Here is a 115,343-nt window from a genome sequence, read left to right as displayed (position 1 = left end):
CGTAAATGGCATCCATTTTTCAAGGACACACCCCCCATGCTCTAATAAGGAATTAGCTTCAGCAATATCTTCTTTACATTTTATGACCAGCTGACCTTTCCCATCATAGCCACCTCTTGAAGTTTTCAAAACAGCAGGGAAACCAAGCTCTTTTATGGTATCATAAATCTCCTGTTTCGTTTGAATAACAGCAAATGGAGCAACCTCAATCCCAGCCGCCTGAATAGCCGTCTTTTCCGCAATACGATCCTTAGTGATTTCCAATAGATCAGTACCTTGAGGAACATGGACTAAATGGCTAATCGACTTTAGCGTATCCCCATCAATATTCTCAAACTCATAAGTAATCACATCACTCATTTTAGCAAGTCGCTTGATAGCAGCTGCATCATCATAGGCCCCGATAATTTTATAGTCAGCTACTTGACCACAGGGTGAATCAGGATTTGGGTCCATGACTGCAATGCGAAACCCTTGTGCTTTTGCTGCGAGAGCCATCATTCTCCCTAATTGACCTCCACCAATAATACCAATTGTTTGTCCTGGTAAAATAACCATGTTAGCCAAGTTCATCACTGCTTTCAATGGCAGCCAGCTTCGTTTCCTGCCGGAACATTTCGATGCGGTCTGCAAGCTCGGAATCAGTTATCGCCAATATCTGTGCGGCCAATAAACCTGCATTAGTGGCACCACTTGTTCCAATTGCTACAGTAGCTACCGGAATTCCCCCAGGCATTTGCACAATCGATAATAGTGAATCGAGACCATTTAATGCTCGTGATTGCACTGGAACTCCAATCACCGGTAAGGTCGTCTTCGCTGCCACCATCCCAGGTAAATGAGCCGCTCCCCCTGCTCCAGCAATAATAACCTGTATCCCTCTCTGTTTTGCTGTTTCCGCAAATTCAAACATGAGATCTGGAGTACGGTGTGCTGACACGACCTTTCTTTCAAATGGAACTTCTAAATTCTCTAAACTTTGACAAGCATACTTCATAGTTTCCCAGTCAGATTTGCTCCCCATTATGACTGCAACCTTTGCTTCCATCAAATCCCTCCCCCGAACTTTCGACAGTTATTCTCCAAATACTACATTTATTTAGCTATTTTATATCAATTTTTCGAGGTTTTTCTCCGCTAAGACAATAAAAAAAGCCCTCAACAGAAACTTTTCCCTTTATATAATAAGAGAAAGCAGTCTGTCCGGGCTTAAGATGTACGAAAAAATACCATCCCAAAAAAGAAGTGGATTAAACTACACTTCTCAAACGGTTACCACTTTCCCTCATAGTCCAATAATTTACGGTAATTGGGTAGAAACTCATGGGCCGTATTCCCATTATTATACGAGGGAGATGCTAAACTATTTTGTTACATTTATCATAACAACTTTACTCTTTTCAGTCAATAAATTTATCGAACATTTACTGTTAGCAAGTTGTTAATGTTCGTGTTTTATACATTCTTTATTCCTTCAAAGACGGTATGGCGCCCTGCAGGTTCATAAGTGACCTTATTGCCTTGTTTAATTTCTTTGAAAATTGGTTTTTCGATTCTTCGAATAGGCATATAGCCTTCTTGCATTATTCGATTCAAACATTCATCAATCGATTCATTTTCCTGTACTTCAAATTGCTTTTTTCTTGTCATATGAATGAATCCTTTCTTGTTCATGACTTCTTAAATTAACTCAAAACGAGTATTTTCAAGGAACGGAAAGGGAATGAAGCAATGTTAGTTCAGTAGAATTTTCCTTAGATATTTATATTATTTACCTTTTTTAATTTACTAACATTAAATTCCGATCATATTTTATCCATTGTTCATCTTATCATAGGTTTTACCATTTTAATAATAAAATAAATGCGATAATTAGTGGTAAGCGCTATCTTTCTTATTGTACGGGCCAATGCTTCACTCCCTTACTTCTTCAACCTCCTTGACCCTGAGTTCAATCAGTTTTTCCAAACTAACAAGGCTTTACCATTTTATCGGTTTTATCCTTTTTAACCATTTCCCACTAATAGGTAGCCAACTCAAATTGAGTCGTTCTAAATAGCCCGGCACCAGCCTTCTCTCTTATGGGGAGATCCACCAACTACCAATGGCGCCGAAGCTTATCTTCTGGGTTCGTCTTCTGGTAGCCAAACTTATTAATTTTTTCTTTTATCGTCTCTATGTACATTTTATATACAAAAAAGAACAACCCGATGACTAACGGGTTCCGTTATCTCCCTAAATTGAAAAGTAAAAATACACTGCAAAATGCGGAAGTAATAGCCCAGTCCAATATAGACTAAAATTGATTTCTTCAACTCAAGCCGACCATAAGCTAATCCTCTTACCCTTCGTCCGTTCAAACCCAAACGGACACAAAAGACCTTATTTCCAAGAAATTACCCATTTTTTAAAATTTTCCGGACTCAGTGATACCTTATTTTCATAAAAACCACTGGATCATGCCCGCTTACTAACGAATAAAGGCTCTGGTGTCCATTAACCTATCAAAAACACCCCTTTATGCATTAATAGCGGCATTGGTGTCCGCATGAACACATTCCCATGTGCCAATGAACCTCGTGTCCCCATCTCGATACCTTCTGCTCCAAGTGCAAACGCGGCGAGTAATCCTCTTCCGTCGCTGATTCCTCCTGAAGCGATGACAAGTCCTTTATTGTTCCTTCGGACATTTTTATATATACAAAAAAGAACAACCCAATGAGTTGTTCTTCATTTGCCCGGCAACGTCCTACTCTCACAGGGGGAGATCCCCCAACTACCATCGGCGCTGAGAAGCTTAACTTCCGTGTTCGGTATGGGAACGGGTGTGACCTTCTCGCTATCGCCACCAGACTATTTAATTGGGAATTTTCATTCCCTCAAAACTAGATAATGCAGAAGAAGTTGTAAAACTAATAACACCGTTTTTGGTTAAGTCCTCGATCGATTAGTATCAGTCAGCTCCACACGTCACCGCGCTTCCACCTCTGACCTATCAACCTGATCATCTTTCAGGGATCTTACTAGCTTGCGCTATGGGAAATCTCATCTTGAGGGGGGCTTCATGCTTAGATGCTTTCAGCACTTATCCCTTCCGCACATAGCTACCCAGCTATGCCTTTGGCAAGACAACTGGTACACCAGCGGTGCGTCCATCCCGGTCCTCTCGTACTAAGGACAGCTCCTCTCAAATTTCCTGCGCCCACGACGGATAGGGACCGAACTGTCTCACGACGTTCTGAACCCAGCTCGCGTACCGCTTTAATGGGCGAACAGCCCAACCCTTGGGACCGACTACAGCCCCAGGATGCGATGAGCCGACATCGAGGTGCCAAACCTCCCCGTCGATGTGGACTCTTGGGGGAGATAAGCCTGTTATCCCCGGGGTAGCTTTTATCCGTTGAGCGATGGCCCTTCCATGCGGAACCACCGGATCACTAAGCCCGACTTTCGTCCCTGCTCGACTTGTAGGTCTCGCAGTCAAGCTCCCTTGTGCCTTTACACTCTACGAATGATTTCCAACCATTCTGAGGGAACCTTTGGGCGCCTCCGTTACTCTTTAGGAGGCGACCGCCCCAGTCAAACTGCCCACCTGACACTGTCTCCTACCCCGATCAGGGGTATGGGTTAGAATTTCAATACAGCCAGGGTAGTATCCCACCAATGCCTCCACCGAAGCTAGCGCTCCGGCTTCTACGGCTCCTACCTATCCTGTACAAGCTGTACCAAAATTCAATATCAGGCTACAGTAAAGCTCCACGGGGTCTTTCCGTCCTGTCGCGGGTAACCTGCATCTTCACAGGTACTATAATTTCACCGAGTCTCTCGTTGAGACAGTGCCCAGATCGTTACGCCTTTCGTGCGGGTCGGAACTTACCCGACAAGGAATTTCGCTACCTTAGGACCGTTATAGTTACGGCCGCCGTTTACTGGGGCTTCGGTTCAAAGCTTCGCCTTGCGGCTAACCTCTCCCCTTAACCTTCCAGCACCGGGCAGGCGTCAGCCCCTATACTTCGCCTTGCGGCTTTGCAGAGACCTGTGTTTTTGCTAAACAGTCGCCTGGGCCTATTCACTGCGGCTCTTCAAGGCTATTCACCCTAAAGAGCACCCCTTCTCCCGAAGTTACGGGGTCATTTTGCCGAGTTCCTTAACGAGAGTTCTCTCGCTCACCTTAGGATTCTCTCCTCGCCTACCTGTGTCGGTTTGCGGTACGGGCACCTTTTATCTCGCTAGAGGCTTTTCTAGGCAGTGTGAAATCAGGAACTTCGGTACTATATTTCCCTCGCTATCACAGCTTAGCCTTCACGGTAACGGGATTTTCCTCGCTACCAGCCTAACTGCTTAGACGCGCATATCCAACAGCGCGCTTACCCTATCCTTCTGCGTCCCCCCATTGCTCAAACGATAAAGAGGTGGTACAGGAATATCAACCTGTTGTCCATCGCCTACGCCTTTCGGCCTCGGCTTAGGTCCCGACTAACCCTGAGCGGACGAGCCTTCCTCAGGAAACCTTAGGCATTCGGTGGATGGGATTCTCACCCATCTTTCGCTACTCATACCGGCATTCTCACTTCTAAGCGCTCCACCAGTCCTTACGGTCTAGCTTCAACGCCCTTAGAACGCTCTCCTACCACTGACATCTAAGATGTCAATCCACAGCTTCGGTGATACGTTTAGCCCCGGTACATTTTCGGCGCAGAGTCACTCGACCAGTGAGCTATTACGCACTCTTTAAATGGTGGCTGCTTCTGAGCCAACATCCTGGTTGTCTAAGCAACTCCACATCCTTTTCCACTTAACGTATACTTTGGGACCTTAGCTGGTGGTCTGGGCTGTTTCCCTTTTGACTACGGATCTTATCACTCGCAGTCTGACTCCCACGGATAAGTCTTTGGCATTCGGAGTTTGTCTGAATTCGGTAACCCGATGAGGGCCCCTAGTCCAAACAGTGCTCTACCTCCAAGACTCTTACAACGTGAGGCTAGCCCTAAAGCTATTTCGGAGAGAACCAGCTATCTCCAAGTTCGATTGGAATTTCTCCGCTACCCACACCTCATCCCCGCACTTTTCAACGTGCGTGGGTTCGGGCCTCCAGTAGGTGTTACCCTACCTTCACCCTGGACATGGGTAGATCACCTGGTTTCGGGTCTACAACCACATACTCATTCGCCCTATTCAGACTCGCTTTCGCTGCGGCTCCGTCTTATCAACTTAACCTTGCATGTAATCGTAACTCGCCGGTTCATTCTACAAAAGGCACGCCATCACCCATTAACGGGCTTTGACTACTTGTAGGCACACGGTTTCAGGATCTATTTCACTCCCCTTCCGGGGTGCTTTTCACCTTTCCCTCACGGTACTGGTTCACTATCGGTCACTAGGTAGTATTTAGCCTTGGGAGATGGTCCTCCCTGCTTCCGACCGGATTTCTCGTGTCCGGCCGTACTCAGGATCCACTCAGGAGGGAACGAAGTTTCAACTACAGGGTTTTTACCTTCTTTGACGGGCCTTTCCAGACCTCTTCATTTACCCCGTTCCTTTGTAACTCCATATTGAGTGTCCTACAACCCCAAGAGGCAAGCCTCTTGGTTTGGGCTATTTCCCGTTTCGCTCGCCGCTACTCAGGGAATCGCATTTGCTTTCTCTTCCTCCGGGTACTTAGATGTTTCAGTTCCCCGGGTCTGCCTTCAATACCCTATGTATTCAGGTAAAGATACTACTCCATTACGAGCAGTGGGTTTCCCCATTCGGAAATCTCCGGATCAAAGCTTACTTACAGCTCCCCGAAGCATATCGGTGTTAGTACCGTCCTTCATCGGCTCCTAGTGCCAAGGCATCCACCGTGCGCCCTTTCTAACTTAACCTAAAGGTTAATCTCTTATTATATAAGAGAGAAAAAAACTAATGTGGTGTTTCTCGGTCTTACATTCTTCTTCTTACGATTATCTAGTTTTCAAGGAACAAAAAAGCTTTAAGAGATTGCTCTCTCAAAACTAAACAAACAAACCATCAACATCACATCACTATAAGTGTTGTGTTCCGATTGTCTTTACGACAATATCCTTAGAAAGGAGGTGATCCAGCCGCACCTTCCGATACGGCTACCTTGTTACGACTTCACCCCAATCATCTGTCCCACCTTAGGCGGCTGGCTCCTTACGGTTACCCCACCGACTTCGGGTGTTACAAACTCTCGTGGTGTGACGGGCGGTGTGTACAAGGCCCGGGAACGTATTCACCGCGGCATGCTGATCCGCGATTACTAGCGATTCCAGCTTCATGTAGGCGAGTTGCAGCCTACAATCCGAACTGAGAGTGGTTTTATGGGATTGGCTCGACCTCGCGGGTTTTGCAACCCTTTGTACCACCCATTGTAGCACGTGTGTAGCCCAGGTCATAAGGGGCATGATGATTTGACGTCATCCCCACCTTCCTCCGGTTTGTCACCGGCAGTCACCTTAGAGTGCCCAACTGAATGCTGGCAACTAAGATCAAGGGTTGCGCTCGTTGCGGGACTTAACCCAACATCTCACGACACGAGCTGACGACAACCATGCACCACCTGTCACTCTGTCCCCCGAAGGGGAACGTCCTATCTCTAGGAGTGTCAGAGGATGTCAAGACCTGGTAAGGTTCTTCGCGTTGCTTCGAATTAAACCACATGCTCCACCGCTTGTGCGGGCCCCCGTCAATTCCTTTGAGTTTCAGCCTTGCGGCCGTACTCCCCAGGCGGAGTGCTTAATGCGTTAGCTGCAGCACTAAAGGGCGGAAACCCTCTAACACTTAGCACTCATCGTTTACGGCGTGGACTACCAGGGTATCTAATCCTGTTTGCTCCCCACGCTTTCGCGCCTCAGCGTCAGTTACAGACCAAAGAGCCGCCTTCGCCACTGGTGTTCCTCCACATCTCTACGCATTTCACCGCTACACGTGGAATTCCGCTCTTCTCTTCTGCACTCAAGTTCCCCAGTTTCCAATGACCCTCCCCGGTTGAGCCGGGGGCTTTCACATCAGACTTAAGGAACCGCCTGCGCGCGCTTTACGCCCAATAATTCCGGACAACGCTTGCCACCTACGTATTACCGCGGCTGCTGGCACGTAGTTAGCCGTGGCTTTCTGGTTAGGTACCGTCAAGGTACCGGCAGTTACTCCGATACTTGTTCTTCCCTAACAACAGAGCTTTACGACCCGAAGGCCTTCATCGCTCACGCGGCGTTGCTCCATCAGACTTTCGTCCATTGTGGAAGATTCCCTACTGCTGCCTCCCGTAGGAGTCTGGGCCGTGTCTCAGTCCCAGTGTGGCCGATCACCCTCTCAGGTCGGCTACGCATCGTCGCCTTGGTGAGCCGTTACCTCACCAACTAGCTAATGCGCCGCGGGCCCATCTGTAAGTGACAGCCGAAACCGTCTTTCAGCTTTTCCTCATGAGAGGAAAAGGATTATCCGGTATTAGCACCGGTTTCCCGGTGTTATCCCAGTCTTACAGGCAGGTTGCCCACGTGTTACTCACCCGTCCGCCGCTGATATCAGGGAGCAAGCTCCCATCAATCCGCTCGACTTGCATGTATTAGGCACGCCGCCAGCGTTCGTCCTGAGCCAGGATCAAACTCTCCAAGAAAGTTGATTGACTCATAAAAGTTACGTTGGCTAGTGTCATGACCGAAGTCATTCACACTATTAAAAAATAATATTGTTGACGTTTGTTTGTTTAGTTTTCAAAGAACAATTTGTTTGTCGTTGTTCAGAAGCGAACTTTATAATCATAACATTTTTATGATTAGTTGTCAACTTCTACGAAGTAATTATTTAGATGACGTTTTGAAAACGTGATTTAAAAGAGCGTCTTCTATAATAACACTGTCAGTGTTATTATATCAATCTCTAATTTTATCAATTTTCAAGTACCATCATAATAAGAGATAAAAAAAGAAACAGGATTTACTGTTTCTTTCGCCCGGCAACGTCCTACTCTCACAGGGGGAGATCCCCCAACTACCATCGGCGCTGAGAAGCTTAACTTCCGTGTTCGGTATGGGAACGGGTGTGACCTTCTCGCTATCGCCACCAGACTATTTAATTGGGAATTTTCATTCCCTCAAAACTAGATAATGCAGAAGAAGTTGTAAAACTAATAACACCGTTTTTGGTTAAGTCCTCGATCGATTAGTATCAGTCAGCTCCACACGTCACCGCGCTTCCACCTCTGACCTATCAACCTGATCATCTTTCAGGGATCTTACTAGCTTGCGCTATGGGAAATCTCATCTTGAGGGGGGCTTCATGCTTAGATGCTTTCAGCACTTATCCCTTCCGCACATAGCTACCCAGCTATGCCTTTGGCAAGACAACTGGTACACCAGCGGTGCGTCCATCCCGGTCCTCTCGTACTAAGGACAGCTCCTCTCAAATTTCCTGCGCCCACGACGGATAGGGACCGAACTGTCTCACGACGTTCTGAACCCAGCTCGCGTACCGCTTTAATGGGCGAACAGCCCAACCCTTGGGACCGACTACAGCCCCAGGATGCGATGAGCCGACATCGAGGTGCCAAACCTCCCCGTCGATGTGGACTCTTGGGGGAGATAAGCCTGTTATCCCCGGGGTAGCTTTTATCCGTTGAGCGATGGCCCTTCCATGCGGAACCACCGGATCACTAAGCCCGACTTTCGTCCCTGCTCGACTTGTAGGTCTCGCAGTCAAGCTCCCTTGTGCCTTTACACTCTACGAATGATTTCCAACCATTCTGAGGGAACCTTTGGGCGCCTCCGTTACTCTTTAGGAGGCGACCGCCCCAGTCAAACTGCCCACCTGACACTGTCTCCTACCCCGATCAGGGGTATGGGTTAGAATTTCAATACAGCCAGGGTAGTATCCCACCAATGCCTCCACCGAAGCTAGCGCTCCGGCTTCTACGGCTCCTACCTATCCTGTACAAGCTGTACCAAAATTCAATATCAGGCTACAGTAAAGCTCCACGGGGTCTTTCCGTCCTGTCGCGGGTAACCTGCATCTTCACAGGTACTATAATTTCACCGAGTCTCTCGTTGAGACAGTGCCCAGATCGTTACGCCTTTCGTGCGGGTCGGAACTTACCCGACAAGGAATTTCGCTACCTTAGGACCGTTATAGTTACGGCCGCCGTTTACTGGGGCTTCGGTTCAAAGCTTCGCCTTGCGGCTAACCTCTCCCCTTAACCTTCCAGCACCGGGCAGGCGTCAGCCCCTATACTTCGCCTTGCGGCTTTGCAGAGACCTGTGTTTTTGCTAAACAGTCGCCTGGGCCTATTCACTGCGGCTCTTCAAGGCTATTCACCCTAAAGAGCACCCCTTCTCCCGAAGTTACGGGGTCATTTTGCCGAGTTCCTTAACGAGAGTTCTCTCGCTCACCTTAGGATTCTCTCCTCGCCTACCTGTGTCGGTTTGCGGTACGGGCACCTTTTATCTCGCTAGAGGCTTTTCTAGGCAGTGTGAAATCAGGAACTTCGGTACTATATTTCCCTCGCTATCACAGCTTAGCCTTCACGGTAACGGGATTTTCCTCGCTACCAGCCTAACTGCTTAGACGCGCATATCCAACAGCGCGCTTACCCTATCCTTCTGCGTCCCCCCATTGCTCAAACGATAAAGAGGTGGTACAGGAATATCAACCTGTTGTCCATCGCCTACGCCTTTCGGCCTCGGCTTAGGTCCCGACTAACCCTGAGCGGACGAGCCTTCCTCAGGAAACCTTAGGCATTCGGTGGATGGGATTCTCACCCATCTTTCGCTACTCATACCGGCATTCTCACTTCTAAGCGCTCCACCAGTCCTTACGGTCTAGCTTCAACGCCCTTAGAACGCTCTCCTACCACTGACATCTAAGATGTCAATCCACAGCTTCGGTGATACGTTTAGCCCCGGTACATTTTCGGCGCAGAGTCACTCGACCAGTGAGCTATTACGCACTCTTTAAATGGTGGCTGCTTCTGAGCCAACATCCTGGTTGTCTAAGCAACTCCACATCCTTTTCCACTTAACGTATACTTTGGGACCTTAGCTGGTGGTCTGGGCTGTTTCCCTTTTGACTACGGATCTTATCACTCGCAGTCTGACTCCCACGGATAAGTCTTTGGCATTCGGAGTTTGTCTGAATTCGGTAACCCGATGAGGGCCCCTAGTCCAAACAGTGCTCTACCTCCAAGACTCTTACAACGTGAGGCTAGCCCTAAAGCTATTTCGGAGAGAACCAGCTATCTCCAAGTTCGATTGGAATTTCTCCGCTACCCACACCTCATCCCCGCACTTTTCAACGTGCGTGGGTTCGGGCCTCCAGTAGGTGTTACCCTACCTTCACCCTGGACATGGGTAGATCACCTGGTTTCGGGTCTACAACCACATACTCATTCGCCCTATTCAGACTCGCTTTCGCTGCGGCTCCGTCTTATCAACTTAACCTTGCATGTAATCGTAACTCGCCGGTTCATTCTACAAAAGGCACGCCATCACCCATTAACGGGCTTTGACTACTTGTAGGCACACGGTTTCAGGATCTATTTCACTCCCCTTCCGGGGTGCTTTTCACCTTTCCCTCACGGTACTGGTTCACTATCGGTCACTAGGTAGTATTTAGCCTTGGGAGATGGTCCTCCCTGCTTCCGACCGGATTTCTCGTGTCCGGCCGTACTCAGGATCCACTCAGGAGGGAACGAAGTTTCAACTACAGGGTTTTTACCTTCTTTGACGGGCCTTTCCAGACCTCTTCATTTACCCCGTTCCTTTGTAACTCCATATTGAGTGTCCTACAACCCCAAGAGGCAAGCCTCTTGGTTTGGGCTATTTCCCGTTTCGCTCGCCGCTACTCAGGGAATCGCATTTGCTTTCTCTTCCTCCGGGTACTTAGATGTTTCAGTTCCCCGGGTCTGCCTTCAATACCCTATGTATTCAGGTAAAGATACTACTCCATTACGAGCAGTGGGTTTCCCCATTCGGAAATCTCCGGATCAAAGCTTACTTACAGCTCCCCGAAGCATATCGGTGTTAGTACCGTCCTTCATCGGCTCCTAGTGCCAAGGCATCCACCGTGCGCCCTTTCTAACTTAACCTAAAGGTTAATCTCTTATTATATAAGAGAGAAAAAAACTAATGTGGTGTTTCTCGGTCTTACATTCTTCTTCTTACGATTATCTAGTTTTCAAGGAACAAAAAAACTTTAAGAGATTGCTCTCTCAAAACTAAACAAACAAACCATCAACATCACATCACTATAAGTGTTGTGTTCCGATTGTCTTTACGACAATATCCTTAGAAAGGAGGTGATCCAGCCGCACCTTCCGATACGGCTACCTTGTTACGACTTCACCCCAATCATCTGTCCCACCTTAGGCGGCTGGCTCCTTACGGTTACCCCACCGACTTCGGGTGTTACAAACTCTCGTGGTGTGACGGGCGGTGTGTACAAGGCCCGGGAACGTATTCACCGCGGCATGCTGATCCGCGATTACTAGCGATTCCAGCTTCATGTAGGCGAGTTGCAGCCTACAATCCGAACTGAGAGTGGTTTTATGGGATTGGCTCGACCTCGCGGTTTTGCAACCCTTTGTACCACCCATTGTAGCACGTGTGTAGCCCAGGTCATAAGGGGCATGATGATTTGACGTCATCCCCACCTTCCTCCGGTTTGTCACCGGCAGTCACCTTAGAGTGCCCAACTGAATGCTGGCAACTAAGATCAAGGGTTGCGCTCGTTGCGGGACTTAACCCAACATCTCACGACACGAGCTGACGACAACCATGCACCACCTGTCACTCTGTCCCCCGAAGGGGAACGTCCTATCTCTAGGAGTGTCAGAGGATGTCAAGACCTGGTAAGGTTCTTCGCGTTGCTTCGAATTAAACCACATGCTCCACCGCTTGTGCGGGCCCCCGTCAATTCCTTTGAGTTTCAGCCTTGCGGCCGTACTCCCCAGGCGGAGTGCTTAATGCGTTAGCTGCAGCACTAAAGGGCGGAAACCCTCTAACACTTAGCACTCATCGTTTACGGCGTGGACTACCAGGGTATCTAATCCTGTTTGCTCCCCACGCTTTCGCGCCTCAGCGTCAGTTACAGACCAAAGAGCCGCCTTCGCCACTGGTGTTCCTCCACATCTCTACGCATTTCACCGCTACACGTGGAATTCCGCTCTTCTCTTCTGCACTCAAGTTCCCCAGTTTCCAATGACCCTCCCCGGTTGAGCCGGGGGCTTTCACATCAGACTTAAGGAACCGCCTGCGCGCGCTTTACGCCCAATAATTCCGGACAACGCTTGCCACCTACGTATTACCGCGGCTGCTGGCACGTAGTTAGCCGTGGCTTTCTGGTTAGGTACCGTCAAGGTACCGGCAGTTACTCCGATACTTGTTCTTCCCTAACAACAGAGCTTTACGACCCGAAGGCCTTCATCGCTCACGCGGCGTTGCTCCATCAGACTTTCGTCCATTGTGGAAGATTCCCTACTGCTGCCTCCCGTAGGAGTCTGGGCCGTGTCTCAGTCCCAGTGTGGCCGATCACCCTCTCAGGTCGGCTACGCATCGTCGCCTTGGTGAGCCGTTACCTCACCAACTAGCTAATGCGCCGCGGGCCCATCTGTAAGTGACAGCCGAAACCGTCTTTCAGCTTTTCCTCATGAGAGGAAAAGGATTATCCGGTATTAGCACCGGTTTCCCGGTGTTATCCCAGTCTTACAGGCAGGTTGCCCACGTGTTACTCACCCGTCCGCCGCTGATATCAGGGAGCAAGCTCCCATCAATCCGCTCGACTTGCATGTATTAGGCACGCCGCCAGCGTTCGTCCTGAGCCAGGATCAAACTCTCCAAGAAAGTTGATTGACTCATAAAAGTTACGTTGGCTAGTGTCATGACCGAAGTCATTCACACTATTAAAAAATAATATTGTTGACGTTTGTTTGTTTAGTTTTCAAAGAACAATTTGCATTGTCGCCAGAAGCGAACTTTCTTATAATACATCGTTTAACACTGTATGTCAACAACTTTTTTATTTCGAATGTGTTGTTAACTATTTCAGCGACACCGTTTGTCTATAGTATCATCTCTGTAAAATTAAATCAACACATTCTTATATTAATTTCATAAAAAAATCCCTCTATGGCTAAATACACATTATAAAATACTCATTAGATATAAAATAAAGAAGCCGAACTCATACATCGCTTGAGTTCGGCTTCTTCCTATTATTTAGTAATAGAGATGATATTTTCTTCTTTTAAAGCAACAGATCCTTGCTTTTTAAGAACAACAGCTTCATTAGAAGCAAGATTTGTGAAGACAATCGGAGTTATAATTGACGGTGCATTTTGTTTTATAAAATCCAAATCAACTTTCAACAACGGTTGTCCCTTTACAACGCGATCATTCTCAGATACCAACGTTTCAAAACCTTGCCCTTTAAGATTAACAGTATCAATACCAACATGAATGAGAATCTCTCTGCCGGAATCAGATAGTATTCCGAGGGCATGTTTGGTAGGGAACAGATTCACAATTTTCCCATCAACAGGCGATACAATCATTCCTTCCGTAGGAACAATCGCAAAACCATCACCCATCATTTTTCCAGAGAATACCGCATCAGGCACTTCAGTGATTGGTTTTATTTCACCTTTAATCGGAGAAATAAATGTATCATCACTTGAGAGAGCACTTTGATTTTGCTTGTCTCCTTTTGGAGCAGATGACGGAACAGCTTTAGGCTTTTTTCCACTCATTATATCCTTCATTTGACCTTTTATTGTTTCAGAACGAGGTCCAAAAATAGCTTGAATGTTGTTACCTACTTCAAGAACACCTGCAGCACCTAACTTTTTCAAACGATCTTTATCAACATTTTTCACATCTTTAACTGAAACACGAAGACGTGTAATACACGCATCTAAGTGAGCAATATTTTCTTGACCACCCATTGCTTCAAGAATATTGTACGGAAGCTCGCTTACTTTACCAGAAGAAGTTACTTCTCCTTCATCTTCCTCAACTATCTCACGACCCGGAGTTTTCAAATTGAACTTGCGAATCGCAAAGCGGAAACCAAAATAGTAAACAACCGCGAACACAAGACCTACAGGAATAACCAACCATGCATGTGTTTGTGGATTGATTAGGCCAAATAAGATGTAGTCAATTAATCCACCAGAGAAAGTCATACCAATTTTAACATTCAATAGGTGCATGGTCATGAATGATAGACCAGCAAAGATTGCGTGAATTCCAAAAAGGGCTGGAGCAACGAATAGGAATGAGAATTCAATTGGTTCTGTAATACCAGTTAAGAAAGAAGTAAGGGCTGCTGATGCCATTAAACCACCAACAAATACTTTTCTTTCAGGACGCGCTTCTTGATAAATCGCTAAAGCAGCTGCAGGTAATCCAAACATCATGAATGGAAATTTACCAGTCATAAACGTACCAGCTGTTAAATGTTGAACATTATCTCTAATTTGAGCCATAAAAATAGCTTGGTCACCATGAACTGGAGCTCCGCCATTTTTTGGAATATATTCCCCGAATTCATACCAGAACGGCGAATAGAAAATGTGGTGTAATCCAAATGGAATTAAAGAACGTTCAACTACTCCGAAAATAAATGCTGAAAGTGTTAAGTTTGCATGGACCATATTTTGTGAGAAAGAGTTTAATCCTGATTGAATTGGCGGCCAAATCACAAGCATTAGTAAGCCTAATAATACTGCTGTTCCTGCTGTGATAATTGGAACGAAACGTTTTCCTGCAAAGAAACCAAGGTAAGAAGGTAACTCAATTTCATAAAACCGGTTATATAACGCGGCGGCAATGATACCGACGATAATACCCCCGAAAACACCTGTAGCTAAGGTCGGAATTCCGAGTATCACTACATGACCTACGATTTTATCACCAGCCGTAACACCAAGAGCTGTACCCATCGTAACGTTCATAATGAGGTATCCTATAATAGCTGCAAGGCCAGCAACGCCTTCTCCACCAGCTAATCCTACTGCTACCCCAACAGCAAATAATAATGCTAGATTTCCAAAAACAACATCTCCAGCACTTTGCATGATTGAAGCAACCATCGCAACACCAGAGTTATCCAGGAATGGCGCGATATCGATTAATACAGGGTTTTTAAGTGCCGCACCTAGAGCAAGTAGGATACCTGCTGCTGGCAAAAGAGCTACTGGTAGCATTAAGGCTTTACCAACCTTTTGCAAGGTACCAAAAGTATTTTTGAACATGTAATTACCTCCAATATAGTTTGATAACTCATTAAACGCTTACAACACAAGCAACAAAAAAAGGCATGAATAAAGGAGTGTAAGTTGAAAGAAAAGCTTAAGGATAGATTACCCAAAAACTTTCATTTCAATTAACCTTCTTTACTCATGCCTGATCGAATCAGTAACACGTAAAAAAATGATAATGACAATTTTATTTAATTTTCTTTTGGAGCCGTTGAAGATGCATCGTTAGATAAACTGCTTCCGCATCAAAAACTGGCATAAACAATGCTTGTTGCATAATCTTAATGAGTTTCCATGATAAATTATAGCACACAGGATACTCTTCTTTCAAGAGGGAAGAAATTTTTTCTGGTTCTTCAACACGCTCTCCGTTTTTAACACGTTCGATCGTGTAGCGGAGATGCCGAACAAGCCTTGTATAATCAATGGTATCTTTATCGATTTTTATTTTTAATTGCTCTTCAATCATGTTAATTAATCTTGTTACTAATTGAGAGTCATGGTTTACTTCCGAAAGATCTCTATTCATGACGGAGCTGTGGATATGCAGGGCAATAAAACCCATTTCTCCTTCAGGCAAACGGACACCCGTTTTATTTGCAATCAGATTAACCACTTCTTGGGCAATTCCATATTCAAAAGGGTACAACGTTTTCGTTTCAACTAGAAAAGGGTTTCTGATCTCCATTCCGCTAGAAATCCGATTAAAGGTAAACATAAGATGATCCGTTAACGCGACATGTATATGTTCATTTAGCGGTGCGCTTGCTTTATCCTTAATTAAATCAATGGAGGAAATTATCACTTCATGCATTTCGTTATCGACAAAAGGTAGAAGTTTTATATAATCCTCCCGCTCTTTTTCATTTTGTAAAACAAAAAGTTTCTCTACAGAGTTGGTATCAATCGGCTCACCAGTTTTGCGATTAAAGCCAACACCTTTACCAATGACAACCACTTCACCATGGGAAGAATGCTTCGCAATAAGAACGTTATTATTTAGAATTTTTTCTACTTCTACCCTCATTGGCTTTCCTCACTTCGACAACATTCGACTTGTATTAACATATTATCGGAGGGAGATTTGGAAGTCAATAAAAAAAGAAAGCGAATACAGTAGCGATTAAATATATTTTTACAAATATAAAATAGGGACCATGATTAGCTCATGGTCCCTGAGTTTGTATTATTTTAAGAAGATAAAGTATAGAACAAAGATTGCAAAGAACACATACATGATTGGATGTACTTCTTTTCTTCTTCCACTCACGATCATTGTGATTGGATAGAAGATAAATCCAATCGCAATACCTGTTGCAATACTATATGAAAGCGGCATAGCAATCATCGTTAAGAAAGCCGGAACCGCAATTTCAAAGCGAGACCATTCAATGTTCGAAAGCGATGATACCATCAGTACTCCGACGATAACTAAAGCTGCTGAAGTTACTGGAGCCGTAATAACTGATAATAATGGGAAGAAAAATAATGATAAGATAAACATTACGGCTGTTACAAGTGATGCAAATCCAGTTCTTGCTCCTGCTGCAACCCCTGCTGATGATTCAATGTAAGATGTTGTTGTAGATGTACCAAAGATTGAACCCACAAGAGAAGCGATGGAATCTGCAAATAAGGCTCTTCCGGCATTTGGAAGCTTATTGTCCTTCATCAATCCAGCTTGATTAGCAACCGCTACTAACGTGCCAGCATTATCGAAGAAGTCAACGAATAAAAACGTAAGGATAACGACTAACATACTTGATGTATAAAATGAACTATCTCCAAATGAGCTAAAAACAGCTCCAAATGTTGGTTTAATACTAGGAATCGTATCTACTACTTTATCAGGAACCTTAATTAAGTTGAAAATCATGCCGACAATAGCTGTAATGATCATACCGTAGAACACGCCGCCACTAATCTTCTTTGTCATAAAGATAACTGTAATAACAATCCCAAAAATAGCTAGTAATGTATTTCCGTTTGTTAAATCACCTAAGCCAACAAGAGTTGCATCGTTATTTACGATGATTCCTGCGTTTTTAAGACCGATAAATGTAATGAACAATCCAATCCCTGCACCAACCGCATGCTTTAATTCGATTGGAATCGCATTGATAATTTTTTCACGAAGACCTGATAGTGTTAAAAGTAAGAAGAAAACACTGGATATAAGAACTGCTCCAAGTGCATGTTGCCAAGGGACTCCTCCACCAAGAACTACTGTATATGCGAAAAATGCATTTAATCCCATCCCAGGTGCGAGAGCAATTGGAAATTTCCCTAAAAGACCCATGATGATAGAACCTACTGCTGCAGCAAGTGCTGTTGCTACAAAGACTGCTCCATGATCCATTCTTAATGCATCTGGTAAATCAGGAACATCCGCTAGTGTTAATGTTAATGGATTAACAACCAAAATATAGGCCATTGCTAAAAATGTTGTGAGTCCACCTAAAATTTCACGACGATAAGTTGTACCAAGCTCTTCAAACTGAAAAAACTTTTTCATTGTCTTCCTCCTCATGTTCCTTTTAAAATAAAAAATGCTCCGAGTGCGTCCGGGAGCATAGACATGAGGTAGCTAAAAAATAGGGGGAAATAACAATAATAATACCAAAATACAAATCCCCATTTTTAAACTTTACCTCGTAGTCAAGCTATTTACGGCAGCTCGGTAGAAACTCTTGGGCCATATCCCCAATATTATACGACGTATTACATTATATTATTTAGCACTTTTTAATATTACTATATCACCATAATGCCGTCAATAAAAAAAGCGAACATTTTTCATGTTCGCTTTTTTAACGTTCGTATTTTACTCCCATTCAATGGTTGCAGGTGGTTTGCTCGTAATATCATAAACGACTCGATTTACATGGGCAACTTCATTAACAATTCTGGTAGAAATCGTTTCAAGTACTTCCCATGGAATACGAGCCCAATCGGATGTCATCCCATCAATCGAAGTGACAGCGCGGATTCCAATCGTATAGTCATAGGTTCTGGCATCTCCCATTACACCTACACTACGAATATCTGGTAGGACAGTAAAGTACTGCCAAATATCACGTTCTAATCCGAAATTCTTAACTTCTTCGCGTAAAATGGCGTCCGATTCACGAACAATCTCCAATTTATCTTCGGAAATTGCACCAAGAACACGAATTCCTAATCCTGGACCTGGGAATGGCTGTCTCCACACAATCTCATCCGGGATACCAAGCTCTGTTCCAAGTGCACGAACCTCATCTTTGAAAAGTGTATTAAGAGGCTCGATTAAGGTAAATTGCATATCTTCAGGTAGTCCGCCCACATTGTGATGGGACTTAATTGTTTGTGCTGTAGCAGTACCACTTTCGATAATGTCTGTATATAACGTTCCTTGCGCTAAGAAATCGATCCCTTTAAGCTTTGTTGCTTCATCATCAAATACATAGATAAACTCATTGCCGATGATTTTCCGCTTTTGTTCTGGATCAGAAACGCCTTCTAATTTTGACATAAAGCGATCTCTTGCATCTACTTTAATAACATTCATGTGGAAACCTTCAGCAAAGGTCTTCATTACGCTGTCAGCTTCGCCTTTACGTAATAAACCGTGATCCACGAAAATACAAGTTAATTGATCGCCGATCGCTTTGTGAATCAGAACGGCCACAACCGAAGAATCCACGCCACCACTTAATGCGCAAAGAACTTGCTTATCGCCAACCAATTCACGGATTTTGGCCATTTCTACATCAATGAAATTTCCCATTGACCAATTATCACTACATCCACAAACACCAAAAACAAAATTCTTAAGCAATTCATTGCCATAAATAGAATGACGAACTTCAGGGTGGAACTGAACAGCGTATAAATTCCGCTCTTCATCACTCATGGAAGTTATTGGGCAACCTGGACTAGTTGCATCAACCGTGAAACCAGCTGGTGCTTCAGTTACTAAATCACCGTGGCTCATCCACACAACTTGCTCTGCTGGTAAATCCGTAAACAGTCGAGTTTGATTCTCCACCTTAATTTCCGCTTTTCCATATTCCCGTTGATTTGCTTGTTCCACTTTTCCATCAAAATGGACAGTCATTAATTGCATGCCATAACAAATCCCAAGGATTGGCAACCCTAATTCAAAAATCTTTTCATCACAGCGAAATGAGTTTTCATCATAAACACTGTTTGGTCCTCCAGAAAAAATAATGCCCTTTGGGTTCAATTGCATAATTTCTTCAGCTGTAATCGTGTGTGGGTGTAATTCACTATACACACCAAATTCCCGAATACGACGGGTAATTAGCTGATTGTACTGGCTTCCGAAATCGAGTACGATGATTTTTTCTTGATTTTGAAACTCCGTTTTTCCTGTCACTCTTAGACACCTCTTTAAATAAAATGGTCTTGCTCCTAGATTTCCCTAAAAAAAAACTAGAATTCTCCCCTTTTTTTCAGAAAAGCAGAATTCTAGTATAGGTGCAATATACTGATCAATCTGCCTTCATAGTCAAATCATTTACGGTGATTTGGTAGAAACGTTCGAACCATATCTTCGAGTATATATGAAGGTTGCTATTTTAGTTCCTAGATTATTTTATCAATACAATAATTTTCAGGTCAAGCAATTGTCCTTTTAATTAATTTTTCCCACGATTCCCTTAACTCCTTCCAACTGCCTTTCGGGAGTTTTCCACTATACATATAGTGCTCATAACACGAGGTTAGCTTACCCATCTCATTCGATGAAAAATAGCGATCAACGTATTGAGCATAGTCACGTAATGTTTGATTTTCCTTCCGGATCAAGCCTTGCCGCTCAAGCTGCTTTAACAGAGCTACATAGGCTTCGGGGAAATGCTCATCAGAATCGCTCCTTCGCTTATATCTCCAAATATAAATACGAGGTAGCCAACTAGCCCGATTTTTATAGATTACTAAAATCCCCACTACAAGGAAAGTACAGTCAAGCATAATCCATTTAGCTCTTTTTGCAATATAGTCCTTTAACCCTGTCCAAAAGTCTTCTACCCAAACGCCAACATTTCTTTCAGTTGTACTCTTTTCCTTTTTAACAGGTTTCGATACTTTCTCTTTTTCCTTTACTGGTTCTGTGACATTTGCATTCTGATTTGCCTGATCATTATTAAAATTAAATTGGGTATTATTTGAAACACCCTTGGTTGGCTCAAACGGTACCCAGCCGACATTAGGAAAATATACCTCTACCCATGAATGAGCATTGTCATTGGTAATCTCAAAGATCTTTTTACTGTCCTCTCCTAGCCCTTGATATTCCCCCTCGGTATAACCCTTTACCCACCGTGAAGGAATTCCTAGTGTCCTTAACATGACAACCATTGAGGTAGAAAAATTATCACAATACCCCCGTTTTGACTCAAATAAAAACTGATCAACATAATCGTCATCAATCCCAGGTTCCAATACATCGACTTTGTCATAGGAGTATTCAGACTGATTAAAGTAATTTTCTAAAGCTCGAGCTTTATCAAACCACGTCTCTTTTCCAGCTGTAATTTCTTTGGCAAGATCGCCAACCCTTGTTGGTAATGATCCAGGAAGTTGAGTATAACGATTCATAATATCCGGGCTCATTTCCACAGCTCCCATTAATGCTTTGACACTAAATACAGGTATATCATATGACAGAGTATACTGTTTAAGCGATACTTTATTGCTTCCCCCGATTAAATTGATTTTTTCCGTGACTGGGTTCATTTCAAATGAAACGCTTGAATTTGCGATAATCCCCTTAACTCCCAAGGGGTAAACAATGTATGAAAGAGGCTCGGCATTGATGATTGTTGCCGATTCCTCACTAACTTCTACTTCTTTTGAAAAAGACTGCAAAGGGACGATATCAGTTTGAGTGAAAGGTAGCACCGCACTATTACTATCTGTTGTAGAGGCCACCCAACCCTTTCCTGTATACACATCCTTTGTTTCCACCTTCCAATAGTGACGTGAATCCACTTCCGCTTGAAACACAACTTGATGATCACCAATAAATGGTCCGCCAAGCTTCGAATCATCGGATCTGTAACCAATGTGCTTAATTCCAGCACTTTTCTGAGAATACGATTTAAGGAATGGAACCGGATCTGGCCAAATTGGATTTGGCTTTGGTACAGCAAACCCGATGGCAACACTCAATGCAATCAACACAAGTAGTGGAATCATCCATTTTCGGGTGACCGGCCCCTCCTTTTTACCCCCTTCTTTTTCTAACAGACGGTAAAAAGTCAGCATCCCCATCATCACAAAACCCAAAAGAACTGTTCTTACAATCGCCCAATCTGCGCGATAGGGAGTAAAAGTGTCTAGAACTGTAACATAGATGATCGTCATCAAGAAAAAAATAATGATATTTCTTTTTATGAATAGCCAATATCTAATCAAATAGCACATGATCCACAGTAAAATAAAAAAGAGTAGGCTGCGAAAGATATTTGTTAGGTCTTGCCAATCAGCCTTTGAGACCAAATGAATATTTTCAAAAAGGTCTGTGATGAAGGGAATAAGCCATGAAAACGTGAAAAGTGGGTCGTCAAAGTATAAATAATGAAGAGCTACCAATATATACACACTTTTAATAAAAAACCTTAACCATATGCGGATTTTTAAAAATGATAAAAACAAAGTGATGGCGACAAAGCTGATGAAAAGACCGATATTTCCCGTATCAGTCAGCTTTTCTAGCGGTCTTATCCACTCCCACAGAAACAGGAATCCAAGAACATAGAACAGGAACGTTACAAAATCTTTCTTTCCAGTATAGGAAGTCATCCTCTTCCCACCTCCAGCAATGCATTGGAAAAATGGTGCTCATGAATCATCACCACTTTAACCCCTCTTGCTGCAGCCATTGCTGTCAAAATTCGTTCATGGTTGTTAGCAGCTTCATTTTCTCCTTTTAGAAAAAAAATGAGACAAGAGCTTTCCCGCTGAGCATGCAAGCTTACATTTTCAATGAGTGATTTTGACAATTGAGCGGTTATGAGGATAATCGAGCCATTTCCATGAATGGGAAACCGCTCCGATTCAACCACTCGATCAAGTGGAACTGGACTGTCATCTTTCATTATGGCAAGCAAATAAAATAGCTGTTGCAAATGAGCTTCGCCGCCACGAATAGGGATTTCCACCCGTTCCTTTGTAAAAGCAAACATTCCTACTTGTACACCTTTACGTAAAATAGACCTAATCAATGAGGCCGTGAAAGAAATGATTATTTCAAAGTGCTGATCAGGAGCACAATCAATGATAATAACTACATCATGGGACTGCCGTTGTTCAAATTCCTTTACCATCATCTCATTTTTCTTTGCACTGACCTTCCAGTTAATCCAAGAGAAGCGGTCACCATGCTGATAGTTCCGCACTCCGGTTGCCATCGTTGTGTCCCTTTGAAATTGTTCCTTCGTCACAGCCAAGCCGTGGTCAAAATCAGTTCGAATTGGGCGATAAATCAATTCTTCATATTTAGGATAGACGATGATTTTATCGTTAACAGAAAGAATGACTTCTTTTTCAATTAAACCAAACAAGTCCCCGGTTTTGACACGAATGGACTTAAATAGGTGTTCACCGCGTGTTAGCTCATATAATGAATAGGAAAAGGATAATTGCTTTATAAAGATAGGGAATAAGATCACTTTCTGCTTTTCCCCTGAATTGGGCTGGGTGAGTGAACTAGGCAGACAATCTTCGACTATCAGAAAAAATAACGGAAAGGAGTGTTTACGAGAAAGAGTGACCTTTATTTCTAAAGTTTCACCGAAAGTAAATTCTTTTTTAGAAAAAATCCTGCTGGCAAGAATATCTCCTTGGGGGTAGCATGCAATAGCCATCGCATAAATGGCAAAGGGTAAAAAACTGAACAATAAAAACCAGCTGACAAAGCCACCTTGAAACATGGCGTAAGAGAATGTAATGATAATCAGTAGGATCAAGAGCAATAGTTTCCAAATCTTTTTAACTTGTATCCACATCTTTTTCATTTTTCACACAAACCTTTGAATCGGTACCGGAATTCTTGCGATAACACGGTTGATGATTTCTTCAGCAGATAATCCTTCAAATTTCGCCTCTGATTTTAAGATCATTCGGTGCGCGAATACAAATGGCGCTAAATATTGAACATCATCTGGGATAGCAAAGTCCCTTCCGTTCATAAATGCATATGCTTGTGCTGCTTTCATTAAAGCAATCGACCCCCTTGGACTTACGCCTAAATAAACACTGGCATGTGCCCTTGTTCGATCTGCTATAGTCACGATGTATCGCTTAATGAAATCGTCAACGTACACTTCTTTTATTTTTGACTGGAGATCCCGAAGTTCCTCTAAGCGAATCACTGGCTCCAATTCTTGAATGGGCGGATTCTTTTGCGCTCGGTTAAGCACTTCCATTTCTTCAGCAATGGCTGGGTAACCCATTTTCATTTTTAATAAAAATCGATCAAGTTGGGCTTCCGGAAGCGGATAGGTCCCTTCATATTCAATGGAATTTTGGGTGGCCATGACAAAGAAAGGTTGTTCAAGTGTATGGGTTATTCCATCTATTGTTATGCTGCTCTCTTCCATTGCTTCTAATAGGGCAGACTGAGTTTTAGGTGAAGTGCGGTTTATTTCATCTGCCAAAATGATGTTCCCCATCAGTGGGCCCGGCCGAAAATGGAAATCCATTTCTTTCGGATCATACATTGAAATCCCCGTTACATCTGAAGGAAGTAAATCAGGAGTAAACTGAATACGATTAAAGGAGGCACCGATTGACTTAGCCAATGCCCGAACCATCATCGTTTTACCGACACCTGGAACATCTTCTAATAAAACATGTCCCGCCGCTAATAAAGCGACAATACTTAACTCGGCTTCATTTCGTTTACCAATTATCACCTTCTCAATATTTTCGATAATCCTGTTAATCGTCGGATTCATTTGATCATATTCCATCCTCTTCCGCCTAACTTCCGCCTCGTATTTTCTATCTATTAAAATAATATGAAATTTTCCCACAATGCTACTATCTATATTCTCTTTAGGTGGGAAAAATCCTGTCCGTCACAAACTGGGAAAGAAGCTTTATTCTATTATTTGTGACAAATTACCTGCTAAAAATTCATAATAGTGCTAAAATTATGATACCTTTACAAATCAATAAGAAGGAGGAAGAATATTGAACAAGTACCTATTTATTACGACTAGAACAGAAAATTTCGACCCAGAGCAGATTCCTGCCCACTATGAATATCTTAATCGCTTAAAAAAAGAAAATAGATTAGAAATGTACGGTCCTTTCAGTGATGCCTCCGGTGGCGCCTATCTTATCCGTGCTGGGTCATTAGAAGAAGCGAAGAGAATAGGACATGCAGATCCAATTATAAAAACCGGTTCCTCAACGATTGTTGTGAAAGAGTGGATGACGAAATAAAGAAACTCCGACTATTGGTGTTTGAACCTATTAAGCCTGAAACTAGAAAAAAACCAAAAGAGCAAACTCCGTAACGGTTTGCTCTTTTGGTTTTTCTTTTGTGCATGATTGATTGGTTATTATTATTTACGGAGGAAGAAGTTCTCACATAATTGGCCAAATTCATCTTTTTTCTCAATTTGAGTCCAATGACCACATCTTGAAAAAATATGTAACTCCGAATTTGGAAGTAACTCTAATAATCTTAAACTCGTTTCTTTATATGGAATAACGATATCATCTCTACCATGAATCATTAATACGGGGTGATTAATTTGTTTGATTTGTTCCTCTGGTAATGCTAATTGATCAAGTTTTTCCTGTCTAGGCTCAGCAAACATGTTAGAAAATGTTTCTTGAAGTCCCGGTTCAATGCTTGCTTTATAACGCAATTCTGCCAACTCATCTGTTGCAAATTCTTGATTATAGGCAAAGATCTCTAAAAGTCTTTTCATATTCTCAATACTAGGTTGATAACCCCATACCTTATCTAAACCATACGTTATTGGAAATGATACCCCAGCAGCACCCATTAATACCATTTTTCCAACCAAATCGGGTCTTTTATTAGCAATGTGCAGTGCTAGTGCCCCACCTAGAGAGTTCCCTATAATGTGAACGCGATTTTGGCCAATTTCTTCAATAAAATTAATTAAGTGTTCAGTCCAAGTTTCAACACCATATTCAATATGATCAGGTTTCTCTGTATTACCAAACCCAACAATATCAGGTGCAAACACACGGAAATTTTCCGATAATTTCGGGATAATTAATCTCCAATTCGCCCTTGCTGTCACTCCTGGTCCTGAACCATGAATCAATAATACAGTTTCACCTTGTCCACTTTCGTGATAATGAGTTGATATACCTTTTACATTTAGATATTTAGAATTTGAATCCAACTAAATTCACCTCCGTATAATTTACTAATACTAAAGCAATAACACGATAAATACACAAAACAGTTTAAATATTCAAATAAATAACTTGTGTTTAATTATAATTCCTCAAGGTCCAAAAATCTATCAAAACAAACTTGCTGATTAATAGCCCTTTTGAACAATCTATTAGGAATAAACAAAATTAACTCGTAATTCTTAATTATGTTAAAATATATATGCATCAATTGATTGGGGGGGATTCCATGAAAAGAAATAAGTTAGTTGTTGTAGGTGTAGGCCATGTTGGCTCTTATGTTCTTGCTGATGCCATGAAGTTAGGACTTTTTGCGGAAATAGCTGTCATTGATTTAGATAAGAATGTTGCTTATGGCGAAGCTCTTGACCAAGAACATGCAACCGCTCTTACATATATGTCAAATACAACGGTCCATGCTGGAGATTATTCCGAATGTAGGAATGCAGATGTGATTATCTGCGCTGCTGGTCCCAGCGTTATAAAAAGTAATGAAGATACGATGCCTGACAGGGTACAATTAGCTGTTATCAATTCAGAGGTAATTCGTGAAGTGATGACTGGAATTACGAAATATACAAAAGATGCAATCATTATTTTCATAACAAATCCGTTAGATACTATGGTGTACATAGCAGAAAATGAATTTGGCTATCCGAAGGGACGCATATTCGGAACCGGAACGATGCTAGATTCTGCAAGACTTCGAAAAATCATTGCTACTAATTTTGACATCGATCCAAAAAGTGTAACAGGTTATATGATGGGCGAACACGGACATACAGCTTTCCCCGTATTAAGCCGCTTAAATGTGCAGGGGGTTGGTGAAAAAGAATTAGACCAAGTTTTTCAAGGAAATGAACCACTAAGTAGGGACCACATAAAAAAACAAGTTGTACAGACAGCATTTGATGTGTTAAATGGGAAAGGTTGGACGAATGCAGGTGTTGCACAAGCTGCTGTTACACTAGCAAAGGCTGTAATGCTGGATGAACGTAGTGTTTATCCGGTGTCCACAACATTACACGGACAATATGGTTACGATTGGGATGTTGCATTAAGTATGCCATGTGTCATTGGGAGAAATGGCGTAGAAAAACAAGTAGAAATTGCCCTCGACACCCAAGAACTTGAATGGCTCCATCAATCAGCGGAATATATTAGAGAAACGATGAAAGTGGCAAAGACAGGTAGAATTCATAATCTGAAATTCTAGCTTGATGTTTACAGCTTGCATTTCTATTTAGGCGAACAGGCTTTGTACTGTTCGTCTTTTTATTAAAGTCTTACCATACATCAATTTATAAGAACCTTCTATTATCTGTTTGTAATTTTCACTGATTTCTTTTTCAAGTTTTTTAAAGCTTTTCATTTTTTTCAAATTTCGCCAGGAAACCACCTTTAAATCTTCGTGGTTCATAGGATATAATAAAGGCATTTTGTTCATGTTCTTCGATTAATGTCATCAATTCATTTTCCCTGTTCCGTTTGGAGAGTATTTCTAATCGGTATCTTTTTCCATCTCTACCCATTCCTTTAAATACAGTAACCCCGAATCCTCTTTCTCTTAATAAAATAAGAAGTTCCTCATTCATATCTTGTAAAGTAATAAATACACAAGTATAGCCAATGGCTAATTTATTTTCAATACGTGTACCAATGTATAATCCTACTCCAAAACCGACAGCATAAACGACCATTTCTGCGATACTTTGATGATCTGAAAAAATTAATGAAAGACCGAAGACATAGATTAATGCTTCTAATACTCCAAACGACGATGCAGCTACACTCATATTTTTTACTAGAAAGATCGTTCGAAGTGTTAATACTGGAACATATAGTAATTGGAGTGCAAAAATTAACAGTATGTTTAACATTTAAAACACCTTCTAATAAAATAGTAAAGACTTAAATTCATCTGGAAATTTATGTGGTTTAACAAGAAAAATAGCACCGGTTTTAATTTACTCGGTGCTATTTACTTTTTACTTATACAACACGTTCTTTATAATCATTTACTCTCTCTAAGTTGTGCACTTCTTCTACAAATTTTTGATAAAGTTAGGATGGTCACAGTAACGGGCACCACCCTAGCGTTTCTCATATGCTCATTTTCAATTTTGAATTATGATATTTTTTGTTTAGATACCTGGTCATTTGTCCCTTCTGACATTATATTCTTCTTCGTTACTGATTTAATTGGTATTCCATCATCTGTATAATCATGCTTCCGGAGATCATATTCCTTTGGTTTACTTGCTACCTTTAAGAGTGACACACAAATAAGGAGCTCCAGTATTAATGCAGGTCCTCCCCCAAGGTTCGAAAGCATCTTAATTCCGTCTACACCAGATGAGGTAATCATCACCCAGGTGACAGTACCAATGACAATTCCCCAGAAAATTTTCATCCACATCGATGGTTCTGGATCATCCGGTGAGATACCCGTTGTGCTCAAGCCCCCTAGCGTAGTCGTAAACGCATCAGAACCTGTAACATACGATAGAAATAAACAGATAACGAATACAGGAATCGTAAATTCTGCGATTGGATATTTTTCTAACAAGGCATAGACGGCAAATTCAGGACCTGCTGACATTGACTCCATCAGCCCTCCACCAGAAAGCTGCATTTTGATAGCCGCTCCGCCAAATATCACCATCCAAATAATACTAAATAATGATGGAAGTATAAATTGAACGAATAACGCCTTTCTTATCGTATGTCCATAGGAAATCCGACCAAGAAACATTCCAGAAATAGGTGCCCATGCGAGCCAATTACACCAATAAAAGATCGTCCATGAGCCTGCCCATGGATCATTTGCAGCTGCACCTGTGAATGCTGCTTTTTCAAAAAAGGTATCTAGATGATTGGCAAAGGCCTCTATTCCAAGATTAAGCATAAAAGAGGTAGGTCCAAAAACAAAAACAATAACAGCAAGAAGAATGAAAATAATTAAATTAATTTCAGAGAGTTTCTTAATTCCATTAAAAAGTCCGGTAATCGAGGAGATGACGAAAGTAGCGACTACTGCTATATCCACCATTGCCCACAGAAATGCGCCTGTCTGTATTCCAGTTAAATATTTAAGGCCGCCCGCTATCGAGAGAACACCAGTACCAAGTGATGCAGCCATACCTGCAATGAGTGCATACATACAGGTTGCATCAATTATTTGCGACCATTTCCCTAGAACCTTGTCTCCAAAGATTGGAGTCAAAGTTGAAGCAAGTGTATACGGTTTTCTCATGTTATAAAATGAAAATGCAAACATGATTGATGGAACAGCATAGATTGCCAATGGTAAAAATCCCCAGTGAACAAAAAGGGTTGATAAAGAAAAAACTGCTGCTTCCGCGCTATTAGGTTGGATCTTCAATGATTGGGGTGGAGATGTCAAGTGATAGAGCGGCTCCGAAGTTGCCCAAAAAAGAATTCCTATTGCCACTATACTTGTTAGTGTTATAGAGAAATATCTGACATCATCAAGCATAGGTGCAGCTTCACGGCCACCAATTCTAACATCGCCGAACTTAGAAAACATTAAATAAATAATGACAGCAAGCATGATTAGTACACCAAGACTGAAAGCCCATGCAAAGTTTTTCATAAGCCATGAATTTGCACCATTAATCATTCTTGTAAAACCGTCTTGACTTTGAAAATTATAGACACAAGCTACAACAAAAAGTATTACTGGGGGCCAAAAAGCGATTGGTCTAATGTTTTTCATTCTTACTTTCCCCTTTCGCTTTAAATAACTTTTCTATTTCATCTTTTTGCATTTTCTATTCAGCTTCTATATTTCGTACAAAATCCCAATCTGTACTAACAGATAAGTCCCATGTAAGTGGTGTTATAGAAATGACTTTATCATAATAAATGGCATATACATCACTATTTTCTTCTGTCTTCTTTTCATCAACATCCAAAATAGATGTTAATGGATAACTGCAGCTGAAATCTCTAATTTCAGGTTTATTAAAAACTGAATAATTTAATCTGCTCTGCTTGGTTATTCTAATTTCAGTATCATATTCTGCTCCATCCGGAACATTCACATTTAAAATTTTTACTCCTTCTGGAATACCGTTTTTTAAAACTTCATAAGCTAGATCTGCCGTTATTTTTTTCGCTATATCCCAATCCATTTTTTGATAATCAATTGTATATTGTATGGCTAATGGTACCTGTCTTGACACAGCAATAGAAGGTATATCATAACTATCAGCTTCAAACGCTGCACCTAGAGTTCCACTACAAGTAAGGGAAAGGCCAAGGTTTTCTCCATAATTAATACCGCTAATACAGAGGTCGGGCTTCCTATTCGTTAATTCGAGAAGACCATATGAAACAGCCTGGGCTGGAGAGCCATGTACACCATAAGCCTTCATTTCCTTCCCATTAACGATTATGTTAACAGGATCAATAATTCCTACGCTACTGCTCTTTGGAAATGATCTTCCCATACTTGTTTGTTGAAATCTTGGCGCCACAATGAGTAAATCCCCTAAATGCTGCACTGCTTCTACTGCTGCAGCTAAACCTGGTGAATACACACCATCATCATTTGTAATCAAGATCAGTGGTCTCATGATTTCCCCCTTGGCTTATTCAAATCAAGTGAAAGGGCTTACAATATATATATATGATAAAACTAAAATGTCTTTATTCCCAAAAACACATAGTCTTGTCCATTCAATAAATGTGATTTCAAAGGTTTTGCAACGAGTAAGAACAGTGATCGTAGTAATTTACTAAACACTGCAATCACTGTTCTTGCATTAAGCAGTTTACAAAAAAACAACGATCTATTTAAAAATAGGATAAGATTTTTTCATTATTTCATCGGTGTATAATGTAATTTGTTTGTAAACCTCTTCATTCATCAAGTTATAAAATTCATGATTTTCCTTATTTGGTAAAAATGTATCTTTAACCTTTACCATTTTTTCTATTGCTTCCTCATAGCTTTCATATGCTCCTACCGCTATGGCTGTACAAATGGCTGCTCCCAGACTAGCTGAGCCGTTCACAACGTTTCTTGTCGCTGGTAGACCAAATACATCTGCAAAAATTTGCATCATTAAATCGCTGTTCGAGCCGCCACCGGAAATAATAACGTTGTCCAGTGAACCACTAACCTCAGCGCACATGGCATCTGTTTTATTTTTCATCGTTAACACAATGGCTTCTAAAATGGAGCGGTATATATGTGCACGGGTATGACGGGCATCAAATCCGATCATGACTCCTTTTTTATACGGCGCATCAGTTGGAGCGAGCCAGTCTAGCACAGTCATCAATCCGTCGCTTCCCACTGGTACATTCCATGCTTCACGATTCAATCTTTCTTCCCCAGATATTCCATCTTGCTCTGCTCTCTCTGCAAATTCCTCACCAAGCAGATCTTTGAACCAGCTGACTGTCCACATTCCCCTTCGGATACCGTTGCTTTCATATAAATAATGATTTGGGGTGGAAGCAAAGTTTGTCCAAAAATGAGTAGTCCCTTTCGGATTTTCTAAACCAGGCACCATTGCAGCGATATAGGTTCCTAGTGAAATAAGCGCTGTCTTTTCTGACAACAGCCCGGCCCCTAAAGCTTCTACCGCTTTATCGTTAGCAGTTGCTACTACGGGAATACCAGCCGGAATCCCGGTTACTTCTGCAGCTTTTTCCGTCACATATCCTAACACTGCCCCTGGCATCTGAAGATTGAACAGCATTTCGCGCGGTATCCGCAACGCCTTTATGACCTCTTCATCTTCGCTCCATTCCCACGTATCAGTATTGATCGGCCACTGCCCTTGATAATTGGCAGCTGTATCATTAAAGTTTCCCGTAAAGCGGTGAGTGAGATATCCTGATGTAGTGGTTACATATTTTACGTCTGGATTTGTATGCTCATAGGGTCTTGAAACACGAGCATCCATCCAGCTCATAACAGGCTGTGCAAGTGTTCCGTCCTCTTTTAACAAAGCACGGCAAAAGCGGATTGTACAAAGCCCTATGCCGATAATATCCTTTTTATCTCCAGGAAAACGATCCATTGCCATTCGACTTGCTTCTACAATAGAATCCCACAAATCATCGTCTGGATGTTCAACAATGCCCGGTTTTGGCAGATTCATAGGTTGTAATGCTTTTTTACCTTCACAAATTATATTTCCTTCCAAATCAAAAATAACTACCTTTGAGCTTTGTGAACCGCCGTCGACACCAATAATGTATTTTTTACTCATGAATAAACCTCCTAGCTGCAATATCCACAAATAAAAGAGGGACCCTTTAGACAGAACCCCTCTTTATTCTAGATTTCCGCGTTTAGATAAAGAATCGGATGACGCTTATTCTATGCTGATAATTCACTGTCTTTTCCTACCATTGCTTTATTCTTCTTAATTACACGACTCAATACAATAGAGAGAACAATACACAAAATTGAAGCAACTAAAGCATAAGCCCAAGTCATTTTAAATCCAACTTCTCCATATTTATCCATCCAAGAACCAACCAGCGCAAACATGAATATATCCGGTGCATAACCAATACAAGAAACGATTCCTGAAACTCGTCCACTCATGGCGACCGGAATACCCGCATCATCGTGAATAGCAAAATATTGACTTCTTACAGCATAAATGAAAAGTAAGCCAAACAAGAAATTAGCCACGACAGCTGGAAGTAAACTTGCATTAGCAGGCAGCACAATCAATAAACCAAAGCAAATAGCTAACCCCGAGCAACCTAAAACAATGACTTTAACTCTCGATTTAATTTTATCAGCTAAAAATCCACCTAAAATCCCACCAGCTCCTTGAACCAAATAACGAATACCTCCTAGGGTAGATCCAAGTGCTGCGGATAATCCAAAATATTTTACAGCATAGGTATTAAGATATCCAAGTAACCCATAAACACTATAAGCGGTAAAAACAATAGCAATTAAAATCCAAACTCTAGGAATAGTTAGCGCTTTAAACATGCCCTTTGTAACTTCAACTATGGATTGATTATTTTCATTTGTTTTAGTATCTTCAATAAAAATATAATGTAAAATTCCAAGTATAATATTCACTATTGAAACCACTTTAATAGCCATAGAAGTACCTAGAATTTCACTATTTGCTGAATAATGAACAAATGCGGCTGTCATCACAAAAACTAAAAGTGCGTTCATGACACCTCGTAGCCCTTCTTGTAGCCCGAACATTCTACCTTGCTCTTCTGATGTTCCTAACATACGAGTTGCCTTTATACAAGCTGACCAATAAGTAACTATAGTAGAAATACCCATTAATACAAAAATTAATCGAGCTACATTATAACTAGGAAACGTTGAAAACCAAAAGCCTAACAAACCTGTTGTAACAAACGAAAAAGCAAGCAATTTCCTGGCAGAAAATTTATCTGCTATAATCCCACCTATAAAATAAGAGAAAATAGCCATAGCTGAATAACCTGACGACAAAAGACCCATTTGCTTATTGCTCAAACCCATTGCTTCCTGAATTTGCGGATAAAACGTTTCTCTTATATATGGTAGCTGAAAAATGATTCCTGCCCCTGTTGCTAATAACAGCAAAGTACCATATTTTTTAATAAAGGCTCTTCTGGATTCTGTCATATTTAATCCTCCTCATTTAATCTAGAAATGATTTTCATTAGCAAATATTGTTTCCTATTATTAAACTTGGAACCATCTTTATCATGCAGCTCCTAACGAACTAAATATCCACCGTCAACCGTTAAAATATGTCCATTTACATAATCGGATGCACGGCTTGCAAGGAATACAGTTGTTCCCATTAAGTCAGCTACATCTCCCCAACGGTTTGCAGGAATATGATCAAGTACTCTCTGATTTGTTTCTGGATTGCTTCTTGTTGCTTTCGTAATATCTGTCGCGAAATAACCTGGTGCAATTCCATTAACTTGGATATTGTACTGTGCCAGTTCATCACAGTATGCCTTTGTAAAACCAGCAATTCCATGTTTTGTTGCTGCATAAGCCGGAGACCACTGTCCACCAAGGAATGAGAATAATGAGCAAATATTAATGATTTTTCCACTGCGCTGTGGAACCATCACTTGTGCTGCTTCATAGCTTAACTCAAATGCTGCTGTAAGGTTAATATCAATCATTGGATCCCATTTAGAGCGATCAAAATCAAGTACTTCTGCCAATTTACAAATTCCTGCGCTGTTCACTACGATATCAACGGATCCTAATTTTTCCACACAAGTTTCAATAATTCTCTTAGGTGCGCCTTTTTCTGTTATATCAATTAGAAGAAATTCCATTTTAGATCCAGCTTCTTCTATTAACTTCTTCGTTGTTCCGTCATCTTCCATAATGCTCGGAATAAAGAGATTTGCTCCTGCTTTTGCTAGTGCAAGTGCAAACGCACGTCCAAGCCCAGAATTTCCACCTGTTACGATTGCATTTTTTCCTTTTAATGAGAAAAAGTCCATTGAGAATTCTTGAATTTCCATTATTACTTCCTCCTAAATATATATTTATTCACTACACAAGATAGAGAAGTAAATTTTAAGCGTTTTCATATTGTTACAATAAAAAATCTGATTGCGCTTATTATATGCCAATAATTCTCTGTCTTTTGCTACTATTGCTTTACTCTTCTAAATTTGGGTACAAAAAAAGCGAACACCTAAAAAAGGGTTCGCTTTTCTCTCGACTCTAGCAACACTTTAATTATAAATTCAATATGAAATTATATCAATAAAATTTATTAGTAAAATCAAAATTTTATTATATTAATATACTATTTATGATGATTCATACCTAATCAAATAACCTATTAGATTTCCAAATAGTCTTTATTGAACTGATCTTGTTACGATTAAATATTGTCCCAGACATCCAGATTAGTCGAGGAAATAGCGATTGCTCCAGCCTGAAGGGCCGTTACGACATCTTCCTTATCACAAACGAGTCCGCTGGCAATAACAGGTACATCAATGGCTTCCTGCACCCAGCCAAGTACTTTCGGCATACAGCCAGGCAATATTTCTACAATATCAGCTTTTGATACGGCATACTGCTTTGGCAGATTGCGATAAGACATGGAATCAATCAGGAAGAAGCGATGGACCGTATAAAACCCTTTTTCACGCGCTGCGCGGACAATGGAAGCCTTTGAACTGATAATGCCATCTGCCTTCGTGTTTTTTCTCATAAAATCAACAACAATTTCTTTATTTGAGGTTCCTTCGACTAAATCAATATCCACAAATGCATATTTCCCAGCGCTTTTTATTTTGTTCACAATATTAGAAATGGAACAGATATTTCCATAAAGGACAAAGACTACATTACAGCTGGAATGAAGTACTTTTTCAAGACCACCATCATCCTTAATTCCGGCAATAATTGGATTTTCATCTAGTATTTCAATAATTTTTTGGTTCATAGAAGGCCCTCCGTTAATTAAAGTAAAAACTTTTTATCTACCAAAAGTAAAACTTAATTTAGAAGATATTTTTAGATTAGCCTACTATTACCAGAAAGTACATTCTTGTAATGCTGATATTATAATAGTAAAATGTTTGAATGCGCTTTACATTTAAAAATGGAGCAATCAGAGAAAAATTAAATAACTAAGAAATCTTTGTTTTTTTCAGTTTTTCGAGTAATTCAGGGATCACTAAATACAGATCTCCTTGGATAGATAAATGCGCTTCTGTCATGATTTTTGCGTTTGGATCATTGTTTACAGCAATAATATGTTTGGCACCATGAATGCCTGCCATAAATTGAACAGAGCCGGAAACACCAAAAGCTAGCAAAACTTCTGGTCTTACCATTTTACCCGATAGCCCGATTTGCCTTGATTGCGGTAACCACCCCCTTTCTACCAGACCTCTTGTCGCTGCCAGTTTGCCGCCGAGTGTCAATGCCAATTCATCAAGCAATGCAAGGTCTTCCTTGTTTTTTACACCCCGCCCAGCAACGACAAGAACTTTTTCCGTTGTTATATCCTTTTCGACTGCTATTCGTTCCGTCTGTATGACTTTGATTTGTTCGGCAAACACCTTGGCTTCACGAGGTAAGCCTCGTACTTCCCATTCCGGCAAATACCCTTCCTGCCGGACAGCAGATGCCATCATGTTGTATCGTACAGTCGCAAATTGCGGACGGGAATGAGGGGTCACAATTTGTGCCATGACATTTCCGCCAAAAGCAGGACGGATTTGAATAAGGTCTGTATTTTTCTCCAGCTCCAATTGGGTACAGTCCGCCGTTAAACCGGTGCGAAACTTGGTGGCTGCAATCGGAGCGATTGCTTTGCCGATTGGGGTTGCACCGATAAGAACAACAGCTGGATTTAACAAATTGATACTATCAACCAGTGCGCCTGCATAACAGTTGGCACGAAAATACTCTAATTCGGCTCCTTGGTAGAAAAAGACTTTTTTCAGCGGCAGACCTTCCAATTGTGGCAAAATCCTATCTTTCTCTGAACCGATTACGATACCGTAAACGTCAAAATCAGCGGATTCTGCTAATTCAGCCGCTTTTCCAATCATTTGGAGGGAAACCGGATGGACGGTTGTTTCATCCGTTTCAATAAAAACTAAAATATCATGCCATGCCGTTAAATCAACCATTTGCCAGCCCCCATTCGTTCAAGGCGGCAATCATTTTGTCTGCAGATGCTGCTGGGTCAGACTGAAATAGCTGCTTCGCTTTCGGGTACTCAATGGTATAGATTTTTTTTACCCTTGTTGGTGACCCTTTCAGACCATACAATTGTTCATTTTGAACCGGCATATCTTTTAAGGAAAGGGTAATAACAGGTTTTTTCGCTGTTGAAAGTTTCAAGCGCAGCGCAGGCATTCTCGGTGTAAAAATGTCCCGTTCAACGGCAAGAACACATGGAAACTTTACGTTTGTAAGGGCTCGTTCCTTCCCAAGAATCTGCCAAACTGAGATGGATTCATATGAAGCCTCTTCCAGCTTGTTTACATGACCCAAGTAAGGGATTTCCAGCCAAGCAGCAAGCGATGCCCCTACCTGTCCAGTATCACCGTCTGTTGTCTGCCTGCCGCATAAAATGATGTCATACGGACCCTTGACTTTTAAGGCTTGTGCCAGTGTAAAAGAGGTCGCTAAGGAATCCGCTCCCGAGAATTTCTTATCACTTATTAAATACCCTTCATCCGCTCCAAGCGCATACGCATCTACCAGGACTTGCTTGGCAGTCTCAGGTCCCATCGTAAAGACATCAACAGTGCCCGTTCGCCCCTCTTTAAGCCGCAGTGCTGTTTCAAGGGCTGTAGCATCATAAATATTCATGACCTGCTTCCTCCCATTTCGAATCAACACCCCTCGTACCGGGTCCATATTTCCATCCGAGGAAGCTGGTACTTGTTTGATACATACCGCGATTTTCATTAGCAACCTCCTTTACAACTTAGTTAAGCTTATTTCCCGGGTTCCACATACAAGCAGGGTCCAGCTGTTTTTTAACTGTTTGCCAGGCCTCGAGGGTTTCTGATGGAGTAGTCTGGAAAAATAATTCCTTTTTCAATTTGCCTACTCCATGCTCAACCGTCGTCCGTCCACCTTTTTCTGCAATTGATTGGCCCCATTGCAAAATAAGTTTTTTTCCCATTTCATTTTGCTGTCCATTCTCTGGAAGAATGTTGACATGAAGATGCCCATTTGAAATATGACCAAAAATGACTCCTTCAAGACCGGCCGCATCGAGATCTTTTCGATACATCTCAACAAGGGAGGAGACCGGTACTCCAGGCAACTCCATATCTGTTCCCAGTTTCATTATGGTTGCGTCATGCTTTCGAAGCTGTTCAATGCGGATATTAATGGATTCCGGTACAGCATGGCGAAGTGCACGGATTTTTTCCATTTCGACTTCACCTGAAACGGCCCATGAGGCATCGATATCACTGCCGGATTCTGCTGCCTTTTCCATCAGCCATTCGGCGGCCATCTCCGCTTGTTCATCGGTAGAAGCATGAATTTCCAGATAGACCATTGCAGCAAAGTCACTCGGAAAATCAGGAAGCTCACTCAGCTTGGCGGCTGATTCCTTGAAGCCTTGAATAAAATCAAGCGAAGCCTTGTCCAAATATTCCAATGCTGCAAGATGAGTTGAAATCTCTGTGCTCTCTACATCAGCAATTTCAACAAATGAAAGGGCATCTTTCTCCGTGTCGAAAAAGAAGCAGATTCCCCAAAGCTCTTCTGGTTGTTCCTGTAAATCCAGCGTGAGATTCGTGATCACGCCAAACATCCCTTCACTGCCAAGAAAAAGGTCAATGAGGTCGGCTTGTTCAGCATATCCCAATTTCGTTGGATCGACCTTAAGCATGCTGCCATCAGGTAATAGAACCTCACCTTGATTGAACAGATAACGTTCGCGTTCGATTTTCCAAATCTCCCCGTCTTTTGTAACAACACGGATGCGTTTGATATGGTCGCGCGCACTGCCATATATACGGGAACATACCCCGCGCGCATTACTTGCTGCTATACCTCCGACAGTCGCAGATAATTCTGTAGGATCAGGTGCCCACATCAGTTGTTGTATTTTCTTGAGTTTAGCTAATAATTCTTTTGCCTCGTCCCGCCAGTTTTCCGTGGCAAAGTTCCGTCTTGATAACCCGGAATGAAGATCTAATAACGAACATCCTGGCTCAACCGATAATGTAAAGATACCGTTCTGTTCACAAAGATCAGTGACTGCTTTCATTTCAATCATATTGATAATATGTCCGCCATTAGGGACTGCACCCCCGCTGATTCCTGTCTTTGCTCCTTGAACGGTTATCGGCTGTCCTGCATCCCGCATCGCTTTGACAATGTGAACAACCTTAGCTTCTGTTTTTGGAAATGAAATTGTACTTGCACTGCCCGTTAATCTTGATTCGTCATGCAAGTATTCTTCATATTTTTCATCCATTGGTCTAATTAACTGATTCATGTTCCTCACACTCCTTCCACTGTCTGCTGCTCTATAAGCGGGAATAGCGCTTTTAATACTTCTTGATAATCATCGATAATGGCAACATCGGCTATTTTATGAATCGGTGCATATTCATCCTGATTGATGGACACGATAAAGCGACTATCGCGGATGCCGACTGTAAAGGCTTGTGATCCGGAAACACCGGCTGCAATACATAGCCGTGGGGATAGCAATTTCCCGGAAGCCCCTATTAACCGGTTCATATCTGCCCAGCCATTCATGGCAACCGGTCTGCTGACACCTATTTCCAGACCAAGCTGATTGGCTGCTTTCTCCAATTCATGTAAATGTTCTTGCTTCTTTACACCTTTTCCTAACGCAAGCACTTTTTCCGCACTATCCAAAGGTGCTCCTGTTTCAGTCTGATGAAATTCATAAGATAATACATGGCTATTCCGTTCGTTTGTTACTATGGGTTCCATGATCGTTACCGTATGTTCAATCGGCGGCTTCCACACTTTCCGAATAGCTATTTTTGCAACCGAAAAACAATAAGGCTTTCGTTTCATCCGGAAGCTAGCCGTTAAATTATTGGCATATACCGGCTTGGTGACTATCAAACCTTCGCTTGAATTCTCACAAACAATGACAGACATACAGGATGTTCCGCCCGAGCGGACAGAAAACCTGACAACAAGGGAGGTCCCAAACAAATTGCTCGGAAAAATAACACAATCAGGCATTTCCTGTCGATAGACCTGCAGTAAAGCCGCTAAGATTTCTTCTTCGTCTGTCTCGTCTCTTACTTGCACTAGCTTGATGATAGGTATGACAATTTGCTGTGCCTGTTTTGGAAGCTCATCCGATTCTCTGGAAATAACCCAAGCTTGTACAGCATCATTTTGTCCATACGTTTGTTGAAAATGATTTAATTCATTAATTTCCTTTTGAAAAAGTGGTGAGCAGGCATTAAATACAAACGCAGTATTCATCATTCAAAGCCGCTCCTTTAAATAGTTATGGAATAAAATATCTGCTTTTTCGAAAGCATCCTTTCCATCAATGATTTTCGTCTTTCGCTCTTCTCTTATACGAACAAGCGAAATAAGCTCAATATCACCCAAATCCTGAATGGATGTTGGATCTAGATCAAGGTCTTCCAACGAAAGAGTAATCGCTTTCATATTCTTCGTATTCATTTTATCCTTCAGTGTCGGTACACGCAGATGTGTAATAGGTGAATCTCCAATTTGAAAAACAGCTGGCAGCTTAATCAGCTGTTTGACTGTTCCACCATCAACTTGCCGGATGACCTCAAGTACATCCTCACGGCTTGTTCGTTTCATATTTAACACCCCTGTTACACAGGGAATTCCCAAAATCTCTGCTACACGAAACGGTGTCTCCCCATTATCTCCACACCCGCTTTGTTTCCCCATGAAAATGGCCTGCTCAGTGCCGTGTTTCTTGTAGTAAGCCGCGATCAAATGCGCTACTCCTGCCGAATTAAAGCGAAGATCACCCGCATAATCAATTTGGACAACTTTGTCATATTTTAAGGCATACAATGTCTTGATAAAACTTTCAATCGAATCCCCAGCAATCGAAAGCGCTGTCAGTTTCACTGGCACATTAAATCCCTCCGATGAATCGGAGAGATTTAATGCGATTTCCAGTGCACTTTCATCAAAGCTGTTCAGTGCTTTCTTTGTATAGCTGAGGTCGATACGGGGATTTTCACCTGTCTCCCAATCGCTCTCGCCTAACATATCCAAGTCATGAACTACTTTGAAGCAAACGAGAATGTCCAAATTAGTCCTCTAAATATTCAACAGGAATGATATTTCCTGCATTCATAACATTGTTTGGATCGAAGGCTTTCTTGAGCGTTTTAAGAACATAGAAGGAAGAACCATATTCTTCTTTAATCCATGGTGCCCTTGCTTTACCAACTCCGTGGTGGTGTACCATTGTACCACCGTGGTTAAGTGCTTCTTCAACGATAATTTTATTAATTGGGTTATGGTATTTGTTAATTTCTTCTTCCACTGGACAATCCACGACATTGTAGTAGTAGACAAAGTATAGATTTGTTCCATTTAAATAGCTATGTGACGAGTGTCCACCTACCCATGTAATATCAGGTATTTCTTCAGCTACACGCTTACAGCTTGCTTCGTAAATTTCATGGATGGTATCCCAGTTGCTTGCAATTTCAGTTGTAAAGCCCATATTTTGCGTTTGAATGATTTCTTCTCTTTCCTGCGCTACCTGTTCTGGACCCCAGTTTAATTGTAAGAACCAGTCTTCGATTAATTTGCTGGCAACTTTCTGGCACTCAGAATATTTCTCTACAATCTCCTCAATTGCTGCACCAGTTGCCTCTGTAATCGATTTTGGACCTTCTGCCATGAATATAAGTACACATTTATCAGTCGCAAAGTGAGAAAAGTGACCTTGTGCATCTGCCTGATCGTAAAGACGTGCAATGGATGGTTTATATCCCGCAACCATGACTTCGCGTAAAATTTCAAAACCAGTTTTCATATTGTCTAATGTAAATCCATAGTACATATTATTTTCAGGCATATATTTGAACATTTTTACGGTTACTTCTGTGATGTAGCAAAGAGCACCTTCATTACCAATGATTACGTGGCGAATATCTGGACCAGCTGCACGGCGTGGTACATTTTTGATACGTGTGATTTCTCCGTTCGGGAAGACTGCTTCTAAACCAACAACCATGTCTTCAATTCCGCCATATAGAGTTGAGAATTGGCCAATACTTCTTACAGCAACAATTCCACCCATTTGAGCAAGAGGTTTTGATTGTGGTGAGTGTCCAGTTGTATAGCCTTTTTCGCGAAGAATATTTTCTAAGTACTCAAGCGGTACACCTGCTTGAGCCGTAACCTGCATGTTATATTCGTCAACCTTAATAATTTGATTCATATCTGATCCGTCAAGCACGATATGGTTTTCAAGGACGGACTCAAGCATCATTTCAAGCGCTGAGTTACCTGTACGAGGGATCACATTGATGCCATGTTCGTTACAATACTTAAGAACGTTTGCAATTTGCTCTGTACTTTGCGCTTTTACAACAGCTGCCGGAATCGGACGAGTGAAAACACCTGAGTATTTTTCATATTTTCTGTAACGGTCGACAGAGCTGTCTTTTAATACTTCCTCGTTTGTAATAACATATTCAGCGCCAACTAGCTCTTGCATTTTTGCTACGATTTCTTTTCTTAATCCTAATGTCATTGTCATAATATATTTCTCCTCTCAACTATCCATAATTTGTATTAATCGGTATGATTCTAATGATTGGCCAACATTAGATTTGATTTAGCGAGATGTGTTTTTATCTATTTACATCGGAACCGCTTTCATAGTTAGTTCTTGATCAGAAAGCTTTACACTTTGCCATTCGGATTTTGAGTGTTGAATCTAGATTGATTACGTCCCGCAATCCTTTTTTGAAAATTAACAACAGTAATATTATTCCGATATAACATTTAGGGCATAAAAAAAAGCGAACTCCAACTAAGGAGTCGCTTTTCTCACATCATCTCTAGCAACTGTCTTTAGTATAGAAAAGGTAAATCGAAAAGTCAATATCAATTTTGCCTAAATTTATTATAGTTTTTTGTTTGAAATCTTGATTAGAATACAAGGAGAACAACATAGGAATGCAATCATTACAGTATTTGAAAACCAATATGTTGTTCCATTGATTGAAATCCATTATTTTAATATATAAAAGTCGTGAACAAAATGTATTACAGTGACAGATTCCTTGTCCTGACACCATTTAAGGGTCACAGGACCACGTCCAACCTCTCAACCCCATCTTTGAAGCACTTTACATGAGCTCTTCTAAAAATCAAAATCCCAATAAAACAAATATGGCTTAGGGAATAAACCGTACAGGAAGAATGATTTTTCGTAAAGCATTAGATCTCCATGTAACCCAAGAAACAAAAAAAGAAGCTTCCCAAAAGTTCGCTGAACTCATGAGAAGCCTCCGTTAATTTACCTCAATGTTAGCATTTCAATCTCGCCTTACTCAAAACCCCAATCATATCAAGGGTTGAGGGGCGTTATTACATCATGCCGCCCGTAAGCTGTGAGAGTGTTATATCGTTAACGATAGGTGCAAAAAGTGCGGTAAATCAATGTTTTGGATATTACTGGTTGTAACATCTTTAACGTCGATTTACCGTTTTTTACCGAATTGCGTTAGCAAAATGTTAGCGTGTTAGTTTGTTTATACAATTAAAGTTCATACAATTTTATTATAAAGATCAAATAACACTTTGGGTAATTCTGGGTTTTTTGAAAGTTTTCCAAAATTGAAATATTCTTGGACATACTGTAAATCTTCTTTTTCACAAGCTAATACAAAACATAAATAAAAAATTGAAATTCCACTCGTGACCGATTCCCATCGTTTCTCATGCATTGACAACCACTTTTCTCCAAGAGTTTTAATAATTTCTTTTCTTGATTCTAAGGATTCCTTCAATTTTTCGATAGTATCAATTCCAAAGAAACTTAGTTGATTAATTCTTTTTGCAATATATCTTTCATCTGTATATTCAACGGTAATTGCCTTAGTTATAATCATAAAATGTTGCTCGATTTCATAAACTATTTTATCTTCCTGCAGAAATTCCTTCAATGAAATATTATCTATAAATAAATTTAAATTTTGGGATTTAATTTGTTCTTTAACTTCAATTGTATACTTTTTTATTTCTTCTTTTATTCTTATGAATTCGATATCTGCTAATTCCAATAAACCTGCTATCCTGGAGAACTTTCTTCTCATATCAACAGGAATTTCAATTGCACTCTTATATCCAATATCATGTTCAATTTCTGCCCATGCATGTTGCAAAATAGATCTTATTTGAATTTCAAAATTAATCTCATTAAACCTTGAATACTCAGGTAGGGATGCTCTTGGCTCTGTTAATTTAATAATATAATGGAGTGATGAGTACCCAAAAGAGTCGAAATTTTTATTCCTTTTATCACATGAGTTATTTTCGTCTACATGAAACTGAGTTTTAACAATATTAGCAATTGTATCAACATCATCTTCAAAATATGTTATAACTCTTAGACCCAGAGTATCAGTAATTTTATCTAAACCCGTATATTTATCTTCTTTACTATCAATTTTCTTAGATAAACTATTCCTGTCTTTTACCCTTGATTCAATACCATGAATGGTAATCCCGTTTTCCTTAATCAAGGAAAATATTAAATCTCTCAATTTTTTCTCGTATTCCAAGTATATTATTTTCTTTTGGTCATATTCATTTAAAATTACTTCTTTCAAAACTCTTCCCCCTCATCGAACTTAACCCTTTTCACTTTACCTTGGTGCGTAACAATCTTTGTCTCTCCGTGAACAGGTAGTTCAGTGAGTCTGGCCTTTAGTTACACACAACAACAGAAAAATTTCCATTTTGCACCATTATATCAATCTCTAACTTCATTATGCTATGATTATTATCTATTTTTATTAACCTTATTGGAACTCCCCAAATGCTCCTTCAATTTATTTTTATAGATTATTCATTACCTCAACTCCTTAATCAAATAAAAAGGACACCAAATGCCGGTATAATACCGTTCATTCAGTATCCTACAGCGGGTTGGTAGAATTACTATTTAATTAATTCATTCTTATATGGAATGTACAAAAAATTTTTATTTATTATCTAATAGTGTGCTGTTATCTATAATATCAATAAACTTAAATTTAGGAGAAATTGTTTTCATTTGATTGTTATAGTGATTTGTAAAATATATTTCAATAAAAGCATCTTTTCCAAAAAATAAATTATCGTTTTTTACCACTTCTTCAAACACTTTTCCCGTTACTGTAAACCATTCATCTTTTTTTAAGTACTGAAACTAAGGTTCTCTTACGGTGTGTTCCACAACTATATTAATTTTATCAATTCTGATTGTTCGGTGCTGTTGTCCCATCAAAAAATTTACTGTTGAGGATATCGAGAATAACATCGTTTATAAAAAGTATCTAGGACGGGAGGAAATAGCCGAATTCTTAGCTCCTGTACCCGCTATGGGCTTTTATATGACTTAGAAAGGTTTTACCTTCTTGTCTTCTCTGGAATACGCTCTAGCGAATTATGCGCTTTAAAATGGTCCGATATTAAACTGGACAACTAAGAATCACAAAAACTTTATTAAACCCAGATAACAATATGCGTAAATATGAGCTGTCATCTAAAAAGTCTTGAAATCCAAATTTCAATAACATAAAAAAACCACTCCCTAAATTTTTATAGGAAGTGGTTATTGCTATTGATATAAATTATTTACATGACTACTTCACAAAATGGGTGAAAAATAGCCGTAACTATTTCTCATTTTGTGTGCATGTGACGGGCTTAAAAGCCCTACATCATGCCGCCCCTAAGGTGAGAGTGTGTAATATCTTTAACGACATATGAAAAAGGTGGGGTATATCAGGGTTTTGGCAAATTACTACTGTAACATCTTTAACGAGAATTTACCGTTTTTCATTTGATTGCGTTAGCAAAATGTTAGCAATTCGGGTTTACAATCTATTTAAAATAGCTACTGAATTTGATAAATTAAAAAAAGCCAACCTCCTCAGATGGAAGAGTTGGCTTATCTTATATCTGATCTAAATTGTATAGTAACTTAATATATCACAGTAGTTGTTTAAATGTACGAACTACATTTTCTACGGTAAATCCATACTCTTCCATTAATTTTTCAGGCTTAGCAGAAGCACCAAAGTGATCAATGGTAATCTTCTTCCCTTCTGCACCAATATATTCTCTCCAACCAAATGAAGATCCCATTTCAATGGCAACACGTACAGTTAATTTTCTAGGAAGCACACTTTCTTTGTACTCTTCGAATTGTTGCTCAAAACGATCCCAGCTTGGCATGCTGACAACAGATACGGCAATACCTTCTTTTTCTAATTCATTTTGTGCTTCAATTGCTAGAGATACTTCAGATCCTGTTGCAATTAAAAGTCCTTTTGCTTCCCCATTTGCAGGAGAAATCACATAGGCACCCTTTTTCACGCCTTCGTAGATTTGTTGTTGGTCTTCATCAAAGGTAGGTAAATCTTGACGAGTTAATACCAATGCTGTTGGTTTATCTGTGCTTTCAATTGCTAAACGCCAGGCAGCCTCAGTTTCTTTAGCATCTGCAGGACGAATTACGGAAAGCCCAGGCATTGCACGTAATGCTGCTAAATGCTCTATTGGTTGGTGAGTTGGTCCGTCTTCCCCAACAGCAATACTGTCATGTGTAAATACATAAGTAACAGGTAACTTCATTAATGCTGCTAGACGAATTGCTGGACGTAAGTAGTCAGAGAATACAAAGAAGGTAGCTCCAAATACTTTAATTCCACCATGAAGCGCCATTCCGTTTAAAGCTGCACCCATTGCAAACTCACGAACGCCAAACCAGATGTTACGTGCAGCATATCCATCTAAGCAATAGTTCTTTTCAGAAGATATAAGTGTCTTATTAGAACCGGCAAGGTCTGCTGAACCACCAATTAATTGTGGAAGAGCTTCTGCTGCTGAATTTAACACTTTTCCAGATGATGCTCTTGTGGCCATCTTTTCGCCTGTTTTAAATTTTGGAAGGGCTTCATGCCAGTTTTCTGGAAGTTCTCCCTTTAATGCACTTTCTAATTGCTGTGCTAATTCTGGGTATGCATTTTTATATGCTGCAAATAATATGTTCCACGCATATTCTTTCTCTTGACCGGATTCAGCAAATTGACTAAAGTGTATATCTATTTCTTGTGGAACAAAGAATGGTTCTTCATATTCCCATTCGTAGTAAGCTTTGGTTAACTTTGTTTCCTCCTTACCAAGTGGTGCCCCATGACAAGCAGAGGAACCAGATTTATTCGGAGAACCATATCCAATAGTTGTCTTGATTTCAATTAAAGTAGGACGTTGTATATCTGCTTTTCCTTCTTGAATAGCCTTTTGGATGGCTTCGATATTATTTCCATCTTCTACACGTAATACTTGCCATCCGTATGCTTTAAAACGGTCTTGTACACTTTCAGAGAAAGATAAATTTAAGTCTCCGTCTAAAGAAATATCGTTTGAATCATACATAACAATGAGACGACCAAGCTTTAAGTGACCTGCAAGGGAAGCTGCCTCTGCAGATACCCCTTCCATTAAATCCCCATCACCACAAATGCTGAATGTATAGTGATCAATTACTTGAAAATTGTCTTTGTTATATGTTTCTGCTAGATGACGCTCTGCCATCGCCATACCCACAGCCATTGCGATACCTTGTCCAAGTGGACCAGTTGTTGCGTCGATACCTGGTGTATGACCAAACTCAGGATGCCCAGGAGTTTTGCTTCCCCATTGACGTAAATTCTTTAAATCTTCGATGCTAACATCATATTCGAATAAATGAAGTAAGCTGTATAACAACGCAGAACCATGTCCAGCAGATAAAATAAAACGGTCTCTGTTAAACCAATTTGGATTAGCAGGATTGTGATTCATTTCTTTTGCCCATAGGGTATAAGCCATTGGAGCAGCACCCATTGTGATTCCAGGGTGACCGGAATTAGCTTTTTCAATTGAATCAATAGATAAAGTTCTGATTGTGTTAATAGCTAGTTCTTCAACATTTTGTTTTGTTTTTAACGACTCCATTCTTTTTCTCCTTTTAACTATTCTTTATTTTCACACTAATCATAACAGTAAGTTTTTCGAAAAATTATATAGAAATACTTCTAGCTAAATAGTAGTCTGAAAGATTAATAGAATGCTTGTCTTTTAATGCATCCTCAAATAACATATTTACTAATCTGCCATTTTTCCAGCCAACCATTTCCCCATTTTTACCACGTATCAATAAATCAACTGCATAGGCTCCCATCCTGCTTGCCATCATACGATCATAAACTGTTGGTGATCCACCACGTTGCAAATATCCCAAAACGATGACATTAGTGTTAAGATCAAATCTCTTTTTAATCTCATTTTTTAGATCTTTACCACTGCACACACCTTCTGCTAAAACAATAATACTGTGCATTTTGCCTCGTTCTTGTCCATGTATAATTCGGTTCATCACATCTTCAATATCATTTGCGACTTCTGGTATTAGAATGGATTCTGCACCAGAGCTTATGCCTGTCCATAAGGCAATATCCCCTGCATGCCTCCCCATTACTTCTATAATACATATACGTTCATGTGAATACGCTGTATCACGTATTTTATCTATAGCTTCAATAACAGTATTAACTGTTGTATCAAAGCCTATTGTATACTCTGTCCCAGAGATATCATTGTCAATTGTTCCAGGAATACCGATAGTAGGGAAACCTTGTTTGGCTAATTTATTTGCTCCTTGGAAAGATCCGTCTCCCCCGATAACTATTAATCCATCTATACTTGCGTTTTGTAGTGATATTATTGCTTGTTTTTGTCCTTCTACTGTTTTGAACTCTTCACAGCGAGTACTTCTTAAGATTGTTCCACCCCTGTGAATAATATCCCCAACACTTCCAAGGTCCATGTTTAAAAAATCGCCTTTCATTAAACCAGAATAACCATGTTTAACTCCATATACTTCTAGTCCATTATAAATTCCTCTTCGTACTACTGCACGAATAGCTGCATTCATTCCTGGAGAATCTCCCCCACTTGTTAGAACAGCAATCTTCTTCATATTCTTCCTCCATTTTTTAAGAGAATTTTTTTCAAAAGAAGATAAATAAGGATAAAATTTACTAAGATTCTGACAAACTTTGTTGATAAATTCACAAATATTTTTAATAAGATTAAGTTTGGTTAGACCCTGCAAAGTAAAAAGGGGTACTAATCATTATTATTCTTCAGTCTCCATCTGTTTTTCCAATTTATGTTGGCATTCTGGATTAGAACATGCCCCAAAATAGGTTACGACCTTTTCTGAAACAAAAGATTCAATTTCCGTGTTACAATATTTACAAAGAATTACGCCTAATAATTCCTTTCCATTGTCCATTTTATATCCTCCTACAGATACAAAGGTTATGACTTTCCTAGTAAGGGAACGTATAGGGACTGAATGAAGTAATATTCATGTTATATAATACTTTTTACTTCGTCTAATGTATCCCCTTACAAGGGCCTTTTTCTTTAAGAAGTACTTTCATAAAAATATTGCTTCAGACTAACTTTTTCGTAATATTACTCCTCTTTTGCATTGTCGCCCTCTATATTTTCCTTTTTATTAACCCACTTCTTCCAAATATTAAGTGCCAATTTTACACCATAAATTCCAGCATAAAAATCTCTATTTTCAATTGCTTCAATAAGAATCCTATGGTTATCACCTGTTGGTATTTTGTCCTCTCCTTTTATTTGACCAAGTGCATAATTTTCTAAAATCATCGGTGAAAAGATTTCAAGAGAGAATAAATAAATTTCTTCCATTAACTTATTTTTAGTTGAAGCAGCTAGTGTTTTATGAAAATTCAAATCTAAAGTATGAAGTGTTTCATAATCATCAGGATTTTTTTCAATGCACTCCAAAAAAGCTTCCTGGTTTTTACTAAGAATTTTTATATCTTCCTTAGTAGCATTGGCTATTGCCAGCTTAAGGACCGCTACCTCCATCTGCTCCCGAAAATCAACTAATTCTTTTAATTGCATATTAGTTAAAATCATTTTAAAAAGTAGGGATTGAGTAATAGAAATATCTTCAGGTTCTGATATATACGTACCATCGCCTCTTCGAATTTGAATAATATTAATTGCCTCTAAAACCTTTAATGCTTCCCTAACAGAACTTCTACTTACATTTAATAATTCACAAAGTTCAGTTTCCGTAGGGATCTTATCATTAGGTTTTAATTCTTTATAAATGATTTTGGTCTTAATATACTCAGTTACCTTTTCCACTGCGGTTTTTTGTGTTAATGTTTTTTCTTTATTAACTGCTGCTGACATAATCAAATCCATCCAAAAATTCACCCTTAATTTTTTCTTTTTTTAGCTTGGCTGCTTTAATGTAATGTGGCTTCATTATTAATTCAAGACGCTCTCGTTTACATTATAGTGTAAATATACTCAACAAGGTAAGCAGCCAAGTTTAGTTTTTCTCTAGTATTAAAAAAATAAACTTTTGGATGGGATGGGATGGAAAAGAAAAATTTATTAATATAAGGAAAAGAATACTTATTTTATTTACTGGCCACATTACTCTTTCAGTAATATATCTCAAAATAGGAATCTAATTGTCTACTTATGCCACATTATTCGCGATATTTTTTGCTTTTCGTTTGTTCACTTCTTTTGCATACCATGTCGTTGCTATAGGTACAATAAGAGCAGTTACAATAACCGCTGCAGATACCTGAAGAGTGGCTGATGCTGCAACTTCACTATACATAGGTTGAATAGCAGCAACCGCAAGTGGAACAGCAGCTGCATTTCCTGCTGTAGTCGCTGCTGCAATACCTCCAACACCGTCTCCCCCTGTGAAACGGTCTAATAAAATTAAGACTATCCCTGTAATAACAACAACACCTACACCTAAAAGAATGCCGGAAATACCTGCTTTTACTAAATTGGTTAAGTTAATCCCCCCACCAATTACTAAGCCTAATAAAGGAATAAATAGGTCCTGACCTTTACTTAAAAATGCTCTCATTTCTTCATCCAGATTTCCAAGTATCATCCCAACTACTAAAGGAAGAAGTGTAAACACAAATGCTTCAATTGGAAAACTTGCTAATCCAGCTGAACCCAATATAAGCATTGTAAAGAATGGTCCAGATTCAAGTGACATGATAGAGTAGGCTGCAATATCTTCTTGTTTCTTTCCTAATTGGCCCATTAGAGCCATATATACGGCACCATTAGTATCAGAAAAAGCAGCAACTACTGCTAAAGCAGAAAGCCCTAAAAAGATGTGATCTTGGTCTGCAAATACTGCACTGATCAAAAAGGCAATTAAAAAACTCGTTCCTATTTTACCTAACCATAACGCTCCACCTTTTTTTAGCATGTAACCGGTTGCATTAAATCGTATAGTTGCGCCTAAGCAAATATAAAATCCACCAAGGAGTGCGGTTGAACCAGTTAATAACCCTCCAGTAAAGGAACTTTTGAAAGCAGGCAATTCAAATAAATCCGGGAAAAATGTACGAATTAAAGATCCAATAAGTAACGGAATTAGCATCATTCCTGCTGGTATTCTATCAAGTGTGGCTTTTATTTTCATAATAGGTCATCTCCTTCAAAAAATACTTCAGAATTTTTTATTACACTAAACTTTGGGCTTTCGCTTACCCAGGCTATAATATTACTCAAACTATTGAAAAAATCGCAAAGTAATATTATAGCCAAGGTTTCAGCCTTTGTTATCTGAATTTTGCTAAGCAATTCCTTTCACAACCCCATTACTAAAGCCGATAGTTGTTCAACATAATATTTCTCTTGAAAATTTCCGAACAGAATTATATTTAAATAAAGTTTTAGTTAATAGACAATATATACATAGCATAATAAGGTCTATACATCAATCTATCATGAAATTTGAGAGCAAAAAAGATGGAAAAGTTATTCTTTCTCTTTTAAAAACATAATCTTGCCAGCGCCTTTACTTACTTGGTCGAATGCCTCATCTACTTGAGAAAAAGAGAAGCGATGAGTGACTACATCAAGAATGTTGATTCTTTTATTTTCAACTAAACCTGCTAACTTATACCATGTATCCCAAATATGTCTTCCAAATAAACCTTTGATTCTAGCACCTTTTAAATTAATATTTTGTGTAATATTGATAGAAACAGGACCACCTGGATGACCTACAGTTACAACTCTTCCTTCTAACCGTAAGAAATCAAATAAAGTTTCATAAACTTTAGGAGAACCAGTCATTTCGAATATAAAGTCTACTCCACCTCTTTCAGATGTCAATTCCTTTATAATAGCTGGAAGATCTTCTGTTAATGAATTAATACCAATTGCACCAAACTTTTTAGCCATTTCTACTCTGTAATCGTCAATATCCACAGCAATTACTCTTCCTGCCCCTGATGCTAATAGTATTTGAGTAGCTAATAATCCTACAGCTCCACATCCGAAAACTAGTGCAGTTTCACCAGGTTGTAACCCAGACTCTTCTACAGCACGCATAGCAACACCGGCTGGTTCAAACAGAGCACCTTCTTCGAAAGATACACTGTCAGGTAATTTGAAGCATACATTTGCCGGAGCAATCGCAAAATCTGCAAAGCAACCGTCACAGCTCGTACCATAAATGCCCATGTTTTGACAGTTGTGTGCTTGGCCTGTTCTACATTGGTAACATTCACCGCAAGGGATATGAGTTTCAAGCGCAACACGATCGCCAACCTTAATGTTATTAACTTCACTACCCACTTCAACTACTGTACCTGCACATTCATGACCAACAACGAAAGGGAATTTTACGTTGAATTTGGATGCAAAGTCAATTGCAGATTGTCCCCATTTATTGTAGCTTATATCAGTACCACAAATAGCTGCTGCTTCTACATCTATTAATACCTCATTAGGTTTTGGTGTAGGTCTTTCTACTTCATCATATGAAAATCCATAGACTGGGCCAGTTTTCAAAACAGCTTTCATTTATATTTCCTCCTCTGTTTACTTTCTATTATTTAAATTCCTTTTTATTAATAGTTTCTATAATAACTTCTTCGATATGTTTAGGAGTAAAGTTGTATTTATCTAACAATTGTTCATGCGTCCCTGATTCAGTGTAAAGATCATCTATCCCTATTCTCTTCATTAGAGTAGGATAATTCTCCCCTAACACTTCAGCAACAGCCCCACCTAATCCACCGATGATATTATTTTCTTCAACAGTAATAATTGCTCCGGTTTCCTTCGCTGCTTTAATAATAGCTTCCTTGTCAATCGGTTTTACACAAGGCATTTCTATTAGCTGGACATTATAACCTTTTTCTCTTAAAGACTTTTCAGCTTCAAATACGCGGTTGGTAGTTGCACCGTTAAAAATGACAGCGGCATCATTTCCTTCTGCTTTAACAATATTCGCTTTCCCAATTTTAAATGTATAGCTGTCATCAAATACTTTTGGTACTTTATTTCTACCAATACTTAAATAAACAGGTCCATCATATTCTGAAATTTTTTGGGTAATCGCTCTTGTTGATGCTGCATCAGCTGGAACTACTACTACCATATTAGGAATGGAACGTAAAAGTGAAACATCTTCAATCCCTTGATGTGTAACACCTTCAATATCTCCTGCCAGACCAGCAAGGCCGGAAATAACCTTTACATCTAATTTTGGATAGGCAGCGAATGTTCTGATTTGTTCAAGGATTCTCATAGATGCAAAAGGAGCATATGTAGCCACATAGGCTTTACCACCGCTTGCTGCAATTCCTGCACCAACAAGCATCATATTTTGTTCTGCGATACCAACATTAAATACACGTTCAGGGTGTTCTTTTGCTAATTTGTCAAATCCCATCGATTTTTCTGTATCAGCACTAACTGCGAAAACATTATCATCTGTTTTTGCATATTCAGAAAGAGCTTCTCCAAAAGCTACACGTGTTGAAACCTCATCGTACACTATAGACATATTGATCCTCCTTTAACTCTGCCATTTCTTGCTTTAATTCCATCATTGCTTGTTCATACTGCTCAGCAGTTGGTATCTTTTGGTGCCATGAATTATCATGTTCCATGTAACTTACACCTTTACCTTTAACTGTGTTAGCAATAATTACAGTTGGACTTCCAGCATAGTTAGATGCAACCTGTAATTTATTAACGATTTCGGACATATCATGACCGTTAATATTAATCACATTCCAACCGAATGATTTCCACTTATCTCCAAGTGGTCCCATTGGTAAAATATCTTCAACCGAACCACAGCTTTGAAAATGATTGTAGTCAACGATTGCAATTAAATTATCGAGTTTAAACCTTACTGCCGATAGAGCCGCTTCCCAAACTGCACCTTCTTGAATTTCTCCATCTCCTAAAATACAATAAGTTTTAAAGTTTTTACCTGTTGCTTTCGAGTATAGAGCCATACCCATAGCTGCTCCCAAACCATTTCCAAGAGAGCCACTTGTCATATCTACTCCAGGAGTCTTTTTCATGTCAGGATGTCCCTGTAATTTTGAGTTAATTCTTCTAACAGTTGTTAAATCTTCAACAGGAAAGAATCCTTTACGTGCTAATGCGGAATAAAGTACTGGACACGCATGTCCTTTGGAAAGTACTAACCGATCCCTGTCCTCCCATTTTGGATTGTTTGAGTTTACCTTCATTATTTTGAAATATAGTGCTGTTATGATATCGGTACATGATAAAGCAGGACCGGGATGTGATGGGCCTTGTGCTTTATAAGCAATATCAATAATGTCTTGCCGAACTTGGTTTGCCATAATTTTTAGTTCCTTCGTATCCATATTCATTCTCCTTTCTATAATTTGGAATGACATCTTTTGATCGCATACAATCATTTTCATTAAATACGCAACTCATTTTATATAATTAGTATGATGTTTGCGCATTGTAACCGATTGCAAAATACAAATCACTTCGTTATAAATGATAATCGTATGATGATTATTATATTTTAACGAATAATTTGTCTGATGTATTCCTTTGGGTAAATTATATACCACGCGATATTTAATGGTCAATATCCTATTTTAACTTTTTTATTGCGGAATTTTTGTTTTTGAGCGACTTATACCGATATATATTTAAAAACCTGTATTTAAACATCAGATGTTTAAATACAGGTTTTTATATTACGACAGGTTATTCATAAGATGTATTTCGTATGATGTTTTGTGATTAGATAATAAATTATTCTATTTTTAATAAGATATATCTTTTAACTGTCGTGTTGTTTTTGCGACAATCGGAGGAAAGATCAAACACAAAATATGAGAGTAACACAAGAGAACTAAATTTAAGATTGGATATGGATACTAGGCTAATGTGAAGAGGTGGATAACAAAATCTAATTCAGCAATTGAATGAAAAAGGATCCTGACGGTAAAATAAAAAATCAAAGTACTAACAGTAGAATTATACCTTGACGACTTCTATTACTAGAATAGTTATCAGTAATACAATCGCGTAGCAAATCATAAAACTAAAAAGAAGCTTCCCAATAGTTTATTCAACTAATAAGAAGCCTCTTTTATATTTATAAATATCTTATGTTTGCATTTTGTTTGCGAACCACTAAAAAATCCTTATATATCATGGGATTATGCAGCTATTACATCATGCCGCCCGTGCATTGTGCAATATTATTGGTTTTTCAAAACTGATATTTATGCTTGTTAGCCAATTGTTAAATCGTGTTCCTTCTATTACTCCAACCAATTAGTCCTAACAAACAGTTGCTAAATAACATTATTGATATAATTGATTTATTCTCCACAAATAACCCACCTATTCATAATTGTAATATTCTAGTAAAATTTAATTATCTTACTAGCGACTGGAGGTGACAAAATGAGTAATGTCAAAGAAACTGTTGAAGCTGTACAAGGAATAGTTGAGGCTGTCCCTGTATATGATGATATGCTTCAACCAGCTGCAAAAGAATTATCAAGTGGGCTTCTAACTGTTGCCAAAACAATAAATATAGCTCTTGCACCATTATCGGCTTTGGTATGGAGCTATGAAAAAGTTAAAGATAGATTTATGCCAAGACTTGAAGAGAAATTAAAAAACGTTCCTGAAGAAAATATTGTTACTCCGGAACCATCTATTGCAGTTCCAGTTATCGAGGCATTAAGGTATACAGGCCATAATAATGAGTTATGTGAAATGTTTTCTAGTTTACTTGCCTCAGCTATGGATAGAACAACAGCTCCTAAAGCACATCCTTCTTTTGTTGAAATCATTAGACAAATAAATTCGGATGAGGCTAAGATTATTAATTTGTTGGACAAATCAAATTCAATGCCTATAATTAAAATTCGTTTGTACGATAAGAATAGTGCAGAAAACGGCTTTGCAGAACCTCTGGTTAGTTTTTCGAATTTGCCTTATGCTGCAAATTGCTCCTATCCTGACTTAGGGCAGAGTTATTTAGAAAATCTTGAAAGATTAGGGATAATCAATCTTTCATATAGTGTTTACTGTACAGTTCCAAGTGCGTATATCCCTATTGAAAATCATCCAATAATAGATGCATGGAGAAAACAATCAACAAAGGTTGATAAGCGATTTGAAATTATTCGTGGAGCATTAACACTAACAGCATTTGGTAGAAAGTTTATTGAAACCTGTGTAACATTTTGGTAACCAAAAAAAGAGCATTTGATCCGGATGCTCTTTTTTTATGCCATTTTTACTAACTTGTAAGGCAAGAGTCGAACTATTACAGATCATGGACCCTCTTGGTCATACCTATGACGAAACGACGACTCAAGTTTATCATTCAAAAGTCGCAAAAAAGAGGCCTCTCAAAAGTTCGGAGAACTGATGAGAAACCTCTCTGGAAATAGCTAATTTTTAATTATCGGCATCAATCCGGTATTAAAAATGAAGTTTCATCACTCAAAACCTTGTTAAACCAAGGTTTTTTTGTTTAAACTACATCATGCCGCCCATCTTTTGACCGTCTTTCAAGACATTTCATTACTTATCAAAATGGCTTTTTTAACATGTTTCTTCCATAATATAAAATTTTTAGTTTTATGCAATTTCGCCATCAACCGAAGTATTAGTGATTTTTATGTGATTTTATGTGATTAAAGGATTATCGAGGCTACAGCAATGATTCCTAAAAGTACAAATGCTCCAATTACATGTTCATCGATTAACCGGTCTTTCACTAAGTATGTTCCATAACTCCCCTTAACTTTGACTAATATAATCTCTCTAGCCGATTCGTATTTTGATTCCTCCTCCTTCTGTTCTGATTGGTATCGCCCCTTCTTGTCTCGTGATCGGTTCGAGACGTCTATTTGATTGTTCTTCACTTCCTCGTCCACTTTCAACAACTCCATTATCAGTTTTACCTTCCGTTGATTCTGTTGTGTTAGCATAGACCTCCTTACCTCCAACTTTTACTTTAGGGCATTGCTCCATCCAGTAACTGACCTGATTCAACGCCCATAAAGGGGAGGGTGTGGGGACGTCACCTTTTCGATATGGCTTTAATAGTTCATGAAATTCTTTCGAATGAGCAGCCGAGAAAAGAGCAGCTCTGATAATTTGATAACGGTCCAGGTGAGTTGCACGAAATATATCGTCTACATAGGTCCGGAATGCGTCGTCATATCTAACTGTTGGTCTATACATTTACACACCATCCTTTATGAGGCCTATTGACGCCTTGATAAAGAATATGGGTTACTGCTTGTCCACTATTCTGAAAGTTCCATAGGTTTTAAATCAGAAAATTGGGATAAAAGTGACAAAAAAATCATTGTGGTGAATATTTTGTTTGGTTTAGTAACTCGAACGAAATTTGGAAAACGGATGGATAGAGAGGATATTATGAAAAAATGAGCTTGCTATAAAATCTTCCGTAGGACGAACAACAATTTCAAATATGTGTAGTAACAAAGATTATTAGCCTAACTTTTCAACATTTATTAAGGTACAGCAAGCCCTAAAATGTATTATTACATGGATTATGATAGTTTATGGAAGTAAAAAAGCTCACCAGTTGGTGAGCTTTTTTAGGATAACATTGAGTATATCTCTTCTAAACCACATGGCTTAAAAACTGGTCGAAGATTATATTCTTCTAATTTTAACCTTACATTAAGATTAGATTCAGCACATAAAAAAGATAATTCATGACTAAATTCTTTATCTTCTAATTCACTTTTTAGGTGCTTCATATATTGTATTTCCTTGCAGGTGATTCTTTTAGGGGACACTTTACATTCATAAAATTGTCCATGTCGTCCAACCCATTCTCCATAATCTACTGTGGACCTATTAGAACATCCTACAAATTTATGCTCACTGCACTCATAATAAACCCCTTTTGATTTACCATCATACTCTAAATAAACTTTAGCACCCCATCCCCTAGAATTTCTTCCAGGTTTGTCTATGCCATTAAATCCTCCTTTTAAGCCAATTAATAAAGCTTCTAATAAATACCCTCTTAAATCGTTAATATCGTCCTTAGAAGAGCAATTACTAAATGCTTCTTTAATTATTTCTGCTATGTTATTTCTTTGTGGAAAACTTTTAGTAAAACTAGCTTTCCAAGCTTCTACATCTTCCCTAATTCTTTCAGGATTCCAATGTTTAGATTTTTTAAACATTCCACAGAATGCATATAAATAATTCTTATCTCTTTTGATTTTAAAATGGTCCGAAACTTTCTTTACCGCTTCCAACATATATTCTGGTAATTCATCATCTTTTCTCATAAATGTGGCTTTCTTTGTATGCTTCATATGACTTATTCCTTGTTAAGACTATTATTGTCTTTGTTTTCTTCTATTGACCCAATTACATCTATTATAGGAATGGTGAAAATAGGCAACTCCATTCGTGCTAGAGTACTTGAAACACATTCCCTTACATAGGGTAACAATAAAGGTACAATTTGATCATAAGAATACTCTTCAAACTTTTCTTTCTGGCTTTTATCACACAGAACACATTCACCGTAATATACAATATCAAACAGGAAAGGACCTTCTTCTTCAAATCCTACGATTGCTTTTAATCTAATTGCAGCTCTGGAATCATCAATTAAATCAATTTTTCTTGTTAATTTAATCTCAAGCTGATTATCTTCTATACCATCTAAACCTCTATTAATACATTTCATTTTTTCTAAGTGTGCTTTCTCTAGTTGAATGCTGTTAAATGCTAATTTGTAATAATCGTATGTATTCATATTTTCTCCTCTACAAAAATAGGTTCTGCTTTTTTATAAGCAGAACCTGTTTTCTCTCCGAAATTTTTGTTATATTCTACTTTTTTACTATAATCAGTTATAGAATCAAATACTGTATCGCTTAATGCTCTACTTAGAGTTATTGGTCTTTTATCATATACATTGATCGTTTCCCGAATATAAGAAAAACATTCTGCGTGTCTAAAAGAAGATCTTTGTACTGAATTAAAAAACTGTTCCGTAAAAGAATTATAAATAGATTCAAGTGCAGATGACGTCTCCAAAATAGGCTTAATATACCCATCAATATTATTAGATATTGAAATAAGGCAGTCCCGTAAATCCTCAGGATACTCCATACTCATTTCTGATATTAACAAAAATTCCTCATATTCAAGAGAAGAAATTAATTGTGGGTTATCTTTAATATTATTATTTAAAATTTTAAAAGATTCAATGCCATTTTTTTCAAGCCATTCTACAAACAATTTATCATGATTTTTTAATTTCTGTTCCTTTACTCGAGTAAAAAAATCAAAAAAATCTTTGGAGTAGCTTACCTGAAAATAGTTATGAAGCGCATCCTTGTATAGACTTAAAAGATTATTTAAACACTTATTTATTTCATTACTATGATTAAATTGTTCTTTTAAACCATACCACATTCTTATACTCATAACTATTCCTCCAAAAGGTAAAATTGAATTTTAACCTAAAGCAAAAAAAATCAATAGGCAAAATCTTTTTTATCTTATATAAAAATATACTACAGTAAATTTAAGTTGACAAGAATAAAGTTTGATAAATTTTCCAATAATCTAAATTAGTCTTTGTAAATCCTATGTTTAACATTTTAAAAAAATGATTAAAATTATTAAATAACATTCTTTCCAGATACATACCCTACTATACTCTAATCGATTAACATCAGTTATTTTTTTATTAAATTAATTATTGAAACTGACTATTTATAAAATCCAAATAGATTCTACAATTCAAAGCTGCATACCCCTCATCGTCGTGTCTCCTTTATTAGAATTATACGCGAATGTATGTTTTTTTTATGGTCATTTAAGAACATTTGTTTGTATAATATTAGTATAAGGGGTGTGTTTTATGAGAGTTAACCTATCAGTTCATTTAAATATAGAAGGAACCCGCTCCATGCAAGGTGGAAAAATTCAGGTAAGATCAGAAGAGGATACTCCGATCGTAGCCTATGAGTGGATCCAGCAAATAAAAATGGATACCGGGTTCCGGAAAACCATAATTGAAAAGGTTACATGGAACGAGGAAAATGACATAACAGAAATTGTTAAACAGCTTATGCCGATAGTAGTTGATGACTTGCCATTTTAGCCCCTCCATTGAGAGAGGTTTTTTTAATTCACAGAAAAAACACAAGGAATAAATCTGTTTCTGTCAAATACATCTTCTAACGATAGAAAGGTGGATTATAATATTTTTAATCGTGAATGAGTTTAGAACAAATTGTTAAAATACTCATCCCTTCGATTTAGAGAAATAAATTCAATTTTTCACAAAATAATAAGCAGGAATATTCAAAACATTAAGGAAATAATATATTATGTAGATAAGAAGGTGTAAATTAAAATGACAGCAGAAATATGTGTTATGAACACAATTGGTGTTGCAATGGCTGCTGATAGCGCTGTTACTATAGGTAGCGGCACAAAAATTTATAATTCTGCTAATAAACTTTTTACTCTTTCCAAGTTTCATCCTGTAGGAATAATGATTTATGGTAATGCAGAGTTCCTTCGTGTTCCTTGGGAAACCATAATAAAAGTTTACAGACAATCTTTAGATGTAAAAACCTTTCCTACTGTAGAAGAATATTCATATGACTTTCTGCACTTCCTTAAAGGTAATAACTACATGGAATTAACATCCGAGGTAGAAGAGTATAAATTTATCCTCAATTTAATAACTGAGAGTGTATCATCCGCTTTTGATACTATCCTCGGAAAACTGAAAGCGCGTGTCAATGAAAAACCAGATAGTACTGAAGACGAATTAAATGCAGTTGCAAATACATATTTAGATGAACTGTTGATGGATTGTGACAATAAAAATTTCATAAATGGCTTTGATGATCAAGATTATCGGCAGATCATTGAAAAGTACGGTGATCAAATTGAAAAAATAATTATAGAAACCTTCGAAAATATGATTTTTTCAGAACACCTGATTACCAATTTAAAATATATTGTTGCAAACAATTTAATCAAACAATTCTCCAGATCAACATCTGGAATTGTAATAGCAGGTTTTGGAGAACAAGAGCTTTATCCATCATTATTCGCTTATAATATTGATGGAAGAATAAATAACAAGTTAAAGTACCAATTAACCACACAGAGAGTTGTTGGTACCGACTTCACAGCAGCAATTGTTCCCTTCGCCCAAGATGACATGGTCCATACCTTTGTTAGAGGGATAAACCCAGAAATAGAAGGGATTTCTTCAAATTATCTTGGGAACATTTTTAAAAACTTATCAAATGTTATTGTAGAACAATTGCTAGATAATCTTAAAAATCCGAAAGATTCTCCAGAACTCATTAAAATTATTGATGATCAATTAATGAATATTTTTGATAAATTTAACCAAAGTTTAGATCAATATAAACAAGAACATTTTACCACCCCTATTTTAAATATAGTAAACTCATTACCTAAGGATGAATTGGCTGAAATGGCAGAATCTCTAGTAAACTTAACTTCTTTTAAAAGAAGGGTTTCCTCTAGTTTAGAAACCGTTGGTGGGCCAGTTGATGTTGCGGTTATTACCAAGGGTGATGGACTGATTTGGATAAAACGAAAACATTACTTCAAACAGGAATTAAATCAACAATTTGCTCAAAACTATTTTAGGAGGGATTAAAATGAACCAGCTTCTCCTTGAGAAAAATCTTGAGAAAAGATTGATACCTAACACAATAGAAAGAAACTCAATGAAAAAACTGTACGAAGATCCAACCGCATTAGCAAAAAAAATGGCTGAAAACACTTTAAAAAGTTTCAACATAAGACCAAAATGATAGAAATCCCTTCTCATTTTGAGAAGGGATTTTTTATTATTTCACAAAGTCTACACAAGGATATTTCCATCTTTTATTTAAATGAATTAGGAAAACACTGGAAAGTTGGATTAATATGAAAGGTACTAGGATTGTAAGGCGAATAGGTGATATTGGAAGTTTTGTTATTCCCTTAGGGTTGAGAAAATCATTAAATATGAATACCGATGATCCACTGGATATTTATTTAGAGGACAAAGCCCCTCTCGAATGAGAAGGGCATTTTTTTATACTGATAAAAATTCTTCGCAATACTCCGGGTATTTAACGGCTATTTCCTCAAATGTACCTTCGTCTAATATGAATTCGTCCTCATAATTAAAACATTCTGCGTGAGAAATGCTATGAAACATCGAATCCATTTTCACACGATCTTCTCTTTGCATCTCAACAAGACAAACAGGGCAATGCGGTTTAATCATTTGATAAATCCCTCCTTGTTGCTATAATTCTAACCCTTGGAAGAAATATCCTTTTTGGACACAAAAGATTCGAAATATTGATTATTGCCTTGAATCTCCACCTGTATTGAAACGTATAAGAAACAGAAACACTATATTTCACATTGAAACGAGGTGATTTTTAATGGAACTTTCTAGCCTAGCAATATTGAAAACTATGTTGGATGGTTTTCTTCCAATAATGAAGATCTTTTTAAATTCTACAGATGTTCTATGGGTATTAATTCCTTAAGTAATTGCTTCGTTCATATTTCGGAGTAAGGAAGGATTTACTCTGGGATCCATCTTAGGCGCTTTTACTATGTTTACTATTGATCCACTTTAATTTCGCATATGGAGAGAACAATTAGATGATAGGGAGTATTATTAACCATTACCCAGATAAAATTGAGGTAAAAATCTTTAAAGATGTTAAGAGGGAGATTCAAATATGGACTTAAGTTTATTACCGCCTTATATTTCTGCATCTTCGGCCGTTATTTCAGTAGGCATTGCTGCATTAAGTGTGCGAAATCTAATTCAAAAAAACAAACAAGACTCAAAAGAAAAAAAAGAACTTCAAGCAAGAAACATTTCCGCTTGGATAATAGGAGGAGGAAAGGAAAGTCAAATCATACTTCAAAACATTTCAAATACTCCTATTTACAATGTTTTTGTAATAGCTGTTGCAATAACTGGTGCTGCAACGGGAGATGGAGAACAAGCTATGAAAATGAATGACCAATTTAGTAGTACTCCTCTCTATCCTTATTTGGTGTTTCAAAAAGTTCCTCCTGGTAAATTTGTTAAAGACTTTGGATTTTTAGAAGGAGGAATGAATATTTCCTTTGGATTAGAACTTGCATTTACAGATACATATGGAAATTGTTGGAGAATAGACCGGAATGGTAAATTATTTTCACTCAAAGATAATTACTTATATGAAAAGTATGCTCTAGAAAATCCAACAGCGTGGAATTATATAGACTATTTTAACGATAGTATTTAACAGAAAATACAAAAGTAAAATTAAACCCCTCTCAATTAAGAGAAGGGCTTTTGCTTTTTTATTTTACTATTAATTGAGGATATAACCATATACATTACCATTTGGAATATCAGGATTTTGCGCAGCAATTTCATTTCTAACTACTTGAGCTTGTTGCAGTGTAAATCCTTCCAATACTACTTTATACAAGCCATTTGATTTTAACTCACCGCGTACTCTAGTGGCTAATACAGCCCAAGCGAATTCACTTTGGAACTGCGGAACTAAGTTTTGAGCTTCTTGGAGTGTCCTAATACCTGTTACATGTACTTCATAAGCAGTATTGTCGTTAATTGGGCTTGGTCCTATTTGTACTCCGTAAGTTAGACTTGTGTCATAATTCGGTACTTGTCCTGATGTAAGATATTGAGCTCGAGGAACAATCTGTACAGCTTGTTGATGGTTGATTCCCTTTATAATTATCTTATATCCAATACCATCTGACATTCCATAAATTAAATCAGCAGCAAGTATACCAGAGTACTGTTTTTGAAGATTAGGAACTAACTGCTGTGCTTTTGCTAAACTAATATCATCAACCGTAATACCATAGATTTGACTTTGTGTAGATCCTATATAATTTAAAGGATTTACTGCATTTGATTTTGCATCATTCCAACTACCTAAATGTAGTTCAAAATGCAAATGTTGACCCGTGGAATCTCCTGTACTCCCCATATATCCAAGGCGTTGGCCTTGTTGTACAGTCTGACCAACAGAAACCGTTCTTGAACCGCTTTTCATATGGGCGTAAACGGTTTCATAATTAACTCCACTGATTGTATGCTTGATAAATACTACTTCACCATAGCTGGAAGAATAGTATGACCTTGAAACTGTCCCTGTTGCTGATGCATTTACTGCAACTGACGATCCACCATTTGCAATATCAATTCCAAAGTGTACTCCTGGTATAAATTGTTGTGTGATTGTACCTGTTGTTGGCATAATAAAAGATGATGCAGCTTGTGTTGAAGTCGTTCTAAAACCCAATAATCCAATAACTAAGAGACTAAGAGTTACCAGTACTTTTAAACTTTTTAACTTCAAATCTATTCCTCCTTTATATTAGATACCATTTAAGAATACAATATTAATAACAAAATAAATACATATTTTTACAAAAATCCCTAAAATATTCAAAATTGTTACATAATAACAAAAGCCCCTCTCGAGTGAGAAGGGCTTTTATTTTGGCATTGCTATACTCAAATGCTCTTCTCAGCGAAACATTCATCAATCAGACCTCCTTTTCTCCAATCGTACACGAACGTATATTTTATTTCCGGCGCAATTAAGAACATTTGTTTGCATAATGAATGGCAGGATTAAGGAACCGATGCCACCAGATGATTTGCCCTTCTAGGAGGAAGGAAGAATAGTGGTTACTAGAATTGACATTATTAGTAAAACTCTATGTACTATTTTTAATGTAAAATAGTAATTATTCTTTATTCTTATTTTTGAATTATTTTTCTTTTTTTATAAACAGTAAAAGTTCTTCAAACATATACGTATTTTCCAATTTTTTGTTTACTTTACCTTATTATACAATTAATATATTAAAGTATGGAAAAGGAGGAAAAATTTATGAAAAACAAATTCCAGAAAAATATGATTACCATGATGGTTATTGCACTTACAGTTGTAACTTTTGTAGGATTTGGGCCATCTGGAAAAGCTTCAGCAGCAACCTGGCGAGGAAGTACTACATTTGTAGCTTATTCGCAAAATACTGGTGCTTTATATGACTATGCCTTTAAAGTGAGTGATACTGACGATGCTTCGAATGTTTATTTTTCAATAGAAAGCTGGATTCCGGGGAGTATGTATAATCCAGGAGGACTCATTTATTATGATGCATTTTTACTGAGATGGAATGGGACAAGCTGGGTAAAAGATCGTTGGCTAAACGGAAATTTTTTGATGTATGAGGTAAAGTCACGTGAATTCAGCAATGTTCCAAAAATAGGAGCTCCAACTCTTATTTGGGTAGATTTCTACTGGGCAGCATCTGGGGATTATTTTGGTCATGCAGTTACACCATCTTGGGTGAGATAAATAAAAAACACCATTGATGAAGTGCGTCAAATCGATGAGCTACCGATAACTGTTTTAGATTAACCTTTGTAAACAACAAAAGCCCGTCTCGAATGAGAAGGGCTCCTTTTTTTATCTCACACGAATAGTTTTACCAGCGAAAATCGTGTACTTGCTGTCAAGATTATTCCAATTTTTAATCTGAGTGATTGTAGTTCCATAACGTTTGGCTAACACTGAAACGGTTTCACCTAGTAATACTTTATGATATGCAATTGCTTGAGAAATTGCTGCTTTGGCTGCTCCGAAAATCTTCAGTACTTGACCAGCTCTGATGAAGCTTACATTTTTAATATTATTTAGCGATGCCAACACGCTTATAGTTGTATTGTATCTTTTAGCAATTGATCCTACAGTGTCCCCTGCTTTCACTACATAAGTTGATGTTTTTGCTGAGGTAGGTGTCGTTTTTGGTGCAACTGAACTCTGCTCTTTAGCTGGATTCGTTGTCAACTTGCTATTATCAATATTAACCTTTGCTGGCTTAACTCCGCTTTGTAACTTCGACAGTAAAGCAAGGTTTTGCGCAGATGATCCTGAGTAATTCTCGATTCCATATGCCTCAGCTAACTGAGTACGATATGAGAAAGATGCATCCATCCCAGCAGCCTTCATGTAATCTACTAAAGATACTGATCCGATCGTTTTAACCCCTTCTGATGAAGATTTTACTTGATTTGTATATTTTCCAGCGTAATCCTCGGAAGCATCAAATCTCCCGTATCCGGCCATTCCTGACCATGAGGAAGTCCACTGCCATGCGCCAGTACCGTTACTAAATTTAGCTGTTGGCTGCCCTTTAACTGGATTACTCGGATAAGCAGCAATCCACGGTTTGGCTGGCAATTTCGCGGGTTGCAGTCTGCTATTGTAATAGGATGATCCGCTGTACAGATCAACTTTTTCATAGCCTAAATTGTTCATTTCGGCGATAAACGTATTGGTATACTCTGTTAAAGCTGCTGGATTGCTTGATAGATTACTAGCTTCAACGTCAACTACAACATAGCCGTCTGTTTTCTTATTAAAGCCAACGAGTTGCAGTTTTTTATCAAACCATTGCGCTTCTGATTTTGCGCTTTCATTACTTGTAAACCGTGCAAAATGGTACGCATGAACAATCATGCCAGCCTGTTTAGCATTTGCAACGTTTACGGATGACGCTGGATCTACATAATATGTTCCCTCTGAAACCTTAACAACAACAGCGTCGACACTGCCTGCTTTGATGGTTTGGTAAAACGCAAGTGGTAACCCAGATTCACCATTCCAGTGCGAAACATCGATAAAGTCGACATCCGGAGCGCTTGCATAGGACGAAATTCCAAAAGAAAAAGCCAGCCCCATGGAAAGAGCTAGCACACCAACCGTTTTATTAAATTTTTTCAATTTATCCCATCCCCTTTTATTTAGATGATTCTTTTACATTGGTAATCTCGTAAACTCCACATGCCGCCATCCCCGCAATACCGCCAGCAAGGAACATTTGGGCGATTGAATACTCGACATTCGGTAGATAGGATAAGAAAAACCCTAAACAAATACCGATTGCAAACGAAATTAACGGGATAAATTTGCTCTTCAACGATGGAATCGATTTGCGAACTAATCCAACTAGGCCGTTCACGAATGGCACGATCGCATAGGCAATAATAAGCAATTGAGTAATTTCACTGTTCATTTATTACTCACCTCCCTTCAATGACTTAAAAATAGACTTGATTTGTTCCTCTTGACGAGACGTTCGATCTTCCACGATGTCCACACGTTGCTCGATTAATTCCATTCTCCTTTCAGCCGTTTCTTTAAAACCTTCGATTGTTTTGTTAAGTGTATCTATTGATTTTTGTAACGGCTCGATGACGACCTTTTTAAAAAGAAACATGATAATACCACCTACAAAGCTTAGTACTGCAATTAATCCAGTAATGTCTGACATTTGTGTAATGTGCAACGGCTTTCACCTTCCTTTTAGCAAAATAAAAAGAGCCCCAGTTAGGACTCTTTCAATAACTTATTTTTTAATAAACAATAGTTGACCTTCTTTAGACCAATACTGAATCACTTCTTTAATTTGATCATCTTTTGATTGCCCAGTTCCTTCAATTGCAACAACTTTTATAACTTCAACAATTTGAGCGTTTTTGCATGTGCTCACATTATTACCTCCCTTAACTCATTTCCTCTAAATACTTTTGTGCAGAAACATCTAAAGCGATAAAATGGACGGTAATCTCAATAAGCCTTTTTAAATCAGTAACATCTTTATCTTCCCATTTTCTTTTATAATGTGCTTCGTCATTGCCAATCCATGTTGCTCTCTTTGCAATCTCTTTAATTCTTTGGTTTTCTAACTGATTAATACATTGCACCAGTGGAAGTTTAACTATTGACTCTTCATTTTCAGAATCTAAGAATATAAAATAATCTTTAACAAGAAATTCCAAAGCTTTTCTATACCCAATACCAGAAATCATTGTTAAACCAATCTGATCAGCAAAATGAGCTTGATTATAAATTGTTAAAAAATTATTGGATATTTTTTTTATTTCCTCATCAAATTCTCTCTTTATAGGATTAATTGGGGCATGTTTCTCTAATTTTAAACTTGAACCCGGACCTGAGATCCTATGATAGTACCCGATTATTAGACTGTTACATTTCAGATTAGTGCATTGAAATGCGACTTCAAGATTTCCATTTAGGTGGTCTCCACGAACAAAAGCACTGCCTATAACGATTGGATTCACATTTTTATGACAAATCCCACACTCATCTGGAAAGGAATTCACATTTACTATATGAGCATTTCCATTATTAAAAACTTTTATTTGCTGTGACATAAAGTTTCATTCCTTTTTACATTTTATTCTACCAAATAGAATAAAACCTAACAAAAAAATATCCCCACATTAGAATTTGTTATTTGGCTACCTTCTCGCATACAACCTTAAATGTCACATTCTCGACCTATGAAAATAATCATAAAGCTTGATCAGATACTTTCTGAAAGAGGAATGTCTCAACACGAATTAGCCAGGTTAACCGATATTAGGCAGCCGCTAATTAATGAAATGTGTAGGAACAAGACACATCGATTTCCATTGAATAACCTGGCTAAAATTTGTGAAGTATTTGACTGTAAAATATCAGATGTTCTTGTGCTAGAAAAAGATGATCCCGGCTGTTAATCAGCCGGGATTTTTCTGTATTTAAAGAGACAAAGTAAACCTAAAAAGGGAATGGGTGACTTTAGAAACCAAATACTCCAACCAATTAGCCCTAATAAGCAGATGTTAAATATCATTATCGAAACTAACGATTTATCTCCCATATAATAACCTCCTATCTTTAAATGTAATATTCTAGTAAAATTTTATTATCTTACTAGAGAATCGAGGTGAAAAAACCATGACTAACAATAACATTATCAAAGACACTGCAGATTCCGTTAGAGGAATAGTTGAGGCAGTCCCAGTTTATGAAGATTTGCTTCAACCCGCTGCACAAGAATTAGGTAAAGGCCTACAAACATTATCTAAAACAATAAATATAGCTTTGTCCCCAATATCTGGATTGGTTTGGGGATACGAGCAAATCAAAGGCTACATCCAACCAGCATTAGAAAAAAGATTTAAAAGTAAACCAAAAGAAAATATTGTTCCACCAGATGTTACTATTGCCGGACCAACCTTAGAAGCATTACGGTTTACTGGACATAATGTAGAACTAAGAGAGTTATTTGCTAATCTGCTTGCAACATCAATGGATAAATATACATCTTCTAAAGCGCATCCTTCGTTTATAGAAATATTAAAACAAATAACATCTGATGAAGCAAAATTATTAAGAGGCATTGGAGTTAACTACCACCCAATTATTAGTGTAAGAGCTATGCTAAAAGATGATAGTTATCTTGAATTAGTTAGAAATTTCACCATTTTAGGTGAAGATGTAGCGATTGACCATTGGGAACTTCTTCCGAATTACCTAGAAAATCTTCGCAGGTTGGGATTAATAAATACAGAAAATGTAACTTTGAAAGAGAAAGATGTATATAAACGTTTAAATGATCATTCTATTATTAAAACTGCGATTCAAGAAGCGCCAAATTTAGGATCTCCAAGAATTATTACGGGATATCTTAATCCAACACCATTCGGTAAACAGTTTTATGAAGCATGCATTAAGCAACAATAATTCTATAAGGAGCTAATTTTAGCTCCTTTCTTATCTCACTCTAGAACGTCGTTAGTTACCTAATAACATTTCGCATGTATCACCGTTTATAGGTGTAGTTGGATTTTGCTGATTATATGTTGCAGTGATATAAAATGTATCTGGTGCTTGTTGGTCATCGGATGCAACAAAACCAGCTTTAATCATCTGTAATTTTACTTTTATATTTGCTTTTTCTTGGTCAGTTAAATCCATAATACCGTTTACTTCTGGTGGTGTTTTTACCATTACTTAAAACCTCCTAAGCTTTTAAATAAGCCCACACGCTCATAGTATGTGGGTTTGTAGCATCACCGTTCGTTATTCCTATTTTCGCATACCTAGCTTTAGTAGATGTTAATCCTGCCCTTGTATTGGCATAGGTTGGGTTTCCACTGGCTATCACCGTTTCTGCACCTTGTATAGTGCTATTATCATTTGACCAATAAATACGTACATCAGAAATAGATGTAGCATCTTGTATCAAGGTTAACCCAATATCAGTATATCCATCAGTATCTATCCAAGTACCCATGGAAGTATTATTAGCAGGTACACTTACCGCGTTATGAGTTTGCATCGTTGTCTGTTTTCGTTTAACAATCTTCTGTGGTACGGGACTTGTATCTGGAACATTACTCCCAGATAGTGAGACATTGCGACTACCATCAGCATTGTTCCCATTTGCCTCGTTGACTACCGTGCCATCTTCTTTTATTACTCGGCCGCTTCGAGGCATGTACTGATTTATATCTGGCATTTGTAATACCTCCTTATTGTGTAATTAAATCTTCTCTACCTTGAGAAATTAAATAAGCGTCAATCCCTTCTTTGAGGTCTAAACGCTTTGATAAAACATAATCGTATGTGTATGCACCATCTATGATTCGCTGAGCCATGTATGCTGCCATTAAAAGACACCTCCTGAAAGGATAAGATCATCAATGGCTTGCTGCATAAGTTCTTGCTTTTTTTGCAGCTGTTCAAGTGGAGTTAATGGCGGTTCTGGATCTGGTATGTCCTTAATTTGTTCCCATGCTTGGATGATTTCTGCCTCGTTTGGAATAGGTAAATCTGCATTCCATTCAAGGATGTATGGACCAGTTCCGTCATCCTTTAGTATAAAATCTTTATTAGCTTCCAAACTCGGATGCAGATATATAATGCATTTAAATAAATTCATATCACCACTCCTTACACAAGCTCTACTAAACAATTATAAGCATTTAATGGTCTACTATCAGAGCTGGTCTGCTGAATGACAAATTCATATTCCTCTCCCTGAGTGCAGTAAATTAGACCTTCTCCACTTGGACTATTCCAACTTTCACCAGTGACAGCTAGTACTCCGATTATTCTATGTTTAACTGCAGCATCACCTATTTTCCAAACTTCTACATAAACTCCTACACCCATTTGGAGATGGACAAGAATGTTTGCCGCGAATCTATGCCATCCTGTTTTCTGAATGGCGAATGTATCACCTGTTTTATACATCCCACCAGCATTTGCTTTTGCGACATTGAAAGTAAGTCGTGTCCATGTAGTAGATGCCAACGTTTTACCTGCACTCGTAGTGTACCATGCTTTATAATCTTTTAATTTTGGGTTCAGATCCAAAGCCTCAATTGCATTTTCCATGTTGTTTAACTTTGCTGCCGTAATCGGTGTAGTTCCATCTATCCAATTAGTTTTAGTGTAAGGCATCGTATCACCATCCTTTCGTATCTGTCTTATCGATTTGAAGGCTTTCTAAGGTCGTTTTCGTTTTGATAAATGTTTGTTTATCAACAATTAAACCCGTTCCTGCGTTTGCATTTGCCGTTGCTCCTCCAATCCATCCTACCGAACCAATCGCGATATTATTGGCTTCATACGGGGCGATATAGGTAGTTGAAACAATGCTTGTACTTGTTGTGGTTTGCTTGGTAATCGGTTTTCTAAACAATTCTACACTGCTTGAATTATAGAAAACTAAGTATTTAACTCTGTCTGCGTCTTCAAAAGAAGGATATAGGCTAGAACCAGGCATAATCGCAGAACCTGGGTAAATTTTCGCGAAAATGTTTGGCTGTTCCGCTTGCGTCCAAGTCTTTGAAAAAGTCTGCAATGTCGATAGAATTTCATTCTCTTGAATATTTTCTCGGAGGACAAAGGCTTCTCCCTTGTTGGCCAGCTGTTTAAAGAAGTTCGCCCATCCCCCTGTTGCAGATCCATCTACAACAGATACGGAATAAATCATCCTGCCGTCATTGGTTCCTAGCTCTGTGGCTTTTGAGCTCTCTATCAAGTAAAAATCATCAATGCTATAGCTTGCTAGATTCATTCGAATTAATTGGCCGGACATTAAACCTGTTATTTTTGTATCAAATGTAATTCTCCGTCCAACTTTCGCGTATCTGGCAAGTTTTGACGCTGCATCATCAAAAGCAGCTTCACGACTGGTAATGTACATATCGTCAGTAACTTCTTCATAGATTCCGCTCGTTCCGTCAAGATTCTTCATTCTTGAGATTTCTGTATCATCATAGGAAACTGCCACGATGTTAAACAAGCCTTGGTAAGTGACGGATAATGTTTGGGAGCTTGTCAAAGGAGATCCTGCATCATCTTGGGAGATAATATTTTCGCCTTTGTTCCAATAGAAATCTTTTCCGGAATCGACTCCCTTAATCCCTACTGTTTTAGCAGACCCATTTACAGAGATAGTTGGAACTTTTGCCATGGGATAATCCAGTGTAAAAGTTTTGGTGGTACCGTCCCCCTTGAATGTTCGAGTTTGCGGATCAGTGGTATCCATCCCTGCTTTGATGTATTGCTTATTTCGGTAATCCTCCGCTACCGGCTCAACAGAAACGTTTTTAATATCGCTTGTTTCCGTAATGACGGTGCTATTGTAATTCGTTGCCCGGTGGAAAAACTGTAACTTCTTATCCTTGTCTACGTTGAATTCGAATCCAGCAATCTCAGCTAAGCGTTCAAGTACTCTTGTGACGCTAATATAGTTGAATACAGCTTCTGTAACGGTCGGCCCGTCCTGGATGACTCCTGTGGTAATACCCTCTATTGATAAGTAATTGGTCAATATGTCCTTAACGATATCACCGGCTAACATATTCGTATAAACCTTGGCAATATTCCGTTTATCCGTGATAAACAGATTATCCACACATTGGATATTATGAACTTTGGCATTACTAGACACACTTAAATATTTACTAACCGGTTTATCGATAACACCGCCGAAGACCTTATCCAGCGTAGCATCAGGATTCAAACCTATTATTAGTTCAATATAGTCTGTTCTCACATAGCTTGCTGTTACTCCGTCACTTGGGTCAGCATAGGCGATAAGATTGATATAACCGTACGCATCAATAAAAGTTGTCGATGTAGACGGAATCGACAATTTAGTAACCGTACCGTTTGTATGTGACTTAGTTGTCCCCCATACAGAAGAATAAACAGCAAAATAAGCTTTGTTACCAGTTGGAGAACTTCCCCATCCGTACCAGTTCGCTGTCCATCCACTAATATATGTTTTCGCTAATGCAATCTTATCTGATAAAGCAGTTTTACCTTGCCAAACCGCTGAACCGTATTTGTCGGTCAATGCACGGATAATATCAAACCGATATAGAACTTGTCTCATAGCGCCTGAAGTCGTTGTTGCAGCGTTGAACAAAGAACCATCCAAAGCTTCAGAAGAATCGTAGTGTGCTTGAGTACCCTCGGTAGCAAATGCTGACGGAGCAGATAATGTAGCACTACTTGCATATTTCATGATATTTCCGTTCTCAATAACACTTCCTGCTATTTTCCCCACGTAGTTGGCTGTGATTGAATCGTAAGAGGGTAATTGGTTAAAAATTCCTACCTGTTCCCCTTTTGAATAACTTTGTGTTCCATCCCTGTCGATAATCGAAAAAGAGGCCGTTGATCGTGCTCCGATGGCATCATCGATATCAATGCTCCCCTGTTGATAATCAACGGTTGCGCCCGCAATCTTAATAATCATCAAGCGCCCCTCCTTTTAATTAAACTTAATTCCGGTCTTTTGCCTGATTTCATTTACCGCATGAGGCATGATACCCTTTGCCACAATTCGTCCGTCCATTTCAATGTAAATAGGCTGGCCATTACTTGATTGGTGAGCAATTTCATGACTTAAAGCTTGATTTGATAATGATGGTAAATCTGGTGGTTGAAGTAATTGTGTAGCAAATTTCTGAGTATCCTTTGCCAGTGAATTCAATGAATCTATAACACTGCCACTCTCTGCCTCAATACCAATAGCCATTCCTAGAGGAATGTTTTTACCAATCATGTCACGCATCCAGCGAGATGGAGAGTGAATACCGAGTGCACCAGTAATTGTGTCTTTAATGTTCCCAGCAACTTCACCAATTTTTTTTGCGACTGCGCCAACCATGCTTCCGATACCTTTTATAAGCCCATTTATGATGTCTTTCCCAATCTGCAATAAATCTACCTCTTTTAATTTGTCGATAATCTGAGGGATGATGTCATTTTTTATAGCCGAACCTAAGCTACTAGCCAATTGAATGATTCCGCTGATTAATGCCTTTAGTAATTTAACACCAGCGTCGATTATTTTAGGTAAATTACTAATCAATGCCGACGCTATCTGCACAATGAGATCAATTGCACAAATAATCAATTGTGGTAATATCTTTGCTATCCCATTTATTAAAGCAAGAAGCAATTTTACCCCAGCGTCAATTATTTTAGGTAATTGATCAATTAATGTTGTTGCTACCTGAACAATTAATTTAACAGCTGCATCTATTAATTGCGGCAAAATCTGAATAATTCCATCGATTAGAGACAATAAAATTTTAATTCCTGCGTCTATAATCATCGGTAAATTCTGAATCAACATATTTGCAACTTGGGTAATTAAATTTAGAGCCAAAGTGATTAATTGTGGAAGCATTTGAGTTATTCCATTAACTAACGCTAAGAGTATTTCAATTCCAGCATTTAGGATTATAGGTAAATTGGTAACAATTTCATTTACAAGTGTCATAACTACTGTGATAATTGCAGTAAAAATACTTGGCAATGCCTGTACAATTCCGTTTACCAAAGTCATTAATATTTGAATACCGGCATTTAGTAGAATTGGTAATGTTATAGAGATTTGTTCTAGAATTCCCGTTAATAATCCCGTTATCGTATTAATCAATATTGGCAAAATAACTGGTAAAGCTTGTGTGATTCCATTAATGATATTTTGCAAAATCTGCAATCCTACTGTGAGTAATTTCGGAAGAGCTGTTGTAAACAGATTAACAACATTTGAGATGATGTTGTTTATGACTCCGGAAACAGAGCCGGCATTATTGCTAAGTCCTTGAGCAATCGCAGGTAAATACCGAGCTGCAGTCATTATAAGCGAAGGAATTCCTCCGACTAATAACGAAATGATTGTTGGGGCCAATTGAGCAAACACTTGTGTCAGCGGTGTTAAATCACCGCTGAAGGCCGCTTTTATGGCATTAAATAATTGTATTATGGTACTTCTGATATTACTTACAGCCTGCCCAATTGCTTGTGCTGCTCCTTGGAATGTTTCTGGTAAATGACCTAGCCAGTCATTAGCAGCGTCACCACCAACAGCTGCCCAGAATAAATATTTACCTAAATCTTCTAATGCAGAGATAAAAATACCCATTTTTTGTGCTGTTTCTTGAAAACCCTTCGGCAAGTGTCCTAGCCAATCGTTTGCGTAATCTCCATCAGCTGCTGTCCAAAAGAGGTATTTTCCTAAATCTGATAATGCAGCTACAAAAACCCCCATACTTTGTGCCGCGTTTTGAAACCCTTTAGGTAGATGACCTAACCAATCATTGGCAGCGTCACCGTCAACACCCGCCCAGAATAGATATTTAACCAAACTTGTAACAGTATTACTTATTGCAGCTACTGCATCTCCTATTTGTTTTGCTGCGTTTTGAAACCCTTTAGGTAGGTGACCTAGCCAGTCATTAGCAGTGTCACCACCAACAGCTGCCCAGAATAAATATTTACCTAAATCAAGAATCACTTGTCCAAAAAATTTAATCGCATTCACAGAAGCCTCGATGGCTTTTCTAAATCCCTCACAATTTTTCCATAGCCAAACAATTCCGGCCCCTGCACCTACTAATGCTGCTGAAACTAATATTACTGTTCCCAACATGGAAGCTAGCCCAGTTACAATAGGTCCAATTAATGGCCATAGTGCTGAAAAAGCCGCCTGCATCCCTCCGAATAATCCGATCCCTATAGCTAATGGTGCTAGAATTAAAGTTAATATTGGTATCAGCATTAAAAATCCAGCGATTAATTTGGCTAAAAATGGGTGCGCTTCATTAAATTTTATGGCCAAATTGGCAATGGCCGTGATCACCTTCATAATAGGTGTAACCACAGCTGCAAAAGCTTGGACCATTGGTTCAAATGCTTTTGTTACTGATGCCTTCATTTCATCTGCAGCCTTTTTAAAGCTAGGAACAGATTCATACGCTGCTTTCGCTAGAGAAGTATATAGAATCCCGCTTACAACCGCTGCTCCCATAGCCACCATTTGCATCCGCATAATCCCCGCCGTAATCATCATAGTCATATCATTAAGTGCTTTCATGCTTGCTGTTGGTCCCAACATCCTTAAAGCTAATACTGCCGGCTGTCCTCTTGCCGCCATTCTCTCCATACCACCACTAATAGCTAATAATCCGTTATTAACTCTATATAATGGGTTATTCATACGATTAAAATTAGCAGCTATTTTACTAGATGCTGTACTTTTGGCTAGCATAGTTGCAATTCCTTGAATAAATCCCATCCGTGCCAGATTATTATTAGAGATCATTTGGTCATTCACTTGTCTGTTCCTGTTACCCAATTGTGTCAGCTCATTCATAAACTCCTGTGTGGATCCTTGGTACTCCCCCATACCTTGAGCCATTTGAAAAAACTCGTATTGGATTTCCTGCTGTTGAGCTTTGAATGGTGCTAATGCTGCCTTATTTTGCCGAACTGCCTGTTTCATTTGTTCGCTCATTTGCCGCCATTGTCGCTGCATATTTGCAGTACTTGTTCCCATATCATCCGCAAGTGTTGCTACTGTACTGCCAACTCCGCGTATTTCATTTTCCATTCGCCTCGTTGAGCGATCAAGATCAGAAGTATCGGCGCCGATTTCGATCATCATTTCCGCGATTGTGGTCACTTACCTCACCCCCAATCTCTCTTCAATTTCTCTCGTTACACGCTCTTTCTCTTCTTGGGTAACTTTTTTCTTTTTAGCAGCAGGTTTTAATAAATCATTGGGATCAATTGGCCTCTTAAGGTGGGGAGCTGTAATCCACGAAGCGGATAAAGCCAACATTTCCAATCGCCTTTTTTCTCGCCACTTATATCCATCGTACAAGTCCAAAAATTCGCCGTACGTTAATCTACCTAATTGTTCAGGGCTTAAATTAAGAGGTCCGTAAGCTATTTGCTTAATAAGCACCCAATTTAAACCCTTATTTAGTTTGGGGTAACTTCACTATCTTCATCTGGCTCTTCTTCGTTGCCAACCGCGTCTTGTTCATCAAATTCATCTTTTGGAGCATTTAATAGTCTTGATTTTTTCAACGCATCCATTACTGGCTCCATCATATCCATGATGGTTTTTCCTTCTTCTTGAATTTCTTTGTTTAACATCAATCCTACACGCTGAATCGTAAGCCCATGCTCCTTCCATTTAAGACCTGCCCAATAAAAGCCTCGGCATAAACGGAATCCAATCTGCTCCTCATTTAAAATTGCTGGGACACCTTTACCAAAGTGGTCCTCTAAGTCACAAGCTGAATTAACATCATATTTTAATAGTCTTTGTTTTCCACCAAAATGAACTTCTACATAGGTTTTTAAGTTAGACATATAAATACCCTCCTGAATTAGTTAAGTCTTACCGCAGCTACTGTTACTGATGTAACAGTGCTATATGATACTGAAACAAGTCCTGTCGATAGGTCATTGAATCGATATGGATCTAGCTTAGGAAAAGAAATTTCGGAACCGGCTGCTAATGAAACAACAAGATCATGATCAAATCCTTGGCTGCAAGGGGCCACAGAATTAACGGTTACGGTAACAGGTGATGCTCCTCCGTTTTTTACATAAAGGATAGTATTTCCGTCATTTGTAAAAGTATCGCCGCCTGCAGATGCTGAAGACATTGTTTTAACCAAACCGTTTATAGGCAAGTTTTGAACATTTAATTGAGCCAATTGAAACATACTCCCCTTTCAAAAAAAATAAAAAATCCCGTATAAAACGGACTTTAAATTAAGGATTAGTAACGGTTGTTGGTGATCCGGTTCCTAATAGTTCAAAGGCATATGTTACCTCTGCATCATAAGGTGCGTCTAATTCTCGGCTTGTTACAAGTGCATCCCCAGTTTCCACGTCACCGCTCGAGCCAGTTTCACTCCATTTTGCTTTTACTTTTGTCTTATTCCGCATAGCTGTTTTTAACTTGTCGTATGCAGCATCATTTAAAACATACGCACCATCACAGGAAATTTTCCAACCAGCTAAAGCATAATCATACTCTTTCCAGCCATTAGAAGATTTGCTAGTAGTTTCAATTGTATCTACTTCTTCCGTGAATTTTGCACCTCGTTGACTGGCAATAGTGATAAATGTTCCAGCGACTGCACCTTCAACTTGAATAATTACGTCTACTCCGCGCATCTATCTATTCCTCCTTTGTTTTTTTATCATCTTTCGCAGATTTTTCTACGATTTTTACATATCCGGAACTTTCCCATTCTTTGACGATTTCATCATCAAGTTGATAGGTTTGTCGCCGAGGATTGTACATATCATTGTTATATGAAAACTGTACTAAAACTCTAAATTTAAACATTGACTCACGTCCTAACTATACGGATACTCTTTCGCCCATTGAATCTTCATAACAGCTAAGTTATCTGCAATAATGGAACAATCAATCTTTGAAAATATAATTTTATCTTCTGTTATAGTCCCATCTTGATTTAAAACAGGAATAGTTCGTTTATTTTGTCTTATACTATTTGCGATTTTTTCTGCCTGAATAAGAGCTTCTGAGGACGTTTTATGAAAAATTTTTACCGACAATAGATAGACAACTTCATAATCCTGTTTACTAAAATTGGTATCTAATGTGCTAGGGAGGAGGGAAGTACATGCTGGTTGTTTCTATGTTTTCTGGTATTGTTTTTGAATATACTTTGACTGGCCACTGGGAATAAAAATACCCTCGAATCGAACCTAGCATTTGTTCCACATTATCCATCCCCTAGCTCACTTTGAATCCACTGCCTGAATTTCCTTTCAAAAGAAGCTGCAAATATCTTCTCGAATATGGCTACGGCTTGATCCCAATACGGCTGACCTTCTATCCATTGTTGTTTTAATAACATCCCTGTATCAGAAGATGGATCGTATTCAAAACGTGATCCGTTCCATTTTCCCGGAACCCATCTAGCTAATGTTCCGTTTTTTAATTCAAAAGCACCTGGTGTACTAGATTTAACTGTCCAGTGCCCATCGTTTACGATTTTCGCATAGGATAAATTTGTCCCGATATTAAGGGTTAATCCTCCATTTTTTATTGCCCAAACGTTATCTTTGTCGCCTTTTTTAAAGGAGTTCAATAGATTACGAAAATCAACGACTTGCAAGCGAATGATTTCATCTTGGACAATATCCAAAAATTCAAATCCTGTTGCTTCTAGCCATAATGCAAATTGCTTCTTTAATTCCGGATCCGCAAGTCTCTCAATCTTTTTTAATACCTTTTCTATTCCATGTACCTTCACTCTTGTTTTCAAATCAGATCATTCCTTATAGCAGTCACCTCAATATGATGACCTCTAATATTTCGAGGAATCTCAAGACGATAGCTGGTTCCATTTAAAACAATCTTGTCGTTAAACCGGACATCTGTATTTATTAAAAAATGAACCCGGAACGATTGAACAATTTCAACTCCTGGCTCTTCTTTCACTACTTTTGTAGACTCTTTTGCAAATAAGCAAGAGACGTTTTGCAAATCTGAAAGAACTGGATAAGAATAGGCAGTTTCCCCAGGAACACCAAAGGAACCTGCCTCTTGATTCTCAACTAGATGATAAACGGCACAACGATCGGTCAATAAATCTTGATAACTCATTAGATCGACCTCATTTTCATCCTCGTATTGCCGGTTGTTTTTTCTTTTTCTTGAATATAGGCTGATAGTAGGTCAAACACATCGGGTTTTCGAACAGTCTGTCCATTAGCCAATGTATAGGAGTAATCTCCAATACGTTCGCTCTGATAACCTTTTGTGATTGACTCGTCGCTATTGATCAAAGCAAAGAACTGCGCCATTTTTAAATAGGCAATTTCAACCTCTGGAGGCAATGCTGGATACAAAGGATTTCCCTCTGTATCCACTCCATTAAATGTGTGGCCCACAATTGATTTAATTTCCTGGTCTGCCTCGATGATATCCATTTCTAATAATGTCGGTGGTCTTTGTTTCACCTTATCGAAAACGGTATATCCAATTACATCTGCAGCCGTAATCCTAGGCATTACTCGGCCGCCTTCTTTTCTTGTAGATCAAGAATTAATGTAATCCGTTCTTCTTCATTACGAGGCGTAACAGGATCTCCATCGAACTGAGCAATAATGGCTTCTTGTTGTTCTTTATTCAGTTTTTTTAGGGTTGCTTTTGTGTGTAACTCTGGAGTAAGTACCTCTTCTAAGTACTCTCCATAGTCAGCTAGTAGTTGCTCTTTTTCCTCGACAGATACTTCAACCGGATCATTTGGATAAAAGAAGTGCCCTCCACCAATGTGGAGAGCACCTTCCTTTGATTTGTATTGAACTTTTGGCATTGTAATTCCTCCTTACAATTTATCTCCAGACATCCATGCACAAGCTTCTACTTCACGAACAACCGCGTCAAGGTAAGCATAAAGAACATGGTAGGTCGCATCTTTAGCAGCTGCAGTTGCGCCGACCCCTGTGCGGATGTAACGTAAATCACGAGTAAAGACTGGTTTTAAGTTAGATTGTGGGCATAAGCAAGCAAACCCACTTTGTAACTCTGCTACAACTTCTACTGGGTAACCAGCAATTCTAGTAATCTTTCCTTCTTGTAAAACTGCATCACCATAACCAGTAGCACGGTTAGAAACTAATGCAACCAACTTATCATTAGTTTTACGAGTAATGTTCCAGCAGATATCTGAGAAGCTCTTATAACGTTCTGGAAGTAACTGAATGTGGTTCACGAAATCCAAAATAGTAGGTTCATTTGCCCCAAGAACAGTTTTATAAGGTGATGTTTTACATTTCTTTACGAACCCGTCAATGACAGATAAGAAAGGATCTGGAGTCACTCCATCTGGTAACAATGCTGTTGTGTCCCCGTTAAAGATTAGGTCTTGCAGATCCACGGCAAACTGTTGCTGAATCATGCTGATAACCTTTGCTTCTACATCATCACCACGGGCCGCCTGAGAGTAAAAGACGTCATCGTTTTGTAACCATTCATCCCATTTAACTTTCTTAACTGCAAACGGAATTTTACGTTTACCGATTGCTCCAGTTCCGTTCGGTTCGTCATCCTTGCTTGCCTCACGAATTTTACGACGACCAACACTTAAAGCATCTAAATTACCTGCAGCAACATCACGGAAGATTGGGTTTAATTTTGGTAATGTAGTTGCCTTGTTGATTGTATCAATTAAGAACGCTTGGGCATCACTAGTTGCCATTGGAATATCAATGTTTTTCTTGATAGTAGAAAGCTGATTTTCTTTTGTGATAATTTGTTGATTCGTTGCCATTTATATCATCCTCTCTTTTTTTAAAACTATTATTCAAAGTGGCGCATGTAAGATGGACCATCGCTAGACTTTACAACAGGAGTCGGCTCTTGATGAACTTGCTTAGAAACTCCGCGAGCTTTCTCAACAGCATCAAGACGGTCATTGATCGGTGTTAACTTTTCATCAAGAAGCGTACCAAATTGTTTAACAATATCATCTTCACCTGTAGGAGTGACACCTGTACCTTCTTCCTTTTCAATAGCATCTAAGCGCTTGGTTATTGGTGATAATTTTTCATCTAACATTTTTGCAATATCTTCTGCTTTCATGACTTCTTCCTCCCCATCTACTTCTTCTTTAAGTGCCTTAAGTGCCTCATAAGCTGCATTGATTTGGTCCATTCGTGCCCCAGAAATCTTTTTACCAGCTTTCAAAATTTCTTCGGTCGGTTTACCAATAGCTTTTAATACGTTGTTGCTTAGTAAGATTTCATTCATGATTTCAGTAAAATCCTGTATGGCTTCACGAACTGTTGTTTCGTCCTCAGCAAATTCATAGTTATCGGTTTGCCAATTGTAAGAACGAATCACAGTTTCGAAACTATCCATCGCAGACCAAAAATTGCGGCTTTTAATTCCGCGCTCGTACTTATCGCGGACGGCACCTTTTTGAATTTTTTCACCAGAAAAGAATGATTTCATGGCATTAAAAAAGCCCTTCACATCATCATCCGATTTAGCGACAGGCTTTGATGCTTTCTTTTCAATTGTCTCGGCAGTTCCGGCCATCGAATATCCGGTAAACTCCCCTTTTTTGATTGACTCCCATATATCATCAGTGGCCTTTGTAACCATTACCCAGGATCCCTTTGTGATTATCTCTCCATCGATATCCATATCTACAGGCGCGATGTAAGACTCCACCAACTCCCCAGCACCACGTTCGAAATCATGTTGAGTATCGATATTGCGGAAGTCTTTCATGAACTTATGAGCTGCCTTTTCAATTTCATCAGCATTCATAATGTCATCATGAGCATCTGCAACGTCTGGTTCGTAAACAACACCATATACAAGTTGCTGTTCATCCTCAGATTTCATGATGATTTTTACTTCTTTTTGAAATGTAGGTGTTGGGGATCCTGCTGCTTTAGTAAGAAAGAATTGCTTTTGATTGGCTCCCTTATCCACATAGGAAACATGTGTAATATTTGCATTTTTAAGTTCTCTTGCCAATTTGTTCACCTCCCTTCAGCATTATTCAGCCTTCGTAAAATCAACATAATACTCTTTGCCAACCTCAAACTGTTCTGCAGCATCAGTATTTATTGTTGATAATTCAATGCGACCAGTAGGAGTATATTGCCAAAACTTTTTGTTTTCATCTGAATTACCGAATACAGGTTGCAATACTACCTTTGCTTGTTTTTGACATGGTTGATGTCCAGTCTCGCCTTTTTCAATACATACAAATTTAGCTCTTACCATTTTGTTTCCTCCATTCCATGATAAAAAAACACCTCATTTGGTGACCTGGTTTAGGTATTCATTTCATCTAACACTTGTTGTCTCAATACCTCTTTTTCTTCTTTTGATAGACCAATAATGTCTTGATCAACGACGGGTCCCAACGCACAATGACAATTCACCCTCTCGCTTGCTGGCAGAGAAGGATCTCGTGGGTAATCAGCTTCATTTCCATTTACGTCAAACTTCTCGTCCACTCCAATTTCAGTACCATCTAAGTCTTCATGCTCTTTTCGTGGATTGTTCTTCTTACCACCTGAATGTTTCCAACTTTTCTTAGTTACTGCAGGACTTTGCATATATGCTTCCCATTGGCTACGGCTCGAGGCAGTTAATATTTCCGTAATAGCTGTGGTCCGTGCTCTAAGTCGGTCAAACTGCGGCAAATCCTTTATGGCTAGTTCAGCATCTGCAATAGATCCACCTTCTTCAATCACCTTTTTCAGTGCATCTTCTAACGACTGATGAGTATTCAATTTCATAATTTCACCTAAATCATGGGACCAGGAATCAATCCAATCGGTAGTCCGTGTCGAAAGGATACTAAAGGCAACATCCTTATCGATAGCATCCATGATCTCAGATGTAAGTTCCGTAATAGTCAAAAATAGAAAGTCTTTTGTTGTTTCCTCCATATCCGCTAAGAATTCATCGCTAGCAAATAAATCTTGAGAAAGAAAGTTTAATAATCCTTCGATGGTAATATCCTTTTGAATATAATCTTTGACTCCATTTAAAAAATGTTTTCGCTGATTTCGAAATAGTTTAGCTACCTTCTTCTCATAATCTTCGATGTACTTGGGAATCTTATCTAAACCGGGGAAGTCAGGTACCACATCAGTGATCTCTTCATCCTCTTCCTTGGCCTTTATCACAGCATTAATAGACTTAAGGAGACGCTCCACCTTACTCATGATTGCATCTCCTCAATAACGTCACGTAAATCCTTTAGGATATTAACCAAATCACTGTTGGCTGATTTCCTCATCATGATCGGTAATAATGGTTGAGCTGGTACATTCCTCATCATTTGGAGAGGAACATTGTATTCTTCAGGGAACATTTCTAAGTCTTTTCCTAATACCTGGCCCAATAGATCGCGTAAATCATTTGGTGCGGCTGATCCAGCATTAATAAATGGTGTTAATACTTTAGCTGTATCTAGTGGATCTCCAAAGTTAGGACCATTCAGCGTCAACATAACATTGAAAATATCTAAATCACCTAAAAATAAGGTGTTTAATTTACCGGCTATGGTCTTTCTTTCAGTACGGAATACCTGTTCCTCGGTTACTTTTCTTGCGGTCTCAGCTGTGGCTTTGTTGTAATCCTGTGATTCCCCAGTGTATAAAGGCGGTAATCGAAATGCTGATCGAAGCTTGTCCCTACTCTTCGAATCGTATTCAAGGAACAATGCATCTTGCTGGAGTATTTCAGCTAATGATTTAATCTGGACCTTAACTGGTGTTACTTTTTCGTCACCGTGAACGTCTTCCGTTGCTACCCCTTCAGCTTCAAGCAAAAGAAATTTATGAGCATTGTCAACTCCTTCAATTCCAGACATATACTCTTTTAATTGGGCAACTGAGTCATCTGATAGCATCCCATTTTCAACCACAATAGCTGCAGGTGTATGTCGACCTTGTTTGAAATATAGATAGTTAAGTTCATCAGCTTTCCTTGTTCCATATAAATTGACGATATGTCCAATCCATCGCGGAATGCCATAGGTGCCAGATCCTATTTTAAAATGAATCAATTCGGTAGCACGTAAATGTTCAGGCGTGCTCTCATCATACTTACCGGTGGAAAGATTCATGATTCGTGGATCCCCATATTCTTTAAACCAGACTCGAGCCCCATTAATTTCTTGAATATATTTTCTGAAGGTGCGCCATCGCTTAATGGTTTTTACCTGACCATTTATAGTGATTTTATACTCTACTTCTTCTGGTACTGAACGTATGCAAACTCTGATGTATTGTCCATCTGCATATTCAATACCAGCAGGGATATTTAATGAGTCTCGTAACACTTCCACATATCCATTGCCCATCTTCTCACGATCTTCAAGAGCAAAACCAAAAATCGTTTCAGCTTCTTCATCATAGTTAAGATAGCGAACAAATTCTTCAAGCCTGGTCCATTCCTTATCAGCAAGTGTTTTTAATTCATTTGATGTATCATCGGTATTGTAATCAAACCGATACTTAGGAATAAATCCAAACCCGAGTATATTGACTTTATACGCTTCGACACACTGCTGAATAATGGTTGAATATTCACCGATTAATTTCAGTTCTTTTAAATTGTAAGGAGGCGCAATGATCTCACCACTATATAAATCTTTAAAAGGATCGTCATATATCTGCTTAGTTGAGGTGGATGGTTGGTCCACCTTTATGACTCTAGCTTTCATTTTTTGCTGGCCCATAGCCTACCTCCTTTCTCTGTTTGGTCTCTTCTTACTCTTATCTTTCAGATCGGCAATCTCATAATCATCTAATCCATACCAAATTGCTGACAATGTATGAGGATCGATTTTAAATTCATCCTCGATGATCCTCCCGTTTTTATCTGTTGCATAGGTAAGGTCTTTTAATTCGTAAATCGTGTTCGTGCATTGATCTGAACAAATGATCTTTTTGAAACGTTTAATCTTTTTTGTGTACTGAATTCTAGAACCTTGGTATTTTTTCGCAGATACCATATTAAAGCCCTTTTGCCGATAATATTGAATGGTTTTAGGCTCAGCGCTATCTGCTTTAATACGTTCCTGTGATTCCTTAAACTCAATTATTTTCTCTGCCGTTTGATCATCAGTCATTTGATTTTTGTAGTATTCCCAGTAGATGTACAGGTATTGTTTATTATGATCCACGGCTAGACGTAGCAAAGCATTATAGGATTCAACAAAACCAAAGTCCATCCCAGCTCGCTTAATTACAGTCCTGATATTTGAAATATCCTCCATGACTTCACTGTGATCCTTAACCCTAAACTGAGGAAATACCCGAACCCCATTCACGCCAAAACGACCTTTCCGGGCAATACGGTAAAGGTCTGGATCATAGTCTTTCATTTCCTCCAACTGCTCAATATAGCTTTCTGGAAGGAATAAATTATCATCGGCCGTTGAATGATGGTAATAGGTATCTTTTACAATGACAGTACGCTTTTCATAAAGTTCTTTATCATCTAGAACCAGACGTTTGTTTTGCTCATCTTTAAAAAAGTGTTTGAAGGTCCAGTTATCTTCACCAACAGGATTGGTTGAGAGAATCATGTGCAATTTTAATTTAGGATGCCGTAAACGACCAAGAAGTTCCTTAAAACCTGCGTATTTAATTTCTGAACACTCTTCAAGCCAAATGATTGAAATATTATTAATTGATTTAAGTTTTGCTGGCTTGTCCATTCCTTTAAAAATGATTTTAGACCCATTGTAAAACCTTAATTCATAGGGGCTTTCTTTTGGTCTTATTTTCCCCTTAGCAATTTTCTTTTTTCCTGTATCATCCAAGGCTCCAAGTTCTTCAATGATTTCGTTAAACAATGAAAATGTACTATCTTTATGAGTTTCATATACTTCCCGAACGACAAGCGCTGTTCGTTTTTCTGAAAGCAATTTTAGAATCAACTTCAATGCAACATGATAGCTTTTACTAGATCCGTATCCTCCAACAAGAAACTGAAACTTTTGATTCCAATCGAAGAGAAAATCCTCAAAGTGTGGATTAACTTCTTTTTCAATTATGGTCATGAACTGTCACCTTTTCGCTTTATGACAATTTCGAAAGAAGTATCATCTTCATCGTTTGAAATATTCTCGATTTCAGCTTTTGTTTTCTCTACGTTTAGTCTCATTCCTTCAAGCTTCAGCCTGCGCTCATCATCGATGTATGCCATTTCGTCAAACTGCTTAATTAATCCTCTAAGTTCACTCATTGCCCTGGACTGAGCATTTAGGAAGGAGGCTTGTTTGTCCCATGCAAATTGAAACTCCCATTCGTGCTCGTCACCAAACATCCCAGGCTTTTCTTTCTTCAATACTCTGGTAATATCATCTCGGTCTTCGACAAACATAATCTTCTGTGCTCTGATTATAGCTGTGTACTGAATCATGATTTGGTCCCAGATCATATCAACCGGGGAACGCTGCTGGATCTCCTTAAGGATATCTAATGATTCTTGCGGTAAGTATTTAGAGAAGAAGCCATGCGTAATTGCATTTTTATTTTGCTTAGGTGCGCCTTGACCTTGAGCATTCTTATTGCCTTTAGGAGCGCCTTTTTTATTAGTAACGTTACCTTTTGATTTAGTAACGTTACTTTTTATTAACTCTTCCCATTTATCATGGTTTTTCCATTTACGAATTTGGGAATCAGTTACACCTAATTGACTTGCAATTTCTTTAAGGAGAATGGTCCCGTTGCTTTCCTTCCATAACTCGAATGCTTTATCTCGGTTAGGACTTCTAGCTCTAGCCATCTACACAATCACCCACCTCCAATATGATTTGTTTGTTTTGGGAAAATAAAAAAGCACCCCGAAGGATACTCGAAATATAATCAATATTTCATCATTGTGTACTCAATGATTCTTATCATTTCTTCTAAAAGATTATTTTCCTTTAGAACGGTCCATGGAATAGAAATATTCTTATTTTTTTCATCTGCTCTTCCGCGATACTCTGACCCTTTTGATGCGATGTAGACATCCCATGAATAGGTTTTTGTTAGAGTGCCGCTACTTCCATATGACTTAACATCATCGATTTCGACTAAATAATGGCTTTCTACATTGTATATTCTTCTTGGTTCCATGTTTGCTTCACTCCTCTCACTTAACATTTCGACAAAAGGAGAAAGGTTCCTATAATCCTAATTGTTAAATATTGGTGAACAAATAATAATATAATAGGATTTTAACTAATATTACCGAATATTGTAAAAAAGGAGGTGGTAATAATGAGTTTAAGCAACGAACAAAGACTTCAAGTAGCACAATTAGCAAAGGAAATAACAATTCAATTTGCTGGTCACTTAAAGTACACGGATAATTCTACTAGTTCAGCAATGAATAAAAATCTTTCTGAAAATATATCCAGCTTATATGTTGAGACCTACAATACCATATTGAATGTTGTTGAAGGAAAATAATTCTCCATATATACATCATTTGTACGACAAAAAACACAATCAAATTTGAAAATTGTAATATGATAGAAGTTATTTCAAATTCTTTACCGAAATCTATTATTATATATTATTTTTAGGAGTGTTGATTATGGCGGTTTACAGCTATAAAGAAATTTACGATTGGTTAAATCAGTTCCCTATCGGACAACAATTCGTTTCAGCATTGGGCAATATTATTGAACCAGGAACAGAGGTTGGTGATTTAACAAAAGTTGTAGATACCGATCAAATAGAAATTAACATTTTTGTATTTGATTCCATTAATTTACTTGAAGCAAACTGTGTTCTAAATAGTAACGACAAAACCAAAAACTTTGCAAAAATTCATGTAAGAAATATCAAAGATATCGAAAAAAAAGAGATAAACTTATTACAATACACTAGAGATATGATTGGTATTGAAAAATTTAGTGATTTATCACTCACACTTACTTTCTTGAATAATGAAACCATTGAACTAAAACAATGTGATTTTAATCAAAGTAAAGAGGTTTTCACTGAAACAATTTATAAACTAACAAAGTGAAAAATTAGTGTTAATACTTTCTTATTAAGAAAGCCTTTTTCAAGAAACTAGAAAAAGGCTCTCATGTTTTCTCTGTTCAATTTTCTTTTCTGCCCTCTTAAAATGTGTCTGCACCGTGCTTTTCTTTACTCCCAGAATTTCTGCAGTGTATTCAAAAGTGATCCCTTCAACTTTAATCATGAGGAAAACATCCTTTTCCCTCTCAGTTAATGTACACAACGCATCTTCAATGATTTCATTTTCATAGTGGGTAATTTCACTAGCATGAGAAAGTTCAACATAAAAAGGATGCACCGGTAATACATCAAGTACTGATGGATCCGTTAAATACACTCCGCGTTTATCAATTCCACGCCTAGCATCCGGATTTCTTCCACTCCTCATCCACTCGAGTGCATATTCCAAGTCGCTGATTATGCTGGCAATTACTTTTTTATCATCAATGTCTTGAGGAGATGGCTTTTTCTTTTTGTCTAATGCACTTTGGATTCTCGAATCAAATTTTTTTTTCATCTTTCTTGCATCTCGAAGTGATTTTCGATATTCAGCCATTAATACTCTCACGCGATCAGCTCCTTTTTATTTTTGTCTCAATGCCCCTCTGTGTCGTGCATACCTCGGCATCCCCATTCCCATAAGACTCTTAATATCCGATTCACTTAAATGCTCTGATTTGCGCTTCTGTGGCTGCTGACGACGTTTTTTTTCTTAGCTGTAGTTAACTCTCGGTGTTGTTTTTTCCATTCCGTTAGCTGGTCTTTTAAAGTTGGATTCATGACATCACCTCATATTGGTCAAATAAAAAAGGACACCAAATGACGGTAAAAACCGTTCATTCAGTGTCCTCCAGAGAGCTGGTAGAACAATCATTTTTTATTCTTTTCATAATCACTAATGATTGATCCAATAATCAACTTTATTAATTCCAGTCTGCGTTTTTCTTTTGAAAACTCATTAATAGAATAAATTATTATTGCAATACCAATTATACAGAAAGTGGATATATCTAAAAGCATGGTGATTTTTTCTGATGTATCATGGACTTTAGTATTAAAGATAACTTCCATAATTTTATCTGAAACTGAATTTGTAGTTACTATTCTAGAAATCGTAGTTGTGATTACAGCAACAATTATACCTATAAATATTGTAGAAAAATTACTAAGCAGATTGTTTTTTTCATATACTTCAATATAGTTTTTTAGTAGATAATAATCTTCTAGATTTGAACCTATCTTAAAGTGTATTTTTCTTTTAATTTTCTTGAGGTTTCTTAATGGATCGGATGTTATTGGATCATCTGTGAATTGAAAAAAGAAATTAGAGTCATATTCACCTTTACCTAACCATTGATAGAGTACCTTATTATTCGATTGATAAATCTGTGAATTCCTTAACCTACGTAAATCTCTTTTTTCAGATATCCATGAGGTTAATGAAAATATTTTCAAAATTAGATAACTCATAAATACAAAATTAAAGAAGCTTGTAAATATTGACTGATAATTATTAAAAAATATTAATAAGGCTACATATGCACTAAACGCAAGTATTATCACTAAAATTTCTAATAATATTTTCTTTATTTTAATCCAATGACTCAAAAATCTTCCCCCTCATCAAACTTCACCCGTTTAACCTTTCCCTGATGTGTAACAATTTTTGTTTCACCATGACTTGGCAGCTCCGTTAATTTAGCCTTCCCATCACAAACAACAATGGCGAAACTTCCTTTTAGTTCCATTATATCAATCTCTATTTTCATCGTACTATGATTAATGTCAATTTCTCTTAGTCTCAAAGGAACTCCCCCATGCTATAATAATATTGTCGTGATATTACCTAGCCGGGAGAGATCCTGGCTTTTTTATTTTCTTTTTTGAAGCTCATCTTGTACAACATTGAGGATGGCTTCCTGATTTTGAATGTAATTTACATCTGGAGAGCCACCGATTACATGAGAACCAATCCTATTAACAACATCCCGATAAAGAAGGAACAGGCCTGCTTCATTTAGTTTCTTAATACTGTATTCCATTGTTTCATTCACCTTTGCTACCCCACCTTGATTTTGCACCTTTAGGACCACGCCATTTATAATCGGTAAAGATATTTGCATAACTGCTACCAATTGGTTTAGAGGTTTTCTTAATTGGATACATCTTAATATGACAAAACACCATAATTTTCGACAAATTATGCTAATATACCTACATAGGCAAATTTTACGAAAGTAAAGGACGCAAAGCCACGGGCCTAAAGCAAACTTTTTTGCCATGGTAGCCGGGTTGCAATTTACAAAAAATTATTTTAACAACTTTTCAAATTATCCCTTTCTTAATTTGCCTTAACATTAGAAGGGAATGATCAAAGTGAATAAAACTGTACTTATTATTGACGATTCAACTTTTATGAGAAACATGCTAAAAAATGTGTTATCTGAAAGCAATTACCTAGTTATTTCCGAAGCATCAAATGGTAATGATGCCATTTCTTTATACCAAGAATTCAATCCAGATATTGTTTTGCTAGATATAACTTTACCTGACATTAATGGAATTGATGTTTTAAAGAAATTAATAAAGATAAATTCAGAAGCTAAAATTGTCATGTGCTCGTCAATGGGTCAATCATTTGTGATTATTGAAGCTTTAGAATTAGGAGCTAAAGATTTTATTGTAAAACCAAATTTTAATGAATTAATTCCAGCTCTAAATAAAGTTTTTAATTTACCTATTAAAATCTGTTAAGTACATAATGTTAGTTTTGAATATTTAGTGAAAACCATTAAAGGTTTGGTAAACTTTAGTTTGGAATACTCGATAACCATTTTCTCAAGCTATTCCACAAATCCCCCCCCCGGACGTGTCTACTCGCACTCTCATGATCAGGGGTTAATATTTATTTCACCTAATGTTTGTATTGTGTATTATTCATGGACAGGTAAATTAGGATTTTTCCTTTTTGCATCCTCAATATTGAACCAATGTTCTTCCGACTTCACATCACCTTTATACTTGTTTGCATTGTAAATTTTATACTTTTCCTTAGACAAAATTTCACTATTTCCGTTTTTGTAATTAATAATCCAACCACTTTTCACTTTCCTTCCTCCTTCACAATAAAAGTCTAGTGGTAAACACATTGCTTATTTTGTTTTATAAAATCTTTGAAATGAAATGTTATAAAATTTCGATACAATTTAAATCGACATAATCAGAAACTCCAGGATAATATGGGCTTTCTGCCAAAACTTTAACGTTGTGACGAAGAGTTCCTTTGCAGATGTCTCCTTTACAAAAAACTTTCACTAATCTTCCCCAGTTATCCCAATATTCGTCCTTAACTAGTAATTTCATGATCTATGCGTTTTTCCTCCTTTGTGACGCAAAATCTTCGAACTATGTAAAAAGAAACCTCTTTACTTTGAGGAATTAAATGGAAAGGTTTATTCTGCTATTTAATATGAATTTTTTTATAAACAAGAAAGATAATAATGATATTAAATTATTTAATGAAGGAGATGAATAAATGACGTACCACAATAAAATACGAAGTATCCTAGGTGTTGATGTACGTGCGCGTTATTCTGAAACAGATAGTGGAAATTATGAACCCTTCAAAAATCCTTTAATACATAAACAAATAAACGGAAGTGAGATAGTTCCACTTAATATCACAAAATTATGGAGGAATTAATCCTTCCTTTTTGAAATAATCACTAAGTATAACCAACCTTTAGGCAAGTGGGTAATCTTACTAGCCTTATAAAAAAACTTTAATGCCTACTTGGAGTCAAATGAAGGCGTTTCTTATTGTGTTAATTTCTAATAATTTTGTATTTTCAGTGACATCTATTCCAACAAAATCATTAGCTTGATATACTTGAATTACCTTTTCTTTTAACCGTCCCTTAAGCGTGTCTACCATTCAGGACATAACGCTTAAGGGATTTTTAATTTTTTTTACACAATTACTCTAATGTTTATCACCAATCTCTACTTATAAAATTTCCCAGTTCGTAGTACCATATATTCATAAATGAATTAAATCAACGAGGTGTATACGATTGAATGTATTTGAAGGTGTTGAGTTTAATACAATGCAATTTATAGGGCCCCTAATTGTTCTAATAGTTACTATGGTTGGTATCTCTTTTGTTTATCGCTTTTTTTTTAAGTGGTTACCTAAAAAACTATATAACTTTCTAATTGGTCCGGTAGCTCTCATTGGTTTTTACATATGGCTCATTCCTATGAATTTAGGTTTTCACGAATTATTCAAGTAAGTAATTGGCATCTAGTTTGATGCCTTTTTTAGTTTCTGTGAAACTTAATACAAATTTTTTGTTTAAACAACCTTCCAGCCCTTACGGATCCGACTCTGAAGCTCATATTTTTTCAACGGTTCAAATAGGTAAACCCGATTCCCTTCTTCTTTCCGAAACAGGAGCACCCACTTTGGTTGTCTTTTTTTTGCCATGGGGCTTAACCACCTTCCGTTCGAGTTTTTTCAATTTTTCTAGCTCAATCCATCCCCCGAATTCCTTTTTGTATGTAATAAGTGATAGTTTGTGAGGATATTTCTTTTCAAATAGCTTTCTCTTAATCTTGAAAGCTTCAGTTTCCACACCTTTCACATCAATTACCTCAATCGAACCGTCCAGGTGATGCACTTCAAAATCGGAAACATATTCGATTTTCCGGAAATGCTGTCCGCCTTTATCGAAGGCCTCCTGGAGCAAGTATCTAGGTTGCAATCTAAAGAAAAGAATCTGTTTATTAGCTTCCAGCCATTTGAGCTGCATGTAATACTTGCTCTCTGCGACTGAATCGAACTTGTGAGAATCGATTGTTACTTTCCTATTTCCGTACTTTGATGCAGAACTCATGAAATCTTGTGCCTTTGCGAATAACATGTGCTACAAGGCCCTTTGACGAAATATCCATTTGGCTTCTTGCAATCTGGGCATGTTTCTGAAAAAGTGCTCCAAAGAAATTTACATTTTGGACATTCAAGTGCAACGATCCCTTTGTTGTGTTTAATAACATTCCCGTTGGACTTGCACTTTGGACAATTGGGTACAGTTTTTACATTGCTCATTTCTCTTTCAACTCCATTTCCAATTGATTTCCATCAGCGTTATCATTTAGATTCTCCAACTTGCGGACACATACAGGACCGATGCCTATGGCGATACTTTTTAGGCTTTTTAATGGGCGATTGCAGATTGGACAGATCATGTTATTTCCTCCAAATCTATTTCTCTAACACGGTATAAGCCTTTTAAATCGCAAGCTACAAGAAAAACGGTGTCGTAGATTGTCTCTCTCCAACAGAATCTATCTACTGGATCTCCATCGATGTCCAGTGCTTCTTCCAAAATAGTTTCAATCCCTATTTTTCTCTTACCAACAACGATTCCATTTTTATATTCATTGCATTCTTTTTCGGCCATTTTTTTTACTCTGAGAAGGCAGTTATCTTCTAGCTCTTTTTCTATTTCTTCGGATAACCATCCATAGGAAACACCATCTTTTGCTTTGGAAAGGAATTTTTTAAACCGTACCTGTTGTCCTAATTTCAACCTGGTACCCTCCTAAAAAAACTTATTTTCCGGACTTTCTACATCGAAACTAAGAATGGTTGCGAATACCCACTCCTCTTTTAACTCATCATAATCGAGTGACTCCACAGGCTTCCCAGTGCGAGAAATATTCACATTCATTGATTTTAACTCGTCTAAAACATATTGCATTTTCTTTTCCAAAGGCGCACCACGTTTGATTTTCTTTCGGCTTTTAACAGATTCAAGTAAGATTCCCATGATTATGCCCCTTTCTTCTCAGGTATTTTGACATATTCCACAGATTGCTTATCTTGATATACAACAACCGCCTTATCGTAACGATTATAAAAATCACCTGCAGTATGGAACCTTTCGAGAGCATTAAGTTCTTCTTTGGTTGTATAGCAAATCGTTTTTGTTCGATCAACACCATCAAGTTGCCAAACAATGATTGAGAAAGGATCAGGTCCATTGAATCCTATTAAGCAAATTTCAGGCATTTACATTAGCCCCTTTCTTCAGCCGCCAATCTTGTCCTTCGGCTTCAATCAAAAATTCTTCGGCTTGTCCAATCAGTCGACTGGCAGCTGCATATCCGATCTTCTCTGCTAATGTCCCACGGTCCTCATTCGAATTGAACACGATAGGTTTTTGTTTGCGGTATCGTTCATTAATGATGGTGTAGTACATTCGTTCCCGGGGTTCAGTCCAGCTAACTTTTCCGATATCATCCCAAATTAGGACATCTGCAGTGAGAGTATTATGTAATAGCCGGTTGTAAGTCTCTCCCTCATCTTTCATTATCTTGGCCTGCATTAGTTCCTCAATAAAAATCACATCTGATACAATTAGAACGTTAAAACCGTCTTTGATTAATCGTTTTGCAAGTGCAATTTGTAAATGAGTCTTACCAATACCAAAATTATTATGTTCCTGTTTCACCGTTGACCGTTCGGCTGGCGGAAGTTCTTTAAGCCTCTGTTCTCCAAAAACTGCGATTAAACCAAAATTCTTAGATGGGATTACTTTCTTAGTTGATCCGTCCTCTTTCTTTTCAACTTTGAAATTTCGAATATAATCAAAGGTTAGTTGATACATAGATTCAAGCGTTTTCGATTTACGTTGAAAGTTTTCAAAATTTGCGTTAGTGAACTCATCTGGAATCATTGATTGATTAAAACGTCTTTTCCAGGCATTTCTTTCCCTGCATTCACAATATTTCGCCATTTCATAACCATTCTCGCGGTAAAGAACTAATTCTGTATCTTTACAAATAGGGCAATTGTAATCAACCTCCCCATGCTCTTCGGGCATCATCGGCTTCTCTGATTGCCTGTTCTGCGCTTTTGCTTGAAGATCGGCCATAACCTGGGCGATGCTGGTAAACCTTGGCTCCATTTTCTCCATCCTTTCCAGACTTCTCTTCAATATCTGCAGTAGTCTTTATACCTTTCTTTTTCCAATCAACTAATTTTTTATATACATATTTCCAAGTTCGGCCATTTCCTCTAGCAGCATCTTTAATTGCTTCAATAATCATTTCCTCAGGCTGTTCAAAATCAAAGTTATTAATCACATCATTGATGTCCTCTCGAAGAAATTCTGTGATGTCTTTTTCTTCGAGGATTTTACTTTTTTGGAGTAATTCTAAAATGCGATTCATAAGAGCCTTTTCCTCCTCCTCTTTATTTATCTTTAAATAAATATCTATAATACTATCTTTAAGGGTATCCTCATCCATACTCTCCCAAGCGTTCCCGTTCATTTCAAGTTGGTATTTTACCAACTTAGAAGTTAGTGTTTTACCAACAACTTCCCCTAAATCAGTTAGTGTTTTACCAACTACATTTTCTAAATCAGTTGGTGTTTTACCAACTTTTCTTTTGATATTGATGTGTATTAATTGGCTGAGTTTTTCTTTGTCAAATCCTTTTGAAGGGTTAATTTGCCATTTTTCATAATCCTTATTAATAGAAAAAATCATCGTTTCCTCATCCCAATTAATAACCCGACAATCTCTTAAAAACTTTAATTCTTTCTTAATATCTGATTTATTTAACCCAGCTAATTCAAAGGAATTAAATTTTTCAATGACACAATCTTTTTTATGGCATCCATACGATAAACGAATGATAAAGTGCAAGATGGCTAATTGTCGCTTAGAAAAATCTCTCCTAATGACTTCATCAATGAGTTCAGTTGCAATCCGTATGTAGCCATTCTCCAGTTGTACATCAGCCATCCATTATCATCCCTCCCATATCTTTAAGGAACCAATACCATCTTCCCAGTAAGCTCTTGAATCTCTCGTTTAAACTGATCAGCATTGCTGTTACTGTCACTTAGATGCAGCAACCATATTTCCTGTACTTTTTTCAAATCATTAGAAAGAAGAAAATCCTTCACGTCTTCTAGGCTGAAATGAGATCTTTCCAGTCGTTTCTTCATAACCTTAGGAACAGAACCATTAATAATGTTTTGAATAAGGATCTCCCTAGAGTAATTACACTCACACATAACATGTGTAAGCCCTTGGAACCGATATTTGATGTAGTATGTATCTGTGGCAAATAAAAGCTTCTCTCCGCTCTGATTCACGAGTAGGAACCCTAGTGGCTCTGAGACGTCATGTTGGACGTCAAAAGGTAATATGGTCCATGAACCGAGCATGAATTGCTTCTTAGCCTCTACCTTCTTTATCCGGTGATGATTTACTCCTATTCCCTGGGCTGTACCAGCGGACATATAACAGTCAATTCCGGCTTTTAAAACATCCTTAACCGCCTTGCAATGATCACCATGCTCATGGCTTACTAAGCATCCTGCCACCTCTGACAACCGAAAATCAAAGCCCTTTTGAACTTCTCGATAATTTATCCCGCATTCTAGGAGAAGGGGAGTATGACCATCTGTAACGCGGTAACAGTTCCCCTTCGAACTAGATGCAAGTGCGGTAATTTCAATCATTAGAAACCAGGGCCGCCGGTGCCAGTTGGTGCAAATTCCATTTGCTCTTGCTGTGGTGGTGCTTCTTCAAAATGCTCTGAATGATTTTCAACTTTAGGTTCTTTATTAACCGGTTCATCAGGTGTTTCCGAAAATTCAACATCAATCACATCTTTATTAGCATTTTCGCTAATTTCTTTTCTTACTTCGTCTTCTGACTCTTTATTTTCCACATAGAGATAAGAGGCATTTACTTTTTTCGGGTCAATTTGAAGCTTTTCTGTAACTCTATGAACGAGTGTTTTAAATCTCATTTCAGCAGGATGTTTTGACCAAAATGTATCTCCTTTGGCTGCCTTACGAGACTTATCAAAATCGGCTTCAGAAACAAGAATTAATTTGTTTTTCGCTGGATCGTCATATACTAGATAGCCAAATCCACCAACAATTTCTCCTCTATCGAAAGGTTTTTGAATTTCAAACTCATATGATTCAATGCTGTTGCTAAAAGATTTTTTCATCGGTTTAAAATGATCGGTGCTATAAACCAGTTCAATCACCACATCTTTTGGCTTTTCTACAGCTGCCTCCATTCGGTAGTACGCTTTCCCGATATAGCCAACCCTTAAATCTAAATCGTATTTTTTCTCCTTACCATTGAAATAAGGTACTGGGTGAATATGATTAGCGATCAGTGCATCTAATCCAAGCTGTACCGTGTGAACGGCATCAAGTGATAGTTTTCTCATATTGATGTTGTGCCAATTGTAAGGAGCTTGTTGGGTCTTTCCACTGTTAATCCTTTTTGCCTCAAAGTCTTGAAGGACAGAATCTAATTTCAAAAACAAATGTTGTGCCAGCGCCTTTTCATAATCTGAAAAGGCTACTGGGCTTCCTGCTTCTGCGGCAAATTGTGCTTGAATGTTATTTAGAAATCTCTCTGAACTTGTCTTAACTGCTAACTCATTTTGTGTACTCATTAAACTGCCTCCCTAACAATATTTCCTTCATGTTCAACCCTTAGGACCTTATCAGCTTCAGAAACAACTAGGCTGATTGTCTGAGACTTAGTATCGATTAGTTTAGTTACTGCTTCACTGTTATCAATGAAGATTGGTGCGGTAAATCCATAGTGCTCAGATAGCGTATTAATAATGTCTAATCCGATGTTGATCTTGGCTGCATTGTTTAATCCACTGGAATAAGGAACACCGTTAAACGCTGTTTCACATACCTCTTCAAGACCGCCATTTATGTTTGTTTTAAATAAGTTGAAACGAGCATATTTGAATCGGCTATTTATTTTTGATTCAAGTAAATTAACCTTGGTCCGAATAAATTCTTCTGTTAGGTAAAGTTCTTGTTCCAACTTTTCAAACTCAGCAGATAATTTTCTTTCCTGCTGCTTAAGCTCTTCAATTCGGTTATTAGACTGATCAGCAAGAGCAAATTTACCAGCATCCTTTTGTAGCTCTTCTCGTTTTAATTTGAGTGAAATGATCTCTGATTGAATATCTTGTATAGCTTGATCTGACATGCTTCTTAAATCTGAAATTTCAGCGTTAATTTGTGACTTTTCTTTCAGTTTGGCAACATAGACAGGATTTTCATTAATATCGATGATGTTTCCTTCCAACTGATTTAGTTGTTCCTGAAGCTTTTCTAAAGCTGTTTGTTTATCAGAAATTTGACCGTTTAGTTTGTCATATTCAACAGTGAGTTTTTCATTGTTTTGAATGAACTCTTGCTTGCGCTCGCTACCCTGTTTTCCCTTTTCACTAATGCCTTCAAGCTTCTTTGCCTTACTAAGATTGAATTGTGCTAGAGCCTTATCTCGTGCTTCCTGTACTTGCTGTTCTGGTAAGGACTGTCCACATGCCGGGCATTCGCATTTGTCTGCATGAGAAAACTCCTGGTTATTTACTTCAGTCCACTCTTGGCGTAACTGAACAAGTTGATTTTCGATATTTTTTATATTTTCATCGTTGTATCGCTTGTTATTTTTCACTTGATTAAGCTTTGATTTTAGTAAAGAAATATTGGACTGTTCTTCCTGAATTCGAGCCTTCTTCTGATAAACAAGGTCCTTCGAATCTGAATCATGGTCACGTTTAATGTTAAGTAGCTCCATTTCAATTTCTTGAATGGCTTTCTGCCTTTCGGTAATGGCGTTCCCATTCTTGATACTGATGATTTGAGTCATTTTTCCGTCAATTTCATCGTTCATTTGATTGATTCCAGTTTCTAATTCCGACTTATCAAGACCATCTAACTCAGGTAAATTACGCTTTATTTCATCAATCCTTACCGGAATCTTTTCTATCTCTTTATTAATTTCAGTGCGCCTAGCAGCAATAATTTTTCGATGATTCTCTATTGACTTGCCTTGCAATATAGCTGGGAGCTTTGATAAAGACGACTCACTTGCAATGACTTCTTCGTCCGATATATCACCGCATATTTCAAGCAACGTTTTCCTCTTATCCTGCCACTTAACTTGCTCGTTAAAATAACTAGGACTGGTCAGAAGTTTAAAAATATTCTCGTTCACAATTGAATCAACAAGTGTTTTGTACTCTTTTAATTTAGAAGGAACACCATCAACAAAATAATCCGTTGTATGGCCAGTAAATTCTTGAGTAATGGATCCACGTTTCTTGGTCCACTTTTCCGCAAATACTTTTTTCAATGTAAGCTTTCTTCCATTAAGTAGAAAAACACCTTCAACTTCGTGTTGCATCATGTGAACTTCTTTTCCATCGACTAGAGTTTTGATGGAGAAATCCTTTTTGTTTTGAGAGTCCTTATCGAATAGGAGCCACATAAATGCATCAAACAATGTTGTCTTACCAGTTGCATTGTCACCATATACCTTTGCATTTTCACCTCTTGCGTCAAGTAAAAACGACGGAACACCTTTGAACTTATTTAGTTCAAGACTAAGAAGCCTTAATTGTTTTACCATTATCCATTTCCTCCTTCAAATCCATATTGATTGATTCATATACATCCACTAAATCTTCGTATAATCGACTTCCAGATAAGGTAGCAGCATCTTTTTTAAGTAGTTCGTACATGCCATTTAGTGCTGGATGATCAGGCTCATAAACAGGCCCTTTCTTTGTATCAAACACAAGCTTGTCCTCCCTTTTTTAATTGTGGTAAAATAGAGGTAACTTAATTTTTCAAAGTGCAGTAAGTAAGGTGCCAGCCTTAGCTTGCTGCTTTTTTATTTCTGCTGAATAACAATGCCTTCACAATCGCTTCTTGTTTAGCTAAGATGTGCTTTTGTTCCCTCATTTCCTTACAAAGCTCACGAACCTCACTAGCCTTCATCAATTTGCTTACACTAAGAACAAAACTCATTTATTTTTCACCTCCTTTTTAGTACCAGCCATTATCGTCGTATTTCCACGATGTATCATCATAATAGACGTTTAAACATTTCCTTTTAGAATCCCATTCGACGTTTCTGACTTTCGATAAACAGTATTTCTTTTGATTTTCAGTACCTATGGTTTTTAAATGATTAATGTGAATTGATAAAAACAAGAAATATTGTTCCGGTGTCAATCCGAACATTTTTTGTATTCTCCCTCCTCAATCAATTCAAACATTCGCTTTTTATAAGCCATTAAGCGTTCATGACGATATGTGTACTTAGCTGGTAGCTTCTTGGATGGATGAAAAGACATTCTTTCATTAACCTTTCGCACATAATAAGCAATTCGATGAGTAATATCTTTTTTCACTTTTTTATAAACCTCCTTTGGATCAACTTGATCTTGTGCTGGGTCCACATCTTAGCCCATGGAATTCCATACTCTTTACAAATCACTGCAACATAATGATTGAGCGCGGTAATCGCATCGATACATTCATGAAGAGATTTTTCAATAACCGCAATTTCAACCCTCTCAACGCATTTTGGATTGACGGTAAGGTTCTTCGAGGCATCCATAACAGCTTCTAACGCTTCTTTAAGTTCCTCTCTGGTCTTTAGCGATACGGACGTCCTATGTAAATCTGCTGCCTCACCATCTAATTTGACGATTCCCCAGCCGGTGTATTCTGCTGCCGCTTCCATCGCTACCCATGGATCGTTATGTTTTTCTGAGTAATATCTTCCTAATTCAGGTTGAACTTGATAACGACCATTTTCTTGAGAAGATACGGACTCACGAGATCCAAAATATTCATCAAGGGTCATTTGTTGTTGGGTGAGTCCAGTTTCTTTTCTTGCTAACTTAGCCGCCATAGCAGCTCTGCCAATTTCCAATTTCTCACACCCCCATTTCTGCCAAAAAATATGGAATAAACTGATAAGCTAGTATTAGATAGCTTTATTGAAGTAGCCAGTATTTGCTTCCATCCAGCGAGTGTTTTTTTCTATCCACTTAGTTAACATATGTGTTGGTATTTTAACGCCGAATTCTCTTGATACTGGAAAATCAGGTCTAGCCATTAACTCAGCCATTTTTGTTGGTCCACACCGAAGAACTTTCATAGCTTCCTCCCTAGTCAAAACTAGAGGAAGATCATTGAATGAACCGATTCTTTCAACAAGCATTTCAGTAGCACGGTCAGCGATCTTTGCGGCAATTTTTTCAATGAATTGATCATCGTATTGAAGCGTGAACATCTACTTACCTCCTTATGCTGTATTTTTATTAAGCAACTTTTGGTTGCTGTTAATTTCAAAAAAAATTGTCCACTCAACACCTAGAACATTTGAAATTTTTTTAGCTACATCAACAGAAGGTCTACGTTCACCATTTTCAATCATCCCATAGTATTGTCTAGTTATTTCTGCATCAGATTGTTCCGCTACATCTTGCTGAGTAAGGCCTAAATATTCTCTTTTGTTGATAAGCAGTTGTTGAAGATCTTTTGGACTCAATCATTACACCTCCCATCCGCAACTAACGGTTGCTTTATATTTTTAATTATACGCAACTTTTAGTTGCTGTCAACTATTTTTAGAAACTTTTAGTTACGTTAATAGAAAGCAACAATTTGTTGCTGTATAATATTGTTAGGAGTAATGGGAAATGAGGAATAAATATGTTTGCAGACAGACTTAAAAAATTAAGATTAAATAAGAAACTCTCGCAGCAGTACATGGCTGATCTCCTAGGCATCACTAGACAGGGATATGGTAAGTACGAAAATGAAGAAAAAAATAGCAGCCAGCCTGATTTTAGTACCCTGAAAAAATTGGCTGAATTTTTTGGAGTATCAATTGATTACCTTGTAACTGGTAATGAAAACGGTAATTCAAGTGATGAAATGTGGAGAGAATTACTTGACCCTAAAAAACAGGTATTCTTTAAAGACTTAATGGATGCTCCAGAAGAAAAAATAGAAGAATTAATTCGTTTCTGGGAATTCATTAAGGAACGGGATAAAAAATAGACAATCATCTAAATAGGTCATCCTGAGAATATGTTGACGGTAAATACACGTTCTATCTAGTGAACGTGTACATTTTTTACTTTTATTTGCGAAAATTGTATTAATTGGTCGTTTTTACTAAATTCATAGTTTTGTTATAAATAACAACGAAGGATGATGTAAGATGTATGTACCTATTATGAAAAATCGTAAAGAAGAATTAATAGTTATTAAAAATATGAATGGTTATTTTAATGATTCAATGATTCCTCTAATTGAACTTATTAAGGATGAGCATGAAAAAAAATATGAAATTGATGAGAACACTGGAAAGTTTATATATGAGCAAAAAGCTGGCAAAACAAGAAGAAATAGAATTGGAATACCACCCACTGAAGCAGACATAATTACCCTAAAAGCAATTAACGAACGTCTTAACGGTAAGAAAGCATTTATTGAATTCTTTCGATTTAGTGAAGGTGAATATGATAAAAAAAAGACATATAAAAATATTGAATTAGCATTTAGATTAAGCAGGGACTTTGCTTACTACAGACAAAGAATGCTCGAGATTGGAAATTACGCTAATCTTATACCTGTAATTTCCATAAAAAGTGGATTTAAAATTGGTCCTCATATTTTAATTAAATTTATAAACGACCTTAAACTAAATAATCAGTCTATCGTAATTAGGATTACGGACTATTATCTAGAAGAATATGCAGAATTATTAGAGACTCATCTAAGAAGCTCTGATTACATCATGTTAGATATAAGGGATAAGAATGCTGATTCAAAATTTTTAGAATTAGAGGAGTTCCAGGAATTAGAAACCGATGCAAAAAAAATTCTACTTAATTCTCCTAGATCCCAAACTCATAAAAATGGGGATTTCGAAAATTTAGTATTCACAGGTAAAATTAATAATCAAGTCGCAAATATATATAAAGAGTATAATTTAGATGGCTTTGGGGACTTTGGCGGATTAAAAGACGCTCTACCCGAAGAAGGTGGTAGTAATGGGAAGGGATCGGCATTAGGACTTATTTATTTAAAAGAAAAAAATGCTTTTTTCTCAGTAGTAAACCATGATACTGATAAAGGAGTAAGAGGTTATGAGTATGTTAGAAGTGAAATTTTACAAAGATTAAATCTCCTAGATAGAGAAAATCATTGTCTGGCTATAAAAAGAATAAAAGACATGGGATTAACGTTCGGTAGCTGGGGAACTTGGAATAACCTAACATTAACACGATATATACAACAACAATCACAAGAATAGTGTACCTATAGGTACACTATTTCAGGTGATAATAAATTTTTAAAAAACCATTGGTAATCGATTTCTAAAATTTCATCACTATTTTCTACAAGAAAGTTCCATTTGTCATAATACTTGGTTTTTAATATGAATTTAAAAATTTTGTTAATTTCTTTATTTGTTTTTGAACTAGTTATTACATCAATCATAGCATCTTTAGTTTCAAGATTTGGACACTGAAAGAATGTGTTCAAATCTTTTTTTGTTAAGACAGACAATTGTGCTTGAGGAGATATGCTAGTTGAAGATACAGCGTTACGTTTCTTTTTAAAAACATATTTACCAGTATTGGTTTTGTAATAGGTGTAAATACCACATTCCTCTGGAATATACGGTACCATTGAATCGTGATTCTGTACTGAACAAATTAAATAGACTTTTTCAAAGACCTGAAAATAATCTATCATTTGTTGTTTTAAGCGAATTGGGGTATCTAAATCCGTTTTTATCTCATAAGCAGTACTGCAACCATTTATTTTACATAAATCCAGTCTACTTTTGCCTACATTCAATTCAAATATTGAAACATGATTGCTTGTTTTAAAAAGCACATTATTTATGAATGTAGATTTAACAGAGGTTTCATTAGGGTAATAGTGTAAGATAAATTGATTTAAGAACTCCCTTGGTGTTAAATCACTATTATTCTGGTCGTAAGGCAATTGACCATTGAATGTTTTTAAAACCTCACGTTTAATTGTTTCATTACTCAAAAAAGTAAAATATTGATTTGATAATAATTTCGCAAATTCAAAATAATCATTCTTTTGCATAATATGCACTCCTATACTATCGCAATTATATATATTTTTTAGATGTTAGTCTACACCTGCGAAATTGACCTGTTAGGTTAATTATGTTAATTTCAATATATAGAGTAAGGGGGATAAAGATGAACATTATTTACACCTCTAATAAGTTAGAGAGAATATTGACAAATCAACGTTTAATTAAAAAAGAATATACTGCTTTTTATAAAAATGTTATTAACAGGATGTCTGAATTAACAGCTGCGAATAATTTAGAGGAAATCTCTCACGATCCCCCTCCTTGTCGGCATAAACTAACTGGGGAGTATGAAGACTGTTGGGGAATTGCTGTTTCTAAGAACTACCGTATTGTTTTAAGACCGGTTGGAGAATGGGATGAACAAGATCACAAAACAATTAGTGACATAGAAATCTTGACAATAGAGGATTATCACTAGAAAGGAGGTATTATTATGGGTGAGAACTTTATCGTGCACACTGGGGCAATTATTAAAGAATATCTAGATGAACTTGGAATGAGCCAAAAAGATTGTTCAAAGAGGTTAGGAATTAGTGAAAAACATCTTTCTAATCTCTTGAACGGAAAGACTAAATTAACTGAGGATATCGCTATTAAATTTGAAAAAATATTTCATAATGTCCCCGCATCTTATTGGTTAAATTATGAAAGCAAATACAGAGAATACCTAAAAAGGGAAGAAATAAATCAAAAAGAATTTAAAGAAAAAGAATTGATAGAACTGGATAAAAGATTTAAATTTTCTACTGTTTTCGCAGGTTTAGATTGGGATTTGAAAAAACAAGCAAATGAAATGCTAAAGCTCCTAGGTATAAGTAATTATAGTTTATTCGATGACGTTTATTCTAATCTGAGTGTTGATTTTATGGAAGATGGTGGCGAAAAGGAATCAATTGCAATCTGGTTGAATTTAGCAAGAGAAGAAGTTGAAATTCAAAACCGCGATTTGTCAAATAAAAAATATGATAGAACAAACTTAATTAATTCATTGGAAAAATTTAAAAGAATTGCTTTAAACAACGATTATCAAAGCTCTTTGCAGAGCGCAAGAAAGTTGTTAAATCGCTTAGGTATATATTTAGTTTTTTGTGATGCAGTAGTTAACAGTAAAGTTAGAGGTGCTCTTACAACCTATAAGAAAAATCCAGCTATTTATTTAAGTGGAAGATTTAAAACACATGATCATGTTTGGTTTGCTCTTATGCATGAGATCGGACACCTAATAATGCATTATGAACCAAATATACCAATCATAACATTTGAGTCTGAATTAGAATTGGATAATAAGATTTCTACAAAAGAAGATGAAGCTAATGAATTTGCAAGAGATTTTTTTATAGACAAGAAAGACTATAAAAAATTTACTGAGTTAGGAATATTTAATCAGAAAAGTATCGAAGAATTTTCATTATCGCAAAACATACTCCCCGGTATTGTAGTAGCAAGGCTACAACATGATGGGTATATTGGCTTTGAAGCATTTTATTATCTAAAAAATAAATAGTCAAAGAAAGACTACGGCATTATTTGGATTACAACCAAATAATGTCTTTTTTATTTTGTTATAAAAATATATAATGCATATAGAACATATGTTCCTAAAGTATATTTAAGTACTTCTTATTTTATTTTTATATTACTAAACAAAAAGATAATTGGTCATTTTCACACTCAATTAACGAACATAAATTCGTTTTTCAGGAGGCAACCATGGACTACCAAACCACTTTACTTGAGGATTGGATCGAAGATTTTTATTTTAAATTAGAAATTTATCACCCACACCAACTTGATTTATTGGATATTTCGTTTCGAATGGGATTGAGCTTGATATTTAAAGATATCTCCAGTCGATTTTATCATAAAGAAGTCATCATTGATGAGAGATTAAGCTCTCAAGAACAATGGCAAGAGTTTGGACATGAGCTATGTCATGCTTTGCGACATAATGGAAATCAGTTAATTATGTCAGAAAGCTTTATTGAGCTCCAAGAGCATCAAGCAAATAATTTTATGTATCACTTTTGCATTCCTACTTTTATGTTGATGAATATTGAATTTCCTAGAACGAAAGGACAAACAATTAATCTTATCGCTGATACGTTTAACGTAACCATAGATTTTGCAAAGAAACGACTAGAAATGTTCGAGAACCGGGTAACAGGTGAATTATTCCACCGAGAGTATATAAAAATGCTAGAAGATATACCAGTGGTTCATGAAGAACCAGGTATTATCTATCTTGATGACGATATCGATGAATATACTAAATTTGAGAGGTTTATTAATCAATTAGACTGGCCAGATGATGAAAAACAAGAGGTCCTTCAAGGATACAAAGAAAAACACGAGATCCTATAATGAGAGGAGATATCCATGGCTTACTTTAGGAAAATTGATTCAAATAACAAGCAGGGCTATAAATGGGTTTGTGTTAAAGATGGTCCACCTGATCCAGTCACTGGGAAACGTAATCAGATACCTAGACGTGGGGATACAAAAAAAGAAGCTGAAGCAAAGGTCGATGAAGCAATAAGAAAACTAACAGATCACGGGATAGATGATAAAAAAATAAAAAATCTGCCCTTTGAAAAAGTAGCACTGGAGTGGCTGAATACCTACTCTAGAGGTAAAGTTAAAGCCAGTACTGTTCGTGTCAGGGAAAAAGAAATTAAAATCTTGTTACGATACATTGCAAAAGTGAATATTGATAAAGTTAGTCCACGTATGCATCAAAACATCTTAAATGACCTTGACGACAAAGAATACGCCAAAACAACGATAGAAGGTGTTCATGTTACGGCAAATATGATTTTTAACTTTGCCATCAAGGAAAAAATGAGAAGAGATAACCCTTGCACCGGATCTGTCATTCCAGTGAAAAAATTAACGGTTGAGGATATCGAGAACAACACGATAGAGGAAAAATACCTAGAAAAAGATGAACTATCCGAATTTCTATCTACAGCACATCAGTATGGTCTTTTAATGGATATGGAGATATTCTATCTACTTGCATTTTCGGGGATGAGATCTGGTGAGCTGTGCGCTCTGAAGTGGACTGACGTGGACTTTGAAACGAATGAAATAAGAATTACCAAGACTCTATACAATCCTGATAATAATATGCATAAATACGAACTGACACCACCCAAAACGAAAGGATCTATCCGGACTTTTGATATTGATGATAGCATAATTGATTTATTGAAAGCCCATAAAAAAAATCAAGCTAAGATAAAAATGGCAAACAGGCATAAATATCCTGACTACCACGATAAGAATTTTATTTTTTGCCGTGAAAACGGATATCCTTTTATCCAAAAAAACATCATTATCCGAATGAATCGCCTGCTTAAAAAAACATCAATACAAAAAAATGCTACCCCTCATATCTTCAGGCATTCTCATATCAGTATGTTGGCCGAGGCTGGAATTGATATTAATACAATCATGAAAAGGGTTGGTCATGACGATATGAAAACAACGATGAAAATCTATACTCACATTACAGATAAAATGAAAAAAAATGCCACCGAAAAGATTAAAAATCATTTCGGAAGCATTCTTAATTTAGCAAAATCGCAAGAAATGTGATTGAAATGTGATTTTATCAGGGTTAAAGGCTCATAAAAGAGTCTATAACCCTTGATATATCAACGTTTCAAACGTCTCTCCTACATCATGCCGCCCATTCCACCCATACCGCTCATATCAGGCATTCCGCCACCTGCACCAGCAGGTTCTGGTTTGTCAGCAACAACTGCTTCAGTTGTTAAGAACATAGCCGCAACAGAAGCTGCGTTTTGAAGAGCAGAACGAGTAACTTTAGTTGGGTCAACGATACCAGCTTTGATCATGTTTACCCATTCGCCATTAGCAGCGTTAAAGCCTGTTCCAACTTCTTCACGCTTTAAGCGTTCAACGATAACAGATCCTTCAAGACCAGCATTGTGAGCGATTGTGCGTACAGGCTCTTCAATCGCACGTAATACGATGTTTACGCCTGTTGCTTCGTCGCCTTCAGCTTGGATAGAAGCTACTTTGTTATATACATTTAGAAGGGCAACACCTCCACCAGAAACGATACCTTCTTCTACTGCTGCGCGAGTAGAGTTCAATGCATCTTCAATGCGAAGCTTGCGCTCTTTTAATTCAGTTTCAGTTGCAGCACCCACTTTAATGACTGCTACACCGCCAGCTAATTTAGCAAGGCGCTCTTGTAATTTTTCACGATCAAATTCAGAAGTAGTTTCTTCTAATTGAGCACGAATTTGGTTTACCCGAGCTGCAATTTCTGCAGTTTCTCCAGCACCTTCTACGATTGTTGTATTTTCTTTTGTTACAACAACTTTAGAAGCGCGACCTAGTGATGCAATTGTTGCAGACTTAAGTTCGCGACCTAACTCTTCAGTGATCACTTCACCGCCAGTTAAAATCGAGATATCTTCAAGCATTGCTTTACGACGGTCACCAAAGCCAGGAGCTTTAACAGCTACTGCATTGAATGTTCCACGAAGCTTATTCACTACTAATGTTGATAATGCTTCACCTTCAACATCTTCAGCCACTAGTAATAATGGTTTACCTTGTTGAACCACTTGCTCAAGCACTGGTAAAATTTCTTGAATGCTAGAAATCTTTTTGTCAGTGATTAAGATATATGGATTTTCTAATACTGCTTCCATTTTGTCAGTATTTGTTACCATGTAGGCAGATGCGTAACCACGATCGAATTGCATACCTTCTACAACGTCTAATTCAGTTGTAAAGCCTTTAGACTCTTCGATTGTGATAACTCCGTCGTTACCAACGCGCTCCATTGCTTCAGCGATTAATTGACCCACTTCTTCGTCAGCAGAAGAAATCGCTGCAACTTGTGCGATAGACGCTTTGCCTTCGATTGGCTTAGAAATAGCTTTTAATTCTTCAATAGCAGCAATAACAGCTTTTTCGATTCCTTTACGGATTCCCATTGGATTTGCACCCGCTGTTACGTTTTTAAGGCCTTCACGAATCATTGCTTGCGCAAGAACCGTTGCAGTTGTTGTACCGTCACCGGCAACATCATTTGTTTTGCTTGCTACTTCTGCTACAAGCTTAGCTCCCATGTTTTCGAAAGCATCTTCTAATTCGATTTCTTTAGCAATGGTAACACCATCATTTGTAATTAACGGAGAACCAAATTTTTTCTCAAGAACCACGTTACGTCCTTTTGGTCCAAGAGTTACTTTTACTGCATTTGCAAGAGCATCCACCCCGCGAAGCATCGCGCGACGTGCATCTTCACTGAACTTTATTTCTTTTGCCATCGTAAAATAACCTCCTCTAATATTTCTAAATTTTATATTCGATTGGTTTCTGCTGATTAAATTATTCGGCTACTACAGCAAGAATGTCAGTTTCACGTAAGATTAAATATTCTGTACCTTGGAATTTCACTTCAGTACCAGAGTATTTTGAGAAGATAATGCGATCGCCTACAGCAACTTCTACTGCCACACGCTCACCGCTATCAAGAACACGACCAGTACCAACTGCAACAACTTTTCCTTCTTGTGGCTTTTCTTTAGCATTGTCAGGAAGTACAATACCGCTCGCAGTTTTTTCTTCTGATTCAACAAGCTCAATAACAATACGATCACCAATTGGCTTTAACAAGAGAAACAACCTCCTCAAATAATATGTAATTTATCAATTATTAGCACTCTCCTCTAACGAGTGCTAACACAATTAATATTGTAAATAATTTATCAGTCTTTTGCAAGTGCCATGCACAAATTTTTTTATGATTTCCCCTCAAATTCTCAACCTTATAAAGTATTCAACACAATTTTATTTTTATTCAAATTCACAAAATTTACTAAGAATAAACTTGTTAATTTGAAACATAGGGTCAATTATTAGTAAAATGGGATTACTATCGCAGTTTTTATTAGAAGGAGTAAAATATATTGAAAAAGAAATATTGGATTGTCTTAATTACATACATTACCATGCAGTTGTCTAGCTACATCGGGGTTCCCCTCACAGTCTATATTGGAACCTTGTTCGGAAAAACAATGGCTGAGATGAAGGTTTTAGCCGTCCCCTTTTGGCTTGTCATAAGCTTTGCTATTACCCTTTTGATTATACTCTTGGTATTGCGAAATGATTCCGATACACGCTTTGAAAAAAATAGGGCTAGTATTACCTCATTGGTTATTTGGGCTATATTCGGGGTATTTTTAGCATTGTTTGCTCAATCGGTTGCTGCAAATATTGAAGCCATGCTGGGAATTAAAACGGGGTCTGAAAATACGCAACACATCATTGGGATTATCGAAAGCTTCCCAATCGTCATCTTTATTAGTTCCATTGTTGGTCCAATATTAGAAGAGATTGTGTTTCGAAAAATTATCTTTGGGGCTTTGCATCAACGATTTAATTTCTTTATTTCCGCTCTTATCAGTTCTGTCATTTTCGCATTAGCACACCTTGAATTTGAACACGTTTTATTGTATTCAGCAATCGGGTTTTCCTTTGCTTTTTTATATGTAAAAACAAAACGGATAATCGTCCCAATCATTGCCCATGTTACCATGAACACTCTCGTTGTAATTATTCAAACCGTATATAGAGAAGACATTGAAAGAATGCTACACCAGGTTGAAAAAATTCAAAGCTTTATCGGAGGATTTTTATGAGACAATCACCTTTGTTTTCTGGCATCGTTCATATACTTATAGCATGCTTATTCACTTATTTTGCTGTTGACAGTGTTAATACTGATGGTTGGGATATATTTGGGTTCATCCTTGTTTTTCTCGCAACCTTTGATTTTGGGTCTGGTATCAGATTAATTGGATTGCATATTAAATTAAGAAAAATCACCCAAAAAAAATGAGCCACTATGGAGCTGTTAACAAACTAATAGGATTTTCAAAACCTGTGTAGAACTTATTCTACACAGGTTTTTTTGGGGGGGAATATATGATGGGTCGTAATGATCTAACATAGAAATATGGAGATAATTTAGTTTATACCCATATAATAGAGGTAAGTTTCGGTAAAAGGATTCTTATTTCAAACCTTTTTTTGAAAGTTATTCCATTAAACAATCGAGATCCAAGTCTTTCATATTTTTCTCTCCTTTTAATTTTTTCCGATAAACAAACTTTGATAAAGTGATACTTATTTCATAAAGTAATAGTAATGGGATGGTAACAACAAAATCTGACATAAAATCAGGCGGAGTAATAACTACTGCTATAATTATAAGTACAAAGTAAGCATATTTACGTATCCGTGAAAGGACAAAAGGATTTATCATTCCCAGTGAAGTAAGAAACATAATGACAACAGGTAATTCAAATAAAACTCCAAATGGAATCGTCATGTTCATAATAAATTTGAAATACCTTTCCGCTGTAAAATTAGTAACCAACATAGCCCCGCCAAGCTGAATGAGAAACTTAAAGATCATAGGAAGGATGACAAAATATCCGAAAGCAAGTCCAACAATAAATAAGATAAAGAGTGCTGGAATATAGGTTAGTGTTATCTTCCTTTCCTTTGCCCTTAGAGCCGACCTTACAAACAACCAAATCTGTGTGGCAAGAAAAGGCATGGTCCCAGCAATGGCAACAACAGCCGCGAGCATAAAATAAATCCTGATAATATCGCTTGGTCCCAGAACTAATAATTTTACATCAAGATCTTTAACAAACCATTTATAGATATCGATAGCATAGAAAAATCCAACTACAAAAGAGAATAGAAATGCTAAAGCGGATAGGATGATTCTCTTTCGTAATTCCTCTAAATGATCGACTAAAAGTAATTCTTTATCTATCACTCTTCATCCCCCTTCTTTTCCCTCATCAATCAGTAAAATTGTACCATGTGTCCTTTTGAAAACCTCGTTCCCCTCCAAGCCATACCGCTAATGAATCGGTATGGCTAAACTCATCACCACATTGGATTTGTCGATTCCAGGTTCAATTATTTTACACCTTATTTAGTTACATCTTTTTTACCTCATCAACTTTCTTAACTACATCACTTGTAAGTACTTGTACAGTTGCATCTTGTTTTGCCTCATCAATTTCCTTGACTATATCGCTTGTGAGGTCTCTTGCAGATTTTTTAAATTCACTGAGTGTTTGTCCAACTGCACGGCCAAGTTCAGGCAATTTCTTTGGTCCAAATACGATAAGTGCCAAAATAAAAATTAAGACTAACCCAGGTATTCCAATGTTTGAAAGCATTTGTAACATCTCCTTTTTAGGTTGAGACAATTAACTTTTTTACCATATCAATAGGTTTTCTATTTTTATATAAACTATGGAAAGAATTATTAGTTTCAATTGCACCTATGGCTATAGGAAAATACTAATCCACTTCACTTTCACACGTAATATGGCAAATTTTCATTAGGGACCATGAAGTTGGAAACTTATCCAACTTCATGATCCTTATCTTGTTTACAAAGCTTATTATGAGGCCACAAAATTATTATTAACTGAGCTCCAATTAAACTAACGCCGTACGTAAAACGGCTCCATCTTACGTAAATCTTTTTATTACTATTTCTTCTTCCAACTGATATCTAATTTATTCGCCCATGAGGCTCCGTGACATTTTAAACATCCATTGGTTGATTGCTCATGTACTTTGTGGCAGGTACTACACTCCCGCTGACCACCGTGTTCTGAATTATGCGGATTCTCATTTGCCTTTGTTCCAAGCGATGCGGTCTTTTTTTGTACCTTCTTCCAATCATGACATTTCAAGCACATCTCTTTTGAAAAGGTTCTCGTTTTCATTGGATCCTCATAGTTTCCGGTTACATATTTCACACCTTCCTGAGCTTTTGTCGTAAGTGAGTCCTGGTGGCAATCATGACATACAATCTTAGCCTTGGCATGTTTATAAGCTAGCAAATTACTGCTACTATTTTGATACGAATTATACTGTGGTTTCATATTGTGACAGGTGGTACTGCAAAATGCTGGGTTATCGCTGGCCTTTACGACTGCCAATCCTCCTAGACCCACAAAGGCAAGTACAATCAATAGTAGAAAGATTATTTGTTTCTTTGACAGATTTTTAAAAAGCTTTTGTTCGTTATTTATTTGTTCTGGTTTGGGTGACATTTTTTTAAACAATTTTCTATCCTCCTATTCAGAGTTTTATTTATCTTCAGGATATTATTACGGGAAAATTTCTAGAGCTTGGCAACTGTCATCCCAACGAGACGTCCGTAAGTGAGGGCAAATGCATGACTTGTACCTGCCGTGACGGTAGGATAGTCACCAACAAAGCGTCCACCCGATACGTTTCCCACTGCATACAAGCCCTCAATTCCCTTGTAATCCTTATCAAGAACATTTCCCGTTTCAGGGTCGCAGGTCAATCCGCCCATGTTGACGAGCATAGCGCCCCCGGCCATCTTACCAGCATAGAAGGGAGGATTTGCAATTGGGAATAACCGCTTCGCCATCTTGCCAAAGTCCTCATCCACGCCTTTACCGCATAGCTCATTGTAGCGTTTGATGGACGCAAGGAGCCTTGCCTGCGCCTTTGAATCCAGCCCAAGCTTGCCTACCAACTCCTCTAAACTGTTGGCGATAACAATGCCATCAGTGGCCCGAACTTCCTCACGGGAGGTAATTGACACCCTGCCAAGAGCCCAAGAGGAGTCCTTTAAATGAGGGACCTTATCAGCAGCAACACAGTGGTTGACGCTTCCGTGGGAAACATTCATGAGTCCAATCTGTTCAGGCCACTTATCATCAAAGATCTGCCACGCAAAATTGCCCGGTTGGCGATATAGGGCATTTGACAACTGCTGGCCGCCGGCATCTTCGTTAATAAAGCGTTTTCCTACAGTGTTAGCCAAAAAGAACGCATCAACACCAAGAGGACCACCAAGTGTGTGAGTCATCGGCGCATGGGGACCGTCTTCCATCTTTGCCCCGACCCAGACGCCCAGCTTATGTCCATCGCCTGTATTGGCTGGGTTACCATTAGCATCTACGCTGGGATAAACATTAAAGAAATTTACCGCCCAAGGTACGAAATACTTAATCATGTCTTTGTTATTGCCATAATCCCCCGTCGCAAGGACAACACCCTTTTTACCGATGATTTTAATATAATTTCCCTTTATGTCTTGACAGATGACACCTTCAATCCTGCCTTTATTGTTAGGGCGGATGAGCGTTTTTGCCCACGTCTTAAACATAAACTTGCATCCCTGCTTCAAACACTTCTGATGTACGCGTTCCATAAGCTTTTTTTGACTCGGAAGAATAGCCATAACCGTCGGGTATGAAGGGTTGTATTCCTCCGCGGGATTGTAACCCTCGGGTACTGGAAAGTGTTGCATTGATATATTAATCTTGTTTACATCTAATGAGAGTGCATCTTCTGGAAGAACCACATGGTCAGGTGCAAGTTCCATCAGCCAATCAAAGTCCTCGCCGCTATGATTAGCCCAGTAGTTCCACATACGGTGATCTGCACGGTAACCCATCTGCTTCATGTTCTCGGTAATTGCAGCGTTTTTATCCATCTTGACTCCAAGAGACTTTTGAATTTTGCTATCGATGATTCCATACTGACCGCTGCGGACTTGGAATGTGTCTGCCTTTTCGACAACAATTACTGAGGCACCGGCCTCCGACGCTGCTCGTGCCGCATGCATTCCTGCTACACCAGCCCCGACAATCACCAC

At 37.9% G+C, this 115,343-nt stretch carries 119 protein-coding genes, 6 rRNA genes, 3 pseudogenes and 4 riboswitches (2 of these 132 only partly in view); of the genes and pseudogenes, 22 read left to right on the top strand and 106 right to left on the bottom strand.

Translation table 11 applies throughout. The features are described from left to right. From purK to B1NLA3E_RS01775, 17 genes and pseudogenes are all read right to left on the bottom strand, one after another. Window positions 1–573: the 5' portion of a 5-(carboxyamino)imidazole ribonucleotide synthase gene (gene purK / locus B1NLA3E_RS01850; RefSeq protein WP_015592158.1), read on the bottom strand. It extends 579 nt beyond the left edge of the window; only the first 573 of its 1,152 coding nucleotides appear in the window; its start codon is at window positions 571–573; the stop codon falls past the left edge of the window. Further along, window positions 560–1,048 (bottom strand): 5-(carboxyamino)imidazole ribonucleotide mutase, encoded by a 489-nt coding sequence (gene purE / locus B1NLA3E_RS01845; protein WP_015592157.1) that lies wholly within the window; start codon window positions 1,046–1,048, stop codon window positions 560–562. Before purE ends, purK begins: the two co-directional genes overlap by 14 nt. 220 nt (window positions 1,049–1,268) lie before the next feature. Then, a riboswitch (purine riboswitch) is annotated at window positions 1,269–1,370 on the bottom strand. Window positions 1,371–1,455: 85 nt separating this feature from the next. Beyond that, a complete protein-coding gene (locus B1NLA3E_RS01840; RefSeq protein WP_041580223.1) occupies window positions 1,456–1,650 on the bottom strand; it encodes an NETI motif-containing protein in 195 nt (64 codons plus the stop codon). Between the two features lie 895 nt (window positions 1,651–2,545). Next, window positions 2,546–2,664, bottom strand: a pseudogene (locus B1NLA3E_RS24600) (nitronate monooxygenase); the annotation flags it as partial. Window positions 2,665–2,736: 72 nt separating this feature from the next. Continuing rightward, window positions 2,737–2,853, bottom strand: a 5S ribosomal RNA gene (gene rrf / locus B1NLA3E_RS01835). Window positions 2,854–2,927: 74 nt separating this feature from the next. Next, a 23S ribosomal RNA gene (locus B1NLA3E_RS01830) occupies window positions 2,928–5,864 on the bottom strand. Between the two features lie 203 nt (window positions 5,865–6,067). Next, window positions 6,068–7,618 (bottom strand): 16S ribosomal RNA (locus tag B1NLA3E_RS01825). Window positions 7,619–7,952: 334 nt separating this feature from the next. Next, window positions 7,953–8,069: ribosomal RNA gene (rrf, locus tag B1NLA3E_RS01820) — 5S ribosomal RNA — on the bottom strand. A 74-nt stretch (window positions 8,070–8,143) separates the two neighbouring features. Then, window positions 8,144–11,080 (bottom strand): 23S ribosomal RNA (locus B1NLA3E_RS01815). A gap of 203 nt (window positions 11,081–11,283) precedes the next feature. Further along, a 16S ribosomal RNA gene (locus tag B1NLA3E_RS01810) occupies window positions 11,284–12,833 on the bottom strand. The 16S, 23S and 5S rRNA genes sit together here, the layout of an rRNA operon. Before the next feature lie 371 nt (window positions 12,834–13,204). After that, window positions 13,205–15,244, bottom strand: coding sequence for a glucose-specific PTS transporter subunit IIBC (ptsG, locus tag B1NLA3E_RS01805; RefSeq protein WP_015592155.1), 2,040 nt, complete (start codon window positions 15,242–15,244; stop codon window positions 13,205–13,207). 193 nt (window positions 15,245–15,437) lie between these two features. After that, entirely contained in the window at window positions 15,438–16,277 is an 840-nt protein-coding gene (glcT, locus tag B1NLA3E_RS01800) for a glucose PTS transporter transcription antiterminator GlcT (RefSeq protein WP_015592154.1), read from the bottom strand. A 159-nt stretch (window positions 16,278–16,436) separates the two neighbouring features. Beyond that, a complete protein-coding gene (locus B1NLA3E_RS01795) occupies window positions 16,437–17,765 on the bottom strand; it encodes an NCS2 family permease (protein ID WP_015592153.1) in 1,329 nt (442 codons plus the stop codon). A gap of 120 nt (window positions 17,766–17,885) precedes the next feature. Continuing rightward, window positions 17,886–17,987: riboswitch (purine riboswitch) on the bottom strand. Between the two features lie 87 nt (window positions 17,988–18,074). Continuing rightward, window positions 18,075–19,628: a glutamine-hydrolyzing GMP synthase gene (gene guaA, locus B1NLA3E_RS01790; protein WP_015592152.1), complete on the bottom strand. Its 1,554-nt coding sequence runs from the start codon at window positions 19,626–19,628 to the stop codon at window positions 18,075–18,077. A gap of 109 nt (window positions 19,629–19,737) precedes the next feature. After that, a riboswitch (purine riboswitch) is annotated at window positions 19,738–19,839 on the bottom strand. A 31-nt stretch (window positions 19,840–19,870) separates the two neighbouring features. Continuing rightward, window positions 19,871–22,057 carry a transglutaminase TgpA family protein gene (locus B1NLA3E_RS01785; RefSeq protein ID WP_015592151.1) on the bottom strand — a complete coding sequence of 729 codons (2,187 nt, stop codon included), beginning with the start codon at window positions 22,055–22,057 and terminating at the stop codon, window positions 19,871–19,873. After that, window positions 22,054–23,271, bottom strand: coding sequence for a DUF58 domain-containing protein (locus tag B1NLA3E_RS01780; RefSeq protein WP_015592150.1), 1,218 nt, complete (start codon window positions 23,269–23,271; stop codon window positions 22,054–22,056). Before B1NLA3E_RS01780 ends, B1NLA3E_RS01785 begins: the two co-directional genes overlap by 4 nt. A gap of 3 nt (window positions 23,272–23,274) precedes the next feature. After that, the gene (locus B1NLA3E_RS01775; protein WP_041580222.1) at window positions 23,275–24,228 is read right to left on the bottom strand and encodes an AAA family ATPase; all 954 of its coding nucleotides are present in this window, start codon (window positions 24,226–24,228) and stop codon (window positions 23,275–23,277) included. Between the two features lie 223 nt (window positions 24,229–24,451). Between B1NLA3E_RS01775 and B1NLA3E_RS01770 the strand changes: the two genes are divergently transcribed. Further along, window positions 24,452–24,706 (top strand): YciI family protein, encoded by a 255-nt coding sequence (locus B1NLA3E_RS01770; protein ID WP_015592148.1) that lies wholly within the window; start codon window positions 24,452–24,454, stop codon window positions 24,704–24,706. 122 nt (window positions 24,707–24,828) lie between these two features. On the opposite strand, the gene B1NLA3E_RS01765 is transcribed toward B1NLA3E_RS01770, so the two are convergent. Further along, on the bottom strand, window positions 24,829–25,647 hold the full coding sequence (locus tag B1NLA3E_RS01765) for an alpha/beta fold hydrolase (protein ID WP_015592147.1): 819 nt from the start codon (window positions 25,645–25,647) through the stop codon (window positions 24,829–24,831). A 242-nt stretch (window positions 25,648–25,889) separates the two neighbouring features. On the opposite strand from B1NLA3E_RS01765, the gene B1NLA3E_RS01760 reads away from it, so the two are divergent. After that, window positions 25,890–26,876 carry an L-lactate dehydrogenase gene (locus tag B1NLA3E_RS01760; RefSeq protein WP_015592146.1) on the top strand — a complete coding sequence of 329 codons (987 nt, stop codon included), beginning with the start codon at window positions 25,890–25,892 and terminating at the stop codon, window positions 26,874–26,876. Window positions 26,877–27,018: 142 nt separating this feature from the next. Here B1NLA3E_RS01760 and B1NLA3E_RS01755 read toward each other — a convergent pair whose 3' ends face one another. The 23 genes and pseudogenes from B1NLA3E_RS01755 to B1NLA3E_RS01655 all read right to left on the bottom strand — a co-directional run bounded on the left by B1NLA3E_RS01755 (window position 27,019) and on the right by B1NLA3E_RS01655 (window position 54,142). After that, window positions 27,019–27,540, bottom strand: a complete 522-nt coding sequence (locus B1NLA3E_RS01755) for a DUF2179 domain-containing protein (RefSeq protein ID WP_015592145.1) — start codon at window positions 27,538–27,540, stop codon at window positions 27,019–27,021. Between the two features lie 248 nt (window positions 27,541–27,788). Continuing rightward, a complete protein-coding gene (locus tag B1NLA3E_RS01750; protein ID WP_015592144.1) occupies window positions 27,789–29,399 on the bottom strand; it encodes a BCCT family transporter in 1,611 nt (536 codons plus the stop codon). Window positions 29,400–29,454: 55 nt separating this feature from the next. After that, window positions 29,455–30,261 (bottom strand): 5'/3'-nucleotidase SurE, encoded by an 807-nt coding sequence (gene surE / locus B1NLA3E_RS01745; protein WP_041580221.1) that lies wholly within the window; start codon window positions 30,259–30,261, stop codon window positions 29,455–29,457. A gap of 216 nt (window positions 30,262–30,477) precedes the next feature. Then, a complete protein-coding gene (locus B1NLA3E_RS01740) occupies window positions 30,478–31,911 on the bottom strand; it encodes an FGGY-family carbohydrate kinase (RefSeq protein WP_015592142.1) in 1,434 nt (477 codons plus the stop codon). A gap of 110 nt (window positions 31,912–32,021) precedes the next feature. After that, window positions 32,022–33,296 carry an MFS transporter gene (locus B1NLA3E_RS01735; RefSeq protein WP_015592141.1) on the bottom strand — a complete coding sequence of 425 codons (1,275 nt, stop codon included), beginning with the start codon at window positions 33,294–33,296 and terminating at the stop codon, window positions 32,022–32,024. 92 nt (window positions 33,297–33,388) lie between these two features. After that, window positions 33,389–34,165 (bottom strand): SDR family oxidoreductase, encoded by a 777-nt coding sequence (locus B1NLA3E_RS01730; protein ID WP_015592140.1) that lies wholly within the window; start codon window positions 34,163–34,165, stop codon window positions 33,389–33,391. A gap of 368 nt (window positions 34,166–34,533) precedes the next feature. Further along, window positions 34,534–35,103 (bottom strand): glycerol-3-phosphate responsive antiterminator, encoded by a 570-nt coding sequence (locus B1NLA3E_RS01725; protein WP_015592139.1) that lies wholly within the window; start codon window positions 35,101–35,103, stop codon window positions 34,534–34,536. Between the two features lie 187 nt (window positions 35,104–35,290). Further along, the gene (locus tag B1NLA3E_RS01720; protein ID WP_015592138.1) at window positions 35,291–36,301 is read right to left on the bottom strand and encodes an electron transfer flavoprotein subunit alpha/FixB family protein; all 1,011 of its coding nucleotides are present in this window, start codon (window positions 36,299–36,301) and stop codon (window positions 35,291–35,293) included. Further along, the gene (locus tag B1NLA3E_RS01715) at window positions 36,294–37,088 is read right to left on the bottom strand and encodes an electron transfer flavoprotein subunit beta/FixA family protein (RefSeq protein WP_015592137.1); all 795 of its coding nucleotides are present in this window, start codon (window positions 37,086–37,088) and stop codon (window positions 36,294–36,296) included. The genes B1NLA3E_RS01720 and B1NLA3E_RS01715 overlap by 8 nt, the downstream gene beginning before the upstream one ends. 19 nt (window positions 37,089–37,107) lie before the next feature. After that, complete coding sequence (locus B1NLA3E_RS01710; RefSeq protein WP_015592136.1) at window positions 37,108–38,640, bottom strand: FAD-binding oxidoreductase; 1,533 nt, start codon at window positions 38,638–38,640, stop codon at window positions 37,108–37,110. Window positions 38,641–38,645: 5 nt separating this feature from the next. Beyond that, the gene (locus B1NLA3E_RS01705) at window positions 38,646–39,620 is read right to left on the bottom strand and encodes an electron transfer flavoprotein subunit alpha/FixB family protein (RefSeq protein WP_015592135.1); all 975 of its coding nucleotides are present in this window, start codon (window positions 39,618–39,620) and stop codon (window positions 38,646–38,648) included. Further along, complete coding sequence (locus B1NLA3E_RS01700) at window positions 39,621–40,436, bottom strand: electron transfer flavoprotein subunit beta/FixA family protein (RefSeq protein WP_015592134.1); 816 nt, start codon at window positions 40,434–40,436, stop codon at window positions 39,621–39,623. Window position 40,437: 1 nt separating this feature from the next. Continuing rightward, window positions 40,438–41,901, bottom strand: coding sequence for an FAD-binding oxidoreductase (locus B1NLA3E_RS01695; RefSeq protein WP_015592133.1), 1,464 nt, complete (start codon window positions 41,899–41,901; stop codon window positions 40,438–40,440). Window positions 41,902–42,916: 1,015 nt separating this feature from the next. Continuing rightward, a complete protein-coding gene (locus B1NLA3E_RS01690; RefSeq protein ID WP_015592132.1) occupies window positions 42,917–43,981 on the bottom strand; it encodes a GTP pyrophosphokinase in 1,065 nt (354 codons plus the stop codon). Beyond that, a pseudogene (locus tag B1NLA3E_RS23485) lies at window positions 43,978–44,141 on the bottom strand (XtrA/YqaO family protein). The gene B1NLA3E_RS01690 and the pseudogene B1NLA3E_RS23485 overlap by 4 nt, the downstream one beginning before the upstream one ends. 1,206 nt (window positions 44,142–45,347) lie before the next feature. After that, window positions 45,348–47,357, bottom strand: coding sequence for a transketolase (gene tkt, locus B1NLA3E_RS01685; protein WP_015592131.1), 2,010 nt, complete (start codon window positions 47,355–47,357; stop codon window positions 45,348–45,350). A 64-nt stretch (window positions 47,358–47,421) separates the two neighbouring features. After that, a complete protein-coding gene (gene pfkA, locus B1NLA3E_RS01680; RefSeq protein ID WP_015592130.1) occupies window positions 47,422–48,381 on the bottom strand; it encodes a 6-phosphofructokinase in 960 nt (319 codons plus the stop codon). 159 nt (window positions 48,382–48,540) lie between these two features. After that, window positions 48,541–48,699, bottom strand: a complete 159-nt coding sequence (locus B1NLA3E_RS24590) for a GapA-binding peptide SR1P (protein WP_144061413.1) — start codon at window positions 48,697–48,699, stop codon at window positions 48,541–48,543. Window positions 48,700–48,884: 185 nt separating this feature from the next. Continuing rightward, on the bottom strand, window positions 48,885–49,658 hold the full coding sequence (locus B1NLA3E_RS01675) for a FadR/GntR family transcriptional regulator (RefSeq protein ID WP_015592129.1): 774 nt from the start codon (window positions 49,656–49,658) through the stop codon (window positions 48,885–48,887). A 283-nt stretch (window positions 49,659–49,941) separates the two neighbouring features. Continuing rightward, window positions 49,942–50,922: a 2-keto-3-deoxygluconate permease gene (locus B1NLA3E_RS01670; protein WP_015592128.1), complete on the bottom strand. Its 981-nt coding sequence runs from the start codon at window positions 50,920–50,922 to the stop codon at window positions 49,942–49,944. A gap of 338 nt (window positions 50,923–51,260) precedes the next feature. Further along, window positions 51,261–52,313, bottom strand: a complete 1,053-nt coding sequence (locus B1NLA3E_RS01665; protein ID WP_015592127.1) for a zinc-dependent alcohol dehydrogenase — start codon at window positions 52,311–52,313, stop codon at window positions 51,261–51,263. 28 nt (window positions 52,314–52,341) lie between these two features. Continuing rightward, a complete protein-coding gene (locus B1NLA3E_RS01660; RefSeq protein WP_015592126.1) occupies window positions 52,342–53,301 on the bottom strand; it encodes a transketolase family protein in 960 nt (319 codons plus the stop codon). Next, window positions 53,282–54,142 carry a transketolase gene (locus B1NLA3E_RS01655; protein ID WP_051120112.1) on the bottom strand — a complete coding sequence of 287 codons (861 nt, stop codon included), beginning with the start codon at window positions 54,140–54,142 and terminating at the stop codon, window positions 53,282–53,284. Before B1NLA3E_RS01655 ends, B1NLA3E_RS01660 begins: the two co-directional genes overlap by 20 nt. 1,066 nt (window positions 54,143–55,208) lie before the next feature. Between B1NLA3E_RS01655 and B1NLA3E_RS01650 the strand changes: the two genes are divergently transcribed. Next, window positions 55,209–56,006 carry a DUF4393 domain-containing protein gene (locus B1NLA3E_RS01650; RefSeq protein ID WP_015592124.1) on the top strand — a complete coding sequence of 266 codons (798 nt, stop codon included), beginning with the start codon at window positions 55,209–55,211 and terminating at the stop codon, window positions 56,004–56,006. A gap of 579 nt (window positions 56,007–56,585) precedes the next feature. Here the strand turns inward: B1NLA3E_RS01650 and B1NLA3E_RS01645 are convergent. The 4 genes from B1NLA3E_RS01645 to B1NLA3E_RS01630 form a co-directional block, all read right to left on the bottom strand. After that, window positions 56,586–57,008 carry a hypothetical protein gene (locus B1NLA3E_RS01645; protein WP_041580219.1) on the bottom strand — a complete coding sequence of 141 codons (423 nt, stop codon included), beginning with the start codon at window positions 57,006–57,008 and terminating at the stop codon, window positions 56,586–56,588. Between the two features lie 383 nt (window positions 57,009–57,391). Beyond that, on the bottom strand, window positions 57,392–58,126 hold the full coding sequence (locus B1NLA3E_RS01640; RefSeq protein ID WP_015592122.1) for a hypothetical protein: 735 nt from the start codon (window positions 58,124–58,126) through the stop codon (window positions 57,392–57,394). A 5-nt stretch (window positions 58,127–58,131) separates the two neighbouring features. After that, on the bottom strand, window positions 58,132–58,575 hold the full coding sequence (locus tag B1NLA3E_RS01635; RefSeq protein WP_015592121.1) for a protein-export chaperone SecB: 444 nt from the start codon (window positions 58,573–58,575) through the stop codon (window positions 58,132–58,134). Continuing rightward, entirely contained in the window at window positions 58,572–59,252 is a 681-nt protein-coding gene (locus B1NLA3E_RS01630; protein WP_041580218.1) for a hypothetical protein, read from the bottom strand. The genes B1NLA3E_RS01635 and B1NLA3E_RS01630 overlap by 4 nt, the downstream gene beginning before the upstream one ends. 439 nt (window positions 59,253–59,691) lie before the next feature. Here B1NLA3E_RS01630 and B1NLA3E_RS01625 point away from each other — a divergent pair, with 439 nt between their 5' ends. The 3 genes from B1NLA3E_RS01625 to B1NLA3E_RS25125 all read left to right on the top strand — a co-directional run bounded on the left by B1NLA3E_RS01625 (window position 59,692) and on the right by B1NLA3E_RS25125 (window position 61,639). Next, window positions 59,692–59,934, top strand: coding sequence for a hypothetical protein (locus tag B1NLA3E_RS01625; protein WP_041580217.1), 243 nt, complete (start codon window positions 59,692–59,694; stop codon window positions 59,932–59,934). 255 nt (window positions 59,935–60,189) lie between these two features. Beyond that, window positions 60,190–61,482, top strand: coding sequence for a hypothetical protein (locus B1NLA3E_RS01620; RefSeq protein WP_041580216.1), 1,293 nt, complete (start codon window positions 60,190–60,192; stop codon window positions 61,480–61,482). A gap of 1 nt (window position 61,483) precedes the next feature. Next, complete coding sequence (locus B1NLA3E_RS25125; RefSeq protein WP_187292140.1) at window positions 61,484–61,639, top strand: hypothetical protein; 156 nt, start codon at window positions 61,484–61,486, stop codon at window positions 61,637–61,639. Between the two features lie 266 nt (window positions 61,640–61,905). Here B1NLA3E_RS25125 and B1NLA3E_RS01615 read toward each other — a convergent pair whose 3' ends face one another. Then, the gene (locus tag B1NLA3E_RS01615) at window positions 61,906–62,100 is read right to left on the bottom strand and encodes a hypothetical protein (RefSeq protein WP_015592117.1); all 195 of its coding nucleotides are present in this window, start codon (window positions 62,098–62,100) and stop codon (window positions 61,906–61,908) included. 469 nt (window positions 62,101–62,569) lie between these two features. Between B1NLA3E_RS01615 and B1NLA3E_RS01610 the strand changes: the two genes are divergently transcribed. Beyond that, a complete protein-coding gene (locus B1NLA3E_RS01610) occupies window positions 62,570–63,127 on the top strand; it encodes a hypothetical protein (protein ID WP_015592116.1) in 558 nt (185 codons plus the stop codon). A 69-nt stretch (window positions 63,128–63,196) separates the two neighbouring features. Here B1NLA3E_RS01610 and B1NLA3E_RS23145 read toward each other — a convergent pair whose 3' ends face one another. Next, entirely contained in the window at window positions 63,197–64,216 is a 1,020-nt protein-coding gene (locus B1NLA3E_RS23145; RefSeq protein WP_015592115.1) for a M23 family metallopeptidase, read from the bottom strand. Window positions 64,217–64,756: 540 nt separating this feature from the next. Between B1NLA3E_RS23145 and B1NLA3E_RS01600 the strand changes: the two genes are divergently transcribed. Next, the gene (locus B1NLA3E_RS01600) at window positions 64,757–65,227 is read left to right on the top strand and encodes a hypothetical protein (RefSeq protein WP_015592114.1); all 471 of its coding nucleotides are present in this window, start codon (window positions 64,757–64,759) and stop codon (window positions 65,225–65,227) included. A gap of 111 nt (window positions 65,228–65,338) precedes the next feature. Here B1NLA3E_RS01600 and B1NLA3E_RS23140 read toward each other — a convergent pair whose 3' ends face one another. Genes B1NLA3E_RS23140 through B1NLA3E_RS01570 form a run of 5 tightly spaced genes read right to left on the bottom strand, consistent with a single transcriptional unit; the run spans window position 65,339 to window position 68,109 of the window. Continuing rightward, window positions 65,339–66,655: a GH25 family lysozyme gene (locus B1NLA3E_RS23140; RefSeq protein WP_015592113.1), complete on the bottom strand. Its 1,317-nt coding sequence runs from the start codon at window positions 66,653–66,655 to the stop codon at window positions 65,339–65,341. Window positions 66,656–66,671: 16 nt separating this feature from the next. Beyond that, window positions 66,672–66,947 (bottom strand): holin, encoded by a 276-nt coding sequence (locus tag B1NLA3E_RS01580; protein WP_015592112.1) that lies wholly within the window; start codon window positions 66,945–66,947, stop codon window positions 66,672–66,674. 3 nt (window positions 66,948–66,950) lie between these two features. Then, window positions 66,951–67,220: a hypothetical protein gene (locus B1NLA3E_RS01575; RefSeq protein WP_015592111.1), complete on the bottom strand. Its 270-nt coding sequence runs from the start codon at window positions 67,218–67,220 to the stop codon at window positions 66,951–66,953. A gap of 60 nt (window positions 67,221–67,280) precedes the next feature. Next, entirely contained in the window at window positions 67,281–67,424 is a 144-nt protein-coding gene (locus B1NLA3E_RS25120) for a hypothetical protein (protein ID WP_187292139.1), read from the bottom strand. Window positions 67,425–67,437: 13 nt separating this feature from the next. Then, on the bottom strand, window positions 67,438–68,109 hold the full coding sequence (locus tag B1NLA3E_RS01570; protein WP_015592110.1) for a DUF4145 domain-containing protein: 672 nt from the start codon (window positions 68,107–68,109) through the stop codon (window positions 67,438–67,440). A 111-nt stretch (window positions 68,110–68,220) separates the two neighbouring features. On the opposite strand from B1NLA3E_RS01570, the gene B1NLA3E_RS01565 reads away from it, so the two are divergent. Both B1NLA3E_RS01565 and B1NLA3E_RS01560 read left to right on the top strand, forming a co-directional pair. After that, window positions 68,221–68,457, top strand: a complete 237-nt coding sequence (locus B1NLA3E_RS01565; RefSeq protein WP_328285120.1) for a helix-turn-helix domain-containing protein — start codon at window positions 68,221–68,223, stop codon at window positions 68,455–68,457. 220 nt (window positions 68,458–68,677) lie between these two features. Continuing rightward, window positions 68,678–69,466: a DUF4393 domain-containing protein gene (locus B1NLA3E_RS01560; RefSeq protein ID WP_015592108.1), complete on the top strand. Its 789-nt coding sequence runs from the start codon at window positions 68,678–68,680 to the stop codon at window positions 69,464–69,466. Between the two features lie 51 nt (window positions 69,467–69,517). Here the strand turns inward: B1NLA3E_RS01560 and B1NLA3E_RS01555 are convergent, their stop codons facing one another. The 24 genes from B1NLA3E_RS01555 to B1NLA3E_RS01440 all read right to left on the bottom strand — a co-directional run bounded on the left by B1NLA3E_RS01555 (window position 69,518) and on the right by B1NLA3E_RS01440 (window position 87,703). After that, entirely contained in the window at window positions 69,518–69,733 is a 216-nt protein-coding gene (locus B1NLA3E_RS01555) for a hypothetical protein (RefSeq protein ID WP_015592107.1), read from the bottom strand. Between the two features lie 13 nt (window positions 69,734–69,746). Continuing rightward, entirely contained in the window at window positions 69,747–70,244 is a 498-nt protein-coding gene (locus B1NLA3E_RS01550; RefSeq protein ID WP_015592106.1) for a hypothetical protein, read from the bottom strand. 13 nt (window positions 70,245–70,257) lie between these two features. Continuing rightward, window positions 70,258–70,395: a hypothetical protein gene (locus B1NLA3E_RS25115; protein ID WP_015592105.1), complete on the bottom strand. Its 138-nt coding sequence runs from the start codon at window positions 70,393–70,395 to the stop codon at window positions 70,258–70,260. Continuing rightward, window positions 70,395–70,667 (bottom strand): XkdW family protein, encoded by a 273-nt coding sequence (locus B1NLA3E_RS01545; protein ID WP_015592104.1) that lies wholly within the window; start codon window positions 70,665–70,667, stop codon window positions 70,395–70,397. The genes B1NLA3E_RS25115 and B1NLA3E_RS01545 overlap by 1 nt, the downstream gene beginning before the upstream one ends. A gap of 11 nt (window positions 70,668–70,678) precedes the next feature. Beyond that, window positions 70,679–71,191, bottom strand: a complete 513-nt coding sequence (locus B1NLA3E_RS01540) for a hypothetical protein (RefSeq protein ID WP_015592103.1) — start codon at window positions 71,189–71,191, stop codon at window positions 70,679–70,681. Window positions 71,192–71,195: 4 nt separating this feature from the next. After that, entirely contained in the window at window positions 71,196–73,502 is a 2,307-nt protein-coding gene (locus B1NLA3E_RS01535; protein WP_015592102.1) for a hypothetical protein, read from the bottom strand. 15 nt (window positions 73,503–73,517) lie between these two features. Further along, window positions 73,518–76,721, bottom strand: a complete 3,204-nt coding sequence (locus tag B1NLA3E_RS23135; RefSeq protein ID WP_015592101.1) for a phage tail protein — start codon at window positions 76,719–76,721, stop codon at window positions 73,518–73,520. Next, the gene (locus tag B1NLA3E_RS01520) at window positions 76,722–77,006 is read right to left on the bottom strand and encodes a hypothetical protein (RefSeq protein WP_015592100.1); all 285 of its coding nucleotides are present in this window, start codon (window positions 77,004–77,006) and stop codon (window positions 76,722–76,724) included. A gap of 17 nt (window positions 77,007–77,023) precedes the next feature. Next, window positions 77,024–77,419 (bottom strand): hypothetical protein, encoded by a 396-nt coding sequence (locus B1NLA3E_RS01515; RefSeq protein ID WP_015592099.1) that lies wholly within the window; start codon window positions 77,417–77,419, stop codon window positions 77,024–77,026. A gap of 17 nt (window positions 77,420–77,436) precedes the next feature. Then, a complete protein-coding gene (locus tag B1NLA3E_RS01510; protein WP_041580834.1) occupies window positions 77,437–77,769 on the bottom strand; it encodes a hypothetical protein in 333 nt (110 codons plus the stop codon). Window positions 77,770–77,827: 58 nt separating this feature from the next. After that, a complete protein-coding gene (locus B1NLA3E_RS01505; protein ID WP_015592098.1) occupies window positions 77,828–78,235 on the bottom strand; it encodes a phage tail tube protein in 408 nt (135 codons plus the stop codon). 4 nt (window positions 78,236–78,239) lie between these two features. Then, entirely contained in the window at window positions 78,240–78,410 is a 171-nt protein-coding gene (locus tag B1NLA3E_RS25110; protein WP_187292138.1) for a hypothetical protein, read from the bottom strand. Window positions 78,411–78,813: 403 nt separating this feature from the next. Beyond that, window positions 78,814–79,347 carry an HK97 gp10 family phage protein gene (locus tag B1NLA3E_RS01495; protein WP_041580833.1) on the bottom strand — a complete coding sequence of 178 codons (534 nt, stop codon included), beginning with the start codon at window positions 79,345–79,347 and terminating at the stop codon, window positions 78,814–78,816. Window positions 79,348–79,355: 8 nt separating this feature from the next. After that, window positions 79,356–79,700, bottom strand: a complete 345-nt coding sequence (locus B1NLA3E_RS01490; protein WP_015592095.1) for a DUF3599 family protein — start codon at window positions 79,698–79,700, stop codon at window positions 79,356–79,358. Then, complete coding sequence (gene yqbG / locus B1NLA3E_RS01485; protein ID WP_015592094.1) at window positions 79,700–80,107, bottom strand: protein YqbG; 408 nt, start codon at window positions 80,105–80,107, stop codon at window positions 79,700–79,702. The genes B1NLA3E_RS01490 and yqbG overlap by 1 nt, the downstream gene beginning before the upstream one ends. Further along, window positions 80,107–80,412, bottom strand: a complete 306-nt coding sequence (locus B1NLA3E_RS01480; RefSeq protein ID WP_015592093.1) for a hypothetical protein — start codon at window positions 80,410–80,412, stop codon at window positions 80,107–80,109. Before B1NLA3E_RS01480 ends, yqbG begins: the two co-directional genes overlap by 1 nt. A 12-nt stretch (window positions 80,413–80,424) precedes the next feature. Beyond that, window positions 80,425–81,369 carry a phage major capsid protein gene (locus B1NLA3E_RS01475; RefSeq protein ID WP_015592092.1) on the bottom strand — a complete coding sequence of 315 codons (945 nt, stop codon included), beginning with the start codon at window positions 81,367–81,369 and terminating at the stop codon, window positions 80,425–80,427. Window positions 81,370–81,398: 29 nt separating this feature from the next. After that, on the bottom strand, window positions 81,399–82,595 hold the full coding sequence (locus B1NLA3E_RS01470; RefSeq protein WP_442852648.1) for an XkdF-like putative serine protease domain-containing protein: 1,197 nt from the start codon (window positions 82,593–82,595) through the stop codon (window positions 81,399–81,401). Between the two features lie 12 nt (window positions 82,596–82,607). Next, window positions 82,608–82,838: a hypothetical protein gene (locus tag B1NLA3E_RS01465; protein WP_015592090.1), complete on the bottom strand. Its 231-nt coding sequence runs from the start codon at window positions 82,836–82,838 to the stop codon at window positions 82,608–82,610. A gap of 50 nt (window positions 82,839–82,888) precedes the next feature. Further along, the gene (locus tag B1NLA3E_RS01460; RefSeq protein WP_015592089.1) at window positions 82,889–83,791 is read right to left on the bottom strand and encodes a phage minor head protein; all 903 of its coding nucleotides are present in this window, start codon (window positions 83,789–83,791) and stop codon (window positions 82,889–82,891) included. Beyond that, window positions 83,788–85,311 (bottom strand): phage portal protein, encoded by a 1,524-nt coding sequence (locus tag B1NLA3E_RS01455; RefSeq protein WP_015592088.1) that lies wholly within the window; start codon window positions 85,309–85,311, stop codon window positions 83,788–83,790. Before B1NLA3E_RS01455 ends, B1NLA3E_RS01460 begins: the two co-directional genes overlap by 4 nt. Window positions 85,312–85,314: 3 nt before the next feature. Continuing rightward, the gene (locus B1NLA3E_RS01450) at window positions 85,315–86,631 is read right to left on the bottom strand and encodes a PBSX family phage terminase large subunit (RefSeq protein ID WP_144061537.1); all 1,317 of its coding nucleotides are present in this window, start codon (window positions 86,629–86,631) and stop codon (window positions 85,315–85,317) included. Between the two features lie 5 nt (window positions 86,632–86,636). After that, window positions 86,637–87,368: a phage terminase small subunit gene (gene terS / locus B1NLA3E_RS01445; protein WP_015592086.1), complete on the bottom strand. Its 732-nt coding sequence runs from the start codon at window positions 87,366–87,368 to the stop codon at window positions 86,637–86,639. Between the two features lie 80 nt (window positions 87,369–87,448). Next, a complete protein-coding gene (locus B1NLA3E_RS01440; RefSeq protein ID WP_015592085.1) occupies window positions 87,449–87,703 on the bottom strand; it encodes a hypothetical protein in 255 nt (84 codons plus the stop codon). A gap of 144 nt (window positions 87,704–87,847) precedes the next feature. Between B1NLA3E_RS01440 and B1NLA3E_RS01435 the strand changes: the two genes are divergently transcribed. Both B1NLA3E_RS01435 and B1NLA3E_RS01430 read left to right on the top strand, forming a co-directional pair. Then, complete coding sequence (locus B1NLA3E_RS01435) at window positions 87,848–88,039, top strand: hypothetical protein (RefSeq protein WP_041580215.1); 192 nt, start codon at window positions 87,848–87,850, stop codon at window positions 88,037–88,039. 127 nt (window positions 88,040–88,166) lie between these two features. Beyond that, window positions 88,167–88,604 carry a hypothetical protein gene (locus tag B1NLA3E_RS01430; protein ID WP_015592084.1) on the top strand — a complete coding sequence of 146 codons (438 nt, stop codon included), beginning with the start codon at window positions 88,167–88,169 and terminating at the stop codon, window positions 88,602–88,604. Window positions 88,605–88,643: 39 nt separating this feature from the next. Here B1NLA3E_RS01430 and B1NLA3E_RS01425 read toward each other — a convergent pair whose 3' ends face one another. From B1NLA3E_RS01425 to B1NLA3E_RS01410, 5 genes and pseudogenes are all read right to left on the bottom strand, one after another. Beyond that, complete coding sequence (locus tag B1NLA3E_RS01425) at window positions 88,644–89,168, bottom strand: sigma-70 family RNA polymerase sigma factor (protein ID WP_041580214.1); 525 nt, start codon at window positions 89,166–89,168, stop codon at window positions 88,644–88,646. Window positions 89,169–89,183: 15 nt separating this feature from the next. Next, a pseudogene (locus tag B1NLA3E_RS25510) lies at window positions 89,184–89,380 on the bottom strand (hypothetical protein). Window positions 89,381–89,470: 90 nt separating this feature from the next. Then, window positions 89,471–90,208: a hypothetical protein gene (locus B1NLA3E_RS01420; RefSeq protein ID WP_015592082.1), complete on the bottom strand. Its 738-nt coding sequence runs from the start codon at window positions 90,206–90,208 to the stop codon at window positions 89,471–89,473. Further along, window positions 90,205–90,405: an XtrA/YqaO family protein gene (locus tag B1NLA3E_RS01415; protein WP_015592081.1), complete on the bottom strand. Its 201-nt coding sequence runs from the start codon at window positions 90,403–90,405 to the stop codon at window positions 90,205–90,207. The genes B1NLA3E_RS01420 and B1NLA3E_RS01415 overlap by 4 nt, the downstream gene beginning before the upstream one ends. A 66-nt stretch (window positions 90,406–90,471) precedes the next feature. Then, on the bottom strand, window positions 90,472–90,723 hold the full coding sequence (locus B1NLA3E_RS01410; protein WP_015592080.1) for a hypothetical protein: 252 nt from the start codon (window positions 90,721–90,723) through the stop codon (window positions 90,472–90,474). An 88-nt stretch (window positions 90,724–90,811) separates the two neighbouring features. Beyond that, window positions 90,812–90,900, top strand: a riboswitch (cyclic di-GMP riboswitch). 67 nt (window positions 90,901–90,967) lie between these two features. Here B1NLA3E_RS01410 and B1NLA3E_RS01405 point away from each other — a divergent pair. After that, window positions 90,968–91,354 (top strand): response regulator, encoded by a 387-nt coding sequence (locus B1NLA3E_RS01405; protein WP_015592079.1) that lies wholly within the window; start codon window positions 90,968–90,970, stop codon window positions 91,352–91,354. Window positions 91,355–91,533: 179 nt separating this feature from the next. Here the strand turns inward: B1NLA3E_RS01405 and B1NLA3E_RS25105 are convergent, their stop codons facing one another. Then, window positions 91,534–91,707, bottom strand: a complete 174-nt coding sequence (locus tag B1NLA3E_RS25105) for a hypothetical protein (protein ID WP_187292137.1) — start codon at window positions 91,705–91,707, stop codon at window positions 91,534–91,536. Between the two features lie 428 nt (window positions 91,708–92,135). Between B1NLA3E_RS25105 and B1NLA3E_RS25100 the strand changes: the two genes are divergently transcribed. Then, window positions 92,136–92,303 carry a hypothetical protein gene (locus B1NLA3E_RS25100; protein WP_187292136.1) on the top strand — a complete coding sequence of 56 codons (168 nt, stop codon included), beginning with the start codon at window positions 92,136–92,138 and terminating at the stop codon, window positions 92,301–92,303. Window positions 92,304–93,012: 709 nt separating this feature from the next. Here B1NLA3E_RS25100 and B1NLA3E_RS01395 read toward each other — a convergent pair. The 17 genes from B1NLA3E_RS01395 to B1NLA3E_RS01325 all read right to left on the bottom strand — a co-directional run bounded on the left by B1NLA3E_RS01395 (window position 93,013) and on the right by B1NLA3E_RS01325 (window position 102,019). Continuing rightward, window positions 93,013–93,522, bottom strand: coding sequence for a DUF1064 domain-containing protein (locus B1NLA3E_RS01395; RefSeq protein ID WP_015592077.1), 510 nt, complete (start codon window positions 93,520–93,522; stop codon window positions 93,013–93,015). A 181-nt stretch (window positions 93,523–93,703) separates the two neighbouring features. Then, on the bottom strand, window positions 93,704–93,847 hold the full coding sequence (locus B1NLA3E_RS25095) for a DUF6011 domain-containing protein (protein WP_187292135.1): 144 nt from the start codon (window positions 93,845–93,847) through the stop codon (window positions 93,704–93,706). Further along, on the bottom strand, window positions 93,844–94,191 hold the full coding sequence (locus B1NLA3E_RS01390) for a hypothetical protein (protein WP_015592076.1): 348 nt from the start codon (window positions 94,189–94,191) through the stop codon (window positions 93,844–93,846). Before B1NLA3E_RS01390 ends, B1NLA3E_RS25095 begins: the two co-directional genes overlap by 4 nt. A gap of 12 nt (window positions 94,192–94,203) precedes the next feature. Continuing rightward, on the bottom strand, window positions 94,204–94,431 hold the full coding sequence (locus tag B1NLA3E_RS01385; protein ID WP_015592075.1) for a hypothetical protein: 228 nt from the start codon (window positions 94,429–94,431) through the stop codon (window positions 94,204–94,206). A 2-nt stretch (window positions 94,432–94,433) separates the two neighbouring features. Further along, window positions 94,434–94,673, bottom strand: a complete 240-nt coding sequence (locus B1NLA3E_RS01380) for a hypothetical protein (RefSeq protein WP_015592074.1) — start codon at window positions 94,671–94,673, stop codon at window positions 94,434–94,436. After that, window positions 94,666–95,490, bottom strand: a complete 825-nt coding sequence (locus B1NLA3E_RS01375; protein ID WP_015592073.1) for an ATP-binding protein — start codon at window positions 95,488–95,490, stop codon at window positions 94,666–94,668. Before B1NLA3E_RS01375 ends, B1NLA3E_RS01380 begins: the two co-directional genes overlap by 8 nt. Next, window positions 95,462–96,415 (bottom strand): replication protein, encoded by a 954-nt coding sequence (locus B1NLA3E_RS23125; protein WP_015592072.1) that lies wholly within the window; start codon window positions 96,413–96,415, stop codon window positions 95,462–95,464. The genes B1NLA3E_RS01375 and B1NLA3E_RS23125 overlap by 29 nt, the downstream gene beginning before the upstream one ends. A 23-nt stretch (window positions 96,416–96,438) precedes the next feature. Next, entirely contained in the window at window positions 96,439–97,140 is a 702-nt protein-coding gene (locus B1NLA3E_RS01365; RefSeq protein ID WP_015592071.1) for an MBL fold metallo-hydrolase, read from the bottom strand. Then, window positions 97,140–98,099 (bottom strand): recombinase RecT, encoded by a 960-nt coding sequence (locus B1NLA3E_RS23120; RefSeq protein WP_015592070.1) that lies wholly within the window; start codon window positions 98,097–98,099, stop codon window positions 97,140–97,142. The genes B1NLA3E_RS01365 and B1NLA3E_RS23120 overlap by 1 nt, the downstream gene beginning before the upstream one ends. Continuing rightward, a complete protein-coding gene (locus B1NLA3E_RS01355) occupies window positions 98,099–100,084 on the bottom strand; it encodes an AAA family ATPase (RefSeq protein ID WP_015592069.1) in 1,986 nt (661 codons plus the stop codon). The genes B1NLA3E_RS23120 and B1NLA3E_RS01355 overlap by 1 nt, the downstream gene beginning before the upstream one ends. Beyond that, the gene (locus tag B1NLA3E_RS01350; protein WP_015592068.1) at window positions 100,059–100,253 is read right to left on the bottom strand and encodes a hypothetical protein; all 195 of its coding nucleotides are present in this window, start codon (window positions 100,251–100,253) and stop codon (window positions 100,059–100,061) included. Before B1NLA3E_RS01350 ends, B1NLA3E_RS01355 begins: the two co-directional genes overlap by 26 nt. A 79-nt stretch (window positions 100,254–100,332) precedes the next feature. Next, window positions 100,333–100,485, bottom strand: coding sequence for a hypothetical protein (locus tag B1NLA3E_RS25090; RefSeq protein WP_187292134.1), 153 nt, complete (start codon window positions 100,483–100,485; stop codon window positions 100,333–100,335). 18 nt (window positions 100,486–100,503) lie between these two features. Then, window positions 100,504–100,701 carry a hypothetical protein gene (locus tag B1NLA3E_RS01345; protein WP_041580212.1) on the bottom strand — a complete coding sequence of 66 codons (198 nt, stop codon included), beginning with the start codon at window positions 100,699–100,701 and terminating at the stop codon, window positions 100,504–100,506. Beyond that, window positions 100,689–100,871, bottom strand: a complete 183-nt coding sequence (locus tag B1NLA3E_RS01340) for a hypothetical protein (protein ID WP_015592067.1) — start codon at window positions 100,869–100,871, stop codon at window positions 100,689–100,691. Before B1NLA3E_RS01340 ends, B1NLA3E_RS01345 begins: the two co-directional genes overlap by 13 nt. Next, the gene (locus tag B1NLA3E_RS01335; protein WP_015592066.1) at window positions 100,868–101,398 is read right to left on the bottom strand and encodes a hypothetical protein; all 531 of its coding nucleotides are present in this window, start codon (window positions 101,396–101,398) and stop codon (window positions 100,868–100,870) included. Before B1NLA3E_RS01335 ends, B1NLA3E_RS01340 begins: the two co-directional genes overlap by 4 nt. Window positions 101,399–101,452: 54 nt before the next feature. Then, window positions 101,453–101,761: a hypothetical protein gene (locus tag B1NLA3E_RS01330; RefSeq protein WP_015592065.1), complete on the bottom strand. Its 309-nt coding sequence runs from the start codon at window positions 101,759–101,761 to the stop codon at window positions 101,453–101,455. A gap of 12 nt (window positions 101,762–101,773) precedes the next feature. Beyond that, window positions 101,774–102,019, bottom strand: coding sequence for a helix-turn-helix transcriptional regulator (locus B1NLA3E_RS01325; protein WP_015592064.1), 246 nt, complete (start codon window positions 102,017–102,019; stop codon window positions 101,774–101,776). A gap of 164 nt (window positions 102,020–102,183) precedes the next feature. Between B1NLA3E_RS01325 and B1NLA3E_RS01320 the strand changes: the two genes are divergently transcribed. After that, the gene (locus B1NLA3E_RS01320) at window positions 102,184–102,534 is read left to right on the top strand and encodes a helix-turn-helix domain-containing protein (RefSeq protein WP_015592063.1); all 351 of its coding nucleotides are present in this window, start codon (window positions 102,184–102,186) and stop codon (window positions 102,532–102,534) included. A gap of 163 nt (window positions 102,535–102,697) precedes the next feature. Beyond that, window positions 102,698–103,795 carry a beta family protein gene (locus B1NLA3E_RS01315; protein ID WP_015592062.1) on the top strand — a complete coding sequence of 366 codons (1,098 nt, stop codon included), beginning with the start codon at window positions 102,698–102,700 and terminating at the stop codon, window positions 103,793–103,795. Window positions 103,796–103,800: 5 nt separating this feature from the next. On the opposite strand, the gene B1NLA3E_RS01310 is transcribed toward B1NLA3E_RS01315, so the two are convergent. Next, window positions 103,801–104,607, bottom strand: coding sequence for a sce7726 family protein (locus tag B1NLA3E_RS01310; RefSeq protein WP_015592061.1), 807 nt, complete (start codon window positions 104,605–104,607; stop codon window positions 103,801–103,803). 119 nt (window positions 104,608–104,726) lie between these two features. On the opposite strand from B1NLA3E_RS01310, the gene B1NLA3E_RS01305 reads away from it, so the two are divergent. From B1NLA3E_RS01305 to B1NLA3E_RS01290, 4 genes are all read left to right on the top strand, one after another. Further along, entirely contained in the window at window positions 104,727–105,041 is a 315-nt protein-coding gene (locus B1NLA3E_RS01305) for a plasmid maintenance system killer protein (protein ID WP_041580211.1), read from the top strand. Window positions 105,042–105,056: 15 nt separating this feature from the next. Next, window positions 105,057–106,127 (top strand): HigA family addiction module antitoxin, encoded by a 1,071-nt coding sequence (locus tag B1NLA3E_RS01300; RefSeq protein WP_015592059.1) that lies wholly within the window; start codon window positions 105,057–105,059, stop codon window positions 106,125–106,127. Window positions 106,128–106,333: 206 nt separating this feature from the next. Beyond that, a complete protein-coding gene (locus tag B1NLA3E_RS01295) occupies window positions 106,334–106,984 on the top strand; it encodes an ImmA/IrrE family metallo-endopeptidase (RefSeq protein WP_015592058.1) in 651 nt (216 codons plus the stop codon). Between the two features lie 15 nt (window positions 106,985–106,999). After that, a complete protein-coding gene (locus B1NLA3E_RS01290) occupies window positions 107,000–108,220 on the top strand; it encodes a tyrosine-type recombinase/integrase (protein WP_015592057.1) in 1,221 nt (406 codons plus the stop codon). An 80-nt stretch (window positions 108,221–108,300) separates the two neighbouring features. Here the strand turns inward: B1NLA3E_RS01290 and groL are convergent, their stop codons facing one another. Next, window positions 108,301–109,935 (bottom strand): chaperonin GroEL, encoded by a 1,635-nt coding sequence (groL, locus tag B1NLA3E_RS01285; protein WP_015592056.1) that lies wholly within the window; start codon window positions 109,933–109,935, stop codon window positions 108,301–108,303. Window positions 109,936–109,996: 61 nt separating this feature from the next. Then, window positions 109,997–110,284, bottom strand: a complete 288-nt coding sequence (gene groES / locus B1NLA3E_RS01280) for a co-chaperone GroES (RefSeq protein ID WP_015592055.1) — start codon at window positions 110,282–110,284, stop codon at window positions 109,997–109,999. 293 nt (window positions 110,285–110,577) lie between these two features. Here groES and B1NLA3E_RS01275 point away from each other — a divergent pair, with 293 nt between their 5' ends. Then, window positions 110,578–111,309: a CPBP family intramembrane glutamic endopeptidase gene (locus B1NLA3E_RS01275; protein ID WP_015592054.1), complete on the top strand. Its 732-nt coding sequence runs from the start codon at window positions 110,578–110,580 to the stop codon at window positions 111,307–111,309. Continuing rightward, the gene (locus B1NLA3E_RS01270) at window positions 111,306–111,509 is read left to right on the top strand and encodes a YdiK family protein (RefSeq protein WP_015592053.1); all 204 of its coding nucleotides are present in this window, start codon (window positions 111,306–111,308) and stop codon (window positions 111,507–111,509) included. The genes B1NLA3E_RS01275 and B1NLA3E_RS01270 overlap by 4 nt, the downstream gene beginning before the upstream one ends. A 198-nt stretch (window positions 111,510–111,707) precedes the next feature. On the opposite strand, the gene tatC is transcribed toward B1NLA3E_RS01270, so the two are convergent. From tatC to B1NLA3E_RS01250, 4 genes are all read right to left on the bottom strand, one after another. After that, window positions 111,708–112,460, bottom strand: coding sequence for a twin-arginine translocase subunit TatC (gene tatC, locus B1NLA3E_RS01265; RefSeq protein ID WP_015592052.1), 753 nt, complete (start codon window positions 112,458–112,460; stop codon window positions 111,708–111,710). A gap of 166 nt (window positions 112,461–112,626) precedes the next feature. After that, window positions 112,627–112,872 (bottom strand): twin-arginine translocase TatA/TatE family subunit, encoded by a 246-nt coding sequence (locus B1NLA3E_RS01260; RefSeq protein ID WP_015592051.1) that lies wholly within the window; start codon window positions 112,870–112,872, stop codon window positions 112,627–112,629. A 318-nt stretch (window positions 112,873–113,190) separates the two neighbouring features. After that, complete coding sequence (locus B1NLA3E_RS01255) at window positions 113,191–113,772, bottom strand: cytochrome c3 family protein (protein WP_015592050.1); 582 nt, start codon at window positions 113,770–113,772, stop codon at window positions 113,191–113,193. Window positions 113,773–113,831: 59 nt separating this feature from the next. After that, on the bottom strand, window positions 113,832–115,343 hold the 3' portion of the coding sequence (locus B1NLA3E_RS01250; RefSeq protein WP_015592049.1) for an FAD-dependent oxidoreductase. The gene runs 213 nt beyond the window's last position; only the last 1,512 of its 1,725 coding nucleotides appear in the window; the start codon falls outside the window, past its right edge — the gene reads right to left on this strand; it ends in the stop codon at window positions 113,832–113,834.

Source organism: Bacillus sp. 1NLA3E (assembly GCF_000242895.2).
Lineage (GTDB): Bacteria > Bacillota > Bacilli > Bacillales > Cytobacillaceae > Bacillus_BU.
This window is presented reverse-complemented; position numbering and strand designations above follow the sequence as displayed.

Bases quoted from the DNA above. Each gene is read 5' to 3' on its own strand.
- purE (WP_015592157.1), bottom strand. From the start codon at position 1,048: ATGGAAGCAAAGGTTGCAGTCATAATGGGGAGCAAATCTGACTGGGAA.
- B1NLA3E_RS01840 (WP_041580223.1), bottom strand. From the start codon at position 1,650: ATGACAAGAAAAAAGCAATTTGAAGTACAGGAAAATGAATCGATTGAT.
- ptsG (WP_015592155.1), bottom strand. From the start codon at position 15,244: ATGTTCAAAAATACTTTTGGTACCTTGCAAAAGGTTGGTAAAGCCTTA.
- glcT (WP_015592154.1), bottom strand. From the start codon at position 16,277: ATGAGGGTAGAAGTAGAAAAAATTCTAAATAATAACGTTCTTATTGCG.
- B1NLA3E_RS01795 (WP_015592153.1), bottom strand. From the start codon at position 17,765: ATGAAAAAGTTTTTTCAGTTTGAAGAGCTTGGTACAACTTATCGTCGT.
- B1NLA3E_RS01785 (WP_015592151.1), bottom strand. From the start codon at position 22,057: ATGACTTCCTATACTGGAAAGAAAGATTTTGTAACGTTCCTGTTCTAT.
- B1NLA3E_RS01780 (WP_015592150.1), bottom strand. From the start codon at position 23,271: ATGAAAAAGATGTGGATACAAGTTAAAAAGATTTGGAAACTATTGCTC.
- B1NLA3E_RS01775 (WP_041580222.1), bottom strand. From the start codon at position 24,228: ATGGAATATGATCAAATGAATCCGACGATTAACAGGATTATCGAAAAT.
- B1NLA3E_RS01760 (WP_015592146.1), top strand. From the start codon at position 25,890: ATGAAAAGAAATAAGTTAGTTGTTGTAGGTGTAGGCCATGTTGGCTCT.
- B1NLA3E_RS01755 (WP_015592145.1), bottom strand. From the start codon at position 27,540: ATGTTAAACATACTGTTAATTTTTGCACTCCAATTACTATATGTTCCA.
- B1NLA3E_RS01750 (WP_015592144.1), bottom strand. From the start codon at position 29,399: ATGAAAAACATTAGACCAATCGCTTTTTGGCCCCCAGTAATACTTTTT.
- surE (WP_041580221.1), bottom strand. From the start codon at position 30,261: ATGAGACCACTGATCTTGATTACAAATGATGATGGTGTGTATTCACCA.
- B1NLA3E_RS01740 (WP_015592142.1), bottom strand. From the start codon at position 31,911: ATGAGTAAAAAATACATTATTGGTGTCGACGGCGGTTCACAAAGCTCA.
- B1NLA3E_RS01735 (WP_015592141.1), bottom strand. From the start codon at position 33,296: ATGACAGAATCCAGAAGAGCCTTTATTAAAAAATATGGTACTTTGCTG.
- B1NLA3E_RS01730 (WP_015592140.1), bottom strand. From the start codon at position 34,165: ATGGAAATTCAAGAATTCTCAATGGACTTTTTCTCATTAAAAGGAAAA.
- B1NLA3E_RS01725 (WP_015592139.1), bottom strand. From the start codon at position 35,103: ATGAACCAAAAAATTATTGAAATACTAGATGAAAATCCAATTATTGCC.
- B1NLA3E_RS01720 (WP_015592138.1), bottom strand. From the start codon at position 36,301: ATGGTTGATTTAACGGCATGGCATGATATTTTAGTTTTTATTGAAACG.
- B1NLA3E_RS01715 (WP_015592137.1), bottom strand. From the start codon at position 37,088: ATGAAAATCGCGGTATGTATCAAACAAGTACCAGCTTCCTCGGATGGA.
- B1NLA3E_RS01710 (WP_015592136.1), bottom strand. From the start codon at position 38,640: ATGAATCAGTTAATTAGACCAATGGATGAAAAATATGAAGAATACTTG.
- B1NLA3E_RS01705 (WP_015592135.1), bottom strand. From the start codon at position 39,620: ATGATGAATACTGCGTTTGTATTTAATGCCTGCTCACCACTTTTTCAA.
- B1NLA3E_RS01695 (WP_015592133.1), bottom strand. From the start codon at position 41,901: ATGACAATGACATTAGGATTAAGAAAAGAAATCGTAGCAAAAATGCAA.
- tkt (WP_015592131.1), bottom strand. From the start codon at position 47,357: ATGGAGTCGTTAAAAACAAAACAAAATGTTGAAGAACTAGCTATTAAC.
- pfkA (WP_015592130.1), bottom strand. From the start codon at position 48,381: ATGAAGAAGATTGCTGTTCTAACAAGTGGGGGAGATTCTCCAGGAATG.
- B1NLA3E_RS24590 (WP_144061413.1), bottom strand. From the start codon at position 48,699: ATGGACAATGGAAAGGAATTATTAGGCGTAATTCTTTGTAAATATTGT.
- B1NLA3E_RS01675 (WP_015592129.1), bottom strand. From the start codon at position 49,658: ATGGATTTGATTATGTCAGCAGCAGTTAATAAAGAAAAAACATTAACA.
- B1NLA3E_RS01670 (WP_015592128.1), bottom strand. From the start codon at position 50,922: ATGAAAATAAAAGCCACACTTGATAGAATACCAGCAGGAATGATGCTA.
- B1NLA3E_RS01665 (WP_015592127.1), bottom strand. From the start codon at position 52,313: ATGAAAGCTGTTTTGAAAACTGGCCCAGTCTATGGATTTTCATATGAT.
- B1NLA3E_RS01660 (WP_015592126.1), bottom strand. From the start codon at position 53,301: ATGTCTATAGTGTACGATGAGGTTTCAACACGTGTAGCTTTTGGAGAA.
- B1NLA3E_RS01655 (WP_051120112.1), bottom strand. From the start codon at position 54,142: ATGGATACGAAGGAACTAAAAATTATGGCAAACCAAGTTCGGCAAGAC.
- B1NLA3E_RS01650 (WP_015592124.1), top strand. From the start codon at position 55,209: ATGAGTAATGTCAAAGAAACTGTTGAAGCTGTACAAGGAATAGTTGAG.
- B1NLA3E_RS01645 (WP_041580219.1), bottom strand. From the start codon at position 57,008: ATGTATAGACCAACAGTTAGATATGACGACGCATTCCGGACCTATGTA.
- B1NLA3E_RS01640 (WP_015592122.1), bottom strand. From the start codon at position 58,126: ATGAAGCATACAAAGAAAGCCACATTTATGAGAAAAGATGATGAATTA.
- B1NLA3E_RS01635 (WP_015592121.1), bottom strand. From the start codon at position 58,575: ATGAATACATACGATTATTACAAATTAGCATTTAACAGCATTCAACTA.
- B1NLA3E_RS01630 (WP_041580218.1), bottom strand. From the start codon at position 59,252: ATGAGTATAAGAATGTGGTATGGTTTAAAAGAACAATTTAATCATAGT.
- B1NLA3E_RS01625 (WP_041580217.1), top strand. From the start codon at position 59,692: ATGAGAGTTAACCTATCAGTTCATTTAAATATAGAAGGAACCCGCTCC.
- B1NLA3E_RS01620 (WP_041580216.1), top strand. From the start codon at position 60,190: ATGACAGCAGAAATATGTGTTATGAACACAATTGGTGTTGCAATGGCT.
- B1NLA3E_RS25125 (WP_187292140.1), top strand. From the start codon at position 61,484: ATGAACCAGCTTCTCCTTGAGAAAAATCTTGAGAAAAGATTGATACCT.
- B1NLA3E_RS01615 (WP_015592117.1), bottom strand. From the start codon at position 62,100: ATGATTAAACCGCATTGCCCTGTTTGTCTTGTTGAGATGCAAAGAGAA.
- B1NLA3E_RS01610 (WP_015592116.1), top strand. From the start codon at position 62,570: ATGGACTTAAGTTTATTACCGCCTTATATTTCTGCATCTTCGGCCGTT.
- B1NLA3E_RS01600 (WP_015592114.1), top strand. From the start codon at position 64,757: ATGAAAAACAAATTCCAGAAAAATATGATTACCATGATGGTTATTGCA.
- B1NLA3E_RS01580 (WP_015592112.1), bottom strand. From the start codon at position 66,947: ATGAACAGTGAAATTACTCAATTGCTTATTATTGCCTATGCGATCGTG.
- B1NLA3E_RS01570 (WP_015592110.1), bottom strand. From the start codon at position 68,109: ATGTCACAGCAAATAAAAGTTTTTAATAATGGAAATGCTCATATAGTA.
- B1NLA3E_RS01565 (WP_328285120.1), top strand. From the start codon at position 68,221: ATGTCACATTCTCGACCTATGAAAATAATCATAAAGCTTGATCAGATA.
- B1NLA3E_RS01560 (WP_015592108.1), top strand. From the start codon at position 68,678: ATGACTAACAATAACATTATCAAAGACACTGCAGATTCCGTTAGAGGA.
- B1NLA3E_RS01555 (WP_015592107.1), bottom strand. From the start codon at position 69,733: ATGGTAAAAACACCACCAGAAGTAAACGGTATTATGGATTTAACTGAC.
- B1NLA3E_RS01550 (WP_015592106.1), bottom strand. From the start codon at position 70,244: ATGCCAGATATAAATCAGTACATGCCTCGAAGCGGCCGAGTAATAAAA.
- B1NLA3E_RS25115 (WP_015592105.1), bottom strand. From the start codon at position 70,395: ATGGCAGCATACATGGCTCAGCGAATCATAGATGGTGCATACACATAC.
- B1NLA3E_RS01545 (WP_015592104.1), bottom strand. From the start codon at position 70,667: ATGAATTTATTTAAATGCATTATATATCTGCATCCGAGTTTGGAAGCT.
- B1NLA3E_RS01540 (WP_015592103.1), bottom strand. From the start codon at position 71,191: ATGCCTTACACTAAAACTAATTGGATAGATGGAACTACACCGATTACG.
- B1NLA3E_RS01535 (WP_015592102.1), bottom strand. From the start codon at position 73,502: ATGATTATTAAGATTGCGGGCGCAACCGTTGATTATCAACAGGGGAGC.
- B1NLA3E_RS01515 (WP_015592099.1), bottom strand. From the start codon at position 77,419: ATGTCTAACTTAAAAACCTATGTAGAAGTTCATTTTGGTGGAAAACAA.
- B1NLA3E_RS01505 (WP_015592098.1), bottom strand. From the start codon at position 78,235: ATGCGCGGAGTAGACGTAATTATTCAAGTTGAAGGTGCAGTCGCTGGA.
- B1NLA3E_RS25110 (WP_187292138.1), bottom strand. From the start codon at position 78,410: ATGTTTAAATTTAGAGTTTTAGTACAGTTTTCATATAACAATGATATG.
- B1NLA3E_RS01490 (WP_015592095.1), bottom strand. From the start codon at position 79,700: ATGAGTTATCAAGATTTATTGACCGATCGTTGTGCCGTTTATCATCTA.
- yqbG (WP_015592094.1), bottom strand. From the start codon at position 80,107: ATGCCTAGGATTACGGCTGCAGATGTAATTGGATATACCGTTTTCGAT.
- B1NLA3E_RS01480 (WP_015592093.1), bottom strand. From the start codon at position 80,412: ATGCCAAAAGTTCAATACAAATCAAAGGAAGGTGCTCTCCACATTGGT.
- B1NLA3E_RS01475 (WP_015592092.1), bottom strand. From the start codon at position 81,369: ATGGCAACGAATCAACAAATTATCACAAAAGAAAATCAGCTTTCTACT.
- B1NLA3E_RS01465 (WP_015592090.1), bottom strand. From the start codon at position 82,838: ATGGTAAGAGCTAAATTTGTATGTATTGAAAAAGGCGAGACTGGACAT.
- B1NLA3E_RS01460 (WP_015592089.1), bottom strand. From the start codon at position 83,791: ATGAGTAAGGTGGAGCGTCTCCTTAAGTCTATTAATGCTGTGATAAAG.
- B1NLA3E_RS01455 (WP_015592088.1), bottom strand. From the start codon at position 85,311: ATGGGCCAGCAAAAAATGAAAGCTAGAGTCATAAAGGTGGACCAACCA.
- terS (WP_015592086.1), bottom strand. From the start codon at position 87,368: ATGGCTAGAGCTAGAAGTCCTAACCGAGATAAAGCATTCGAGTTATGG.
- B1NLA3E_RS01440 (WP_015592085.1), bottom strand. From the start codon at position 87,703: ATGGAACCAAGAAGAATATACAATGTAGAAAGCCATTATTTAGTCGAA.
- B1NLA3E_RS01435 (WP_041580215.1), top strand. From the start codon at position 87,848: ATGAGTTTAAGCAACGAACAAAGACTTCAAGTAGCACAATTAGCAAAG.
- B1NLA3E_RS01430 (WP_015592084.1), top strand. From the start codon at position 88,167: ATGGCGGTTTACAGCTATAAAGAAATTTACGATTGGTTAAATCAGTTC.
- B1NLA3E_RS01410 (WP_015592080.1), bottom strand. From the start codon at position 90,723: ATGCAAATATCTTTACCGATTATAAATGGCGTGGTCCTAAAGGTGCAA.
- B1NLA3E_RS01405 (WP_015592079.1), top strand. From the start codon at position 90,968: ATGATCAAAGTGAATAAAACTGTACTTATTATTGACGATTCAACTTTT.
- B1NLA3E_RS25100 (WP_187292136.1), top strand. From the start codon at position 92,136: ATGACGTACCACAATAAAATACGAAGTATCCTAGGTGTTGATGTACGT.
- B1NLA3E_RS01395 (WP_015592077.1), bottom strand. From the start codon at position 93,522: ATGTTATTCGCAAAGGCACAAGATTTCATGAGTTCTGCATCAAAGTAC.
- B1NLA3E_RS25095 (WP_187292135.1), bottom strand. From the start codon at position 93,847: ATGATCTGTCCAATCTGCAATCGCCCATTAAAAAGCCTAAAAAGTATC.
- B1NLA3E_RS01385 (WP_015592075.1), bottom strand. From the start codon at position 94,431: ATGGGAATCTTACTTGAATCTGTTAAAAGCCGAAAGAAAATCAAACGT.
- B1NLA3E_RS01380 (WP_015592074.1), bottom strand. From the start codon at position 94,673: ATGCCTGAAATTTGCTTAATAGGATTCAATGGACCTGATCCTTTCTCA.
- B1NLA3E_RS01375 (WP_015592073.1), bottom strand. From the start codon at position 95,490: ATGATGCCCGAAGAGCATGGGGAGGTTGATTACAATTGCCCTATTTGT.
- B1NLA3E_RS23125 (WP_015592072.1), bottom strand. From the start codon at position 96,415: ATGGCTGATGTACAACTGGAGAATGGCTACATACGGATTGCAACTGAA.
- B1NLA3E_RS01365 (WP_015592071.1), bottom strand. From the start codon at position 97,140: ATGATTGAAATTACCGCACTTGCATCTAGTTCGAAGGGGAACTGTTAC.
- B1NLA3E_RS23120 (WP_015592070.1), bottom strand. From the start codon at position 98,099: ATGAGTACACAAAATGAGTTAGCAGTTAAGACAAGTTCAGAGAGATTT.
- B1NLA3E_RS01355 (WP_015592069.1), bottom strand. From the start codon at position 100,084: ATGGTAAAACAATTAAGGCTTCTTAGTCTTGAACTAAATAAGTTCAAA.
- B1NLA3E_RS25090 (WP_187292134.1), bottom strand. From the start codon at position 100,485: ATGAGTTTTGTTCTTAGTGTAAGCAAATTGATGAAGGCTAGTGAGGTT.
- B1NLA3E_RS01345 (WP_041580212.1), bottom strand. From the start codon at position 100,701: ATGTTCGGATTGACACCGGAACAATATTTCTTGTTTTTATCAATTCAC.
- B1NLA3E_RS01330 (WP_015592065.1), bottom strand. From the start codon at position 101,761: ATGTTCACGCTTCAATACGATGATCAATTCATTGAAAAAATTGCCGCA.
- B1NLA3E_RS01320 (WP_015592063.1), top strand. From the start codon at position 102,184: ATGTTTGCAGACAGACTTAAAAAATTAAGATTAAATAAGAAACTCTCG.
- B1NLA3E_RS01315 (WP_015592062.1), top strand. From the start codon at position 102,698: ATGTATGTACCTATTATGAAAAATCGTAAAGAAGAATTAATAGTTATT.
- B1NLA3E_RS01310 (WP_015592061.1), bottom strand. From the start codon at position 104,607: ATGCAAAAGAATGATTATTTTGAATTTGCGAAATTATTATCAAATCAA.
- B1NLA3E_RS01305 (WP_041580211.1), top strand. From the start codon at position 104,727: ATGAACATTATTTACACCTCTAATAAGTTAGAGAGAATATTGACAAAT.
- B1NLA3E_RS01300 (WP_015592059.1), top strand. From the start codon at position 105,057: ATGGGTGAGAACTTTATCGTGCACACTGGGGCAATTATTAAAGAATAT.
- B1NLA3E_RS01295 (WP_015592058.1), top strand. From the start codon at position 106,334: ATGGACTACCAAACCACTTTACTTGAGGATTGGATCGAAGATTTTTAT.
- B1NLA3E_RS01290 (WP_015592057.1), top strand. From the start codon at position 107,000: ATGGCTTACTTTAGGAAAATTGATTCAAATAACAAGCAGGGCTATAAA.
- groL (WP_015592056.1), bottom strand. From the start codon at position 109,935: ATGGCAAAAGAAATAAAGTTCAGTGAAGATGCACGTCGCGCGATGCTT.
- B1NLA3E_RS01270 (WP_015592053.1), top strand. From the start codon at position 111,306: ATGAGACAATCACCTTTGTTTTCTGGCATCGTTCATATACTTATAGCA.
- B1NLA3E_RS01260 (WP_015592051.1), bottom strand. From the start codon at position 112,872: ATGCTTTCAAACATTGGAATACCTGGGTTAGTCTTAATTTTTATTTTG.